The organism is Alteromonas sp. 1_MG-2023 (genome assembly GCF_030547075.1).
Classification (GTDB): Bacteria; Pseudomonadota; Gammaproteobacteria; order Enterobacterales; family Alteromonadaceae; genus Alteromonas.
On the sequence record NZ_JAUOQH010000010.1, the window covers coordinates 57,672 to 171,680 of the forward strand.

General features: G+C 44.2%; 100 protein-coding genes and 1 tRNA gene (1 of these 101 cut by a window edge). 47 read left to right on the forward strand and 54 right to left on the reverse strand.

Features of this window, described 5'->3' with window-relative positions:
* The 7 genes in view from rplB to rpsQ are tightly spaced (at most 15 nt apart) and all read left to right on the forward strand, a layout consistent with a single transcriptional unit that may run on beyond the window.
* Positions 1–125, forward strand: partial view of a 50S ribosomal protein L2 gene (rplB, locus tag Q4561_RS11980; protein ID WP_303460657.1) — the end only. Its footprint begins 700 nt before the window's first position; the window shows 125 of its 825 coding nt (coding positions 701–825); its start codon lies beyond the left edge, outside the window; it ends in the stop codon at positions 123–125.
* A 15-nt stretch (positions 126–140) separates the two neighbouring features.
* A complete protein-coding gene (rpsS, locus tag Q4561_RS11985) occupies positions 141–416 on the forward strand; it encodes a 30S ribosomal protein S19 (RefSeq protein WP_013785731.1) in 276 nt (91 codons plus the stop codon).
* A 12-nt stretch (positions 417–428) separates the two neighbouring features.
* Entirely contained in the window at positions 429–761 is a 333-nt protein-coding gene (gene rplV / locus Q4561_RS11990) for a 50S ribosomal protein L22 (protein ID WP_303460659.1), read from the forward strand.
* Between the two features lie 9 nt (positions 762–770).
* Positions 771–1,475: a 30S ribosomal protein S3 gene (gene rpsC, locus Q4561_RS11995; RefSeq protein WP_303460662.1), complete on the forward strand. Its 705-nt coding sequence runs from the start codon at positions 771–773 to the stop codon at positions 1,473–1,475.
* A 3-nt stretch (positions 1,476–1,478) separates the two neighbouring features.
* On the forward strand, positions 1,479–1,892 hold the full coding sequence (rplP, locus tag Q4561_RS12000; RefSeq protein WP_013785728.1) for a 50S ribosomal protein L16: 414 nt from the start codon (positions 1,479–1,481) through the stop codon (positions 1,890–1,892).
* Positions 1,892–2,083 carry a 50S ribosomal protein L29 gene (gene rpmC, locus Q4561_RS12005; protein WP_303460664.1) on the forward strand — a complete coding sequence of 64 codons (192 nt, stop codon included), beginning with the start codon at positions 1,892–1,894 and terminating at the stop codon, positions 2,081–2,083. Before rplP ends, rpmC begins: the two co-directional genes overlap by 1 nt.
* A complete protein-coding gene (rpsQ, locus tag Q4561_RS12010) occupies positions 2,083–2,340 on the forward strand; it encodes a 30S ribosomal protein S17 (protein WP_303460666.1) in 258 nt (85 codons plus the stop codon). The genes rpmC and rpsQ overlap by 1 nt, the downstream gene beginning before the upstream one ends.
* Positions 2,341–2,417: 77 nt before the next feature.
* Here the strand turns inward: rpsQ and Q4561_RS12015 are convergent, their stop codons facing one another.
* Both Q4561_RS12015 and Q4561_RS12020 read right to left on the reverse strand, forming a co-directional pair.
* Complete coding sequence (locus Q4561_RS12015; RefSeq protein ID WP_303460668.1) at positions 2,418–3,509, reverse strand: glycosyltransferase; 1,092 nt, start codon at positions 3,507–3,509, stop codon at positions 2,418–2,420.
* On the reverse strand, positions 3,506–4,624 hold the full coding sequence (locus Q4561_RS12020) for a glycosyltransferase family 9 protein (protein ID WP_303460670.1): 1,119 nt from the start codon (positions 4,622–4,624) through the stop codon (positions 3,506–3,508). Before Q4561_RS12020 ends, Q4561_RS12015 begins: the two co-directional genes overlap by 4 nt.
* Before the next feature lie 66 nt (positions 4,625–4,690).
* Here Q4561_RS12020 and Q4561_RS12025 point away from each other — a divergent pair, with 66 nt between their 5' ends.
* Complete coding sequence (locus tag Q4561_RS12025) at positions 4,691–6,064, forward strand: 3-deoxy-D-manno-octulosonic acid transferase (RefSeq protein ID WP_368411530.1); 1,374 nt, start codon at positions 4,691–4,693, stop codon at positions 6,062–6,064.
* A 302-nt stretch (positions 6,065–6,366) separates the two neighbouring features.
* Here the strand turns inward: Q4561_RS12025 and Q4561_RS12030 are convergent, their stop codons facing one another.
* Entirely contained in the window at positions 6,367–8,169 is a 1,803-nt protein-coding gene (locus tag Q4561_RS12030) for a sodium:proton antiporter (protein ID WP_303460672.1), read from the reverse strand.
* Positions 8,170–8,426: 257 nt separating this feature from the next.
* Between Q4561_RS12030 and Q4561_RS12035 the strand changes: the two genes are divergently transcribed.
* Together Q4561_RS12035 and Q4561_RS12040 are read left to right on the forward strand one after the other, a co-directional pair.
* Entirely contained in the window at positions 8,427–9,290 is an 864-nt protein-coding gene (locus Q4561_RS12035; protein ID WP_303460673.1) for a hypothetical protein, read from the forward strand.
* A gap of 116 nt (positions 9,291–9,406) precedes the next feature.
* Positions 9,407–9,994, forward strand: a complete 588-nt coding sequence (locus tag Q4561_RS12040; protein WP_303460674.1) for a hypothetical protein — start codon at positions 9,407–9,409, stop codon at positions 9,992–9,994.
* A gap of 27 nt (positions 9,995–10,021) precedes the next feature.
* Here Q4561_RS12040 and Q4561_RS12045 read toward each other — a convergent pair whose 3' ends face one another.
* Both Q4561_RS12045 and Q4561_RS12050 read right to left on the reverse strand, forming a co-directional pair.
* A complete protein-coding gene (locus Q4561_RS12045; protein WP_303460675.1) occupies positions 10,022–11,932 on the reverse strand; it encodes a methyl-accepting chemotaxis protein in 1,911 nt (636 codons plus the stop codon).
* Between the two features lie 324 nt (positions 11,933–12,256).
* Positions 12,257–14,452 (reverse strand): M3 family metallopeptidase, encoded by a 2,196-nt coding sequence (locus tag Q4561_RS12050; protein WP_303460677.1) that lies wholly within the window; start codon positions 14,450–14,452, stop codon positions 12,257–12,259.
* Positions 14,453–14,788: 336 nt separating this feature from the next.
* Here Q4561_RS12050 and Q4561_RS12055 point away from each other — a divergent pair, with 336 nt between their 5' ends.
* On the forward strand, positions 14,789–15,307 hold the full coding sequence (locus tag Q4561_RS12055) for a YgjV family protein (protein WP_303460679.1): 519 nt from the start codon (positions 14,789–14,791) through the stop codon (positions 15,305–15,307).
* 102 nt (positions 15,308–15,409) lie between these two features.
* Here Q4561_RS12055 and purU read toward each other — a convergent pair whose 3' ends face one another.
* On the reverse strand, positions 15,410–16,264 hold the full coding sequence (gene purU, locus Q4561_RS12060) for a formyltetrahydrofolate deformylase (RefSeq protein WP_303460681.1): 855 nt from the start codon (positions 16,262–16,264) through the stop codon (positions 15,410–15,412).
* A gap of 139 nt (positions 16,265–16,403) precedes the next feature.
* On the reverse strand, positions 16,404–17,102 hold the full coding sequence (gene thpR / locus Q4561_RS12065; protein WP_303460683.1) for an RNA 2',3'-cyclic phosphodiesterase: 699 nt from the start codon (positions 17,100–17,102) through the stop codon (positions 16,404–16,406).
* Between the two features lie 199 nt (positions 17,103–17,301).
* Here thpR and hrpB point away from each other — a divergent pair, with 199 nt between their 5' ends.
* Positions 17,302–19,893 (forward strand): ATP-dependent helicase HrpB, encoded by a 2,592-nt coding sequence (hrpB, locus tag Q4561_RS12070; protein ID WP_303460685.1) that lies wholly within the window; start codon positions 17,302–17,304, stop codon positions 19,891–19,893.
* Positions 19,894–19,921: 28 nt separating this feature from the next.
* On the opposite strand, the gene Q4561_RS12075 is transcribed toward hrpB, so the two are convergent.
* Positions 19,922–21,148 (reverse strand): lytic murein transglycosylase, encoded by a 1,227-nt coding sequence (locus Q4561_RS12075; protein ID WP_303460687.1) that lies wholly within the window; start codon positions 21,146–21,148, stop codon positions 19,922–19,924.
* A 128-nt stretch (positions 21,149–21,276) separates the two neighbouring features.
* On the reverse strand, positions 21,277–21,480 hold the full coding sequence (locus Q4561_RS12080) for a hypothetical protein (RefSeq protein WP_303460688.1): 204 nt from the start codon (positions 21,478–21,480) through the stop codon (positions 21,277–21,279).
* Positions 21,481–21,920: 440 nt separating this feature from the next.
* Here Q4561_RS12080 and mrcB point away from each other — a divergent pair, with 440 nt between their 5' ends.
* On the forward strand, positions 21,921–24,191 hold the full coding sequence (gene mrcB, locus Q4561_RS12085) for a penicillin-binding protein 1B (protein WP_303460864.1): 2,271 nt from the start codon (positions 21,921–21,923) through the stop codon (positions 24,189–24,191).
* A gap of 212 nt (positions 24,192–24,403) precedes the next feature.
* Here the strand turns inward: mrcB and Q4561_RS12090 are convergent, their stop codons facing one another.
* Both Q4561_RS12090 and Q4561_RS12095 read right to left on the reverse strand, forming a co-directional pair.
* Positions 24,404–24,691, reverse strand: coding sequence for a hypothetical protein (locus tag Q4561_RS12090; protein WP_303460690.1), 288 nt, complete (start codon positions 24,689–24,691; stop codon positions 24,404–24,406).
* 550 nt (positions 24,692–25,241) lie between these two features.
* Positions 25,242–26,156, reverse strand: a complete 915-nt coding sequence (locus Q4561_RS12095; RefSeq protein ID WP_303460692.1) for a DUF808 domain-containing protein — start codon at positions 26,154–26,156, stop codon at positions 25,242–25,244.
* 209 nt (positions 26,157–26,365) lie between these two features.
* Here Q4561_RS12095 and Q4561_RS12100 point away from each other — a divergent pair, with 209 nt between their 5' ends.
* The gene (locus Q4561_RS12100) at positions 26,366–27,244 is read left to right on the forward strand and encodes a DMT family transporter (RefSeq protein WP_303460694.1); all 879 of its coding nucleotides are present in this window, start codon (positions 26,366–26,368) and stop codon (positions 27,242–27,244) included.
* A gap of 13 nt (positions 27,245–27,257) precedes the next feature.
* Here Q4561_RS12100 and Q4561_RS12105 read toward each other — a convergent pair whose 3' ends face one another.
* Positions 27,258–28,139 carry a hypothetical protein gene (locus Q4561_RS12105; RefSeq protein WP_303460696.1) on the reverse strand — a complete coding sequence of 294 codons (882 nt, stop codon included), beginning with the start codon at positions 28,137–28,139 and terminating at the stop codon, positions 27,258–27,260.
* A 264-nt stretch (positions 28,140–28,403) separates the two neighbouring features.
* Here Q4561_RS12105 and glnK point away from each other — a divergent pair, with 264 nt between their 5' ends.
* The 4 genes from glnK to Q4561_RS12125 all read left to right on the forward strand — a co-directional run bounded on the left by glnK (position 28,404) and on the right by Q4561_RS12125 (position 32,866).
* Positions 28,404–28,742, forward strand: coding sequence for a P-II family nitrogen regulator (gene glnK, locus Q4561_RS12110; RefSeq protein ID WP_303460698.1), 339 nt, complete (start codon positions 28,404–28,406; stop codon positions 28,740–28,742).
* A 33-nt stretch (positions 28,743–28,775) separates the two neighbouring features.
* Positions 28,776–30,023: an ammonium transporter gene (locus tag Q4561_RS12115; protein ID WP_303460701.1), complete on the forward strand. Its 1,248-nt coding sequence runs from the start codon at positions 28,776–28,778 to the stop codon at positions 30,021–30,023.
* Positions 30,024–30,206: 183 nt separating this feature from the next.
* Positions 30,207–31,886, forward strand: a complete 1,680-nt coding sequence (gene ggt / locus Q4561_RS12120; RefSeq protein WP_303460702.1) for a gamma-glutamyltransferase — start codon at positions 30,207–30,209, stop codon at positions 31,884–31,886.
* Positions 31,887–31,936: 50 nt separating this feature from the next.
* A complete protein-coding gene (locus Q4561_RS12125) occupies positions 31,937–32,866 on the forward strand; it encodes a Dyp-type peroxidase (protein WP_303460705.1) in 930 nt (309 codons plus the stop codon).
* Positions 32,867–32,898: 32 nt separating this feature from the next.
* On the opposite strand, the gene Q4561_RS12130 is transcribed toward Q4561_RS12125, so the two are convergent.
* From Q4561_RS12130 to Q4561_RS12145, 4 genes are all read right to left on the reverse strand, one after another.
* Positions 32,899–33,984, reverse strand: a complete 1,086-nt coding sequence (locus tag Q4561_RS12130) for an adenylate/guanylate cyclase domain-containing protein (protein ID WP_303460707.1) — start codon at positions 33,982–33,984, stop codon at positions 32,899–32,901.
* A 22-nt stretch (positions 33,985–34,006) separates the two neighbouring features.
* Positions 34,007–35,290: a glutamate-1-semialdehyde 2,1-aminomutase gene (gene hemL / locus Q4561_RS12135; RefSeq protein WP_303460709.1), complete on the reverse strand. Its 1,284-nt coding sequence runs from the start codon at positions 35,288–35,290 to the stop codon at positions 34,007–34,009.
* A complete protein-coding gene (locus tag Q4561_RS12140) occupies positions 35,277–36,308 on the reverse strand; it encodes an aspartate carbamoyltransferase (protein ID WP_303460711.1) in 1,032 nt (343 codons plus the stop codon). Before Q4561_RS12140 ends, hemL begins: the two co-directional genes overlap by 14 nt.
* 85 nt (positions 36,309–36,393) lie before the next feature.
* Positions 36,394–37,050 carry a TetR/AcrR family transcriptional regulator gene (locus Q4561_RS12145; protein WP_303460714.1) on the reverse strand — a complete coding sequence of 219 codons (657 nt, stop codon included), beginning with the start codon at positions 37,048–37,050 and terminating at the stop codon, positions 36,394–36,396.
* Positions 37,051–37,170: 120 nt separating this feature from the next.
* On the opposite strand from Q4561_RS12145, the gene Q4561_RS12150 reads away from it, so the two are divergent.
* The 3 genes from Q4561_RS12150 (at position 37,171) to Q4561_RS12160 (ending at position 42,408) form a co-directional block, all read left to right on the forward strand.
* The gene (locus tag Q4561_RS12150) at positions 37,171–38,370 is read left to right on the forward strand and encodes an efflux RND transporter periplasmic adaptor subunit (RefSeq protein WP_303460716.1); all 1,200 of its coding nucleotides are present in this window, start codon (positions 37,171–37,173) and stop codon (positions 38,368–38,370) included.
* Complete coding sequence (locus Q4561_RS12155) at positions 38,367–41,528, forward strand: efflux RND transporter permease subunit (RefSeq protein WP_303460720.1); 3,162 nt, start codon at positions 38,367–38,369, stop codon at positions 41,526–41,528. The genes Q4561_RS12150 and Q4561_RS12155 overlap by 4 nt, the downstream gene beginning before the upstream one ends.
* Positions 41,529–41,712: 184 nt before the next feature.
* The gene (locus Q4561_RS12160; protein ID WP_303460722.1) at positions 41,713–42,408 is read left to right on the forward strand and encodes a DUF2982 domain-containing protein; all 696 of its coding nucleotides are present in this window, start codon (positions 41,713–41,715) and stop codon (positions 42,406–42,408) included.
* A 46-nt stretch (positions 42,409–42,454) separates the two neighbouring features.
* Here the strand turns inward: Q4561_RS12160 and Q4561_RS12165 are convergent, their stop codons facing one another.
* Positions 42,455–45,538: a hybrid sensor histidine kinase/response regulator gene (locus Q4561_RS12165; protein WP_303460724.1), complete on the reverse strand. Its 3,084-nt coding sequence runs from the start codon at positions 45,536–45,538 to the stop codon at positions 42,455–42,457.
* A gap of 157 nt (positions 45,539–45,695) precedes the next feature.
* Between Q4561_RS12165 and Q4561_RS12170 the strand changes: the two genes are divergently transcribed.
* From Q4561_RS12170 to Q4561_RS12185, 4 genes are all read left to right on the forward strand, one after another.
* Positions 45,696–45,866 carry a hypothetical protein gene (locus Q4561_RS12170; protein WP_303460727.1) on the forward strand — a complete coding sequence of 57 codons (171 nt, stop codon included), beginning with the start codon at positions 45,696–45,698 and terminating at the stop codon, positions 45,864–45,866.
* Positions 45,867–45,884: 18 nt separating this feature from the next.
* The gene (parC, locus tag Q4561_RS12175) at positions 45,885–48,188 is read left to right on the forward strand and encodes a DNA topoisomerase IV subunit A (protein WP_303460728.1); all 2,304 of its coding nucleotides are present in this window, start codon (positions 45,885–45,887) and stop codon (positions 48,186–48,188) included.
* A gap of 61 nt (positions 48,189–48,249) precedes the next feature.
* Entirely contained in the window at positions 48,250–48,786 is a 537-nt protein-coding gene (locus tag Q4561_RS12180) for a heme NO-binding domain-containing protein (RefSeq protein WP_303460730.1), read from the forward strand.
* A gap of 3 nt (positions 48,787–48,789) precedes the next feature.
* Positions 48,790–50,952 (forward strand): bifunctional diguanylate cyclase/phosphodiesterase, encoded by a 2,163-nt coding sequence (locus Q4561_RS12185; RefSeq protein WP_303460733.1) that lies wholly within the window; start codon positions 48,790–48,792, stop codon positions 50,950–50,952.
* A 42-nt stretch (positions 50,953–50,994) separates the two neighbouring features.
* On the opposite strand, the gene Q4561_RS12190 is transcribed toward Q4561_RS12185, so the two are convergent.
* From Q4561_RS12190 to rpe, 8 genes are all read right to left on the reverse strand, one after another.
* The gene (locus Q4561_RS12190; RefSeq protein WP_303460735.1) at positions 50,995–51,801 is read right to left on the reverse strand and encodes a DUF1338 domain-containing protein; all 807 of its coding nucleotides are present in this window, start codon (positions 51,799–51,801) and stop codon (positions 50,995–50,997) included.
* 58 nt (positions 51,802–51,859) lie between these two features.
* Positions 51,860–53,329, reverse strand: a complete 1,470-nt coding sequence (gene astD / locus Q4561_RS12195) for a succinylglutamate-semialdehyde dehydrogenase (RefSeq protein WP_303460738.1) — start codon at positions 53,327–53,329, stop codon at positions 51,860–51,862.
* A 17-nt stretch (positions 53,330–53,346) separates the two neighbouring features.
* Positions 53,347–54,384 carry an arginine N-succinyltransferase gene (astA, locus tag Q4561_RS12200; RefSeq protein ID WP_303460741.1) on the reverse strand — a complete coding sequence of 346 codons (1,038 nt, stop codon included), beginning with the start codon at positions 54,382–54,384 and terminating at the stop codon, positions 53,347–53,349.
* Between the two features lie 35 nt (positions 54,385–54,419).
* Positions 54,420–55,637 carry an aspartate aminotransferase family protein gene (locus tag Q4561_RS12205; protein ID WP_303460744.1) on the reverse strand — a complete coding sequence of 406 codons (1,218 nt, stop codon included), beginning with the start codon at positions 55,635–55,637 and terminating at the stop codon, positions 54,420–54,422.
* Positions 55,638–55,962: 325 nt separating this feature from the next.
* Positions 55,963–57,129, reverse strand: a complete 1,167-nt coding sequence (locus tag Q4561_RS12210) for an HDOD domain-containing protein (RefSeq protein ID WP_303460746.1) — start codon at positions 57,127–57,129, stop codon at positions 55,963–55,965.
* Positions 57,130–57,361: 232 nt separating this feature from the next.
* Positions 57,362–57,937, reverse strand: a complete 576-nt coding sequence (locus tag Q4561_RS12215; RefSeq protein ID WP_303460748.1) for an aminodeoxychorismate/anthranilate synthase component II — start codon at positions 57,935–57,937, stop codon at positions 57,362–57,364.
* A 32-nt stretch (positions 57,938–57,969) separates the two neighbouring features.
* A complete protein-coding gene (gene trpS / locus Q4561_RS12220) occupies positions 57,970–58,977 on the reverse strand; it encodes a tryptophan--tRNA ligase (protein ID WP_303460750.1) in 1,008 nt (335 codons plus the stop codon).
* Between the two features lie 30 nt (positions 58,978–59,007).
* Positions 59,008–59,685 carry a ribulose-phosphate 3-epimerase gene (gene rpe, locus Q4561_RS12225; RefSeq protein WP_303460752.1) on the reverse strand — a complete coding sequence of 226 codons (678 nt, stop codon included), beginning with the start codon at positions 59,683–59,685 and terminating at the stop codon, positions 59,008–59,010.
* Positions 59,686–60,073: 388 nt separating this feature from the next.
* On the opposite strand from rpe, the gene Q4561_RS12230 reads away from it, so the two are divergent.
* The 3 genes from Q4561_RS12230 (at position 60,074) to Q4561_RS12240 (ending at position 61,504) form a co-directional block, all read left to right on the forward strand.
* Positions 60,074–60,796 (forward strand): TorF family putative porin, encoded by a 723-nt coding sequence (locus tag Q4561_RS12230; RefSeq protein WP_303460754.1) that lies wholly within the window; start codon positions 60,074–60,076, stop codon positions 60,794–60,796.
* 195 nt (positions 60,797–60,991) lie between these two features.
* Positions 60,992–61,270, forward strand: a complete 279-nt coding sequence (locus tag Q4561_RS12235; RefSeq protein WP_303460756.1) for a hypothetical protein — start codon at positions 60,992–60,994, stop codon at positions 61,268–61,270.
* A gap of 33 nt (positions 61,271–61,303) precedes the next feature.
* Positions 61,304–61,504 (forward strand): DUF2970 domain-containing protein, encoded by a 201-nt coding sequence (locus Q4561_RS12240; RefSeq protein ID WP_303460759.1) that lies wholly within the window; start codon positions 61,304–61,306, stop codon positions 61,502–61,504.
* A gap of 1 nt (position 61,505) precedes the next feature.
* Here Q4561_RS12240 and Q4561_RS12245 read toward each other — a convergent pair whose 3' ends face one another.
* The 9 genes from Q4561_RS12245 to pilM form a co-directional block, all read right to left on the reverse strand.
* Positions 61,506–62,396, reverse strand: coding sequence for a Dam family site-specific DNA-(adenine-N6)-methyltransferase (locus Q4561_RS12245; protein ID WP_303460761.1), 891 nt, complete (start codon positions 62,394–62,396; stop codon positions 61,506–61,508).
* A 211-nt stretch (positions 62,397–62,607) separates the two neighbouring features.
* Complete coding sequence (locus tag Q4561_RS12250; protein WP_303460763.1) at positions 62,608–64,143, reverse strand: SPOR domain-containing protein; 1,536 nt, start codon at positions 64,141–64,143, stop codon at positions 62,608–62,610.
* A 90-nt stretch (positions 64,144–64,233) separates the two neighbouring features.
* Positions 64,234–65,301: a 3-dehydroquinate synthase gene (aroB, locus tag Q4561_RS12255; protein ID WP_303460766.1), complete on the reverse strand. Its 1,068-nt coding sequence runs from the start codon at positions 65,299–65,301 to the stop codon at positions 64,234–64,236.
* 28 nt (positions 65,302–65,329) lie between these two features.
* Positions 65,330–65,845 carry a shikimate kinase AroK gene (aroK, locus tag Q4561_RS12260; RefSeq protein WP_303460769.1) on the reverse strand — a complete coding sequence of 172 codons (516 nt, stop codon included), beginning with the start codon at positions 65,843–65,845 and terminating at the stop codon, positions 65,330–65,332.
* A gap of 272 nt (positions 65,846–66,117) precedes the next feature.
* Positions 66,118–67,878 (reverse strand): type IV pilus secretin PilQ, encoded by a 1,761-nt coding sequence (locus Q4561_RS12265; RefSeq protein WP_303460772.1) that lies wholly within the window; start codon positions 67,876–67,878, stop codon positions 66,118–66,120.
* A complete protein-coding gene (locus tag Q4561_RS12270; RefSeq protein ID WP_303460774.1) occupies positions 67,878–68,408 on the reverse strand; it encodes a pilus assembly protein PilP in 531 nt (176 codons plus the stop codon). Before Q4561_RS12270 ends, Q4561_RS12265 begins: the two co-directional genes overlap by 1 nt.
* Positions 68,408–69,019 (reverse strand): type 4a pilus biogenesis protein PilO, encoded by a 612-nt coding sequence (locus Q4561_RS12275; protein ID WP_303460777.1) that lies wholly within the window; start codon positions 69,017–69,019, stop codon positions 68,408–68,410. The genes Q4561_RS12270 and Q4561_RS12275 overlap by 1 nt, the downstream gene beginning before the upstream one ends.
* Positions 69,016–69,600 (reverse strand): PilN domain-containing protein, encoded by a 585-nt coding sequence (locus Q4561_RS12280; RefSeq protein ID WP_303460780.1) that lies wholly within the window; start codon positions 69,598–69,600, stop codon positions 69,016–69,018. The genes Q4561_RS12275 and Q4561_RS12280 overlap by 4 nt, the downstream gene beginning before the upstream one ends.
* Positions 69,588–70,655, reverse strand: a complete 1,068-nt coding sequence (gene pilM, locus Q4561_RS12285; protein WP_303460783.1) for a type IV pilus assembly protein PilM — start codon at positions 70,653–70,655, stop codon at positions 69,588–69,590. The genes Q4561_RS12280 and pilM overlap by 13 nt, the downstream gene beginning before the upstream one ends.
* Positions 70,656–70,794: 139 nt before the next feature.
* Here pilM and Q4561_RS12290 point away from each other — a divergent pair, with 139 nt between their 5' ends.
* The 3 genes from Q4561_RS12290 (at position 70,795) to yghU (ending at position 76,921) form a co-directional block, all read left to right on the forward strand.
* Complete coding sequence (locus Q4561_RS12290; protein WP_303460785.1) at positions 70,795–73,461, forward strand: penicillin-binding protein 1A; 2,667 nt, start codon at positions 70,795–70,797, stop codon at positions 73,459–73,461.
* A gap of 71 nt (positions 73,462–73,532) precedes the next feature.
* Positions 73,533–75,224, forward strand: a complete 1,692-nt coding sequence (locus tag Q4561_RS12295) for an NAD-dependent malic enzyme (RefSeq protein WP_211068985.1) — start codon at positions 73,533–73,535, stop codon at positions 75,222–75,224.
* Positions 75,225–76,063: 839 nt separating this feature from the next.
* Entirely contained in the window at positions 76,064–76,921 is an 858-nt protein-coding gene (yghU, locus tag Q4561_RS12300) for a glutathione-dependent disulfide-bond oxidoreductase (RefSeq protein WP_303460792.1), read from the forward strand.
* Positions 76,922–76,949: 28 nt separating this feature from the next.
* Here the strand turns inward: yghU and Q4561_RS12305 are convergent, their stop codons facing one another.
* Positions 76,950–77,534, reverse strand: coding sequence for a TetR/AcrR family transcriptional regulator (locus tag Q4561_RS12305; protein ID WP_303460794.1), 585 nt, complete (start codon positions 77,532–77,534; stop codon positions 76,950–76,952).
* A 153-nt stretch (positions 77,535–77,687) separates the two neighbouring features.
* On the opposite strand from Q4561_RS12305, the gene Q4561_RS12310 reads away from it, so the two are divergent.
* From Q4561_RS12310 to Q4561_RS12325, 4 genes are all read left to right on the forward strand, one after another.
* Complete coding sequence (locus Q4561_RS12310; RefSeq protein WP_303460797.1) at positions 77,688–79,109, forward strand: NAD(P)/FAD-dependent oxidoreductase; 1,422 nt, start codon at positions 77,688–77,690, stop codon at positions 79,107–79,109.
* 33 nt (positions 79,110–79,142) lie between these two features.
* Positions 79,143–80,255 (forward strand): DUF2855 family protein, encoded by a 1,113-nt coding sequence (locus tag Q4561_RS12315; RefSeq protein WP_303460800.1) that lies wholly within the window; start codon positions 79,143–79,145, stop codon positions 80,253–80,255.
* 312 nt (positions 80,256–80,567) lie between these two features.
* Entirely contained in the window at positions 80,568–81,518 is a 951-nt protein-coding gene (locus tag Q4561_RS12320; protein WP_303460802.1) for a choice-of-anchor A family protein, read from the forward strand.
* A gap of 26 nt (positions 81,519–81,544) precedes the next feature.
* Complete coding sequence (locus tag Q4561_RS12325; protein ID WP_303460866.1) at positions 81,545–84,391, forward strand: tetratricopeptide repeat protein; 2,847 nt, start codon at positions 81,545–81,547, stop codon at positions 84,389–84,391.
* Here Q4561_RS12325 and Q4561_RS12330 read toward each other — a convergent pair.
* The 8 genes from Q4561_RS12330 to argC form a co-directional block, all read right to left on the reverse strand.
* On the reverse strand, positions 84,369–85,229 hold the full coding sequence (locus tag Q4561_RS12330) for an alpha/beta fold hydrolase (RefSeq protein ID WP_303460804.1): 861 nt from the start codon (positions 85,227–85,229) through the stop codon (positions 84,369–84,371). The two genes, Q4561_RS12325 and Q4561_RS12330, sit on opposite strands and share 23 nt — an antisense overlap.
* Positions 85,230–85,351: 122 nt before the next feature.
* Positions 85,352–87,610 carry an EAL domain-containing protein gene (locus tag Q4561_RS12335; RefSeq protein WP_303460807.1) on the reverse strand — a complete coding sequence of 753 codons (2,259 nt, stop codon included), beginning with the start codon at positions 87,608–87,610 and terminating at the stop codon, positions 85,352–85,354.
* A gap of 230 nt (positions 87,611–87,840) precedes the next feature.
* Positions 87,841–89,151: an amino-acid N-acetyltransferase gene (gene argA / locus Q4561_RS12340; protein WP_303460810.1), complete on the reverse strand. Its 1,311-nt coding sequence runs from the start codon at positions 89,149–89,151 to the stop codon at positions 87,841–87,843.
* A 5-nt stretch (positions 89,152–89,156) separates the two neighbouring features.
* Positions 89,157–90,539 (reverse strand): argininosuccinate lyase, encoded by a 1,383-nt coding sequence (gene argH, locus Q4561_RS12345; protein WP_061996926.1) that lies wholly within the window; start codon positions 90,537–90,539, stop codon positions 89,157–89,159.
* A 10-nt stretch (positions 90,540–90,549) separates the two neighbouring features.
* Entirely contained in the window at positions 90,550–91,755 is a 1,206-nt protein-coding gene (locus tag Q4561_RS12350) for an argininosuccinate synthase (protein ID WP_061093569.1), read from the reverse strand.
* 14 nt (positions 91,756–91,769) lie between these two features.
* A complete protein-coding gene (locus Q4561_RS12355) occupies positions 91,770–92,681 on the reverse strand; it encodes an ornithine carbamoyltransferase (protein WP_303460815.1) in 912 nt (303 codons plus the stop codon).
* A complete protein-coding gene (argB, locus tag Q4561_RS12360; protein WP_303460818.1) occupies positions 92,678–93,481 on the reverse strand; it encodes an acetylglutamate kinase in 804 nt (267 codons plus the stop codon). Before argB ends, Q4561_RS12355 begins: the two co-directional genes overlap by 4 nt.
* A complete protein-coding gene (gene argC, locus Q4561_RS12365; RefSeq protein WP_303460820.1) occupies positions 93,481–94,494 on the reverse strand; it encodes an N-acetyl-gamma-glutamyl-phosphate reductase in 1,014 nt (337 codons plus the stop codon). The genes argB and argC overlap by 1 nt, the downstream gene beginning before the upstream one ends.
* Before the next feature lie 526 nt (positions 94,495–95,020).
* Here argC and Q4561_RS12370 point away from each other — a divergent pair.
* Positions 95,021–95,431 (forward strand): methylglyoxal synthase, encoded by a 411-nt coding sequence (locus Q4561_RS12370; RefSeq protein ID WP_303460822.1) that lies wholly within the window; start codon positions 95,021–95,023, stop codon positions 95,429–95,431.
* Positions 95,432–95,512: 81 nt separating this feature from the next.
* Here the strand turns inward: Q4561_RS12370 and Q4561_RS12375 are convergent, their stop codons facing one another.
* Entirely contained in the window at positions 95,513–96,361 is an 849-nt protein-coding gene (locus Q4561_RS12375) for a hypothetical protein (protein ID WP_303460824.1), read from the reverse strand.
* A 159-nt stretch (positions 96,362–96,520) separates the two neighbouring features.
* Between Q4561_RS12375 and Q4561_RS12380 the strand changes: the two genes are divergently transcribed.
* Together Q4561_RS12380 and Q4561_RS12385 are read left to right on the forward strand one after the other, a co-directional pair.
* The gene (locus Q4561_RS12380; RefSeq protein ID WP_303460826.1) at positions 96,521–97,270 is read left to right on the forward strand and encodes a flagellar basal body L-ring protein FlgH; all 750 of its coding nucleotides are present in this window, start codon (positions 96,521–96,523) and stop codon (positions 97,268–97,270) included.
* 12 nt (positions 97,271–97,282) lie between these two features.
* Positions 97,283–98,473 carry a flagella assembly protein FlgT middle domain-containing protein gene (locus tag Q4561_RS12385; protein WP_303460827.1) on the forward strand — a complete coding sequence of 397 codons (1,191 nt, stop codon included), beginning with the start codon at positions 97,283–97,285 and terminating at the stop codon, positions 98,471–98,473.
* Between the two features lie 71 nt (positions 98,474–98,544).
* Here the strand turns inward: Q4561_RS12385 and Q4561_RS12390 are convergent, their stop codons facing one another.
* Positions 98,545–99,372 (reverse strand): Spy/CpxP family protein refolding chaperone, encoded by an 828-nt coding sequence (locus Q4561_RS12390; protein WP_303460829.1) that lies wholly within the window; start codon positions 99,370–99,372, stop codon positions 98,545–98,547.
* A 260-nt stretch (positions 99,373–99,632) separates the two neighbouring features.
* Between Q4561_RS12390 and Q4561_RS12395 the strand changes: the two genes are divergently transcribed.
* The 4 genes from Q4561_RS12395 to trmL all read left to right on the forward strand — a co-directional run bounded on the left by Q4561_RS12395 (position 99,633) and on the right by trmL (position 103,352).
* A complete protein-coding gene (locus Q4561_RS12395) occupies positions 99,633–100,373 on the forward strand; it encodes a response regulator transcription factor (protein ID WP_303460830.1) in 741 nt (246 codons plus the stop codon).
* The gene (locus Q4561_RS12400) at positions 100,370–101,740 is read left to right on the forward strand and encodes an ATP-binding protein (RefSeq protein WP_303460832.1); all 1,371 of its coding nucleotides are present in this window, start codon (positions 100,370–100,372) and stop codon (positions 101,738–101,740) included. Before Q4561_RS12395 ends, Q4561_RS12400 begins: the two co-directional genes overlap by 4 nt.
* Positions 101,741–101,812: 72 nt before the next feature.
* Positions 101,813–102,778, forward strand: coding sequence for an alpha/beta fold hydrolase (locus Q4561_RS12405; protein WP_303460835.1), 966 nt, complete (start codon positions 101,813–101,815; stop codon positions 102,776–102,778).
* 109 nt (positions 102,779–102,887) lie between these two features.
* A complete protein-coding gene (gene trmL / locus Q4561_RS12410) occupies positions 102,888–103,352 on the forward strand; it encodes a tRNA (uridine(34)/cytosine(34)/5-carboxymethylaminomethyluridine(34)-2'-O)-methyltransferase TrmL (protein ID WP_303460837.1) in 465 nt (154 codons plus the stop codon).
* A gap of 61 nt (positions 103,353–103,413) precedes the next feature.
* Here the strand turns inward: trmL and gpsA are convergent, their stop codons facing one another.
* The 4 genes from gpsA to Q4561_RS12430 form a co-directional block, all read right to left on the reverse strand.
* Positions 103,414–104,418, reverse strand: coding sequence for an NAD(P)H-dependent glycerol-3-phosphate dehydrogenase (gene gpsA / locus Q4561_RS12415; RefSeq protein WP_303460868.1), 1,005 nt, complete (start codon positions 104,416–104,418; stop codon positions 103,414–103,416).
* 11 nt (positions 104,419–104,429) lie between these two features.
* Entirely contained in the window at positions 104,430–104,936 is a 507-nt protein-coding gene (gene secB / locus Q4561_RS12420; RefSeq protein ID WP_303460839.1) for a protein-export chaperone SecB, read from the reverse strand.
* Between the two features lie 62 nt (positions 104,937–104,998).
* Positions 104,999–105,259, reverse strand: coding sequence for a glutaredoxin 3 (gene grxC, locus Q4561_RS12425; protein ID WP_303460840.1), 261 nt, complete (start codon positions 105,257–105,259; stop codon positions 104,999–105,001).
* A gap of 12 nt (positions 105,260–105,271) precedes the next feature.
* On the reverse strand, positions 105,272–105,697 hold the full coding sequence (locus tag Q4561_RS12430; protein ID WP_303460841.1) for a rhodanese-like domain-containing protein: 426 nt from the start codon (positions 105,695–105,697) through the stop codon (positions 105,272–105,274).
* Positions 105,698–105,954: 257 nt separating this feature from the next.
* Between Q4561_RS12430 and Q4561_RS12435 the strand changes: the two genes are divergently transcribed.
* Entirely contained in the window at positions 105,955–107,109 is a 1,155-nt protein-coding gene (locus Q4561_RS12435; RefSeq protein ID WP_303460842.1) for a murein hydrolase activator EnvC, read from the forward strand.
* Between the two features lie 94 nt (positions 107,110–107,203).
* On the opposite strand, the gene Q4561_RS12440 is transcribed toward Q4561_RS12435, so the two are convergent.
* Complete coding sequence (locus Q4561_RS12440) at positions 107,204–107,536, reverse strand: hypothetical protein (RefSeq protein ID WP_303460843.1); 333 nt, start codon at positions 107,534–107,536, stop codon at positions 107,204–107,206.
* Positions 107,537–107,821: 285 nt separating this feature from the next.
* On the opposite strand from Q4561_RS12440, the gene Q4561_RS12445 reads away from it, so the two are divergent.
* Together Q4561_RS12445 and Q4561_RS12450 are read left to right on the forward strand one after the other, a co-directional pair.
* Positions 107,822–108,688 (forward strand): divergent polysaccharide deacetylase family protein, encoded by an 867-nt coding sequence (locus Q4561_RS12445; RefSeq protein ID WP_303460844.1) that lies wholly within the window; start codon positions 107,822–107,824, stop codon positions 108,686–108,688.
* Positions 108,689–108,878: 190 nt separating this feature from the next.
* The gene (locus Q4561_RS12450; RefSeq protein ID WP_303460846.1) at positions 108,879–109,307 is read left to right on the forward strand and encodes a MerC domain-containing protein; all 429 of its coding nucleotides are present in this window, start codon (positions 108,879–108,881) and stop codon (positions 109,305–109,307) included.
* 158 nt (positions 109,308–109,465) lie between these two features.
* On the opposite strand, the gene Q4561_RS12455 is transcribed toward Q4561_RS12450, so the two are convergent.
* The 4 genes from Q4561_RS12455 to rsgA form a co-directional block, all read right to left on the reverse strand.
* Positions 109,466–110,155: a glycerophosphodiester phosphodiesterase family protein gene (locus Q4561_RS12455; protein WP_303460848.1), complete on the reverse strand. Its 690-nt coding sequence runs from the start codon at positions 110,153–110,155 to the stop codon at positions 109,466–109,468.
* Positions 110,155–111,039 (reverse strand): DMT family transporter, encoded by an 885-nt coding sequence (locus Q4561_RS12460; protein ID WP_303460850.1) that lies wholly within the window; start codon positions 111,037–111,039, stop codon positions 110,155–110,157. The genes Q4561_RS12455 and Q4561_RS12460 overlap by 1 nt, the downstream gene beginning before the upstream one ends.
* A gap of 3 nt (positions 111,040–111,042) precedes the next feature.
* Entirely contained in the window at positions 111,043–111,987 is a 945-nt protein-coding gene (asd, locus tag Q4561_RS12465; protein ID WP_303460852.1) for an archaetidylserine decarboxylase, read from the reverse strand.
* A gap of 167 nt (positions 111,988–112,154) precedes the next feature.
* Positions 112,155–113,201 (reverse strand): small ribosomal subunit biogenesis GTPase RsgA, encoded by a 1,047-nt coding sequence (gene rsgA / locus Q4561_RS12470; protein WP_303460854.1) that lies wholly within the window; start codon positions 113,199–113,201, stop codon positions 112,155–112,157.
* Positions 113,202–113,285: 84 nt separating this feature from the next.
* Between rsgA and orn the strand changes: the two genes are divergently transcribed.
* On the forward strand, positions 113,286–113,831 hold the full coding sequence (gene orn / locus Q4561_RS12475) for an oligoribonuclease (protein ID WP_303460856.1): 546 nt from the start codon (positions 113,286–113,288) through the stop codon (positions 113,829–113,831).
* A 104-nt stretch (positions 113,832–113,935) separates the two neighbouring features.
* A tRNA-Gly gene (locus Q4561_RS12480) sits at positions 113,936–114,008 on the forward strand.
* Position 114,009: the final 1 nt, after the last annotated feature.

Here is a 114,009-nt window from a genome sequence, read left to right on the forward strand (position 1 = left end):
GTGGTGAAGGACGCACGTCAGGTGGTCGTCATCCAGTATCTCCTTGGGGTGTTCCTACCAAAGGTAAGAAAACCCGAAGTAACAAGCGTACCGATAAACTTATCGTACGTCGTCGTAATAAGTAACAGCGAGGATTCACCATGCCACGTTCTCTCAAGAAGGGTCCATTTATTGACCTTCACTTGCTGAAGAAGGTAGAGGCTGCAGTGGAAAAGAACGAACGTAAACCAATTAAGACTTGGTCTCGTCGTTCTATGATCATCCCAGATATGATTGGGTTGACCATTGCGGTCCATAACGGTCGCCAGCACGTTCCAGTCATCATCAGCGATGAAATGGTCGGCCACAAGTTGGGCGAATTTGCGCCAACGCGTACTTACCGCGGCCATGTCGCGGATAAGAAAAGCAAACGATAAGGGGTAGGATAAATGGAAGCATTAGCTAAACACCGTTTTGCCCGCTCGTCTGCTCAAAAAGCACGCTTGGTAGCGGATCAAATTCGCGGTATGCACGTTGAGAAAGCTCTAGAGCTACTTACGTACAGCCCGAAGAAAAGCGCAGCGCTGGTTAAAAAAGTATTGGAATCTGCGATTGCAAATGCAGAACACAACGAAGGTGCGGACATTGACGAACTAGTCATTGCCAAAGTTTTCGTTGACGAAGGTCCAACTATGAAACGTATCAAGCCACGTGCCAAAGGCCGTGCAGATCGTATCTTTAAGCGTAGCAGTCACATCACTGTGGTTGTAGCGGATAACTAGGAGTAGATAATGGGACAGAAGGTACATCCTACAGGTATACGCCTGGGTATCAGTAAACCATGGACTTCTACCTGGTACGCTAATACTGGTGACTATGCGGATAACCTGTATAACGATCATCAGGTACGTAAGTATCTGACTAAACAGCTTAAAAGCGCTTCACTTTCTAAAATCGTGATCGAGCGTCCTGCTAAGAGCATCCGTGTGACTATTCACACTGCTCGTCCAGGCGTTGTAATCGGTAAAAAAGGTGAAGATGTAGAGAAGCTTCGCGCCTATGTTTCTAAGCTAGCCGGTGTGCCAGCTCAGATTAACATTGCAGAAGTTCGCAAGCCTGAGCTTGACGGACAACTGGTTGCCGACAGTATCTCTAGCCAGCTAGAACGTCGTGTAATGTTCCGTCGTGCTATGAAGCGCGCGGTACAAAACGCAATGCGTCTTGGTGCTAAGGGTATTAAAGTTGAAGTAAGTGGCCGTTTGGGCGGAGCAGAAATTGCTCGTTCTGAATGGTACCGTGAAGGTCGCGTACCTCTGCACACATTCCGTGCAGATATCGATTACGCAACTTCAGAAGCTGCAACTACCTACGGTATTATTGGTGTGAAGGTATGGATCTTCAAAGGTGAAGTTCTGGGCGGTTTGCCTACAACTCAAGAGCAGCCACCGGCTTCTCAACCTAAGAAGAAAGGCCGCAACTCTAAGCGTGAGGGCTAAATCATGTTACAACCAAAGCGTACGAAATTTCGTAAAATGCATAAAGGTCGTAACCGTGGTCTTGCCATTGCGGGGAGCAAGGTAAGCTTCGGTACTTATGGCCTGAAAGCAGTTGGCCGTGGTCGTATGACCGCTCGCCAAATCGAAGCAGCGCGTCGTGCTATGACTCGTCACGTTAAACGTCAAGGTAAAATTTGGATTCGAGTTTTCCCTGATAAGCCAATTACTGAGAAGCCTCTTGAAGTGCGTCAAGGTAAAGGTAAAGGTAACGTTGAGTACTGGGTATGCCAAATTCAACCTGGACGTGTACTTTATGAGATGGAAGGTGTTCCTGAGTCTCTAGCACGCGAAGCGTTTGAATTGGCAGCGGCTAAACTGCCATTTAAGACAACCTTTGTAACTCGGACGGTGATGTAATGAAAGCGACTGAACTGAAAGAAAAAAGCGTAGAAGAGCTGAACGCAGAGTTGATTAACCTGCTACGCGAACAGTTCAACTTGCGCATGCAGCACTCAACTGGTCAACTTGAAAAGACTGATCAATTGAGAACTGTACGTCGTAACATCGCGCGTGTTAAAACCATTCTGACTGAAAAGGCTGATGCGTAATGACTGAACAAAAAGTTCGTACAGTGCAAGGTCGTGTGGTTAGCAACAAGATGGATAAAACCATTACTGTTGTTGTTGAGCGTTTTGTAAAACACCCTATCTATGGGAAGTTCATCAAACGTTCTACTAAACTTCACGCCCACGATGAAGAAAACGTTTGTAACCAAGGCGACGTAGTCACTATTAGTGAATGTCGTCCATTGTCTAAGAATAAAAATTGGACATTGGTTAACGTTGTAGAGAAAGCTGGCGTTTAATCGCTAACTTTTTCTTACGATTGAAAAAGCCGCTCTTGAGCGGCTTTTTTATTGCTTAAAAATTAGCGCTGATTTTTCTATTCCGACCCAGTAACCGCCAAATAAAGCTCACTGTAGCGTAACGCCATTTCCTTAGTACTAAAATGCGCTTTAACATGTTGGTATAAATGTTTACCCAAAGTATCTCGGCTGCCTTCATCGTTTACAAGGGTAATTAATGCATCCGCAATATCATCAATATTACCAGGCGTAACCATTAGACCAGTTTTATCATGTTCGATAATTTCAGGAATACCACCTACTGGGGTAGATACTACTGCACGCTTGCACGCCCCAGCCTGAAGTAAAATAACGCCTAACCCTTCGGCATAAGCTGGGTGAACTACAATATCTACACTGGGTAAAATTTTGCTTACTTGGTCGGTGAAACCACATAGTTTTACGTGATCGGTGAGTAAGTGCCTTTCAATAAGTGCTTGGTAGCTTTCTTTAAGGTTTCCTTTACCAAATAACAGGCAGGTGACTTTAGGATTATCTTTAGCCACTTTTTCCATGGCCAGAATAATATCGGCTTGGCCTTTGCGCGCGATTAACTGTGCAAAGTTGGCAATAACGACATGGTCGCTGGGAATGGAGAAGGTTTCGTTAAGCCACGCTCTATCACCTGGGGTAGAGAATTCGTTAAAATCGACGGAAGAGTGAATTACAGCTTGGTGTTTTACCGCTTCACAGTGATGGCTAACCACATTGAAAACACCTTCTGAAATACTTGCTACAGCAGCAAACTGGCTGTATTTGTAGGTCGCAAATAATGATTCAGCGTTATCTACCCTGCGGGTGCATATAGCAGGTATACCGGTTATTTTAGCTACCATGGCTCCGAACACATCTGCGCCTCGGCGACTGTGTACGTGAATAACATCGGCTTTAATCTTGCGGGCGATATTCACCATACGCTTTACCGAGAATAAATCTGTTTCTCCGCGATAGGCGATGGTATGCATATGACATCCGGTGATAGGTTTTTTGGCTAGTTCACTATCGTCTGGGCAGATTAAATGATTTTTATATTCAAATTGCCGGTTCAATGAATCTAACAGATAAACAACTTGTTTGGCGCCACCATACAAATTTCTACCTAATTCAATATGCAAAATCTTTAAACTCACAAATATTCCTTCACTGTGTTAAAAACTGCTTCTGGGCTAATCAATGCCATACAGTCAAATGCGCCGTTACAGCTAGGCTTACGCTTACAAGGTGCACATGCTAAGTCTTTATATAATACATGAGTGTTGTCATTGTCAGTATAAGTATAGGGGCAAGTTGAGCCAAAAAGGGCAATAGTAGGGAGAACATAGGCAACCGCCATATGGGTTAACCCCGTATCTACGCCAATAAAGGCTCTAGATTGCTTTACCGCTACAGCAGACTCTGAAAGTGTTGCATGCCCTGCTAGGGAATACACATCACTTGTATCAAAAGTTAACGACTGTGCATCACAGCTATCTGTTGGGCCGCCTAAGATAACAATGGGGTAACTGCAATGTTGTCGAATAAGTGTAATTAGTTGCTTCCAATGCGCAATAGGCCAATGCTTTTGTGGGCGAGTAGTGAAGGGGGCAAGTACGATATACTCACCTTTTACTGACATCACCTGTAAAGTCTGGCGTAGTTGTAAAGTGGCCTGTTCGCCCATTTCAATGTTTAGGGCGTAGCTTGTTGCACCGAGATGTGCTGATAAAAAGCGATACTCGCTGCTGATTTGGTCTGAAATAGGTTTGTCGATGGCATTAGTTAAAAACCGTTGGCTGTGTTCTTTACTGTTAAAGCCAATACGATTTTTTGCGCCGCTTAAAAAGGCTAGAAAGGCGCTTTTTAGCAAACCTTGGGCATCAATAGCATGAGTGAAGCCTCTTGCCCTTAATTGCTTACGAAAGGCCAGAATAGACTTAACTAAAGACCAATAGGCACGCTTTTTACCCAATGCTCGCCACTCGTTTTTAGGCCAAGATATGACCTCATCTACAAAAGGATGATGTTGTACCAAGCCAACGTAGGGTTGTTCTACTAGCCAGGTTACTTTAGCATTCGGCAGTGCTGTCTTTATGCTGGACGGTAGCCCTGAGGCCATGACAATATCGCCAATGGCACTAAGCCTTATCAACAGTACATTTGGCTGGGATGACGTAGGTGGCATAAACTCAAATATAAACAGGTTATAATCACAGATTAAACCACAAAATAACGTCACTTTAATGACTGTAGGTGCAAAAAATTTCAAGTTTTATATCGTTGACATACTTCGTTGATAGCCTGCAATAGCCAAAAAATTCAATAGGAAAATCGAATGATAGAAGAGGGCGCCAAAGCCAAAGAGATAAAGGCTAGCGACGAAAAGACCTCGCGGGCAACAACCAGTTATAAGCCCAGTTTGGTTGAGAATATTTGTCGCTGGTTATACTCATTCGTGTTTTTTATCATTATTCCTATTGCCTTTTTAAACCTTGCTCGCCGTGGTGCTACAAGAAATAAAGAATATAGTCAGCGTCGCTTTGAGCGCTTTGGGTTTGTCGCCCGCCCGCCTAAAACTGGGGGGTATTTGTTTCACTGTGTGTCGGTAGGGGAAGTGGTTGCTGCCTCGTGTTTAATCAAGCAAATCATGCAAACCGAACCGAATACACAAATTACCGTCACCACCACCACGCCGACCGGCTCAGCTAGGGTACGGGACATTTTTGGCAATACTGTGCACCACTTCTATTTGCCTTACGACTTACATACGGCCATGGCAAAAATGATAAAGCGTATTAAGCCAAAAGCCGTGCTTATTACTGAAGTTGAGTTGTGGCCTAACTTCATACATGCGTGCTGGAAGCGTGACATACCTATAATGGTGATTAATGCTCGAATGACAGATCGTTCAGCCAAGCGCTATTTGAAGATAAGTAAACTGTTTCGGCCAATGCTAAATAAGCTCACGCACATCTGTACGCAAGGGCAGCGTGATTATAATAACTACCTCATGTTAGGCATGCCTGAAGCGCGCATGACGCAAACCAATAATATTAAGTTTGACCAAGCCGCTTCTACTACACAGCATAGCCAAGGCTTTCTAGGCCTTTCAACATTGGATGGGCCTATTTTTGTAGCTGGAAGTACTCATGATCTTGAAGAACAGGCGATGATTGATGCTGTGAAAACGGTGTGGTCGTCAACAGCGGTTAACCTTCGTCTTATCATTGTGCCGCGTCATCCAGAGCGCTTCGATACGGTAGCGAAGCTGTTGCAGCAAAACAAACTTAACTACGTGAGAACCAGCGAGGTTGATGCAGTCTCTTCACACAGCAAAGTTATCTTGCTTGATGAGATGGGTAAATTAAACAGTGCCTATTCGATAGCAAGCTTTGCTTTTGTCGGTGGCTCAATTGCTAATAGAGGTGGGCACAATGCATTGGAGCCCGCCGCGTTTTCTATACCGGTAATGATGGGGCCTAATACCTATAACAACCCTGTGATTTGCGAGTATTTAGAAGAGCGTGGGGCGTTGACTATAGTGTCTAACGCACAAGATATTGCCGCAAGGTGTGAAGCTTGGATTAACGACAACGATAAGTTAGTTAAAGCAGGTAAGGCGGGCCGTAAAGTGCTGGAAGAAAATAGTGGTGCACTGGATAAAACGTTAACGGTTATTAAACATAATGTAAGAGAAAGTTTGGTATAAACATCAGTTGGTTAAAATTAGCTCACCAAGGTAGTGCGCGCATTGCACCACGCTTTAGCTTTGCACTAGCTTGAACGATGCTATTTTATTTGAATAATACTTAACTGTATGAATTGTAAAGGTAATGTCAATGTGGTCTACACTTTGCTTTTATATCGCCGACAGCGTAGTTACGGTAAAATATAAACAATACTGCTTCTCATGAAGAAGCACTGGACTACGCGTTCTCCAGGGAGATGCACCCTGCTTAGGCAGGGTGCCATCTTAACGCCTCAGCATCTCTTTCAAGCTTATACTCTCATTCATTCTGCCGCTTCTTCGTCCGGCAATATTAAACTAATTACGCGCCAACCTGATTTAGGGTGAATACTGTTTCCATTTACAAAAGTGAAGCTTTTTCCTTCAGCATCGATAGCGATTAATGGTGTAGCTCTATCACCATATTTCTCATTATATTGTGCAAAGGTGAATTCATCCGACAATCGTGTGGTCTTCACGCTGGCATTACGAGCAATTGCCGATGCCAAATACCCATAAGTTACCCCTTCATCAAACAGGGTGAGACGTTTAGCGTATTGTTCACTTACCTGATGACTTGGACGGGTTGATTGCTCGTTATTTGTTAGTGCCCACACCTTATCCTTACCCATAGTATTTTCAAAGTGATACGCGATAGGCGGATTAAGCTGTTTGTAAGGCGACATAATTAATACTGTACCGAAGCTCGCAATATCAAGATGGCGGGCTGCGTGGTCAGACATGGGGTTACCAAAATAAACAGGGATATCCATCATTCGAGCTTCTCGAATGGCATCCCAGTTTGTGTCTGCCACGGTGACGTTTAGCTCTTGATTTATCATTTCGTTAGCCAGCATGCGGTTAAACTTACTGCCACCGAACATAAGGTAAGCGGTAGGGGCTGGGGCTCTTACTTTAAGAAGTTGCGCCACACCTCGAGAGGTAAGGCTTTGCACTACTACGGTGGCAATAATCACAAGAAAGACCATGGGCACAATGACACCAGCGCCTTCATAGCCAATTTCTTCAAGTTTTAACGAAAATAACGCTGATACGGCAGCGGCTACAATACCGCGGGGGGCAATCCAGCTCAGTAATGCGAGCTCATTAAGTTTAAGCCCAGTGCCAATAGAAGACGCTGCTACAGATAATGGGCGTGCAATAAACATGATTGCGCCCAGTACAATGAGCGCTCCCCAGCCCACATCTGCGATAGATTGAAGGCTAAGACGGGTAGCAAGTAATATAAATAAGCCTGAAATAAGCAGTACACTTAAGGTTTCTTTGAACTCTAAAATGTCTTCTACTTCCACGTTCTTCATATTGGCTAACACCATACCTGTGATAGTAACGGCCAATAGCCCAGATTCATGTGCAACATAATTTGAAGCGGCAAATACCCCTAAAATAATGGTTAAAACCGCGGTGTTTAATAAGTAATGTGGGATCCAGTCTTTTCGAATCGATAGCCCAAGTAAGTAACCTGAACTAAAGCCAAGTAAAAAACCGATACCTATGGTTTTACCAAAAGTGATAAAAGTGTGAGAAATCGCATTGCCTTGAGAGGCAACAATAAATTCAAATACCAGTACGGCTAGCAGGGCACCAATGGGGTCGATGACAATACCTTCCCATCGCAGGATACTGGCCAAGTTAGATTTAGGCCTCACCGTACGTAGCATGGGCACAATTACCGTAGGGCCGGTGACGGTGACGATAGCGCCAAACAAAAAGGAGAGTTGCCACGAGAGGTCTAGGCTGTAGTGGGCTGCGACAGCGGCAATTACCCAGGTCACTAATACACCTACACTACATAGGTTACGTACCATATTGCCATGGCCTGCAATATCGCCAAACTTAAGGGTAAGTGAGCCTTCGAACAGAATAATCGCTACCGAAAGCGATACCACAGGGAACAACAAGTCACCGAACAGGTCATCGGCATTCAGCACACCGAACACAGGGCCAACCACAATACCCACAATAAGCAGGGGTAGGATGGCAGGTAAGCGGACTTTATACGCGAGATATTGGCAGCTAATTGACAATAAGCCGACTGCAACCAAAGACATGAGTGGATCTGACAATGCGTGTTCCCTTATTTATATAGTGCTAAGTATGCACTTTATATGTGTAGTGTTATGTTTGTTATGCGTTCCATCATATAGCAACTCATCTAGATGCCGATAAAGACTTTCGTATAAGCGCAATGTAATTAAAACAGAGTTTAGCCCAAGCTGGATCAATTCGCTTAGATTCAACGTTGTCGTAGCACGAGAAGCATAGTATTTTAAGACTTCACTTATTACGCGCCAAAGAGCGCCTTATCAACGGAATATCTACGTTGCTGAATAATTCATTTTTTCCTGTAGCAGTTGCTACGTTTTTTTCCCTTTCGCTACTTAGTGGTTGTGCAGCCTCTTACCCAGAAGCAAAAACAGAAATTTCACTAGGTGAATTAACCGTTCTTCCTGACGTACTCGAAGAAACCTCAGGGCTGTTTTGTAGTGCATCATCAATCGTTAGTTTAAATGACTCTGGAAACAAGCCGGAGCTGTTCCACTTATCGTATGAAGGCAAGATATTAAAAACTGACAGACTAGCGCTAGATAATATTGATTGGGAAGCAATTACGGCAAGCCCAAGCCATTGGTATGTTGCTGATGTAGGTAACAACAAAGGCGGTCGTGAGAGTTTAAATATTTATAAGGTCGATAAAGCGAACCTTAATGACATCACTGTACTGACGGTTACGTACGAAGGTAACGATCCAAGTAGTAATATGCCTTACGCCCATGATTTTGATTCAGAGGCGATGGTTTATGCTAACGGCAAATTATTACTGTTTTCAAAAAGCTGGCGCACTGGCGTGGCTAAAGTTTACGAAGTTAATGAATCGGCTGAACCACAGAAGTTGAAAGCCTTTGCGCAAATTGAAGGTTTACCCGGTGTGATTACGGGCGTTGATTATGATGCTGCTCGAAACCTTTACGTGGTTGTGGGTTATAAATCTGACCCTTTTGGTAACTTCGATACTTTTATTGCACAAGTCGACACATCGTTCGTGCCTATTAATATTTGGCCGCTACCTGTTTATAAGCAAGTTGAAGGGGTATGTGTAGACGATAATGGAAGTTACTGGTTTACAGAGGAAGCCACAGGGCATCGAAAAGCGTCGCTCACTGAAGCTAAAATCGTTCAAAAATAAATTTGTCTATATTTTAGACACTTGTGGGGAGTTAGCATAATGGCTAATTCCCACTCTTTACACTTCGTGGTTATATACGGTTCTACTTTGCTTTTGCATGTTAGGTAACCGTTTCAATGCGTAAACTTTCCCAAGCTCTACTGATGCTTAGTGCACTCCAATGTGCATGGTTGTCGATGTTTGCATCTGCCTCTGCGATAGAAGATGCCGAGCAGTGGCTAAAAGAGTACGTAAGTTTGGACGATACCTTTTCTCTAGCCCTATCTAAGAACAAAATTAAATTTAAAGGGTGTAAGCAAAAGCAATATCAGTTGGTATTGAATCAGAAGTTTACAAAAGCCTTTAACGTAGAAGCGATTGTGCACTACAACAAAGGCTTATTAGATTACGGGGTGCTTGCTCAACGGGTAAAAAGCCATGAGTTCGAGGTGGTCACTTGGTGGGATAAAGGCAGTTATCGTGTAGGGCTCAGCCATAAAGTGCGCCCAGAACATGAAATTTCTATTCCAGTAGCCGAAGTAATTCAACTTCCTACCAGTACTACGGCAAGCCTTTACTTTGAAGTGCCTCTTATGGAAGATAAACACACCCTAACGGTTGCGGCTTCAAGAGAATCTTGGAAGTCGGATAGCGCAAGCATTCAGTTGCCGTGGAACGAAGCCCACGACAACCAAGTTAAACTGCAATACGCTATTGCGTTTTAGCCAAGCCTTATTGAAATAAAACTAAGCTCACAACTTAAACTGACTAACCTCTTGCGCCAGTTCGTTTGCTAATTGATCGAGTTTTTCACTTACCCCTACCAAGACATGAGTGGCATTAAGGGTTTCATCACTTGATGTACTAATTTCATTAATGCTGCGGCTTATGTCTTCCACCACACTGGCTTGCTGTTCTGTTGCGGTGGCCACCTGGGTATTCACATCGTTAATTAGCACAATTTCTTCGGCAATTTTCTGCAGCAGTTTATCAATGTCGTCGGTAGCGCCTACCACTTCTTTCGTTTGGGCTTTGCTATCTTGCATTTGAGAAACCGCAGTCTTTGAGTCCTGTTGGAATTTGTCGATTTTAATTTGTATCTCATCAGTGGCTACTGCTGCGCGCTGGGCAAGGGTACGAACTTCATCAGCCACTACCGAGAAGCCTCGGCCATGATCACCCGCACGTGCAGCTTCGATAGCGGCGTTCAGCGCAAGTAGGTTAGTCTGCTCAGAGATACTGCGAATAGTATCGAGTATGCCGCCAATAGCCGCAGTGTGTTCATCAAGAGACTGTATAACCTCTGATACACTCTGTACCTGCGTAGAAAGGTTCGAGATTGCGTGTACGGCTTTTTGCGTAAACAAACGGCCTTCTTGTGAACTTTCGGTAGCTCGATTGGCATTTTGCGCTGCATAGGTAGCAGATTGCGCTACTTCTGACACCGTACTGCCCATTTCTGTTAATGCCGTTGCGGCCTGAATAGTTTGGTCTCGCTGACTACGAGTAGAGCGCTCATTTTGCTGTGATTGGCTTGCCACTTCTTGTGCCGAGACCCTCAGTGCTTGGCTTGTTTTGGCTACCGATGCAATGGTGCTGTGTAGATGATCAATAAAGTTATTGAAGCCTTCCACCAATCGAGCAGTCTCTTTTTGTTCTGGCACCTCAATTCGTGAGCGTAAGTCACCTTGCCCTTTCCCAAGTTGCTGGAAAATATCTGCTAAGGATTCGATAGGCTTAGTGAGTGATGAAGCCAACCAAATGCCAAGCAGGGCAAATAAGCCAGCAATGGCAATTGACCATAAGATGATTTGTCGGCTACCTGCATTTAATGAGGCATAAAGCTCTTGCTCAGGTACTTGTGCCACCACATACCAACCTGATTTTTCCACATAGGTACTGGCAAAAAGTACGTCGTCAGTGTCAACTTCGCTGGTTGCCATTGCAAAGTCACGTTTTTGAAGTAATGCTCTTGAAGCCTCGGCACTGCTTATTGCGCTAAGTTTCGATTTACCCAGTAAGCTGGTATCAGGGTGGGCAATAATAGTACCTTCCCCATCCACTAAATAGACAAATCCCGTTTGCGCAATTTTTACCGCATTAATAATGTCTAGTAACTCGTCCACAGACTTAGCTACCCCTGACATGCCTCTGCCAGCGACTTGTTGGAAGTTAGCGAATAGCCTATAGCCTTGCCCTGGTTCATTATACAAACTCAGTGAGATAGGCGTGCCACTATCACGATAAGCGAAAAACCAGCCATCAAACTCATCGTTCTTTAATACCCGTAAGAAACCGTCTTGGTTCCAATACTTGGTGGTTTGTCTGTCTACAAACGATGCGACGGTTAATTCATTGAAATCCACAATGTCATTTAAGTAGGCCAGAAGCCGGCGCTCGCCAGCACTATCAGCACCTTCAGCCGACCAGGCTAAAATATCTGGGTTTGAAGCAATACCATGGGCAACAGAAAGCATCACACTGGCTTCTCTGTCCACCTGGTTGCCTATTTGCTTCAACAGAGAGGGGAGTTGAAGCTGCTCCATGTTTTCTTTTACTAAATCTCGGGCTATCCATTGGCTAATTGAGCCTACCAAGATTGAGGCTGCCAGTACGGCCACCATCAGTGAAATAATTAGCTTTTGTTTAATACTCAAAGTCATAACTTCCGACCATATTTTGACTGCTGAAAAACGACGCTGCACTGCAGGCACAGTCACGTCTTGGGCGTTGGGTTATTACTGTTAGCGTCTACTCACTGCTTTAGTGCAGTTTTTTAATCACGTGATGAAACACGAGGAGAGGTAGTGCGCACTAGCTTTATTTTTATTGTGTTTTTGTATCGGCAGAAAAACGCGAAGTATTATACTATCGACGTATAAAACCGATAAATTGATTTTGAGGTTAAATTGACCGAAAGGTCAAGAAAAAGCCGCGAACAGAGATGAATTTTTCAAGATCGCGGCTTTTTTAGAGGGGCTTACCGATTAGTCTTCGCTTTTTTCTTCAGGAACTGGGAAACCTCGGTCTCGCATTAACGCATCTACTTTGGCATCGCGGCCGCGGAATTTACGATAAGCTTCTGCTGGGTCCATGGCGTTGCGAACCGAAAATAGGTACTTCACCAGGCGATCACCCACTTCTTTATCGTAGAAACCACCAGGGGCATCCATAAAGGCTTCAGCTGCATCTGCAGTTAATACTTCTGCCCACATGTAACCATAATAGGCTGCGGCATAACCTTCACCAGAGAATACGTGACCAAACTGTGGAGTACGGTGGCGCATTACAATCTCTTCCGGCATACCTAACTTTTTAAGCTCTTCACGCTCAAAGGTGTCTGGGTCGATGCTAGCAGGATCTGTTGTATGGTATTTCAAATCCATAATGGCAGATGCCATGTACTCAGTGGTTTTGAAACCTTCATTGAAGGTAGAAGCCTTTTTAATCTTAGCCACTAATTCTGCAGGAATAGGCTCGCCTGTTTCATAGTGTACTAAGAACTGATTGATGACTTCATCGGTGGTTAACCAGCGCTCTAATAGTTGCGACTGGAATTCGGTGTAATCACGAACACCCGAGTGCGAAGAAGGGTACTTCACGTCAGCAGATAAGAAATGCAGTGCGTGTCCAAATTCGTGGAAATAGGTTTCTGCATCATCAAATGAAATCAGTGTAGGTTCGCCTTCAGCACCTTTTACAAAGTTAGAGTTGTTAGAAGACAACACCGTCTTTTTGCCATCGAAGGTGGTAGATGAGCGATAGGTTGTTGCCCATGCTCCAGAACGCTTCCCTTTACGAGAGAACGGATCTAAGTACCACAAACCAATGTGTTCACCTGAATCTTTGTCAGTCACTTCCCATACTTTTACGTCTTCGTGGAATACAGGTACTTTACCTTCTTCAACAGGCGTAAAGTTGAAATTAAACAAACGGCCCGCTACGTAGAACATAGCGTCACGCAATTTATCTAACTGAAGATATTGTTTCACTTCATTAGAGTCTAAATCGTATTTTTCTTGACGAACTTTTTCTGCATAGAAGCGATAATCCCAAGGCTCAATAGTGATATCTGCGCCTTCAGCATCAGCAACTGCTTGCATGTCAGCAACTTCTTGCTCAACCCGGGCAATGGCTGCTGGCCAAACCTTCATCATTAGATCCATCGCGTTTTCAGGGTTCTTCGCCATGCGATCTTCTAAACGCCATTGGGCGTAGTTTTCATACCCAAGCAATTCCACACGTTCATCTCGTAAGGTCAAAATGCGCTTAATGGTTTCGTTATTGTCGAACTCATCAGCGTTATCGCCACGGCTATAATAGGTGTTCCACACTTTTTCGCGCAATTCACGGTTAGTGGAATAGGTTAGGAAAGGGTCCATAGATGAACGGGTATTAGTAATTGCGTATTTTCCCGACTCACCACGAGTTTCGGCCGCAGATTTAGCGCCTTTTACAAAAGACTCAGGCAGGCCACCTAGTTGGTCTTCAGTAATATAAGTTACATAATTTTCTTCATCCGCCAGTACGTTATTTGAGAATGACGTGTAAAGGGTAGCTAACTCTTCGTTGATTGCGGCATAGCGCTTTTTAGCTTCGCTATCTAATGTAGCGCCATTGCGTGCGAAGCCGTTGTAGGTCATCCACGTTATACGCTGTTCTTCTTCGGTAAGAGTCGATAGTTCATCCGACTCATAAACCGCTTTAACACGCTCGAATAACTTTTCGTTTTGTGTGATTTTGGTAGAAAATGCAGATAACTTAGGTGACATTTCTACTTGAATAGCACGAAATTCAGGGCTAGATTTATTCGCGCTCCAAATGCCGTAGTAACGAAATACGCGGCTAAGTTCACTACCCGAACGTTCCATCTCTACAATCACATTTTCAAACGTAGGTGGCGCTGGGTTATTCGCAATTTCATCAATCTCTTTAAGATTGAGCTCCATTGCTTTTTCAAGGGCCGGCTTCAAATCTTCCAGTTTCATTTTATCGAAAGCAGGAACGCCACCGTATGGTCCTTTGAATTCTTGCAGGAGCACATTGTCAAACTGCTGCGTTTTTTGTGTTGCAGCTGCTTCAGTAGTATCTACTGAGGTTGTCTGAGGGGCTTTTTGCTCAGAACAAGCACTAAGTGCAACCACTACCGCCATAGCGGTGAGTGAGGTTTTAAATTTTCCCATTATTTTTTCCTGTCTTATTATGGTTATATTTTCTTTTTAATCTTTTCTTAACGCTCTGTAAAGCAAGCCTATTCTTACACACTAAAGGTGTAAGTTAGATTCTCACTTTATCTACTTTACTTCCATACCCTACCCATACTATGTCATAGCAAAATTAACTTAAATGTCCCTTAACGTATTAACCTGCAAGACCAACGAGAATGCGAGTAATAGCGCCTATATGGCACTCATCGAAAAGAGCGTAAAACCGATTGAAAATTTTGCATTAATCAATACACTTCGCGCCATTGAACTTCCCACTTATCACTAACTTGTCATCGTTTAAGGAGTATTGGCGTGTTCGAATTGTTGCTTCATGCAATTCCGGTATTGTTTGCTATTGGATCATTTTGGTCTAACACAGAGCGCAAACTTTTATTATTGAATCTAGGATTGTGTGTGGCGCTAGCCAGCCTGCTTGCTTTTGAACAAGCCTGGGGCGGGGTAGTAGTGATTATGGTGGCAGGGTTGAGTACCACCTATCGGGTAGTCACTCAAAAGCTTTTACCCGCGTATGCCACTTACATTATTTTGGCTTTAATGACGGTGCTTGTGGCAAGTATAAATACCCTTACGGGTAAGACGGGTTTGCTAGAACTTATGCCAGTACTGACGTTTATGGTGTATCGCTTTGGCGAGTTACACTGCAAAGAAGCAGGGCTGCGCATTTGTATGATAATAGGCTCGATAAACTTTACGGTCTACGGTGTGGCTACTGAAACATGGGGGCTGGCGATTACTGAAGCCTTGTTCGCTATTTCAAATGCATGGTATTACGTTAAGTTACGCAAGCAGGTTGCTGCGCTGTCAGTATAAAGTCAGGTAACCGGCCGCACCGGAATTAAAAAAGCCAGACGAGTCACTTCACTCTCGTCTGGTTTTTCTGTTTATCTTATGCCGAATTTATAAAACGGTGACTTACGCAAACACCACGGTTTTATTGCGATGAATAATCACGCGGTCTTCTAAATGATAACGTACGCCGTGGGCAAGAGCGGTTACTTCGCAGTCTTTCCCTTTTCTCACCATATCAACAGCGCTGTCGCTGTGGCTAATACGCTTAACGCTTTGCTCAATGATAGGGCCTTCGTCTAGGTCTTTAGTCACGTAATGGCAAGTTGCGCCAATAAGTTTAACCCCACGATCGTAAGCCTGTTGATAAGGTTTCGCCCCAGCAAAGCTAGGTAAGAAGCTATGGTGAATATTAATCGCTTTACCTTGAAGCTGTTGGCATAAGGTATTGGGCAAAATTTGCATAAAACGGGCAAGTACCGTCAGGTCGATTTTATACTCTGCTAACAGGGTAGAGATTTGCGCAAACGCAGCCTCTTTACCTAGTGCTTTAAAGTCTACCCAATGAAAGGGCACTTTGTACCAATCGGCGAATTGCTTCATTTGCGGGTGGTTGCCAATAATGCACGGAATATCGCAATCAAGCTCGCCTGTGTGCCAGCGATGCAGTAAATCAACCATACAGTGAGATTCCACACTGCCTAGCAAGGCAACGCGCTGCTTTTTACGTGAATCAGAAAGTTTCCAATTCATTTGGAATTCATTGGCCAAAGGCGCAAATTCTGCTAAAAAGCTGTCGTAATCTAACCCAATAGAATCGGCACCAATTTCGTGGCGCATAAAGAATCTACCGGTTTGTAAATCGGTGTGATGGTTAGCTTCAACAATGGTGGCACCATGGCTGGCTAAAAACTGAGAAACACTGGCAACTAAGCCAATTTGGTCAGGGCAATCTATTACTAATCGAAACGTTTGTTGCATGGAATTGAGGTCTCACTAAATAAGACCCCCTTTTTACCCAGCTACGCCAGTGAAGTAAAGGCTTTTAGGGTGAAAAGGCGTCAGCGAAATAGGCTATTTTGCTATAAATAATATCGCCAGAGAGATTTGCACTGGGGTACTACTCATCATTAATGCCTCGGCGCAGTTTTTCACGCACCGACATATTGTGCCTTAAATTCCAACTTTGCCTAATTGGATACGTAACCCCTTGCGGTGTAGAGACAGATTCAAACAAGTGAAACGCAGAGGCATGCATTTCAACGTGAGGCGTATATAAAGGCACGGGAAGCGCCACGGTGGCTTTTCGAATAACAGTAACATGGGGCGAAAAACCTTTTCCATCCACCTCAATCGTCGCCGCTCGGGCGGCTTTACGAGTCGATTTAGCCAATGCCATGAGCTCTACTGGTGGCGACTCTGGTGCTGCAAAAAGAATTTTGGGGCCGTTCCAAATACCTGTTGTATCTAGGGTTAGAGAAAAAGGCGTATGTACTAGCGTGTCTAGCTCAGCAACTAACGCCTCATGCTGCCGGTGAGTAATATGACCAAGAAAACTTAAGGTCATATGATAATTGGCTGCGTTTACCGCATAAGGTTGGGATGCGCCTGAGTCACGTCTTTTGCCTTTGCTGTCTTTACTTTTATTTCCCCTGCCGTCGCTCCCTCTACCCCCGCTCCTTCTACCTTCATTTTGGGCTCGGCCGTCAGAAAGAGTGAACATGTTGCGGGCTGTTACCTCTGGGAGGGCTTGTTGCCGCCAACTATCAAGGGCTAATTTTTCTGTTGAATGTAAATCTAAACCAATGAAACAACGCATACCCACTCCTCTATCTACGTGTAATTAGCTCAACACGCCCTAGTTAATAGAAAATGATTTCAACCCCAATGGACATATCGTCAGGTGTCTTTATTTTGCTGTGCTTATGCTAGTAAGCATTAACGTAATGCAGAACTTCAGCTACAGGTAAATTCAAGTACAATAGTGTGAGAAGTTTATCTAGGTATTGCAAACCTTTATGTTACAGCCGTTATTACATTTACCCGCCGCCCAGCTTATTGAACCCGTTAACACGGAGATTGGCGAAAATAACCTTATCATAGGTGCACCGCCAGGTGCAGGTAAGTCGACGGTACTGCCACTTTCCCTTTCAAGTGCGATACCACACGGAAAAATCTTACTCATGCAGCCTCGCCGGGTAGTGGTAAGAAATTTGGCGAATTTTTTGGCAAGCGTACTCAATGAAAAAGTGGGTGACACGGTTGGCTACCGCATTAAAGGCGAAAGCAAGGTAGGAAAGAACACCCGCCTTGAACTCATTACCGAAGGTATACTCGCCAGAATGATTCAGTCAGACCCAGAGCTTTCTGGGGTGTCGGCCATTGTATTTGATGAATTTCATGAACGCAGCATTCATAGCGACTTTGGCTTAGCACTGGCTCTCGATGTGCAAGGGGGCTTGCGGGAAGATCTCCGTCTAGTGGTAATGTCTGCCACCCTTGATGTAGCGCCGCTGACTGCATTAATGGATAATCACGGCGCTGTGCCAGTAAGCAACCTGAACACAGAAGGCCGAACCTTCCCTGTTAATATGCACTATAGCAAAGACGTTCTAGCCCATGAGGTGGTTGGCGCCACCGCAGAGGTGACTACCCGAGCGTTTTCTCAGCATCAAGGTGATGTATTGGTATTTTTGCCAGGAAGCGGAGCCATTGCTGGGGTAGCACAACGACTCTCCACACTGGTGGATAAATACGATATTGCATTGCACTCACTTTTTGGTGCGATGGGAAAAGATGCCCAACAAGCCGCTATCAACCCCGATCCTCAAGGGCGACGTAAAATCATTTTAGCCACCAATATTGCCGAAACTAGTTTAACCATAGAAGGGGTTAAGGTGGTGGTAGATAGTATGTGGGAGAATCAAGCGCAATATAACCCTTCCAGTAGTTTTACTCAGTTGATGCAACAACGTATATCTCGTGCTTCGGCTATTCAACGGGCGGGTCGAGCAGGGCGTGTCAGCGAGGGTGATTGCTACCGGCTATGCAGCCAAAGCAGTTTTGAGCGCATGGCGCAGCACAACGCCCCGCAGGTATTACGAGAAGATGTGTCGTCCTTATTACTAGATGCGTTGCAATGGGGTGCTACACCCTCATCATTGGCCATGTTAACTCAGCCAAGCACTGCGCAGTTAAAGGTGGCTCATTATAATTTAACCACCATTGATGCCCTTAGATCCCTGGATGACAGCCAAATAATAACCCCTTATGGCCGAACGCTGTCTAACATACCCTGTCATCCGAATTTGGCGAATTTATTAGTACGCTGCGAGCAAGGTGTGCAAGGGGTAGGGCCAGCAATGCAAAGGAAACTTAAATGTGCTGCGCCCATCGTGGTGGCATTGGCCGAAAACCTAGGTGGGCAGTTTACACAAACTTATGTTATTGATGCCCTGTTGAATCTTGATGGTCAAACGCGCAAGCAGCTTCATCAGCAAGCATCTAAATATGCTAAATATGTTGGTGTTAATCAGAACGATTTGGACATTAACAAAATAGACGAAGATGCATTGGCCCTTTGTATTGCTATTGCCTTTCCTCAGCGGGTGGCGTTTTATCGCGGTCTAGCTTCTGACAAGGCGAACGGAGGGGTTAATGGAAAACAAAGCGGATATAAGCTCGCCAGTGGCAAGGGCGGTGAGTTAGAGCGGCATTCTCCCCCTCAGTGGTTGGCAGTTTTACATGGTCAGCAAACCGGAAATACGGTGAAATTCAGGCTAGCCCAGCCTATTGATGAAGCGCTGCTTCGCGCTGTGTTCCCAGATGAGTTTACTCATAAAAAACAAGTGCGCTTTAATGTTGCAAAAAAGGTGATGGAAGCACGGGTTACTACCGGTTTTCATGCCATCGACTTAGCCAGTGAACCTGTGTCAGGGCAAGAGAAGCAGCAAGATAATAGCTTTTGGAAAAAACAGACTGCTCATGCTTGGTTTGAATATTTAGAGAATATCCCAGTAAGTGAGTGGCCGCTAACTGAGGGGGACTGGCAGTGGTGGAACAGGCTTAAACTTGCCGCTTCATTGAATTTACCCCAATCGCAGGCGTTCGATAAGCCAGACCCATGGCCACAGTCTTTGGCGGCATTAATGCACAGCGCAAAAGAGGCATTAATTGAGCCTTTAAGCCGATGTGAGTCGTTGACAAAACTACAAAAGTTGCCATGGAAAAACACGCTGAATAATGCACTAAGCTGGCCGCAACAAGATGCTCTAGCTTCACTATTACCTACCCATATTGCTATACCCACAGGGCGCGATGCTACACTTGATTACAGGGATAATGGTGATGTGGTGCTAGCGGTTAAAATGCAGGAGATGTACAGCCAAACAGCCCCCCTTACGGTGGCCGGTGGCAAAACCAATATAGTGTACGAATTATTGTCGCCAGCAGGACGACCGCTTCAAACGACTAAAGATTTAGCTGGGTTTTGGACGGGGAGTTATTTAGCGATTCAAAAAGAAATGAAGGGGCGTTACCCCAAGCACTTTTGGCCTGATGAACCCGCTACCGCTAAACCCACTGCCAGAACAAAGAAGGCAATGGGTTAAAGCAGTAAACTAAGTCATCAAAAAGACCTTAGGCACTCTTGTCGACTAAATCCAACGACTGCATAACATTTAGGCCTGGGAAACCATCAGCAATCATCTCGTTTGCAATTTGATAGTTGCGAATACCTTCACGGGTGGCAGGGCCAATTATTCCATCTGGGGTGCCAACATCGAAGCCGCGCTCGTTCAGTTTTTTCTGTAAACCAATAATATCGTTTCTGCTGTAAGCCGGTAAATCAGGAAGAGGAGCAATAATGCCTTCTGCCCCAGAAATTCTATCGGCCAACACACCTACGGCAATGGCGTAAAACTCTGAGTTGTTCCAACGCATGATCACCCGAAAGTTCTGGTAGCCCACAAATGCTGGGCCTGCATGTCCTGCAGGAACCACCACGTATGCTTTAGTATCGTCGTCGCCTAATGGGCTAGCATCGGCTTGTTTAACGCCTAGTTCACTCCACTGGCTCAATGTACGGCGGTTCTTATAACCAGAAAGTTGATAATCGAAACCTTCAGGAAGCTGCACTTCACGGCCCCAGCGAAAGCCTCGTTGCCAGCCTAGGCTAGCTAGAAAGTTGGCCGCAGAGGTTAGGGCATCTTCTTCGCTATTCCATAAATTGATTTGACCGTCATTGTCGCCATCTACTGCGTAGTGAGTATAAGCCGAAGGCATAAATTGCGTATGGCCCATAGCGCCAGCCCAAGAACCTACCATTTCTTCACGAGTGAGAGATTCACGCTCGAATAATTTCACTGCCACTAATAATTCTTGGGTAAAATATTTACTTCTACGAGGATCACACGCCAATGTTGCTAGCGAATCAAGAACGGGCATTTTGCCTTTGTAATTGCCAAAGTTGGTCTCAAGGCCCCAGAAAGCTAATAAATAATGAGGTGGCACACCGTACTTATCGCTTAATTTATGCAACAAGTCTTTATGCTTTTCGTACATTTCCTTGCCTTTATTAGTACGCCAGTCGGTGACTCGCTTACTAAAGTAGCCTGGAAAGGTTTGAACGAATTCAGGTTGGCTTCTATCAAGCTCAATAACGCGTGCTTGATACGCTAACGTGGGGAAAATAGCATCAACGGTTTGTTGGCTAACCCCTTGCTCAAGTGCTTTACTAGCCAATTGAGTGGTGCATGTGGAAAACGACTCATTGGCCATTGCTGAAGCACTACAAAGCCCCGATAGCAGCGCCGACATCATTGATACAGCAGTAACCCACTGCTTCCCTTTACCCTTAAAACCCATAATTCAATTCCTGTATTGCGAGCATACATGCTATCTCAATGTGACTGTAAAACGCGAGTATAATTCAATGATGCGCTTAGGTTTATGGCCGACAACAGGGCAGTAACGTGAAAACGAACTATAAAGAGCTAGGCCGTAGGCGCTTGTTTGAGAATAGCGATAATCTCACTATCGTTGTTAAGTTCGGCTAGTTCGATTAAATACCCTTTTTGTAATTCATCAAGAGACCTATCGCCGAGGAGTTCTTTTACTCTGGCTGTTTCGCCCGCCACAATCGCAGATTGCAGCCCTTCCATATTGGCAATGGAGTTGGCGTTATCTTTTGAAGTCATAAAATCTACCTGTGTTTGAGCATTTATGTTTTCTACGTGTCGTTTCGCAGAAACGATTGATTTTACAGGATGCAATTTTTCTAGTTGTTGCCAATAAGGAGCAGTGGTAGTGTTCGCTAACTTCTGACTAGTCTAACGCTGACCTTTAGTTGATTTATGACCTTTTTGAATATGTAGCGCGTAAATAACATCTTGCTGCATCAAAATTCTTCAGCATTCTCTGGAAATTGTGTGTAGAAAACTGCACAATTTTCTAGCTTCATATCATCATGGCATTCTTAGTGGCAGTTAGTCGTAATCTCAGTGCAATTTTTAATGCAAAATACTCATAGCGTAAAAAGTGGCGTAAAAAAGTGGCAAAAAAACAACCTAAAGCAAAATCCAAGGGCAGCGCTAAATCTGGCTCCACCGCGAGTTCCAAAGCGAAATCTTTCTCAATAATGAAACTCTTCTTACGCGTATTCTTGGTAGGCGTGGTAGTACTTGGCGCCTATGCTTTTTATCTAGATGCGCAAATTAAGCATGAGTTTTCGGGCAACAAGTGGGAAGTGCCCGCACAAATATTTGCCCGCCCACTCGCTTTAAGTAAAGGGCAAGAAATAACCCCCACAGAAGTGATTGATGAACTAACGCTGCTGGGCTACCGCAAAGTAACCGATGCAGATGGTAGCGGTGAATACAGTTATCGAAACGGTATTTTAAATGTGCAGCGCCGCGCTTTTCATTTTCCGGAAGGAGCAGAAGGGCTTCGCCATTTAGAGATAACATGGCAAGGCAGTCGCATCAGTCTTATTCAAGATAAAACGCAAGCGCGACCTTTTGGCACCGTTAAACTAGAGCCTTGGCTAGTCACCCGTATGGTCAGTGGCAGCCAAGAAGACAGAATGCTAGTCACACTTGATACTATTCCCGATATGCTGCCAAAAGCGTTAACGCTGGTGGAAGACCGCAATTTTTATAATCACCATGGTGTCGCCCCTTTATCTATATTACGGGCGCTTCTGGCCAATATTGCCGCGGGAAGAACCGTTCAGGGTGGTAGTACGCTAACGCAACAGTTAGTCAAAAACATGTTTCTAACCCGCGAGCGTTCTATCATTCGTAAAGCCAAAGAAGCCATTATGGCGGTAATCATAGACGCTAGGTATTCCAAGTCAGAGATTATTCAAGCCTACTTGAATGAAGTATTTTTGGGGCAAAATGGTGACATGGCGGTGCACGGTTTTGGCTTGGCCAGCTATTTCTATTTTGACCGCCCTGCAAATGAATTAAGTACGACTGAAATTGCAACGCTAGTGGCTATTATTAAAGGCCCTTCTTACTACAACCCGCGCAAACATCCTGAGCGAGTGAAAGAACGCCGTGACCTAGTATTACGCATGCTTTTTGATGAAAATGAACTCGATCGTAGTGAATATGAGCGCGCGATAAATATGCCGCTAGGTTTAGCCAGTGGTGCAAGTCTTGCCAGCGGGAAACACCCTGCCTTTATGGAACAAGTAAGACGGGAGTTAACTGATATTTTAGCCGACTCCAGCTTACGTGACTCAGGCGTAAAAGTGTTTACTACGTTAGATATTGTGGCCCAACGCCGCGCGGAAAAAGCCCTCGCAAGTACTATCTCCAGCTTACAAACTAACAGGAAAAACCCGCTTCAGGGTGCCATGGTGGTGACCGACAGTGCTAAAGGGGAAGTACGGGCTATTGTTGGCGGTAAAGATTATTCATTTAGAGGGTTTAACCGTGCACTTGGGGCGAAGCGTCCTATTGGTTCATTAATTAAACCTGCAGTGTATTTATCGGCGCTTGAAGATCCCACTCAGTTTAATTTAGCAACGCCATTGGAAGATCAGCCTATTACGCTAGAAAGTGGCAGTGGGCAGCAGTGGTCACCGTTAAATTACGATAAAGAATTTAGAGGGCAAGTGCCGCTGATTCAGGGACTCGTTGAATCGTTAAACGTGCCGACGGTTAATTTAGGCATGCAAGTTGGTCTAGATGTTATTGCTGATACCATCGCGCGATTAGGTGTTAGCTCACAGGTTAATTTAGTGCCGTCACTTACGCTTGGGGCGGTTGAGTTAACGCCATTTGTGACTAATCAAATGTATCAAACCTTGTCGAACGGCGGGCGTTATGTGCCGTTGCATACCGTAACTTCGGTGGTTACCGCCGACAATGCACTGTTGTGGAAAAAGGCAGAGTTTTACGCTCAACGAACCGATGAAGCTGCTACTTACTTACTGAATTACGCGCTTTATAAAGTCACTATAGACGGAACCGCAAAACAAATAGGTGCCAACTTCGGTAACGTTAATATGGCAGGTAAAACCGGTACTACCGACGATTATCGCGATAGTTGGTTTAGTGGGTTCGATCGTAATAACGTAGTGACTGTTTGGGTAGGTAATGACGACAACCTACCTGTTAACTTAACCGGTGCAAGTGGAGCTTTGCCCGTTTTTGTTAATTACATGAAGTCTCAGTCACCAAAATCGCTATCTCGCCGTTTTCCTGAAGGGCTAGGCATTGCGCATTTTGATGCGAAAACAGGTGCAGTAGTGATTGCCGGTTGTGCGGGAAGTATGAGTGTACCTGCTATTTTGGATGTATTACCTCCACCTCAGCAAGATTGCTCTGGTAGGGCAGTGAATCCTGATGGAGAAAGAGACGGCGAAAAGAAAAGCTGGTGGGAAAGAATATTTGGTTAAAAAACAGGTAGGCAGTAAAAAGCATTCCAACTCAATATGCTTTTTATTGCCTCCTGCAAAGGCCCAGGGAGTAGGCTAAAACTATAAATTTGGTTTAAAACTGGTCTAGCATGTATCGCGCGGTTGAAAACACAACAACACTTAGCGCAAATGCGACTACCGGTGCCAGTATCAACATAAATAAAGTGCTCGCAGTTAACATAACCGTCTCCTTACGCGTCGTTGTCGCCTTTCAATACATCATTCTCAATAGGTGTAATCGTTATTTCTGCAATCAAAGTGCTTTCTTCTGACGCGATAGGCTCGAAGGTGTGGCTTGCGGTTAGCACGTCGTACGTGATGCCTATTTTCATATCTTGTTTTACTTCAGCCATAGCGTTGCCCACCAAATAATCCGTTTGCGATATTAGGTTACTTGTTGGTTCATCAGCCATCACAGTAGTGGCGGTAAATGCGGTACTTAGAATTAGCGCAGTAAGTAATTTTTTGTTGGTAAACATGGTCATCTCCTATGAATAAAAGTTAGTCACTGCACTATTTCGGACTGCGTGGCAGTTAAGTATTAAGTCGTTATCAATTAACAATTAGTTTATAGCGAGGGTTGTGCCATCTTTTTAAAATAACTTAAAGTCTTGATTTTTATGTATTTTAAATTTAACTGCTTTTTAGGTGAGATTTCGTAATAAATGAAATAACTAATATTTAGTTATTTTGTAGATATGTTTTGGTCAAAATGACTAACCTAAGAGCTAAGAGTGGATGAAGCTGTGCGGAGTAATTTTAAGTAGTGAATATGGTCAGGCTTAGTTACTGACTCATGTCGCGCCAGTAACTCATGCCAGTAATGAATACCAATAACTCACGCCAACAACATACGCTAACAATTTACGCCAACAAAAAATGCCGATAATGAACGCGGGTAGCAAATTGTCTATTTAGTATTAAAAGGGTGTTCTTGAGAGTTAGAAGAGGACTAGTAGATCGTTCGAAAAAACTAGGGCGGAAGAAGAATTAGGGGCAATAAGATTGCCCCTAACTATTTACTATTTACTATTTGCGTAAGCGGCTGATAGTCGTTGCGATAACAGCTAAAATAGCCCCAGCTATTAAACCTGCAATCCCATCGGCAGCAATTGCCATAACCGAAGTTATCGAGGGGGTGAGTTCACTAAACCACACTGCAGCGTGATGAAGAAACCCGATATTATGAGTAAGAATGCCACCGCCAACCAAAAACATCGCGATGGTACCCACAATCGCAAGAGTTTTCATTAAAATAGGGGCTGCAATTAACAGCGCCCGGCCAAAGAAGCGCTGAAGGCTATTCATGGTACCCGTGAGTGATTTACGCAGTAAATACAGCCCCACATCGTCCATTTTTACAATGCCAGCAACCAGTCCGTAAACGCCTAAGGTTATAGCTATACTCAGGGCGACCAATACGCCCACTTGGGTAGTGAAGGTGGCATCGGTAACGCTGCCCAACGCAATAACGATAATTTCTGCCGACAGAATAAAGTCGGTTCGAATGGCCCCTTTAATTTTTTCTTTTTCAAAAGCAACCATATCTACTTTTTCGTCAGCTAAGGCGTTAATTCTTGCTTCACGCTCATGTGACTCATCATCATGAGGTAAATATTTATGAAGCAATTTTTCGGCCCCTTCAAAGCATAAGTAGAGCCCACCGAGCACTAACAGCACGGTGATTAAAGAAGGTACAAAGGCGCTAATAAGTAGCGCAGCAGGCACTAATATAACTTTGTTAAGCAGTGAGCCTTTTGCCACAGCCCATACAACGGGAAGCTCCCTGTCTGCTTTAACCCCTTGTACTTGGTTTGCATTAAGGGCTAAATCATCCCCCAGAACACCGGCGGTTTTCTTTGCTGCCACCTTCGACATAACGGCGATATCATCCATTAAAGTCGCGATATCATCGAGGAGGGCTAATAAATTCGCAGCGGCCACATCAAATTCCTTTAAAAAAGCCAAAAACGCAGCATACGTTGCAGTGCGATAGGTTGGCAATGCTAAGCTATAAAAATGTTAAGCTATAAAAAGTACTGGTAAATTTACTAAATCATCTTTTTAAATTAAAAATTGCGACTTATCTGCACAGCCTTAGTCTAAAAACAAGCGTATGCTATGTGTTGTTCAAATAGAAAGTAGAGGATGCAATGGCAACGTTTATAGGGCTTGTAGCCATCATTTCCTGGGGTATATTAGCTGTGTTGGGCGTCTACGCTTCTTCAGTGCCGCCTTTTCAGTTGCTTTTTATCTGCTTTTCCGTATCTGCTTTTTTACTGTTTATTAAACGCCTGATTAAGCGTGAACCTTTATTTAAGTTACCGACATTAACCTTAACCCAATGGGTAGTCGCAACCTGCGGTTTATTTGGTTTTCACTTTTGTTATTTTCTCGCTCTTCGCTATGCGCCGCCGATAGAAGCCAGTCTTATTGCTTATTTATGGCCTTTAATACTCGGCATTGTGGTGGCAAACCCGCACCAACGCGTGTTTGCAGTAATAGGTGGAATACTTGGTTTTATCGGCTGTGGAATTTTAGTGACTGGTGGTGAAAGTATTCAATTTAACAGAGAATATACGCTGGGTTATGGGCTGGCGTTTATTTGTGCCTTAATCTGGTCGAGCTATTCTTGGTTTATGGCGGGGACGAAAAGTGATGTAGAGGATATTGGTTGGATATCCATAGCAGTAGCCATATTGGCATTGTGCTCACACCTAGCGCTTGAAACTAGTCATTGGGATCTTGCTGCTAGTGCTTGGACCAGCTCTGTTTTACTCGGGTTGGGGCCTGTGGGTGGTGCTTTTTACTTGTGGGATATCGGGCTAAAATTTGGAAACCGTCAATTGCTGGCAAGCTTAAGCTTTGCCACCCCAGTGTTTTCTAGTATTGCGCTATTTTTGTTTGGGATTAGTACACTTTCTACAGCGATAATCATGGCTATCGTGCTTATTATGTTTGGTGCAGTGGTAAGCAATGCGTTACCTGCGTTAGTGATAAAGCGTCGTCAACGCCACGCTGCAAGGGGGTAACTAATCCAAAGGCCTAGTCTTTCTCAGGCTCTTTAGCGATGCGATCCTCAATAAAGCGGTCATAGTCGCTGCCTTTACTGCATTCGAGCGTACCGCCAGTCCTCCCACTTAAAAAGGTAAGTACTTTATTCGTATTACTAGAACAATTTACTTTCACTCTTGGCCGTTCTTCATACGACCTGTCTTCTTTGCCTTTTCGCGTATCGACTAGGTCTGGGCTTTCTTTTTTCCGCCTATGTTCTCTAGCTGATTTTAAGCCTTCTTCAGCAATTACTTCTTGTTCTCTTTGATTAAAAAATTGAGAAGCACCGGCCCGTGGAGACAAATTCAAACTGCCAGCTTGCTGGTTCCTCGCTGACGAGTCGATAGTGGTTTGGACATTGGATGGTGTAGGCGCGGGTACTTCAGGCGCAGATTTTTCCTGTTGAGCTTCTTTCGGTACAGCTTCTATTGGTACAGGTTCTATTGGTTTAGCCTCTGTCGGTTGAGCTTCTGTCGGTTTAGTCTCTGCTGGCTTAGGCTTTACTGTTTTTATCTGCTCGGTGCTTTTAACCGCCTCATCAGCCACCTTTTCAATTACTTGTGTCGGGGGGCTTTCTGGTATCTTAGGTTCAATAACGGGAGGCGTGATTTCAACCGGTTCAGGGGCTTCGTCAATGGGCTGTTTTACGCTGACTGTGGGGAAATACAAGGTTGCACTAATAGGCGCAGGTTTTTGTACAGGCGTAATACCACTTTCAAAGGTGGTAAAAGCGATAACTATTATTAACCCAAAAATATGGATTATGGCCGAAATCAACAGGCCTTGAGCGAGTTTCCCTCTCCTTTTTGCATGGAAAACCTGCGCCCGTTCAGGCACATAGTCAAATTCAATAATAGGCGTGATAGATGTCATAGTTACTTACTGACCTATCCAACTACAAAATAGTTCCATCCTAATTTCATCGCTATTTTCAGACGGTTTAACTCAAAGCGCCCCAAATGCGTGCATTGATGTGCATATGCACTAAATTAGTGCGATAAATGTAAATAAAATGCATTAAAAATTAGCTAAGTGGCTGTTTTTTAGTGTTAATAATTTGTGGCACATCTCTTGGTTTACTTCCCTGTACAAGACACGAAATGTGCAATATAACCAATACAAAAACTGGAGCAACTCATGAAACTAGTCACAGCGATCATCAAGCCGTTCAAGCTAGATGATGTTCGTGAAGCCATTTCAGAAATCGGCATCGACGGTTTAACCGTTACCGAAGTGAAAGGTTTCGGACGTCAAAAAGGACACACTGAATTATACCGCGGCGCTGAATATCAGGTGGATTTCTTACCTAAGGTCAAACTGGAAATTGCTGTTCAGGATGATCAGGTAGAACGCTTGGTAGAAGCCATCGTTGGCGCAGCCAAAACTGGCAAGATTGGAGACGGTAAGGTGTTTGTTTACGACCTTGAACAAGCCGTACGTATTCGAACTGGCGAGTCAGACACTGACGCATTGTAAGCCAACAACGATTAATTTGCGGAGAAAAGCATAATGGAAATCACATTTGAACTTGGGTATGCGCTAGATACCTTTTATTTCTTAATCTGCGGCGCATTAGTAATGTGGATGGCAGCAGGTTTTGCCATGCTAGAAGCGGGTTTGGTACGCGCTAAAAACACGACAGAAATTCTAACTAAAAATATCGCGTTATTTGCCATCGCTAGCACCATGTATATGATTTGCGGTTACGGCATCATGTATGGTGGCGGCGAGTGGAGCCCGTTCCTAGGTGGAATCATGGGTGACGGCGCAACAGGTGTTGCTGAAGATGCAGCAACGTACGCACCTTCTGCTGACTTCTTCTTCCAAGTAGTATTCGTTGCAACAGCAATGTCTATTGTTTCGGGTGCAGTTGCTGAGCGTATGAAACTTTGGGCTTTCTTAACATTTGCGGTAGTCATGACTGGTTTTATCTACCCAATGGAAGGAGCTTGGACGTGGGGCAGCGAAGCGGTATTTGGTATGTATACTCTTGGAGACCTAGGTTTCTCTGACTTTGCTGGCTCAGGTATTGTTCACATGGCAGGAGCTTCTGCAGCGCTAGCCGGTGTTTTGGTACTAGGCGCTCGTAAAGGTAAATATACTGCTGACGGTAAAGTTAACGCTATTCCAGGTGCTAACCTTCCACTCGCTACACTAGGTACATTCATTTTATGGATGGGTTGGTTTGGCTTTAACGGTGGTTCAGTATTAGCAACAGCAACAGTTGAAAGTGCAAACGCGGTAGCGATTGTATTTATGAATACTAACGCAGCAGCAGCTGGTGGTTGTATTGCAGCGCTTATTTTAGCACGCATTATGTTTGGCAAAGCCGACCTAACTATGGCCCTTAACGGTGCACTAGCTGGTTTGGTTGCTATTACTGCTGAGCCTTCTACTCCTACTCCACTACAAGCAACCTTATTCGGTGGCCTTGGTGGTATCTTGGTAGTACTAAGTATTGTAGCGTTAGACAAACTGAAAATTGATGATCCAGTAGGTGCTATCTCTGTTCACGGTGTTGTAGGTTTACTAGGTCTTATCCTTGTTCCTTTCACTAACGACGATTCAACAATGGTAGGCCAATTGATAGGCGCTGCAACCATCTTCGTATGGGTATTTGTAGTAAGCCTTGTAGCTTGGTTAGCGATTAAAGCAGTTATCGGTGTTCGAGTAACTGAAGAAGAAGAATTCGACGGTGTTGATATGAGTGAATGTGGTCTGGAAGCTTATCCTGACTTCACCAACGGCCGCTCGTAAGGAAGTCTGAGCAGGCAAAATTACTTATAATAACGATAATGCCTGTATCACCAATCTTAAGCCCCGCATCTGCGGGGCTTTTTTCGTTTTTCATAAAGTTAAAAATAGCGCTAAACTATTGATAATTTACTTGGTTAGCAATAATGCTAAATTAAGTTAGTTCTCTTATTAGGAAAGTAAATCATGCTGTTGCGATGTTTGTTACTACTGTGTGTCAGTCAAATGGCTTATGGGTACGATCGAGTTACCGGCGCGCCATTTGCGAGTCGTTCAGAAGTTATTGCTCAAAACGGTATGGCAGCCACAAGCCAGCCCTTAGCCACACAAGTGGCCTTGGATATTCTTAAGCGAGGAGGCAGCGCTGTTGATGCAGCCATTGCAGCAAATGCCATGTTAGGGCTTGTAGAGCCCACAGGCGCCGGTGTGGGCGGTGACTTGTTCGCAATAGTGTGGGACGCAAAAGAAAACAAACTTGTAGGATTAAATGCATCGGGGCGCTCGCCAAAGTTACTTACGAAGCAAGTGTTTAGCGATAGAGGCTTAGCTCAAATACCCAAGTTCGGCCCACTGCCTGTGTCGGTACCAGGGGCTGTAGATGGCTGGTTCATGTTGCATGAAAAGTTTGGCAAGCTTCCAATGACTGCCTTACTTACCCCAGCCATCGAGTACGCTAAAAACGGTTTTCCTGTCTCTGAGCTAGTTGCTTATTATTTAGAAATGAATAACAACCGTATAGGCCATTACGATGGCTTTGCAGAAACGTTTTTAATAAACGGAAAAGTACCTCAAAAAGGGGATGTATTTAAAAACCCTGGTCTTGCCGTAACCTATGAAAAATTAGCGACAGGTGGAAGAGATGCTTTTTATAAGGGCGATATTGCCCAAAGTATCGATGCCTATATGAAATCTCAAGGCGGCTTTTTGTCATACGAAGACTTGGCGTCTCATACCTCTGAATGGGTAGAGCCTGTATCTGCTAATTATCGTGGGTACGATGTATGGGAGTTACCCCCTAACGGACAAGGTATTGCCGCACTGCAAATACTGAATGTTTTAGAGCGTTACGATATTGAAGGTATGGGGTTTAATTCTGCAGACTATATTCACACTTTTGTTGAAGCAAAAAAATTAGCGTTTGAAGATCGCGCGAAATTTTATGCAGACCCAGCATTTAACAATATTCCCGTTGATTGGCTGATTTCGAAAGACTACGCCACCGAACGACAAAAACTTATTAACGAAAAAGAAGCTGCTACCCGAGTAGATGCGGGTATTTACGATGGCGATACAGTTTATCTAACCGTGGCCGATAAAGAAGGTAACATGGTGTCGCTAATTCAAAGTAATTATCGCGGCATGGGTTCAGGAATGACACCGCCTGGGCTTGGCTTTGTACTACAGAACCGTGGTGAGATGTTTACGTTAGAAGAGGGGCATTTTAACGAACTTAAGCCTGAAAAGCGTCCATTTCATACCATAATTCCTGCATTTATTACCCGTAACGGTGCGCCATTTCTTAGTTTTGGTGTAATGGGGGGCGGCACACAGCCTCAAATGCACGCACAAATTATTGTGAACATGATTGATTTCGGTATGAACCTGCAAGAAGCGGGTGATGCACCGCGCATTCTGCACAGTGGCTCGAGTACGCCAATGGGTAAGTTGATGCGAGATGGCGGGTACGTTAGCCTTGAATCAGGGTTTGATGAAGCGGTACAGAGAGAATTAATGGAACGGGGTCACACATTGCAACGGGTTGTTGGCGCTTTTGGAGGCTATCAGGCGATAATGTGGGATAATAAGCGAAAGGTGTACTTTGGGGCGTCTGAAAGCCGCAAAGATGGACAAGCTGCGGGTTATTAATACACATTATTTTTAATAATCACCATGGCTAGATAACAATAAGAGTGCCCATGACACAACCACAAAAAGGGATTTGCGCAGAGCCTAATTTACATGCGCAATATTTACTGCTTAATGTCATTGATGACGATAGTGAGGCGGTAAGGGCGAAGCTTGCCCGCGTACTTGATATCTTCGAACACTTCGAGTCTGAGCACTACGAAGCAATGGTAACCGGCGTTGTCGCAGTTGGTACTGGCTATTGGACTGAAATATATCCAGGGCTAATTCCAGTGGAACTGATGCCATTCCCTGATATGCAGTGTGAAGACAGAAGTGCCCCAACAATGCCTTGCGATTTGTTTATTCAAATTAGGGCTGACCGTTTAGATATTTGTCATGCCATAGGCATTGAAGTAATGGATTTACTTCGCTTGCACGTTGAATTAGTAGAGCAAGTACGAGGGTTTCGATACCTCGATGGGCGAGACCTTACCGGCTACCTCTATGCGACTGACAACCCAAGAGGGATGAAACGAAGGGAAGTTGCCATTATTGGTGAAAATGATCCTGACTTCATTGGCGGAAGCTACCTGCATGTGCAGCGATATAAACATGACTTACGCCGTTGGAGCAGTCTGTCTTCTAGGCAGCAAGAACAAGTCATGGGGACCACGCAACAGCACAACTTGGTGAGCGCAGAACAATCTGAATCATCGCATAGTGTTAGGGCAAATATTATCACCACTGAAAGTGGAAAAGCCGGGCTCATCAAGCAAGGGATGCCTTACGGCGATATGGTATCACAGGGATTATTTTTCGTCAGTTGTTCTGCCAGTGCCAGACCTTTTAAAGCCATGCTGCATAGCCAGATATATGGCAATGGTGACGGTGATTACGATCGCTGGTTAGACTTTACCAATGCCGAAACTGGCTCTGCATTCTTTGCGCCCTCTGTAAGCTTCATTCGAGAACAAGCGAAGAATATAGAGGAAAGTTAAGTGTAGTCGGAATAGGCAGTGTCTGCTGCTATTTACTGTATGGTCAGTGCGCCGTCCCAGTCTACGGGTAACAGCATACTTTGATAGATGCGGCACACATCGATGTGGTGTTTAGCGAGTGAATCTTGGGGAAATATAGCCAGTGCCGCTTCAAAATGTGCTATTGCGGTTTCCCATTCTTTATTAATTCTGCATGCTAAACCAGCCGCAATTTTGGGCTGAACAGAAAAGCGTTTCTCTTGTTCTTTATGCGGCAAATGGCTAATGACTTCGTATATTTCAATTGGGGCTTCGCGCCCTTTTACCCGTACCCAATCGAGTAATCGCGTTCTTATTGGGAACTTATCACCCATGGCTTCAAGTACTTGGGCACTGACAATAATGTCGGCGCCGTATTTGGGAGCAAGTGACTCCAATCGACAGGCAATATTTACGCTGTCGCCGATTACCGTAGTATCCATTCTATCATCTGAACCTACGGTGCCCATTACCACCGGCCCATAGTGTATGCCCACTCCAACATTAATGGGGACATACCCTTTACGAATACGACGAATATTGTACAACTCGAGCGCTTTACGTAAATCCATAGCGGCGTTTATTGCGTCAATTGCTTTATCTTCAGCGTTACCGCCTGGGTGGTCAAACAGTGCCATCATGGCGTCGCCAATAAACTTATCGATAAACCCTCTATTTTCATGAATAGGCTTATTCATCCGCTGAAAATAAGAATTAAGAAAGCCCATTAGCTCTTGAGGCCGCATTCTTTCAGATAGGCCAGTAAAACCACGTATATCACAAAAGAGAATAGCTACGTCTTCTTCGTCGGCATAGCCGAGTTCAATATGATCAGAACCGCTTTTAGTAATATGGTCGATGAATTGTTGGGGAACGAACTTTTGAAAGGTTTGAGATAACTTCAATGCTTCATCAGCCACTTGCTGACTGGTGGAGTCTGTGGCTTTATCAGCTTTAGATTTTGCTCGAGTATGTTGGCGATAAGCAAGTCTATTGAGTCTGTGCCGGCGATATTTCACCAGCACAGCAGTGACGACAACACTGTAAGTACAAACTACCAGTATTACACTTATTAGTATCCAGTCCATTGTCGTCAACATTAGCGATCCATTATTGTTGTTATTATTTGAGCGTTGCAAACACCTTGTCAGCCGCTTCTAATGTTTTAGCTATGATATTCTCATCATGTGCTTTTGATACAAATCCGGCTTCGTATGAGGCTGGTGCTAAATAAACACCTTGCTCAAGCATACCGTGATAAAACTTATTAAACTGCTTTGTATTACAGTTAATGGCCTGTTGATAATTAGTAACGTGCTTAATATCGGTGAAGAATAAGCCAAACATACTTCCGGCGACGTTAGTGGTTAGTGGAATACCATGCTTGTCGGCTATGGCTTGCATACCATCTGCCAATGCTTGTGTATTCTTGAAAATGCCTTCGTATAAGCCTTCTTCCTGAATTTGCTGCATGGCCGCTAAACCTGCTGCCATGGCTATAGGGTTACCCGAAAGCGTACCGGCTTGATAAACTGGGCCTGTCGGTGCGATATGAGTAAGAATATCTCGTCGGCCGCCGAAACAGCCTACTGGCATGCCGCCGCCTATCACTTTCCCTAAACAGGTTAAGTCCGGTTTAATACCGTAACGTTCTTGCGCGCCGCCACGAGACACGCGAAAACCAGTCATTACTTCATCAAAAATCAGAAGGCTACCGTATTCATCACATACATCACGAAGGCCTTCTAAAAAGCCTTCAACAGGTGGAATGCAGTTCATATTACCAGCAACTGGCTCAACAATTATACAGGCAATGTCATTTCCGTGGACTTTAAACGCATTCTTTACACTTTCTAGATTATTGTATTCAACGGTGATCGTGTGTTCAGCTACATTGGCTGGAACACCAGGAGAGCTAGGCACCCCCATCGTCAATGCTCCAGAGCCCGCTTTAACTAGCAAAGAGTCGGCGTGGCCATGGTAACACCCTTCAAACTTAATAATTTTATTGCGGCCGGTATAGCCACGAGATAAACGTATCGCAGACATGGTGGCTTCGGTACCTGAATTTACCATGCGTACCATTTCCATTGAAGGAACCAGCTTGCTTACGGTTTCAGCCATAATAATTTCGGCTTCAGTAGGTGCACCAAATGAAAGACCGAATTCTGAAGCATCGATAACCGCTTGGCGAATTTGTGGGTTGTTGTGACCCAGTACCATAGGGCCCCAAGATTGCACGTAGTCTATATACTGCTTGCCGTCGGCATCCCACATATAGGGACCATCAGCTTTAGTAATAAAGCGAGGAGTTCCGCCAACCGCTTTGAAGGCGCGAACCGGAGAATTAACACCACCAGGAATCGTTTTTTGGGCGCGAGTAAAAAGGACTTCAGATTTTTGCATGTAATTCATTGCTCTTATTGCTAAACCATACCACTTCACGTTCATATTTCGTCAATAGCTTCTCAACCCCTAACGTTAGCGCAAAAAGCGCCATGCGGACTAAAACGCCGTTATCAGTTTGTCGGAAGATGGCAAGGTTTGGATTTAAATTTAGGTCGTTATCTAGCTCGTTGGCTTCTATACGAGAATCTCGCGGAAGCGGATGCATGATGACGGTCTTAGATTGGAAGTGACGAGTGTAAATAGACTGGTTTAAGCGGAACTTACCACGGTATTTATTGGCTTCCTCTTGAGAAGGAAATCGCTCTTCCTGTATGCGGGTTTGATAACAAATGTCGGCATCTAAATTACCTTCAAACGTTTCAGAAATATTAAGTTGATGCCCCGCATTTTCAATGGCATCAATAATAGGCTGCGGCATGGCTAATTCTTTAGGCGAAATTAGCGTGAAGCGCACATTTTTAAACAAGCATAGTAGGCGCGATAGTGAGTGTACGGTTCTGCCGTAACGCAAATCGCCAATCATCGCGATGTGCAAACCATCAATGCCATGACCATGATATTCAAGCTCACGTTTAATGGTAAATAAGTCTAGTAGGGCTTGAGTAGGGTGCTCATTTGCGCCGTCACCACCGTTTATCACGGGTACGCGGCTGCCTTCAGCAAATTCGGCTACCGAACCTGCCGCTGGGTGGCGCATCGCAATAATGTCTGAATAGCCGCTAAGTACACGGGCCGTATCGTAAAGAGATTCGCCTTTGGCTAGGGCTGAGCTAGCCATGCCGGTGGTCTCTCGCACTTCGCCACCTAAAAGGTTAAATGCGGTGCCGAAACTGACGCGAGTACGGGTGCTAGGCTCGAAAAATAAATTACCAAGAATGGCGCCTTCAAGCACAGTGGTGCGCTTTTGGCGTTTCGCATAAGGCTGCATTGAATCAGCAACTGAGAAGACTTTCTCAATAGCCTCGCGATCAAATTGATTAACTGAAAGAACGTGGTTACCGGTAAAGTCAGACATATGTCACTCAATCATCAACGAAAACGGCTGTAGTGTATAACAAACGAAGAAATAAGTAATCCTTCGAAGCCACCTTGATGTTGGGTTATTTGTCTTTATTAGCGCAATAAGTATTAAATAACAGTAAGGTTTTCCCAACGGCCATTTCTACGTGGGCGCTAATCTCATCGTCCATCATTTCTTGTTGAATACCACACAGTAATTTGGTGTGAAATTCCCGTTGCAGCAGGGAACAAAAGTCGGTGGCAAGTTCAGCACTTTGCGCTTTCGATAGGGCATCATTTGAGTAGTAGAAAAACACTTCACTAAAACCTTCTATGGCAGCACCTGGGCCTGCATCATAAAAAAGCTTCGAAACATGGGGCGTACTTTGTGCCTCGCCAATCACTAACCTGAATACCGCCACGGTTTCGGGGTCTTGAATTAACCTAATGAATCGTGCGCCTGCCTGTTTCAAATATTGATTTAACGTAAGAGTGTCACTTCTAGCCTGCATTAATTGGTTGGTGTCTAATTGGTAGGACTGGCATTTTTTGATGATAGCGGCTTTAAACAAAGCGTCTTTGTTATCGAAATGAGAATAAACCGTTTGTTTAGATACCCCTGATGCTTTCGCCACATTATCCATTGAGGTGTTAGCGAAACCATGGTCGACAAATAAGCATGAGGCAGCATGAAGAATAAGATTATGTTTTTCTTCGCTTTTAGGGCGGCCTTGGCGCTTGGTGTTATGTTCAGGCAATGTAAACTCACTTAAATTCAAATATCAAACTGGACGGTCTAGTATTAATAATCTAGCATAGTAAGATAATTATACCAAATGTGGCTGTGCGCATCTGCCGCAGAAGCAAGGATTACTAAAATGACAATCGAGTCTACAAAGCAAGAGAAAGGGGCATCAACAGCGCTATATGCTGTCATCGCCATTTTTACGGTTGGACTAATGCTTCTGATGTTCGCCGCTGGTTTAAACGGGGCTACCCAAAAACCAACAGAACACCCTGCCACTACTGTTTCGGCCGAGCCCGTTGCTATTCAAGCCGGCTTTGAGATGCCGGTAAAAATTTACGGGTTAGTGGAGTCACCTCAAGCGGCCAATGTGTCTTTCGATACCGGTGGCCAAGTTACCGATATTTTAGTTGATGAAGGTGACGCAGTACACGCGGGTGATGTATTAGCGAAATTAGATTCAGACCGACTAGCTGCCCGCCTTGAGGAACTAAATGCAACGTTGGAAAGAACTCGCGCAGATTTAACCTTAGCTGAATTAAGTGAAAAGCGGGTGGCTGTACTGGTCGAGAAAAAATTAGAATCATCACAGCGTTTAGATGAAGTAAAGGCTAGTACTGCCGCTGCTAGCGCTCAGGTGAAGGAAATTGAAGCTAGTATAAATAGCGTAGCAGTAGAACAAGCGAAGACCGATTTAATAGCCCCGTTTTCAGGCACAATCAGCGCCCGTTACTTTGACCAAGGCAGTGTTGTGGCAGCAGGTTCAGCAGTACTTAGCCTTACCAGTGATGCGCCTTTTCAAGCGCGCTTTGCGGTACCTGCCGATATGGTATCGCTTTTTAGTGTGGGCGATACGGTAACCCTTAAGGTTGATGGCGCAAGCATTGAAAGCAAAGTTAATCAGCTCTCACCTGTACGCAACCAGCAAACACGTACCATAGATATACTAGTAAATTTATCGAGCAATAAGGGCGTTAGGCCTGGCGACCTTGCCACGCTGTTAGGACAACGACACAGTGAAAGTGTTGGCAGTTGGATACCTGCTTCTGCATTAAGTAATGGTTTGCGTGGGTTATGGCGTGTATTTGTAGTAAACAACGAGGGAGCGCTTACCCTTGAAAGTAGAACTGTTGAAGTCATTTACACCGATGGAAAGCGCGCATTTGTGCGCGGCGCATTGAGCGATGGCGACCAACTTGTTATTGGCGGCACCCATAAATTGGCACCAGGACAAGCGGTTAAATTAAGTTCTGCTCAATCGGGCGCTGTTAACGCAAATACAGGTAACTCAAATAAAGCTAGCTTAAACGCGCTTGAAGGATCAGCGCAATGAACCCGATGCATTTCGATAGCGATAAAAAATACCCTTGGTATACCTTGTTCTACCGACGGCCTCACTTACTCATTTTAAGTTTGGTGATATTGCTGGTGGCAGGTATGTCCGCACTAGGTAATTTGCCACGTTTAGAAGATCCACGAATAGACACACGAAATGCTTTAGTCATTACATCGTATCCAGGTGCGTCAGCCGAGCGGGTTGAAGCGCTAGTCAGTGATGTGATTGAAGATAAGCTGCGAGAAATTTATGAAATAAAGGAGGTTAAATCTACCTCAAGAGCCAGTATTTCGGTGATTACTATCGAAACCCAAGATTGGGTCGATAGCAGCAGTAATGAACAACTATTTAGTGAAATAAGAGATGCGATCGGAGAAGCGTCAGCCAGCTTTCCAACCGGCGTAGGCTCACCTATTTTTGATGAAAAGCGTGGGGCCACGGCGTTCACCTTGTTGCTCGCATTAAAAGCGACTCACCCAGATACCACATCGTTAACCCTTACTGGCCGTTTGGCAGAAGAACTCACCGACAGAGTTAGAAACGTGCACGGTACCGAGCTAGTGCGTATCTATGGCGCGCCGGAAGAAGAAATAAGTGTCAGCATTTCTCCTGATAAACTTGCGGCAACAGGTTTAACCCTAGGGCAAATTAGCAGCATCATTAGCAATGCAGATCCTAAACTTCCGGCCGGTGTACTTGATACTGACAGCTCCAAACTACGCTTCACCGTAGCGAAGGGATTAGATGGCGTAGCCATGGTGTCAGCGATCCCTTTGGTGAATCAAAATGGCCGCTATTTGCGGGTAGAAGACATTGCAAAAGTAACTCGAGGCTATGTAACCCCACGTTCTGATATTGGCATGCTGGACGGCGAAGAAGTCATCTTCGTGGCTGCTCGCATGCAAACTTCGCTGCGGGCCGATGTATGGACTAATGATGCCTTAAGTGTGGTTGATGCATTCAACCAAGAATTCAAAGGCACAGTAACTGCCGATATCGCGTTTGAGCAAAATAAATATACTGGCGCACGTTTAGCTGAGTTATCGGGCAATCTGTTGATGGGGTGCGCGGTTGTGATGCTGGTTATTTTGCTATTTATGGGCTTTAAAGCTTCGTGGATAGTAGGGTTGGCACTGCCTCTATGTGCATCTTTTGCGCTTTTCTCTTTGAATTTTTTCAACGAACAAATTCATCAAATGTCTATATTTGGCATGATCATCGCCATCGGGCTTCTAATCGACAACGCCATTGTGATCACGGATGAAATTCGAATTAATTTACAAGCACCCTCTGCCACTAGAGTGGGGGCAATGGCAAAAAGTGTATCGCATCTTTTTGCACCCCTGTTAGCGTCAACACTGACCACCATTTTAGGCTTTATGCCGATCTTTTTGCTAAGCGGTAATATTGGTGACTTCGTTGGCCCAATAGCTATTAGCGTGGTGATGGCATTAATCGGTTCGTTATTTATATCCCTGACGGTAATAGCTGCATTGGCTGCGCGTTTTCTGCCTAAGGGCGAGCAAGCTGAGGTGGTTGCTGGCAAACACTGGTGGCAAGTTGGTTTGCAGGCCCCTAAATTAAGTCGAGCATTTCGCGAACGTTTGACTGTGTGGATAGCACGGCCTTACTTAGTGTTACCACTCGTACTCATTTTCTGTGTTTCTGGCTTTGTGCTCTCGGGCACCTTGGCAAGTGTATTTTTCCCCAGTGCTGACAGAGACCAATTCGAAGTGTACATGTGGACGAAAGAGGGAAGCAGCATAGATAACACCCTCGCTTACACCCATAAAGTGGATAAGGTTATTCGTGATAACGAAGGGGTTAAGCAAGTGAGTTGGCTAGTGGGCGGTTCAGCGCCTTCAGTGTATTACAACCAAGTGATGACCCGAGATAACTTAGCGAATTTTTCTAATGCTGTAGTGACTACCCACACCGTAGAAGAGGCGGTAAAATTAATTAGCGGTTTACAGCATCACTTAGATGATGCCTTCCCTGAAGTGCAAATTGTGGTGAGAGCATTTGGACAAGGCCCTCCTATTGCGGCTCCTGTGGAAGTGGAAATTCTTGGCCCTGATTTAGATATTTTAAATGAGCTAGGTCAGCAAGTGCAGTTTTTGATGTCAGACGTACCCGGTATTTCCCAATCAACAGCCACCATTACTATGGGGGAGCCAGAGCTGAATGTTGGCGCCTCTAGTGATACCTTATCGTACCTTGGAATGAGCCTTTCTGATTTAGCCACCCAGATGCAAGTCAACTTTTCTGGACTAGCTGGGGGTTCTGTATTGGAAAGCACGGAAGAAATTCCAGTGCGAGTGAGGCTGTCAGATAGTTTCAGGCAAGATGTTTCAGGTATTAACTCCATGCCCATCCCAATCACAAGGGACGCCAACTCTACAACCGGTTCGGGAAACAGCACGATAAATTGGTCTTCTCTAGGCGCTGTAGCAGCTATCACCCTCACGCCTTCTATTAGCAGTATTACTCGTCAAAATGGAGAAAGGGTCAATCGCATTCAGGCATACTTATTACCTAATATTCCCGCCGTAGATGCCAGTAACACGTTGCGGCAGAAATTAAACGAAAGTTTAGTGTTACCCCAAGGTTATCGAATTCATCTTGCAGGTGATGCCGATGAACAGCAGCAAGCTTTGGGCCAGCTAGGAACTTACGCACCGGTATTATTGGTACTTATGCTCACCACGCTTATTCTAACCTTCACGAGCTTACGCATGGCAGGGGTGATTGTACTGGTAGCCGTTTTATCCGTAGGGCTGGGTATGTTTAGCTTGTGGCTTTCCGGACTGCCTATCGGATTTAATCCCTTACTTGGTTCGGCTGGTCTTATTGGCGTTGCGATTAACGGTTCTATTGTGGTGATTGCGGCAATAAATGCCAACTCTGCTGCTAAACACGGCGATATAACCGCGATTGTTCAAGAAACCATGGGGTGCAGTAGGCATATATTATCAACTACTTTCACCACCGTAGGTGGGTTAATTCCTTTGCTGTTGTTCAGTGAGGGAAGTTTTTGGCCTCCGTTAGCGGTTGTTCTAGCTGGCGGCGTCGGGTTTTCAGTCATATTGTCTTTGGTATTCACGCCAACCATAGTGGCCGCGTTTCAGCGCTATCGTTATCGACATCTAGCCTGACATCACAACATATAAACAGTAAACTGTATTTATTATTAATCTGAATGCCTGTTTATGCGTAAAAAACTGAACAAACGAAGTGCGGCCACGGGCCACTTTAGCTGGTGGAAGACAGAGTGTGTCATCTGCCAACGTGTTCGACTTTACGTACTGTGGGCTTTAATTATGTTGGTAGTGTATTTGTATGTCTGGCAATAACGTTGAACCTATCCTTATTCGCGCAGCGTCGAAAAGTAACGGCATAACCAGTATTGTTATTGGTTTGGCGGGATTAGCGTTTGCCGCGCTTTGGTTCGTACTGTTACCCGATTGGCTTTTTCTTGCCGGCATTCTTATTACCAGCGCAGCGTTAGTAACTATGCTGGTAGGGTATTTCAAAATTCGCGAACCTGAATTCAGCTTAGAAATGACCACAGATGTGATCACGTACCGTCATCGATTAGGCAGTTGGCAGATACATTGGGAAAACCTACAACGAGCGGACTGCCCAAGAGTAAGACAGGGGCTAGAACATGTTGGGCTGGAAACTGTAGGGTTCAAGCTTAAAGACTATACTGAGTTTCTTACCGGTATATCACCGCGATTAGCGACTCATCTTCTTATGGAGCAACGACCGCTGCTGTTACACAATACTAACGAAGGATGTGCAACGGGCAGTTGTTACGAAGAATCAATGTTCGACGACCATCATTTCACCTTAAACAATGGCACTGTATTAACTGGGGTTAAGGCGATGTTAGCCAACCGAATGGCCGAGTTACGTAAGCGTTTAGGCTACGACGTATTTATTGCCACTTCTGATATTGATAGAACACCAGAAGAGTTTGCGGCCCTTATTTCTCAATGCCAAGCTGCCCGCAGAAGCATAAAAGCTTCATGATCACAGAAGGCTCTTCTTCATAGAGTTCTCACCACGGCCAAGTGGGTTACCCAGTATGTACTTGGCCTTCTGAACAAACCCTTTCAATTTCATCAAGTAATAATGGTAAGTGCTCAGCCACTAAAAAGTGCTGTCCTAGCTTGAGGGCGCTTTCGAGTTCGTCAGCTAAACTTTGCAGGCGAGGGGCGCCAATGTAGCAGCACGCGCCATGTAACTTGTGAATTTCGAGTTTCAACTCTACATAATCTTTGCTATTCCACAACGATTTAAGAGTGCTTAGCATGTCTGGTGCAATAGCAATAAAATCTTGGAGCAACTCCTTGGCAGCCTCATGATTTTGATGGGCTCGTTTTAGTGCAAGTTGCCAGTCTAAAGACGGTAGCAAAATATGACCAGGTTCGGCGGTATGACACCAAGAACGAATAAGATCTACTAACAACCCAATTTCAATAGGTTTGGGCAGGTAATCGTCCATGCCCGAGGCCAATAAACGCTCTTGTTCTTCTTTAAAGGCATGGGCAGTAACGGCAATAATGGGGGTGCCCATATTCAACGTGGTTTTTCTAATGGCGCGCGAGGCTTGCAGTCCATCCATAATGGGCATTTGAACGTCCATTAATATCAAATCAAATTCTTGGGTTTGGCACTGATTAACGGCATCTTCACCGCTGGTGGTGGTTACTAACGATATAGGGGAGTTATCAAGCCAAGTATGTAAAAGCTTAAGGTTCATATCCATATCGTCGACGGCTAGCACTCTGGCGCGAGGTAATGCATTTAATTTATCTTGCAGCGGATTTCTAGGTATTGCTTTTTTACTGTTTACCAAGCCATCAAGCTTACTTAACGTCATAGGCATACGTATTTGTGCATGGAAATGCTGAGACAAACTGGGGTATTGAGTAAATGGCTCAGGGCCCGAATACCACAGTATATGTTTGGTGGCATTAAATTGTACAAACTGGCTTAAAAACTCATCCCGTTTATCCATCTTAGATACAGGTACTGTGGCCATAAAGAAGTCAGTGGCAACAGACTGAATGGACAACGCCGACAGGTAAGCAAGAGACTCAATTGCAGTTACGTTCGCCCCTAATTGCTTCAACATCGATGCACTGGCGCGACGGGTGGCCGGTATAGGATCGAAAATGACGACATTCTTGCCTTGCCACTCGGTATCAGTAACCAATGCATATTTTTGACTTAAGTGATTAGTTCTAAGAGTCACCACAAAGGTAGAGCCCTGACGTGGGGTACTTTTGAGCGTTAAATCGCCTCGCATTAAACGCACTAACTCTCGACTGATCACCAACCCTAACCCTGTACCCTGATAGTTTCGGTTTATCGAGTCATCCACTTGGGAAAATGCATTAAAGAGTTTCTTTCTGTCCTGCCGGTTAATACCAATGCCAGTATCTTCAACCGTAATTTCAATTTCATGAATACCATGTAACAGGGGGCGACCTCTCACGGCTAGTGTGATGGTTCCCGAAGGAGTAAATTTTAACGCGTTGCTAAGCAGGTTATTTAAAATTTGTTTTATTCTAAATACATCACCAATCAGTTTTTCTGGCAGTGGCCCTAGGTCAAAAACGAATTCCAGTTTTTTACTGTGAGAGGACTTCGCCATAATAGTGACCATTTCTTCCAATAATTTATTGGGAGAAAAAGGCTGATTATTTATTTGTAGTTTACCCGCTTCAATTTTAGAAAAATCTAATACGTCATTAACGATAGTTAGCAAGTTATCAGCAGCGGTATTTATTATGCGTACTTGCTCTTGTTGATCTGAAGGCAAAGATGCATGAGTCAATTCACGGCTAAAGCCCAGAATACCGTTCAATGGTGTTCTAATTTCATGGCTCATATTGGCAAGAAATTGTGACTTTACGTTACTGGCTTTAATGGCGTCTTTACGAGCAATGTCTAACCGCGCATTTTGCTCTTCAATCAACTCCATATTGTTACGCAAGTCATCGGTGGCTTGCTCAACTTCGTGCTCTAACTGACTTCTGCTCTTTTCCATAAGGGCGAATGAAAACAGTCCTGACTCTAGAAAAACTCCTACTTGGAAGCAGTATGTTGTGAAGTCGTTTGAAGGCAGCACACCCACTAAACTTAGCATGCCAATAACCGCGCCTGTCGCGAGCATACCCCACGCAAATATAAAATATCTAGCAGGTTGGAAACGATGAACAAAGGCTTCGCAACCGGCAAAAATATAGCTACAAATCGCAATAAGCCCTACGCCATAAACAAGGTTATTCTTCCAAATGGATGGCAGTACCCCAAAGAAGCAAATAAGCCCGACTACAGCTTGCACGGCGAGTAATAGCATAATAAACGGATGTGAAGCTTTAGCGTTCTTTTTGGTTTCTAAAAAGGTAACGGTGAATAAGCCGGATGATATACCTATGATCACAAATATGAATTCGGTGTGACCCACTAGCCAAAATGGTATGCCGCCTGAAAACAATAAGTGGATGTGTCCGCCCCAAACAAACTGCCATAGGATGACCGCCAATATGTAGCCTACATAAGCAATTAGGCTTTGCTCACGAACCCCTAAATAGAGTACTAGGTTGTATATGGCCAGTATGAGTAAACCACCATAAAACAGCCCCCACATCAGGCTATCCATTTGAAAGGAACTGCTATGAATAGGTTCAGGCTGCACTCGTAGCGGCGTGATCAAGCTTGATGATTGGCTTTCAATACGAATGAATAAATCGATTCTATCTGCGTTTTCTAGAGTCACTCGCAAGGTTGGGATGCGATAAATTTGTTCTTTTTGTGATTTCCCTTGATGGCTCTGCAATAGCACTTCACCATCTTTAACGACGTAGAAGTCGACTTTGTCGAGTTGGCTGAAATTGATAGAAAACACCCAGTTTTCTTGATTCGACACGTTGGAAATTGAGGTTAATAACCACATTCCTTTGTCTCTAAAACCAAAGTTGGGGTTATCGTACGGATGCATACGAAAGTCGCTGCGCCGCTTACTTGCATCATTGATAGTAAGTGGCAGGTTTGTTTCGTATAAATAATAAAGGGAGTCGGAGAGATCTAAAGACGTCTCTTCATCGAATAGTTGCTCAATGTGCTGAGCATGGCTTTGTAGCGGAGCCATAAGCCAAAATAGTGCGCACAACAGTGTAAAAATTCGAAAGAAATACATCTTGAAAAGCTTCTTATTTATCTTATAAGTTTATTAAACCACTCTGGCGGTCAATTGTACAAATGATTGAAGCAATAAAGTCTAGCCGTCAGGGTAAGTTAACCTGATCGTGATTATTGCACTAGCCCCTTGTTTACCCCACAATAGAAACATTGAAGGTGGTGCAAAAATCGCCGACCTTGTGGTTAAACGCTTCCACATAAACACGCCGTTCGTTAACGCTGTTAGCTATTACAAGAAAACTAAAGGCTTCGCATTAGCGCTGTATTATGAAAAATAACAAAACGAAAAAATTATCATGAGCGACGAGATTATTATTAACCGTGACGGTGTAGAACAACTGCCATTAAGGCGCTTTACCGAAGACGCTTACTTAAATTATTCCATGTACGTGATTATGGACCGCGCCTTACCGCATATAGCGGATGGCCTTAAACCGGTACAAAGACGTATTATTTACGCCATGTCTGACTTAGGGCTTAGCGCCAATGCTAAGTATAAAAAGTCGGCCAGAACGGTCGGTGACGTTCTGGGTAAGTTTCACCCTCACGGTGATTCCGCGTGTTACGAAGCCATGGTATTAATGGCGCAGCCATTTTCTTATCGCTACCCTTTAGTCGATGGTCAGGGAAACTGGGGGGCACCAGATGATCCCAAGTCGTTTGCTGCCATGCGATATACAGAAGCCAAACTGTCGAAATTTGCAGAAGTGCTGCTAGATGAATTAGGGCAAGGCACCGTTGAATGGACCCCGAATTTCGATGGCACGTTAGAAGAGCCTTGTGTACTACCCGCTCGTTTACCGCATATCCTACTTAATGGCGTTACCGGTATTGCGGTGGGTATGGCAACGGATATTCCTCCGCACAATGTGCGAGAGTTAGCTTACGCCTGTGCCATGTTACTCGATAACAGTAAGGCTGAGTTAAGCGATGTACTCGAGCACGTTAACGGCCCTGATTATCCTACTGAAGCGGAAATCATTACCCCTAAAGCCGATATTCGTAAACTGTATGAAACCGGTCGTGGCTCAATCAAGATGCGTGCGGTTTTTCATGAAGAGAACGGCGACATTGTTGTCACGGCTTTACCTCATCAAGCGTCGGGCGGCAAAATTCTAGAGCAGATTGCAGGTCAGATGCAGGCTAAGAAGTTACCCATGGTGAGTGATTTACGTGATGAGTCAGATCACGAAAATCCTACTCGTTTAATTATTACGCCGCGTTCAAACCGTATTGATACTGCTCAGTTAATGCAGCACTTGTTTGCGACGACTGATTTAGAAAAGAATTACCGCGTTAACCTAAACATGATTGGTTTAGATGGTCGCCCTAAAGTAAAAGACCTTCGTACCATATTATCGGAATGGTTAGTTTTTAGAAAAGACACGGTTACTCGTCGACTCCAATACCGTTTGGACAAAGTACTGGCTCGCTTGCATATCTTGGAAGGCCTTTTAGTTGCCTTTTTAAATATCGATGAAGTTATCGAGATTATTCGTACTTATGAAAAACCCAAGCAAGAACTAATTTCGCGGTTTTCCCTAAGCGATAAACAAGCAGAAGCGATTTTAGAATTAAAACTTCGTCATCTAGCCAAGCTAGAAGAAATGAAGATTAAGGGTGAGCAAGACGAGCTAGCAGAAGAGCGTGATAAGTTACAAACCTTGCTAAGTTCAGATCGCCGCTTGAAAACCCTTATCAAAAAAGAAATTTTAGCCGACGCCGAAAAGTACGGCGACGATAGACGTTCGCCAATTGTTGAGCGCACAGAAGCAAAAGCCTTATCAGAGAAAGAGTTAGTACCCGCTGAATCCGTCACTGTGGTGTTGTCTGAAAAAGGCTGGGCACGTTGTGCCAAAGGCCATGAGATTGATGCTGAAGGGTTAAGTTATAAAGCCGGTGATGGTTATCTATCAAGTGCCGAAGGAAGGAGTAATCAGCCTGCGGTATTTATGGATACCTCAGGGCGAACTTTCTCCTGTGATGCTCATGGATTGCCCTCGGCTCGTAGTCAGGGCGAACCGCTTACAGGGCGTTTTGCATTAGTGGGTGGTGAGTCTTTTGAGCATGTCATCATGGCATCAGATGAAGCCAAGTTTTTAATTGGCTCTGATGCAGGCTATGGATTTGTAGGTACCTTCAAAGACATGGTGAGTAAAAACAAAGCGGGGAAAGCCTTTTTGTCTTTGCCAAAAGCGGCCAAAGTAATGAAGCCTAAACCTGTAACCAATCCGGAATCAGACTGGTGTTTAACCATCTCGAATGAAGGGCGTATGTTGTTATTCCCATTAAAAGACCTGCCAAGTTTAGGAAAAGGTAAGGGTAACAAGTTGATGAATATTCCTGGTGCAAAAGCACAGTCACGGGAAGAGTTTGTTACCGTATTAGCCGTTGTTCCAGATGGTGCTTCATTGAAAGTCACGGCAGGAAAGCGAAATATGACCTTATCGGCGTCAGACCTAGAACACTACTATGGTGAACGTGGTCGACGAGGAAATAAATTACCTCGCGGTCTGCAGCGAGTGGATGATATTGAAGTGGTGAAAGGTCAATCACCTACCAATGATGCAGTGGAACCTGCAGGAGATGATATTTCCTAAACTTTGGTTGTCGATAAGTAGCGGTGAACTACACTAATATTAAGTCTACAAGGAGATTTTAATGTTAGGCATTGTGTTCACTTCACTTATCGACATGCTTGAAGAAAAGGTTTCACCCGAATTCGCCGACGAAGTCATCGTCGACGCTAAGCTATCTAACGACGGAGCCTATACATCAGTAGGTTATTACCCGTTTGAAGAGATGCAAAAACTATTAACTGTGCTTGCCGAAAAAACAGGTAAGTCGATTAATGCGTTAATTTACGATTTTGGTGTTTATCTATTTGGAAAACTATTCGCCGCCCATGGTGAAGTGTTAACCAATACCAAAACCCTTTTAGATCTTTTTGAACACTTAGATGATGATATTCATGTTCAGGTACGAAAACTCTATCCTGATGCCGACCTTCCCCGTTTTGCGGTTATTTCCAGAACCGATTCTACTATGCGTTTACGCTATTTTTCAGAGCGTGATCTTTATCCGTTAGCTGAAGGCTTGATGGACGCTGCGGCAGCGCACTTTGATTGCCAATTAGAGCGCGAAACCCACCCCATGGATTCCCCTCACACTTATGAATTTAGCCTTAAGGTTGTCTAAATAGTGGGAAATCATTTAGCGCCGACAGAGCAGCAATTACAGATTTTAACTCGACGACTTGAACGGGAAAAGTCGGCACGAAAAAGTGCTGAGCAGTTACTGATTCAAAAATCTCAAGCATTATACGACTCACTCCAGCTTAGTCGCCAGGCACAAAAAAAGTTAGAACTTGCTTTATGGGCATCTCAAGAATCGTTTTGGGATTGGCAAGCTAGCACTGACACCATCGACATTCGAGCTTTTTCTTTAGATTCAGAAAGCGAGACTACTTGGTCGGGAACCCCTTTCGACCTCATGGCGTTAGTGCATGAAGATGATTTAGAAAACCTGCAGTTTCATTGGTCAATGGCGCTACATGGCGGACGAGAACGCATGGAAGTTTCTTTTCGCATGGTAATTCACGGGCAATCACAGTGGATACGCTTAAGAGGCCGAGTGTTAACGCGGGGAAAAAGCGGGGAAGGGTTACATGTGGTGGGTACCACCAGAGACATTACTCAGCAACGAAGCGCGGAACAGTCATTCCAGTTAATGGCTTCCGCCTTTGCGAATTCGAGAGAAGCCATGTTGGTCTTATCGCCAACCCTTGTTATTAATGAGTGTAACAATGCGTTCGTACACCTTATTGGTGCACCTGATAAAGATGCCTGCATAGATGTAAACATCAACAAGTTGATTAAAGGGGAAAAGGTTAGTGTGCAGGCGCTTAACGTTGAAAAGCAATTGAGATTCGAATCAGTCATTGCTACTCATGAAGGAAAGGATATACCGATTGATGTGTCAGTGTCGATTTTCGAAAATCACGAAGAATCGTCCTCATCGCTTATTGCGACGATGCGCGATATCAGCGAAAGGAAACGAAGTGAGGAGCGGCTTAAGCATTTAGCGTTGTATGATGGGTTAACTGGGCTGAGTAACCGTAACGCTATTCGTGAAATTTTTCAGACTCTGCATGAGAGTGATTCTGAATTTATTGTGGTATTCATCGACTTAGATGGGTTTAAAGCCATTAATGATTCAGCTGGCCACGAGCGTGGTGATGAGGAATTGCGGCGGGTTGCGGCACTGTTAACCGCTACATTTGGGCCACTTGGTGAAGTTGCTCGATGGGGAGGCGATGAGTTTATAGCGCTGTTAACGGATTATGAAGTTGATACAGCGGTCGCTAAATCAGAAGCACTAATAGGCTTGATTGAAGAGGACTTAATAGTAACCAATAGAACCGAACTGCGGCTTTCCGCCAGTATCGGTATTGCTCAGTTTCCTATTGATAACACAAGTATTGATAGAGTGGTACAAAGTGCTGATGCGGCCATGTATCACGCTAAAACTCTAGGTAAGGGCCAGGTTTACGTATACGAAGAAGGGTTATACGAGAGTATGACGCAGCAAGTCAGTATGGTGAATGACTTGCGTAAAGCCATTCAAAACAATCTGTTGGATTTCTATGTACAGGGCAAATACGATTTGCAGGGAAATTTAAAAGGCGGTGAAGTGCTGTGCCGATGGAACTCTGGGTTACATGGCGCTGTTTCCCCCAGTGTTTTTATCCCCATGGCAGAGGAAAACCGCTTAGATAGCCATATCGGTTTACAGGCGTTGGAAGCGGCTTGCGATTATATTGTCATGATGGAAACACAAAAAGGAGAAAGTATCTCTTTGTCTATTAATGTCAGTGTGACTCAATTACTTGATGTGAACTTTCCAGCCCAAGCGATGAAAGTATGCAAAGAGTGTTCTGTACCTACAGATATGATTGAACTTGAGTTAACCGAATCTATTTTCATTAAAGATGAGTCTGCTGCGTTTGACGCCTTAAATGCCTTGAGTGATGCTGGGTTTCGCTTGTCGCTGGACGATTTTGGCAGTGGTTTTTCATCTCTGAGTTACCTAAAAAGTTTTCATTTTGAGGTAGTGAAGCTAGACAGAAGTCTAGTGGTAGACATTATTCACAACAGCAAGGCGCTGGCCCTTTTTAGTGGAATAGTCGCCATGCTTAGCCGGTTACAAATCGAGATTGTGGTGGAGGGTATTGAACAGGAATCTTATATACCTTTCATGCGAGAGGCAGATGTTACCTTAATGCAGGGTTTTTACTTTGATAAGCCGATGCCCTATGACCAATTTATAGCCAAGCACATCAATGTTCGGGGGATTAGAAAATAAAAGGCCAAGGCCTTTTATTTTCTATATCGCGAACAGGATTTTCTATTTATTATTCGTACTTTCAAATATCTTATCAGCGGAAGCCGCTACAAAGCCTTGGTAACGCTTACCGTTAGGCATGTCGTAGCGCTGAGCAAATTCATAGAAACAACTAGGAATTTCAGCCGTCTCATCAAAAAAACTAACCGGTGCACGGTCGGCCATAGTAGAAGACTGCGCTAAAAATACTTTAGGGCCTCCTTTTATTTCACCGCCAGATGTATTTAAAACAAAACCCGCTTCTTTAAGACGTGAGTTCACATCTGTAAGTTCGTCAGCTTGCCCCAAATGATTAACGCTCACCGTAAAGTGATTAGCGCGAAAGCCCCATGCTGCTAACCATGCAGCATATTCAGACTCACTGAGAAGAGCATCGTAATCGGCTTTGCTGATTTCCCAATGGCGTCCTGAATAAAGGAAATTGTCGGCGGTAACGACCTCGGCATCCATTTGCGCTACAAGCTTCTGAATAATAGCTTGGGCGTTCTCTGATAGCTCATTAACCCGAAGCTCACTAATAAACACTTTTGGTTTAGTGTCATCAGGGTGTTCGAAGTGCTTAGCGGTTAGCTTCTTCGCTTCAAAATTATAATCACCCATTTCGGTATAACCGAGGGCAATAAAGTGAGCGCCCAATTTTTCAAGCGCGGTTTTATCTAGTGCAAAGGTTCTAAATGCAACATGATCGTTAACAATGTTACTGGTGTTCTCTTCACCGGCTAGCAATGCATGAATTTTGTGGGCTGAGGGGGTGATAGCAACATAATCATCCCACATGTTGGCAAAGAGTGAATCGATGTTGGTATGCATGGCGTGTGTCCTATAAATAAAGCCGCTATTAATAGCGGCTTTGTCTGTATTGGTTTATTTAAAGTGTTAAGCCTGGGCTTAACTTGCCAGGTAAGGTCACTTTTTCAAGCTCTACCGAGGCGACAGGGAATGCGCAATAATCGGCAGCATAAAATGCACTGGCGCGATGGTTTCCACTTTCTCCAATACCACCAAACGGTGCTGCACTGCTTGCACCCGTAATAGGGCGGTTCCAATTCACAATACCTGCACGAATGCGCGCAAAGAAATAACGATAGTCTTCTTCGCTATCGGCTAGCAAGCCAGCCGATAGGCCAAAGCTTGTGTTATTGGCTTCTTCAATTGCGCTATCAAAGTCGGTGTAGCGAATAACCTTGAGTAATGGGCCGAAGTGCTCTTCATCAGGCAATTCAGACAGCATGTCAGTTACATCAATAATCCCTGGGGTGGCAAAACCCTTTTGAGTATCAGGCTGTTCTAATCGTAATAACACCTTGCCGCCTAGGGCTTCAAGTTCTTGCTGCGCTTTTACCATTGATGCTGCAGCATTTGCTGAAATCATTGCGCCCATAAAAGGCTGGTCGTCGGCATCATAGTCGTCAATTTTGATATTTTTAGTGACTTCAAGCAGACGAGCTAATGTGGCATCACCTTGAGCATTGGCAGGTAAAAACAAACGGCGCGCACAAGTGCAGCGTTGACCAGAGGTAATAAAAGCTGACTGCACGATATCGTGAACAGCGCCATCGATATCGGCAACGTCTTTCACGATTAACGGGTTATTTCCGCCCATTTCAAGGGCCAAAATTTTACCTGGGTGGCCGGCAAACTGTTCGTGTAAAATTTTGCCCGTACGTGAACTACCGGTAAAGAATAACCCATCAATACCATTGTGTGACGCTAGTGCCTTGCCGGTTTCTACTTCCCCCTGTACTAGGTTTAATACCCCAGCAGGTAAGTCAGCTTGTTCCCAAAGCTTAACCATTTCTTCGGCAACCATAGGAGTAAGATCGCTAGGTTTAAATACCACGGTATTACCTGCAATAAGCGCAGGTACGATGTGACCATTAGGCAAATGACCTGGAAAGTTATACGGTCCAAATACTGCTACAACACCATGAGCTTTATGGCGGATGAAAGCTTTACCTACAGGCATAGGGTTTTCAACGTTGCCAGTACGTTCAAAATAAGCTTTCTCAGAAATCGCGATTTTACCTATCATGGCGCCCACTTCTGTAGCAGTTTCCCACTCAGGTTTACCGGTTTCTTTTGCCATCACTTTGGCTAGGTGCTCTTTCGCTTCACCTAGCTTTTCACCGTAAACTTTAATAATGCTTAAACGTTCTTCAACGGTTTTCATTCCCCAAGCGGGTGCAGCAGCGCGAGCGGCTTTTACCGCTTCGTCTATTTGGCTTGGAGAGGCAGATTTACCTTCCCAAATAACCTGGTTTTTAGCAGGATCGATTGAGGCTAAGTCATGCCCTTCACCGGTAACCCATTGGCCGTTGATAAAATGTGTATGTAACATAAAAAAGTGTCCTTCAATTAGTCTCTGAATTTTACTGGGGCAAGTCGAACGTAGTCGCCTTCTTGCACATTCAGAGCGGCTGCAGCCTGACGGGATAGCACGGCAATATTTTGCTCGTCATTTACACCTACTTCGGTGGCTACCGCGCGAAAATCTGCAACAGAGGTGTTGATGATGTAATGAGTTTGGCCTTGTGCGGCCGCCGCATCATCAATAACAATTGGCATTTTTAAGCTAGATTGGGCAGTACGGATGTGACTAAGGTTGGCCTCTACAGTCGGCCCACCATCAAAAATATCTACATAACCGCGACAGCTAAAGCCTTCGCCTTCGAGCAGTTGCAAAGCAGGGCGGGTTTTATCGTGAACCTGCCCAATTACGGCTTGTGCTTCTTTGCTTAATAAATTGACGTAAATAGGGTATTTAGGCATAAGCTCTGCAATAAACACCTTATTACCGATACCCGTTAGGTAATCGGCAGTAGGGAAGTCCATCGAGAAAAAATGGGTTTCAAGCCATTCCCAAAACGGAGAGCGGCCTTCTTCATCACTTACACCGCGCATTTCAGCTATGATGGTTTCAGAGAATCGCTCGCGATGCTCCATCATAAACAAGAAGCGCACTTTCGATAGAAAACGTCCGTTGATGCCTCCACGCGCCTGCTCCCTTAAGAACAGCGTACATATCTCCGTAACACCCGTGTAGTCATTACAGAAGGTTAGAATTTCAACCGTATTGTGAATATTTAGCTCGCGAGAGGCATGCACCACTTTACTTAAGTGATAGTGGTAAAACGCATCATCAATGCCCACGGCGGCTTCAATACCTGACGTGCCCACCACCTCGCCGGTGGTCGTATCTTCCATTACAAACAGGTACGACTCATCGCCGGGTTGAGTCACATTCGCTTTAGTAAAAGCGTCTTGTGCTCGGTCGACTTTTCTATGCAATAGTTCATCGTTAACCGGTAACGAGGTAAACCCGATACCAGATTCTACGGCAATGTCGTACAAGGCTTGGTAATCAGCTTGTTTAATAGGGCGAATTATATTCATGTTCGCTACTCGCTAATTTGTCGTTTATTCGGCGCTTATTCGGCATTCACACCGGCGGCAACTGCGGCAACGGCACGTTCAAAGCGGGCTAAGCCTTCTTTAATATCTTCATCAGGTATAACCAAAGAAGGAGCAAAACGAATAACATTAGCACCCGCAATCAAGCACATAAGGTGTTCATTGGCAGCGGCGACCATAAAGTCGCGAGCACGGCCTTGAAATTTTTCGTTTAAGGCACAACCAAGCAACATTCCTTGCCCACGTACTTCAGAAAATACATCGTATTTATCATTAATAGCGGTAAGTAGTTCACGGTATAGGGCTTCTTTTTGTACCACGCCTTCAAGTACTTCAGGCTGGTTAACAATATCAAAGGCTTTTTCAGCCACGGCACAAGCTAACGGGTTTCCACCATAAGTACTTCCGTGAGTACCCGCTTTTAAATGTGCAGCAATGGCCGTAGTCGTTAGCATAGCGCCAATAGGGAAGCCACCACCTAACGATTTAGCGGTAGTTAAAATATCAGGTGTAACACCTAAGCCCATGTAAGCATATAGGTGACCGGTACGGCCAACACCCGATTGAACTTCATCAAAAATAAGCAATGCATTGTGTTTATCACACAGTTCACGCACGCCTTTAATAAATTCAACGTCAGGTGAGATGATGCCGCCTTCCCCTTGAAGCGGTTCCATCATTACTGCGCAAGTTTTATCAGAGATTAGCGCTTCAAAAGCCGCTAAATCATTGTAATCACAATGATCAACAGCACCAGGCTTAGGCCCGAAACCATCAGAGTACGCCGCTTGGCCACCCACAGTAACGGTAAAGAAAGTACGGCCGTGAAATCCTTTGTTAAATGCGATAATTTGGTTTTTATCTTCACCGTAGTTATCTAACGCGAAACGACGGGCAAGTTTTAATGCACCTTCGTTGGCTTCTGCACCTGAGTTAGCGAAGTAGACTTTCTCTGCAAAGGTGGCTTTAACCAATTTAGACGCTAAACGCAATGCTGGCTCATTGGTAAAAACATTACTCAAATGCCACAGTTTGCTGCCTTGTTCGTTAAGTACTTTAACAAGCTCAGGGTGACAATGACCTAGTACGTTTACCGCGATACCGCCAGCAAAGTCGATGTACTCAACGCCATCTTGATCCCATACACGTGAACCTTCACCGCGTACGGGTACCATGCCCGCAGGGTTATAGTTAGGCACCATCACTTCATCAAACGTTGCGCGAGTTACTGTCATTGTTGTTACCTCTGTTTTAAGCGCCCATGTCGATAATAGAGACATTGAACAGGCGGAAAAATAAACGAAATTACCGGTAAGTATGCCATTTTTTTATCTGGCTGTCTTGTTTGTGAATGGCTGCAGCCCTTTATATATAAGGACTCTGGCTTAATTTGCAGGAAAAGTGAATAACTATTTACTGCTAAGCCATATTGTTTAGGAATAGTCGAATTAAACGGTGAATTAGGCGATTGAACCCATAGCCAGAGCGCGTTGATCTGGCTAGGTTGATTTAAAGAAGTATGTCTCTTGATAGCTAGTTTGCATGAATATCCACAAAAAATTAGCTGTTTTCTTCTTCTCTTGATAACGGAAGGGCGAAAATATCAACAGATTTGAGTTTTTCTAACGCGCCAGCAGGATATTCCTGCTCTTTAATCATAGGTTTCACGTCTGCTACTTGAATCATGCGAGATTGATGTAGCATCCTTACTTTTGCATAAGTGCGAGCTTGGTGCAGAAGTTTAGGCAGTGAACCTACTTCACATGGCTCACGGGATGCACATTGGCGCATTGCATCACCAATAAATAAACGTTTTAACATCATGTTTTGAATAAGATCGGCAGAGACCGAGTCGGCATATTCGTCTTGTAGAGCAATAAGGTAGTTCGACGACGGCGCTAACCTTAACAAGGCTTCATGTCGCATCCGCTCTTTATCTTTTTGGCTCTCGGTTAGAAGATGGAGTTGGACTTTGTCAAATAACTTGAAGTACAACCTCATAATTGCACAACGGCCTAGCTGACTAAGCATACCAAAGGTATAGGCTTGCACCGGATTCAATTTATAGTAGGGTGCTAGATGACGTGCCGTTTCTGCCGTACCGTATGCAAACTGGGTCAGTTTCAATTTAATACAAGGGTAAGGGTCGGTGACTTGAGGCATTGCCCGTTTTAGTACCAAAGAGGGAATGAGAATTCGTAAGTTCTCAATACCTAAGAAGCTTAGTGCAGTTCTAAATGTCTCTACCACTATCACGCGCCCTTTCGAGTCGCGTCTTCGAAATGCAGAAGAGTTCACTATCTGCATTAGCTCATCATAAAGCCAGGGTAAGTTAGCGGCAATGGGCTCTAGCTTAGACACTGATGCAGCGCGAACGGAAAGTGCATCGAGTAAGGCGCCGGTATCATCACTTAAATTTAGTGTGCTATTAAATACCTCAGAGGTGAACGTGAGTTGTTCGGTAAGCTCACCGAGTAAAACTTCGTGTAGGTAATGATCAACCGTTTCAGTATATGAGGCATCAGATTGGGCTTTGAGGCGTTTGTTCTCAATGGCCATTTTTTCGACATGTAACAATTGCCTGCGCGCGTCACCTTGTTCAGATTGCTCGAAGCTGACTTCGCCCGGCCCACGTTTACCTAGCATTTTCATCGCCAGTTCTGGAGAGATAATTAAGCTCTCGAAACGCTCATCAATAGGCGGCGGGGTAGCTGCTGGGGTCGTCATCTTAAAGAAGCTCCTGCTAAGTAACTGTTCATGCGTCTGTTCATAGATGCCGTACATATTATCGCCCTACTTATTGGTGTCTCGATGTTAATTTAAGGCGCATTTTGATTAACCTATAAAAGTAAACAAAAACAACGCTAAATGCGAATTATTGCAGAACTTATTTTATCGGCAGAAAGCCAAGCAGCTTAAGCTTATTCTCAAGGAATCACCGATTAAATAAGCACAAACGCTATGCGTTTAAAAAAGCACCTAAAATATCGTGGCCATACTCGGTCAATAAAGATTCAGGGTGAAATTGAACGCCCCAGATAGGTAGTGTTTTATGAGAAATACCCATAATCTCTTTTTCACCGTTATGGGTTTCACACCAAGCATCTATATTTAATTGAGCAGGAAAGTGTTGCTCGCTAAGCACCAAAGAATGGTAACGGGTGACGGCATAGCCTTGCTTAAATCCAGAAAACAGCCCTTGGTTATTGTGAAATAATGCTGATGTTTTACCATGCTTAATTTCTTTGGCACCTATAACACAAGCGCCAAAAACTTGGCCGATAGCTTGGTGGCCTAGGCATACACCGAGCAATGGGATCTTTCCAGCGAAATGCTTAATAGCCTCTAAGCTTATGCCAGATTCATTGGGCGTGCAGGGGCCTGGGGAGATAACTAAATGACTGGGTGATAAGGCTTCAATATCGGCGATGCTAAGGTCGTTGTTTCTAACGACCTTAACGCTAGCACCTAATTCAGTAAGGTAACGGGCTAGGTTGTGAGTAAAAGAATCGAAATTATCAATTAACAGCAGCACTACAACCTAACCTGTTTAATACTAAGTTTTAATTATGGCTTTGGAATAAAACCAACGGCTTCGTAAACCTTTTTAAGGGTTTCTTCAGCACGTGCGGAGGCTTTTTCAGCACCATTTCGCATAACGTCATTTAAGTAGTCGCGATTAGAACGGATATCAGCGTAGCGCTGCTGAATAGGTTCTAGCAGTGCAACAACGGCTTCTGCTACATCACCCTTCAAATGGCCGTACATTTTATCTTCGTAAGCCGGAACCAGCTCATCTATCGTCTTACCTGTCGACAGCGACAGTAAAGTAAGTAGATTCGAAACCCCAGGCTTTTCCTGTGGATTGAAGTAAATGTTAGCTTGCTCGTCTGAATCGGTTACCGCGCGTTTAATTTTCTTAGTAATCTTTTTAGGATCTTCAAGCAAACCAATAAAGTTATTGGGGTTAACGTCAGATTTCGACATTTTCTTTTCAGGCTCTTGTAGGCTCATGATACGGGCACCAAACTCAGGAATATGAGGCTCAGGTACACGTAAAATATCACCATACAAATTGTTCATACGGTTGGCGATATCACGGGTAAGCTCAAGATGCTGTTTCTGATCGTCGCCAACAGGCACTTTGTCTGCTTGGTACATTAAAATGTCTGCAGCCATTAATACCGGATAACCGTATAAGCCAACGTTAATATTATTCTCGTTTTTTGCCGACTTATCTTTAAATTGTGTCATGCGGTTCAACTCACCCATTTGGGTGTAGCAGTTTAAAACCCAAGAAAGTTGGGCATGCTGAGGTACATGAGATTGAACAAATAAGGTGCTCTTTTGTGGGTCAATACCGCAAGCTAGGTATAACGCCAGTCCATCAAGGCAAGCCTCGAAAAGCTGTTTAGGATCTTGTCTAACCGTTATCGCATGCAAATCTACCAACATATATAGGCAATCATGATCGTCTTGCATGGACACCCACTGTTTAAGCGCACCCATGTAGTTACCAAGGGTAAGTTGTCCAGAAGGCTGACAGCCACTTAATACAATGGGCTTGTTACTCATAATGTGTACCTATACGTTAACGTTGTTTAGTTACGCCTTTGAAAGACGTGATAATTCACTGCGCATGTCATCAATAACTGCGCGATAATCTGGCTCGGAAAAAATAGCTGAACCGGCGACAAACATATCAGCACCAGCTTCCGCAATGGCGCGAATGTTATCGACTTTTACGCCACCGTCAATTTCTATTCTAATATCATGACCGCTTTGTAACACCCGTTGTTTTACAGCGCGTACTTTATCGAGGGTGCTAGGAATAAATTTTTGACCACCAAAGCCCGGATTGACCGACATAATAAGGATATGGTGCAACTTGTCCATGACATGATCGAGATAATGCAGAGGCGTGGCGGGGTTAAACACCAATCCAGGTTTACAGCCTGCATCAATAATAAGTTGTAACGAGCGGTCTATATGCTCTGAAGCTTCTGGATGGAAACTAATATAACTGGCGCCCGCATCAGCAAATTTTTCGATTAAGTCATCAACAGGTTTCACCATTAAGTGAACATCGATAGGCGCGGTAATACCATATTTTCGTAGTGCCTCGCATATCATAGGACCGAATGTGAGGTTGGGCACATAGTGATTATCCATTACATCAAAATGGACTACATCTGCACCAGAGTTGAGTACATTCTCTACTTCTTCTCCTAGTCGAGCGAAATCGGCCGAAAGAATAGAGGGGGCAATCAAAAATGGTTTCATTAGTTTTCCCTGTTCATGGTGAGAAGCGGATTTCCAAAGGTGGAAGTTTACCGAAAGTTAGCTTTTGAAAACAGCGCTGATTACATTACCACTTGTGTTAAAGGTAAGTAAAAATAAGGGGTTAAAAATATTAAAATAATTGCACCATGTCGGACGTTATGCCTATTATTGGTGCAAATTAACGCACTTAAACTTTGCGCTAAAATTTTATCTCATTTTTTAATTTTGGTTTTTATTACTAAAATCATGCTGTTATGTGTATTTTGGTCATTGTGGTATTTGTGCATTAAGTGGGCATCACTCTTGCGTAAACCAACCCAAATATAAGAAAAATCAAGACAGAAAAATTAATTAAAACAAGTTTTGGAACTTCACGGAGAACACACACATGAAATTATCTACTAAAAGCACATTGCTTGCCGTTGCCGTATCGTCTGCATGCATGTTTACTGCCTTACCTACTTATGCTGAAGTAACTGCCAATGCTAGCGTAACAAGTAACTACATTTGGCGTGGTCTAACGCAAACAACAAATGACGCAGCAGTACAGGGCGGAATTGACTATTCTCACGAAAGTGGTTTTTATGCGGGTACTTGGGCATCTAACGTAAACTACGGTGCTGACGATGTTTATTCGTACGAGCACGATATGTACTTCGGTTTCTCAGGTGAGTCTGGCGATATCGCGTATGACTTTGGTTACCTTTATTACAACTATGACGATGAAGCAAACTTCGATTTCGCAGAAGTTTACGGTTCCGTTGGCATGGGCGGATTAAGCCTAAGCTTATCACTACTTGCTCATACTGAAGCAGACGAAGGTGAAGGCCGCGATTACGGGTTTGGCGAAGCAACTTATGTTGCTGTTGATTATGCTTTTGAAGTATTAAATGGCTCAGAAATGGGTTTACACCTTGGTTATCATCAAGGTGACTTTGCTGAAGACTTTAACGGCGTTATTGGCGGATATGCAGATTGGGGTGTTTCAATCGCGAAAGACGGTTTTAGCTTCGCAATTACCGGTACTGACTTAGATGACGACGGTGCTGATGCTTACGACAACGATTCAGTTAAATTTACTGTTGGCTATAGCATGGACTTCGAACTATAAGTTTTTAAAAACCTATAAAACAATGTCTTAATTGTCGAAAAAAATGTTGAAATTGAAAGCCTGCTGCATATGCATCAGGCTTTTTTACTGTTGGTAAATAGTAAATATATTCTTCATTTATGATTATTTTCTTGTGAGTCATAAGGTTTTATTTATAATGAAGTTTAAGCTAAATTTGCGCAAGGAGTGTTCAGGATGAAAGTACTTCCATTTTATGCAGTATGCGGCGTCGTTGCGCTTGTAAGCGTAATTGTTTATCCACGTTCCGGCTCGGAAGCCTCTGTGTGCGAGTTCCAACCCTCTTCTAGCTTTAACCCTAAGCTACCCGCTAGTCATGTACAAAATCAGTGCGCCAGAGACAGAGACGGTGTCGCTGAAGTTAGTTGGCTATCTTGGATAGCAGGTAAATCTCCTTCATTTCAATTCCATTTTCTCGACTTGCTTGAGTTACTTCATGATGATGACAGCAAGTAAAAATTGGCTTGGCCAACAAAAGTGCATTCGTTAATGAGCCAACAATCGGGCACCGGCTTTTTGTCAGTGTTGATGAGTGTTATTGCTGGCATCTTTGGTGTGCAAGGTCATAAAAATTACGAGCGGGACTTTACTAAAGGCACCTTTATTAGCTTTTTAATTATTGGCGTGATTTTAGTAGCCTTGATGGTTGTTACACTAATGATGTTAGTGAAGTGGCTGACAGGCTATTAATTCATTTTCCTGTGATAAGTCTTTTGCGTTGATTAGCTTTTGTCTTTTTTGCTGGCGCAGTTGCTGTTGTAGAGGGCGGAAAATACGCCAAAATTTCATCAACAGGCTTTCGCGTAGCACCATTTTGGCTAATGGAGCGTTTAACCGACAACATGCTAAAGTCTGCGCCTTTATATAAAGAGCGAGTAAGAGGCAGATCATGATTCGATACCAATACAGGTATGCCACGCTTTTTCGCTGCTCGCATGGCTAACTCTGCTAGTTTTTCTTGTGAGTCTTGACCGAAACTACGTGCAGCATAGCTGGTAAACGCGGCGGTTTTACTAATAGGCGCGTAGGGCGGATCGCAATAAATTACATTCCCACGACGGGCCCGAGTAAATACTTTTTCGAAGGGTAAGCATGTAAACGTGGCTTTTTGTGCCTTCTCTGCAAACACAAACATTTCATGCTCAGGGAAGTAAGGTTTTTTATAGCGGCCAAAGGGGACATTGAACCTGCCAGCTAAACTGTACCGACACAAGCCATTATAGCCGTGCCTGTTTAAGTATAAGAATAAAATGGCGCGGTAGTATTCGTCTTCCGTTGCATTAAATTCTTCTCGCAATGCATAATACATTTTTTCATCATTTCGTTCGCCGTTGAAGAAACTGCGAGCGTCGTGGATGATGGCATCAGGCTGCACTTTTAAAAAGTTATACAGGTTTATCAGGTCGGGGTTAATATCGTTCAGCAGATAACGCTTGTACTGAGTATTCAGAAACACTGACCCCGCGCCTACAAACGGTTCAATGAGTTTGTTTGCTTGAGGTAACCTGGCCTGAATATGCTCTACTAGGCTGTACTTGCCACCGGCCCACTTTAAAAAGGCCCGGTTTTTTTTCTGCATCATGCGTAAACGTTACTACCTGCACGGAATAAAGACGGTTGTCGTTCCGGTACTCGCCGAGTGTGGCGTTATTCTGGGGAGTGGCGCTGCAACTATCTCGCACCGCCACGCTAAAGATAGATTGTATCTTTCCTCATAGGAAGGAACAACCATGAAACGTAATGCTTACTGCTTTTCTTTAGTTTGAAGTCACTGCAATAGCCTCAACGTACTTTTATTCGCCAGAAACGGCTGCCATTTCATCTAGAATTTGCTGCCCACGTTTTATAAACGCCTCATCTTTGGTTGGATAATCCGGTAAAGCGGACAGCGCTGCGCGAGCTTGCGGTAATGACTGGAATGGTTGATGGAATACAACCACATGCCAATCACCTCCATACCGGGTAGTGACATACTGTCGGGTAACGGCACTTAAGTTATATTGAGCAATAAATTGACTAACCACAGTTTCATCTTTTATTCCGACCATTTGAATCACATAGTCATTGGGTAACACTGACTCAGCTTTTAACACGGCGGCAGTGGAGGAAACGACTTGGTTGGTTGACGTATTTGACGCACCTGAAATATCAGGGCTCTGTTGAATTTGTTTAGGTTGAATCTGTTTCGGTTGAGCTGGGCTTGGCAACGACTCCGTAGTGGTCTCTATAATGCCACTACTGTTTGAAGCCAACTCGTTCAACAGTTCTGGCTTACTTGCACTTTCATTGTCATTTTCATTAAGAACATTTTGTTGTTCAGACAATTGAGGCGCAGTGCTGGCAGGTGTAGCGCGAGCGCCTGATTCCACGCTGTTATTGGCAATCTTATCGTCTGAAGCAGTGTTATCGGATTCTTTGCTCTTTTCACCTGTGGTGCCTAAAGAGGAAACTGCGCCTTTCCAGTTAGTGACTAACTCAACGTTACTATCATTAGCTGATGTTGCAGGTTCAACTGGCTGAATTTCTTGCTCATTGGCTACTTTGCTAAAGGCAGAACCTGCCACTACATCGTCGGACTCTGACGATATCGCTTGCTGTTCAATGGGGGCAAACAGGGTTGATATGGAGTCGCCATATTGCCAAGCAACCAACCCACCAAAGGTAAGTATAAATACCAAGGTAATAGCAATATAAAAGCCGGTAGTCGTTAGTGGATTTGATGGCGCGGCTTCTACAGGTAAATTGCGTTTGTCTAGATGGGCTTGAAACGCTTCTCGGCGTTGGGCAATCATTCTATCTAGCTCAGAACCTTGGGGCTTTGCACTTTGAAGCTTTGACGAAATGGACTGACTACTGATGAGCAATGGCGTATCGGTATTTTTTGCAGGTAACCACTTTTTGGCCTTTTCCGCCCATGGTGTGCTAGCAAACAACAATACATTTAGGTGTTGTTTGTTACCGGCAAAACGACTTTGTAACACTAAATCCCATAGTTCTTGTAGAAGCTTATCTGGCATGTGCTCCGCTTGCGTAATAGCAATAAGCACAGGGCCTTCGTGGCTATTTAGCGGTGATAGCAGTTCATTAAGAGGGCGTACAAAACTGCCTACCACTTGGCCAAGTAACTGGCGGCATAACTGACCACGATAGTCAGTGAGGTCCATATTAGACTCAGCGGTTAAATACGCTATTTCAGTATCGTCATGCTGTTGGTAAACGAAAGCTTCTAGGGTTTGCTGTTGTTCAGCAATAGAGTTGCCACTGACAAAAACCAGTTGGGACGAGTAGTTAACTAAATATTCAAGACGTTCATGCAATTCACTGTGCATGGGCAATAACCCCATAAGCCCAGTGCGTACACAAAGGGCTAGCTAAATAACGAATGTTGGTGTTAGTTAGGTATGAGCGTTAGCTAATCGCTAACGCAAAATTTCAGTAAGAATGTCGTCAGTCACATCTTTAGTCACTACAGCACTGCCCATGTTTTTGGGAAGTACAAAGCGAATATTGCCTGCTTCTACTTTTTTATCGCGCTTCATATGTTTAACGTAATCGCTCTTGCTCATTGTAGTAGGACCTTCCACTGGAAGTGAAAATGCCTCAAAGAGCGAACGCACGCGACGAGTTTCTGACGCTGTAAACCAACCTAACTGCTCTGCTGCTAAACAAGCAATTATAGTACCAGCAGAAACGGCTTCACCGTGTAGCCAGTTTCCGTAACCTTGTTCAGCCTCAATAGCATGCCCAAAGGTGTGGCCTAAGTTAAGAATAGCGCGTAATCCACCTTCTCGCTCATCCTTGGCAACCACTTCCGCTTTAATGTCACAGCAGCGTTTAATGGCTGTATTGAGCGTTGATTCTTCTAACTGTATTAGCCCATCTACATTGGCTTCAAGCCAGGAGAAAAAGGCTTCATCGTAAATAATGCCGTATTTGATGACCTCAGCCATACCTGCAGAGAATTCACGAGGAGGTAGTGTAGACAATGACTGTGTATCAATAACCACTAAGATTGGTTGATAAAACGCGCCAATCATATTTTTACCCAAGGGATGATTCACTGCGGTTTTTCCGCCAACAGATGAGTCAACTTGAGAGAGTAGGGTAGTGGGCACCTGAATAAAGGGCACACCACGTTGATACGTAGCTGCAACGAAACCACATAAATCACCAATAACACCGCCACCTAATGCAATTAAGGTGGTATCTCGGGCAGCATTGAGTTCAAGCAAGCGGGTCATGACTACCTCGAATTGCTCGAGGTTCTTATATTGTTCGCCATCGGGCAAAATAATGGTTTCTATTTGCTTGTCACCACACGCAGCTATCACCACATCAAGATACAAAGGCGCAACGGTTTCGTTGGTGACAATAACGGCCAGCGGACCTTTTATATGGGGCACAAAAAGGCCAGGCTGTTTTAACAACCCGGCCTCAATATGTATAGGATAGCTACGTTCGCCAAGTTCCACAGTTAAGGTTGACATGGGCGAAGCACCTCCTAGTTATTTTTTATTATAAACCAATTTTACCAATGATCTGATTTGCAACTGCACGAGCAGATTGGTCATCAGTATCAACTACATAATCTGCAACTTCTTCATAAAGAGGATTACGCAAATCTGCAAGATCGCGAAGTACTTGCTCCGGATCATCATTTTGAAGCAAAGGGCGACGCTTATCGCGTTGTGTTCGAGCAACTTGCTTATCAATCGTAGTTTGCAAGTAAACAACAATGCCTCGAGCAGACAAACGATTACGAACTGCTTTGGTTACAATTGAACCGCCACCAGTAGCAAGCACGATACCCTGCTTGTCGGTTAAATCATTGATGATGTTTTCTTCACGCGCACGGAATCCATCTTCGCCTTCAAGGTCGAAGATCCAGGCGATATCTGCACCAGAACGGCGCTCAATTTCCTGATCGGAGTCATAAAAATCCAGGTGAAGTTCGTCTGCTAGGTGTCTACCGATGGTGCTTTTGCCAGCACCCATTGGGCCAACCAAAAAGATATTACGTTTTTCAGCCATATTTGCTTATATCACAACTTTATCATGTTAGGGGCATGCACTGTTGCCTTACCAGCCTACCCATTGATTCGTGCCTATTTAATGTCCAATAAGCACTACTCCTTTAACCTCGCTAAAATTTCGAGACCGTGATTATCTCAGTTTCTGACAAGCCCTTGCAAGTATTGTTGAAAACAATTAGCACGATAATGTAAATAAAGGGGCGTTGTAGTACCAGAAAACGCAAAAAGCGGGCTGCTTGTAGCCCGCATTTCACGTTGCATTATAGCTTGTTATGGTTTTTCTGTAATTATTTTTGGCGTTACAAATATAAGTAATTCACGTTTCTCTTGAAACTCTGAAGTATTACGAAACAGCACACCTAAATAAGGTAGGTCGCCAAATAACGGTACTTTTGACACCGCATCTGTACTCGTTTGCTGGAAAATACCACCTAAAACGATAGTTTCGCCATTTTCTACCAATACTTGAGTCTTGATTTCTTGGGTATCGATGGCCACCGCATCGCCGGTAGAGGTAGACACAGTTTCACCACGGGTATCTTGGGTAACGACTAAATCCAAAATAATGCGGTTATCTGGCGTAATCTGCGGTGTAACGCGAAGTGATAATACCGCTTTCTTAAATTCAACCGATGTCGCACCACTTGATGTAGCTTGAACATAAGGAATTTCAGTACCCTGTTCAATATACGCTTCCTGTTGGTTTGCAACAGTAATACGCGGGCTGGCGATGATTTCACCTTTGTTTTCAGACTCCAGAGCCGACAGCTCTAAATCTAAAATGGTGCCATCTACCAAGCTAGCAATTTGAAAACCAATGGTTCCCGCTGCGCTAGAAACCGGTAGGTTTACGTTTAGTCTGTCGTCAACGCTTGGAATAGTGCCGCCTGCAATAGATTCAGCGCCTTCAATAGACCCTGAAACACCACTGTCACTTTCTCTATCACTTAAACCCCAACGAACGCCTAGCTCTTCATCAACGTTATCAAGTACGGTAACCATTCTGCTTTCAATTAATACTTGTTTAACTGGAACATCAAGGGCTTCAATCATTTTTCTTGCTTCGTCGATCGACGGCAAGGTATCTCTAATTAGCATGGTATTAGTACGTTCATCTACCGTTACAGTACCGCGTTCAGATAAAATGCCGCCCTCAGCAGATTTTAAAATGGTCGCTAAACTGGCTGCCTTGGCATAATTTACCGAGATATTAACCGTACTAAGTGGAGCTAAGTCTGATACTTGTTTTTTAGACTGAAGTGCTTGTGTTTCTCTAGCAGTAAGCTCTTCGGTAGGCGCTATCAATAAAATGTTGCCTTCTAAGCGCTTATCCAACCCTTTAACACGCAAAATCATATCAAGGGCTTGATCCCAAGGCACACCCGATAAGCTAATGGTGACATTGCCGGTAACCGTGTCGGTGGTGACTAAGTTGAAGCCATTAACTTGTGCAATGATTTGCAGTACTTGACGTACAGGTACGTCTTGAAAATCTAGAGAGATAGGGTCGCCCGTATAGGTCTTTTTGCTTTCTAACTCTTCTTGTTGCGACAAGCTCATGGGCTCAATTTTAACCCGAAGTACATTATCTTCAATGGTATGACGCGCGGTCACTGTATCGTTGTAGAGAATTTCTATGCGGGTACTTTTTTCGTCTTGAAAGGTTTCAATAGTTGATACCGGCGTTGAAAACTCGGTGACATTTAATTCAACCAGTTGATCTTCTTCCAGCGTAGTCTCGATAAGGGTAATAGTAACCTTGCCTTGAGACTCAACGAGTTGCGGGGTAGGTTCCATGCCTTCAAAGGTGATTAACGCAACGCCCGTATTACCGGCTTCTCGGGTGAAGTCTATTCCGGTAATTTGAGTGGGTGATTTGTATTCATTTGCGTCATAAAGCACGGGCTCTAAAGCTTTAGCCGGCGCAACATAAACCATTAAAGTGGTACATACAGCGACAAAGCCAAGCAGCCAAGACCAGCGAGAACTTCTACGATTTAAAGACTTATTAAATAGGTAACGCTCAGCCATTATTTTTTCTCTCCTGACGTTGAGGCTTTGCTCAACGTTATCTCTTTTTTCTGCCAGCAACCTGCACCATCAGGTATTAGCTGCTCTATTGTTAGTGAGTTTGGATTAATTCCAGTGATTTTACCGTAAAATAGTCCGATACGGCTGCCAATTTTGGCTTTATGTAACACGCCGTCGTTGCTGTTGATTAATGCCCATTGTGTTCCTTGGCTTTTGAAGTTTCCGGTTAATCCTAACGAATCTAAGCCATACTTTTCCAACTTTTGCTTTGTGCGGTCGAAGTCAGGCTGAAAACAATTTTGCTGCCGTGTTTGGGTTAACGGTGGCGTGTTTTCTTTGGGTGAGTCGAAAGGGCTAGGTAGCTCGCTTGCGGAGTAATTAAATGTGGTAGGCGTTGCGAACTCAGGGTACGGTTCAATATTGTGAACCGCATTGTCGCTCACGCTTTGTGTGTATGCCTGCAAATCATCTAATTTCGGCGAGCAAGCGGTGATCATTACAACCGAAGCTATTACTGCATAATGACGCATTACTCAGTTCCTCCGCTAAGATTCGTACTACTTTCCGAGCGGTAAGTTTTCGCTTGTAGTTTTAATGTTAGTCCGTTGCTTTCTTTTGCAATATCGAAGTCATGCAAGGTTACAATTCTTGGTAATCCCGCTACTTTAGACATAAATTCGCCAAAGTGGTGGTAGCCGCCGCTAACCTCAATTTCGATAGGTAATTCTGTATAGAACTCTTTAGGAACTTCTTGCTGCCAGTTCAATAACTTAAATGTAAGGCCCGAAGAGGTACCCACATAAGTGATATCGTCTAGCAAGCCTGGTGTTTCATTGCTTGTTGGTAAGCTTTTCAACATCGAAGAAAAGTCATCTTCTAGTCGTGCAAGTTGATCTCTATAGGCTTCTTTATTTACCGCAATGCGATACTTAGCTTCATATTGGAGTTTTAGTTCTTGTTCTTTTAGCTGTACGGCATCAAGAATAGGAAGCTTAGGGTTGATGACTAAATAATAGCTAAGAGCGCCAATCAATATAGCCACAAACGCTGCCACAACAATACGCACTTCGTTTGGCCATATGGCGATTTGTTCGAAGTCGAGTTCATTGAGTTCTTTGAGTTTTTCTATATCAAACTTCATTGGTTAGTCTCCCCATCGGCGTCTTGATTTAACGGAGATACCGAAGAGCTAATCATAAATGTTAGGGTGAAAGTGCTTACTGCGCGAGAGGCGTTGGTATCGGCTTTTATTGACGATAATTCCGCTCCAACGAAAACCTCTGAGTTATCCAACGAACGCATAAAATCAGAAAGCCTGTTATTTGAATCACTTACACCTTCAATTTCAAGCTTATTACCAATGCGCTTCATCGATTGGAAAGTCACGCCTTGAGGAACTAATTTCGCGAGTTCATCGAAAACAATTGCGGCTACATTTCGACTGGCCTGTAGTTGTTCAATTAAGGCCATGCGTTGTTCAATCGCATTCTTGCTTTCTTTGATGTTTTTAATATCGGCTATTTGTGCATCTAGTAATGCAATCTCTTTTTCAAGAAACTGGTTTCTAGAATTTTGGTGATCAATTTGCTGATCGATCGCTTGACCGATAAACCAGAAAATTAATCCTACAATAGCGGCAACGGCTAGCAGACCCATTAAATATTGCTGCTTTTGGTGTTGGCGTTGTTGCTCGCGCCAAGGAAGTAAATTTACATGTGCCATGGGGTAAAACTCCGGCTAGCAAGGCCAGCAGCTATGCTGAGCTGCGGGGCAATACGACGTAACCGCTGAGAATCTAGCTTAGGGTTCAATGTCATACCTAAGAAGGGGTCGAATACATCAACTTTAAGACCTAAGTCTTGGCTTAATATGTCAACAAGGGGCTGTATGGTGGCAGCGCCGCCGCAAAGGAGTATTTTGCTCGGGCGGTCAATGTGAAAAGTAGACATATACATCTGCAATGCACGATTGATATTTTGTTGCAGGTTAGAGGCAAAAATGGGTAATACATCTTCTACCCAATGCCCTGATAATGATTCATCAAGCAGTTGACGCTCAGCTTCGTCACGGTCAATCATTTGAATTGCGCTAATGTCATTGACCAAGTTATTGAGCCCGAATGAATGCTCTTTGGTGTAAATAACATTGCCGTCACGTACCACACTAACTTGCAGTAAAGATGCGCCAACATTGATAGCACAAACGGCTTCGTTCTCAGCCTTGCCGTTGTAGAAAAAGTCGACGGCATTACCAATCGCATAATTTTCAACATCGACAATTTTAGGCTCGAAGTCTGCTTCACGTGAAAGTAACAAGCGACTATCTACTAAGTCTTTGTGTGCGGCAGTTAGCAATACATTGATTTTGCCTGTGTGCGTTTCGCTTTGCCCGAGTTCTTCGAAGTCCAGATAAACCTCTTCTAATGGAAAAGGTATTAAACTGTCAGCTTCAATTTCTATCTGGCTTTCCAGTTCATAATCATTTTGATCAGGATCCATAAAAACGATTTTACTGATTACTGACGTACCAGCTACAGCCACATTGGCTTGCTTTATTTTAGTTTTTAAGCTGTTACGCACTTTTTTAAGTGCTAAACTGACGGCCTCGTAATCTTTAATATCTCGCTCAGAAAAAGCGACTTTATTAATAGATTCACATGCATAGCCTTGAAGTATGTAGCCGTTGGCAGAATGTTCTAGCCATACCGCTTTTATTTGACGTGTGCCTATATCTAAACCCACAATGGGAGGCATCTTTTTCTTAAACAGCGATTTCATTTACTAGTGTCCGGTTTCAAAGGTAGTTGCTCTAAAGTACAATATTACTCAGTTTTTATTGTGCGTATGGTTCTATAGATAACACATACGTATGAAAATATACGTGATTTTCGCAAAAATGCCTTGGTATCCTTAAATTGTGAAGTACATTAAACCGTTATTATTATTCATTGTCATCTCTAGCCTTATTGGTTGCATAGCGCTTGTTGGTATTTACTTTTATATCAAACCTAACCTGCCAAGTGTTACTGTACTTAAGGATGTTAGACTCCAGACTCCTATGCAGATTTATACCCATGATGGAAAATTAATTTCCCAATATGGTGTTAAACGGCGGATCCCCGTAAAACTTGAGGAAGTACCTGAGCAGTTAATTCACGCGATATTAGCTACTGAAGACAGTCGCTTCTTTGAACATCACGGAATTGACCCCATCGGTATTGCCCGCGCTGCTGTTAGTTTAATTATCACGGGTGAAAAAAGGCAAGGAGCCAGTACATTAACTATGCAGCTTGCCCGAGGCTTCTTTTTAAGTCGAGAAAAAACTTATATTCGTAAGGTAAAAGAGATATTTATCGCTTGGCACATGGAGCAAGAACTGAGTAAAGAAGAGATTCTTGAACTCTATTTAAATAAGGTTGAGCTAGGTCATCGTTCGTTTGGTTTTGGTGCTGCAGCACAGGTGTATTACGGAAAATCCCTAAATGAACTTACTTTGGCACAGCTAGCCACGATTGCAGGTCTTCCTAAAGCCCCCTCCGCATTAAACCCTATTACCGACCCAGAAGCTTCAGCTGGGCGTCGCCGCGTAGTATTGCTGCGTATGCTCGATGAAGAATATATAACCAAAGCTGATTTTGATAATGCAGCAAACGCGCCTATAACCGCGCGTAAGCATGGTGCTGAAATTGAAGTGGACGCGCCTTATTTGGCCGACATCATCTATAACGAGATGGTTGAAATTTACGGTAAAGATGAAGCGGAAACCGGCGGCTATCAAGTTTATGCAACGGCAGGTTCTGATCTTCAACTTGCAGCGCAACAGGCCGTGGTAAGAAATTTACATGACTACGATGAGCGCCATGGTTATAAAGGGCCGTTAGGCTATTTGTGGGATGCGCCTTCACCAGAAGCCCAAGATGAGCCCGTTCCTCAACTTTCTTTAGATTTTGATACCAGTGATAAATTACTGGCAAGTGACTGGAGCGAGCGAGATATGCTTGCTGCCTTGTCACAACAACCTTACATCAAACCATTGGTACCGGCGGTTGTGCTGAGCGCAGCTGACCAATCTATTGATGTGCTTGATGTGAATGGCGAAAAGCGCACCATTACATGGGAAGGTTTAGATTGGGCAAGGCGCTATATCACTGACTTCAGACAAAGCAGTGAACCAGAGACAGCGCTAGATGTTACTCAACCTGGCGCAGTTATTTATATTCGCGAGCAAGATGATGCATGGCGAATAGCCCAATTACCTGAGGTGAGTGGGGCATTCATTGCACTTAACCCTAAAAATGGTGCAGTTGAAGCCGTAGTGGGCGGATACAGTTTTTACCAAAGCCAGTTTAATCGTGCCACCCAAGCAAAACGACAGGTTGGCTCTAACATTAAACCCTTTATTTATTCTGCAGCAATAGACAGTGGATACACGCTGGCTTCTATTATTAATGATGCCCCTATTAACCAATGGAACGCGGCCACCGGTGTTGCTTGGCGCCCTCAAAACTCACCAGCAGAATACGATGGGCCGATTCGCATGCGTAAAGCCTTGGGTAAATCGAAAAACGTTGTTTCAGTGCGTTTGCTACGTGGCGTAGGTTTGCGTAAAGCAGCAGATTACCTTACTCGCTTTGGTTTTGATCCTGATGATATTCCGTTAGACGAAACGGTTTCTTTAGGATCGAGTTCCCATACACCATTAGAAGTCGTGCGCGGTATGGCAGTGATTGCCAACGGTGGCTACTTGGTCAACCCACATTTTATTTCTAAGGTACTTGATGAACATAGCAAAGTACTGTGGCAGGCAAACCCTGTATGGGCTTGCGATGACTGTACTAATGGTCACGCTCCTGAAAGTTACCCTGAAAATGAGGCTGATAGCGACGAGGTTGATGTAGAAGCCTTACTCGAAGCCCAGCTAAACAACGATGTGTTGTTAGCAGAAAGTGATGTAAATGAAAAACAAAGTGCACCCCAAGTGATTACGCCTCAAAACGCCTTCTTAGTAGGCGAAATGATGCGTACCGGTGTGCGCGCGAATGGGAACTGGAGCAAGAAAACTTATTGGCTGGGTACAGGTTGGCGAGCACGCAATATTCTTCAGCGTACCGATATTGCGGGTAAAACCGGTACCACCAACGATTCAAGAGATACGTGGTTCAGTGGTTTCCAAAGAGATATTGTGGCTACCGCATGGGTAGGGTTTGACAACATGGGCAGGCAGCTAGGTCGTGCCACCCGTAATCAAAATCTTGTTAATCGTAACCCTGAAAAATTCAATTGGATTGGTAACGCCTTAATTGGCACCGAAGATGGCGCGAAAGCGGCGGGGCCTGCATGGATAAGGTTTATGCAACATGCTCTTGCAGGTAAGCCTCATTCACCCATCCCTGTGCCTGAAAAAATAGTGCGTGTTCGCATTGATCGTACCAGTGGGAAGTTGACCCGAAGGACAGACCATACGACACTGTTCGAATATTTCTTGCAAGGCACCGAACCTACTTCATATGTTCTTGATGATGAAGTGGTTGACCCTGCCTCGCAAAATAAAACAACGACGCCTGAGCCTGAAGAAATATTTTAATAAAGAGCGTGCAAAAGCGCGCTCATCAGGTTGCTGCTAAGTGATTGCCTGTAAATATAACCGGATAACCCATGTCAGAAGATTCAAATCGATATCTTTATATTCCTCATGCTGGCCCCTCGCTGCTGGAAACGCCCCTATTAAATAAGGGCAGTGCCTTTACTTCCAGAGAACGTGCTGCATTTAACCTAACCGGCTTAGTACCGCCTCGCTACGAAAGTATTGAAGAGCAAGTTGAGCGTGCGTACATGCAATACAGTAGCTTCGACGAAGTACTGAATAAGCATATCTATTTACGCGCCATTCAAGATAACAATGAAACCCTGTTTTATCGTCTTATTCAAAAGCATATTGATGAGATGATGCCAATTATATACACCCCAACAGTGGGTGATGCCTGTGAGCAGTTTTCAGACATTTATCGTAGTTCGCGCGGGTTATTTGTGTCGTGGGAAGAACGTCATCAAATAGATGACATTGTTCGTAACGCCACTAAACGTAAAGTGAAAGTCATTGTTGTCACAGACGGCGAGCGAATTCTTGGTCTTGGTGATCAAGGTATTGGTGGGATGGGCATTCCAATCGGTAAGCTATCTCTATATACCGCGTGTGGTGGTATTAGCCCTGCTTATACCTTGCCCGTTATGCTTGATGTGGGAACGAACAACGAGAAGTTACTAAACGACCCTATGTACATGGGCGCACGTCACCCGCGTATTGGCCAAGAAGATTACGACGAATTTGTCGACATGTTCATTCAAGCGGTTAAACGCCGCTGGCCTGAAGTGATGATTCAGTTTGAAGATTTCGCGCAGCCAAATGCGATGCCTTTGTTAAACCGCTATCGCAATCAAGTGTGCTGCTTTAACGACGATATCCAAGGTACTGCTGCGGTTACATTAGGTACTATTTTGGCGGCGTGCCGCATGAAACAACAAAAGCTTTCTGATATGAAAGTCGTGTTTGTTGGCGCAGGTTCAGCCGGGTGCGGTATTGCTGAAATGCTTATTCAGCAAATGGTGCATGAGGGTATTAGCGATGCGCAGGCGCGCAAACAAGTCTTCATGGTAGACCGCTTCGGATTAGTCACCGAAGGCATGGAAGGGTTACGTGATTTCCAACAAAAGCTAAACCAACAGTTAGTCGACCTTGAAAGTTGGACCTTTAGTGGTGATTACGCATCGTTACTTGATGTGATGCACTGCGCAAAGCCTGATATTCTTATTGGCGTATCAGGACAACCTGGTTTGTTCACCGAGCAAGTGGTTCGGGCCATGAAGCAAAACTGTGAGCTACCGATTATCTTCCCACTAAGCAACCCGTCTCGTCAGGTTGAAGCGCGTCCTGAACAGGTTATTGAGTGGACTGACGGTGAAGTTGTTATTGCAACAGGAAGCCCGTTCAAACCCGTTGAGTATAAAGGTAAGGTATTTACCATTGCCCAGTGTAACAACTCGTATATTTTCCCTGGTATAGGCCTTGGTGTCGTTGCGGCAAAAGCAAAATTAATCAGTGATGAAATGCTGATGGCTGCAAGTAATGCTCTTGCTGATGCATCACCGCTGGTAAATACCGGTGAAGGTTCATTACTACCACCATTAGGTGCAATTGCCGAGCTTAGTCGCAAAATAGCCTTTGAAGTAGGTAAGGTTGCCATGGCACAGGGCTTAGCCCTTGAAATGTCAGACGATGCGTTGAATGACCATATTGAACGGAATTTCTGGAAAGCAGAATACAGACCCTACAAACGGGTGAGTATCTAATTTCTTACAGTAATACGAGCAGCCTACGGGCTGCTTTTTTTGTCATTACGTCAGCCGTTCCTCTTCCTTTGCGTGCCTTTGCCTTCCTTTATCTCCCTTTGAATATTAAATGTTCGGCTTACTTTTTAAGTCAGTAATAAAGTGTTGCGAGAGTGCAACATTTTCTCATCTCTATATTCTACATAAAACGTTAAAGTGATTTAATTCATTGATTATTATTGATTTTTTATGGTGGCATGAATAGTGCTTTATTAAAAATAAGGGTGAGGATACGAGTATCAACCTAAGCCTAGCAACGTGAGATTGGCGAGTTACTAGGTAGTACAGGTCACATCACATGAGTTTATTAGCTCTTATGACAGTAGCTTTTAAAACAGTACTCAAAGGGAGAAGTGTATGTTTTCAGTGTTAAAGGATTTTACCAAAACAATGTTCGCTAGCCATAGCGCATCAAACGATTTCAATACATGTATGTTGGTAAGTGCACTTTCCTCTTTAGAAAATGACTAGGCTTCCTTTGAAACCGATATTCCTACCTTAAAAAATTAGGTTGTGGGCGAACTAACCATAATAGCTAATCACGCTATTAGTCGATGTTAATCGCCAGCGACCAAACAGTTTGCGGGCAATGGATTGCGCGCCTTTTATTCTTGCAGGGCAGTTTAAAATACGTTTACTAACGGTTTTACTCTGCCTTTTTTGCAAATTGCCGAAACCAAATGCGCTTTGCCCTTTATAATAAAACATATACGAAAACACACACACCTACCCCTTGTAATTCCATACTCAGAACACACATCAAACTAATCACCACGTAAACGCGAGAAAAAGGATTGGATATGTCTGACAGCAATACCTATATGCCACCTAAAGTGTGGAGCCAAAATGAAGACGATGGCAACAAATGGGCTAGTATAAATCGCCCAGTATCTGGCGCTACCCATGAAGAAGAAAGGTCGGTAGGCAAGCATCCGTTGCAACTTTATTCGCTGGCTACCCCGAATGGACAAAAAGTTACCATCATGTTGGAAGAGCTTTTGAACGCAGGTATTTCAGACGCCGAATATGATGCGTGGTTAATTAACATAGGAGAGGGGGACCAATTTTCATCAGGCTTTGTTGATGTTAATCCAAATTCCAAAATTCCTGCTATGGTAGATACGTCTACCACGCCAGAAACTAAGCTGTTTGAATCGGGCTCAATTCTGCACTACTTAGCTGAGAAATTTAATGTATTCATTCCTAGTGATGCAGCTGCAAAAGTGGAATGCTTTAACTGGTTATTTTGGCAAGTAGGATCAGCACCATATTTAGGGGGTGGTTTTGGTCACTTCTACAGTTATGCACCGTACCCAATGGAATATCCAATCAATCGATTTACCATGGAAGTGAAGCGAGAGCTTGATGTGCTAGACAAGCACCTTGCTAAAAACACGTACTTTGCAGGTGATCAATACAGTATTGCTGATATGGCTATTTGGCCATGGTACGGTAACTTAGTTTTAGGCAACCTGTATGATGCAGCAACTTTCCTACAAGTGAACGATTACAAACACGTATTGCGCTGGGCTAAAGAGGTCGAATCTCGCCCTGCTGTGCAACGTGGGGTTATTGTTAACCGTACTTGGGGTGATGCGCAGCTGGCAAACCGACACAGCGCTCAAGATATTGATGACGCACTAAACGCTGCAAAATAAAACGGTGGGACGACATAAGCAGTAACTACTACTGCTTATGTGTCGCCACTAGCACCTGAGCATGAAGCCCAATAGCATTCAGCGCTCGGGCTTTCCAATCGCTCCATTCTATTCTATTGCTAATCTCATGCTGGTTTAAGCTAATATATCCATGGCACAGCGCCCATATTTGCATGGCGATGTCTTGGCGCTCTTCTGCTGGAATGTCTTTTTGAATAATTGCTGATACCACTTTTGTTAGCGTTATAAACGCGCTTTCTCCAGCGGCAATAGCCTCTTCATTTGGTGTGTAATCTTTTAAATTAGAGCCAAATATCAAATTATAGTGCGCGGCATGTTCTTCAGAGAAATTCAGCACCTGTTCGCAAGCATTCAGTAATCTGTCCCTTGGAGTATCGCCCTGTGAGAGCTTCATCATCTCATCGACTAATGTAAAACCCTCAATGTAAAGGGCATCAAGAATGCCTTGTTTGCCTTTAAAGTGACTGTAAATCCCAATCGTAGACATACCCGCACCTTCCGCGATAGCACGTACGCTTAGCGCATGAGTTCCCCCCTTTAAAAATAAAGTTGAAGCAGCTTCTAAAATTTTCTGTCGAGTATCTCTTTTCATTTACATTGAATTTACATGTTGCGCAATATAACGGCGTTATATATATTAAATATAACGCTGTTATATTTAATGCGTGCCATCAGATTGAAGTTATAAGAGTAATGATTTCATCAACCTGTGTGCAGGCAGATTCAGACATGAAGGATATAGTATATGAAAGCAGAGCAATTAACTTGCGATTATTTGATTGTGGGAAGTGGGGCGGTAGGCATGGCGTTTGCCGATGTACTGCTAAGTGAAACCAATGCCAGCATCATTATTGTCGACAAATATGCCAAGCCCGGCGGTCATTGGAATTTAGCTTACCCCTTTGTGACCTTGCACCAGCCGTCTGCATTTTACGGTGTGTGTTCTCGCGAGCTAAATCGTGGTGTCATAGACAAAACAGGAATGAACAAAGGGTTGATGGGGTTAGCCTCAGGCGCTGAAGTGAGCGCATATTTCGATTCGGTAATGCAAGAAACTTTCTTGCCATCAGGCCGAGTTCAATACTTCCCCCTTAGCAATTATGAAGGTAATGGGACATTTACCAATATCACGGGTGGTAAAACTTATGAGGTTACCATAAACAAAAAAGTTGTAGATGCGACCTATCTAAAAACCAGTATCCCCATTACCCATAAACCTAGCTTTACCCTTGACGATGCAGTGGATTTTACGCCAGTGAATACACTTACTCAGCGTGTCAGAGGGCATAAAAATTATGTGGTCATTGGCGGTGGGAAGACGGGCATAGACACCTGTTTATGGCTGCTAAGTAACTTTGTTGCGCCTGAAAATATACATTGGGTCGTGTCTCGTGATGCATGGCTACTTAATCGGAAAAATACCCAGCCGTTAGATGATTTTTTCTTCGACACGATTGGCGCGCAAGCAAATCAAATGGAAGCCATTGCGCAGTCGACGTCTATCGATGACATATTCGACAAGCTGGAAGAAAAAGGCGTCATGCTGCGTATCGATAAAAATGTCAGACCTTCCATGTTTCACGGCGCTACCGTAAGCGAGGCTGAATTAGCCGCTCTACAAGGTTTAACCAGTATTGTGCGCCGCGGCCGTGTAACGCATGTTGGAACCGATGCACTTATCTTTGAAGATACAAGTTGGGCGATGCCCGAAGATGCGTTGGTGGTAGATTGTTCTGCATCAGCGCTCACCAACTTGGAAATTAAACCGGTGTTTGAAGGAAATACTATTACGCCGCAAACCGTACGTGCCTACCAGCCCGTTTTTAGCGCGGCGCTGATTGCCCATGTTGAAGCTGCCTATAGCGATGAGGCCACAAAACAGAAATTGACCCAAGTAGTACCGCTACCTAATCGAGATATCGACTGGGTGCCTATGACGGCTGCCATGTTGCGAAACATGCAGATATGGGGTGAAGACCAAGAACTTCGTACTTGGATCCACAACTGTAGGTTAGATGGCTTCTCGAGAATTGTTCATGGTGTTGCAAAAGACGATATGCCTAAGTTGCAGGTGTTGGGGCGCTTAAAAGACGCCGCGCAACCGGCGATGGGCAAACTCATGGGCTACATGCACTCGCTAAAAGCGAACGACAAATTGGCGTCTTAGGCGAATACAAGGTTAAGGAAAAGGTATCAAGATATGCAACAGTTTCAAGTTGATAAAAACGATTTAAGTCAGTTTCGAGTGGTATCGCAAGATAGTTCAGCACTGCCAAAAGAAGGCGTTACATTTGAAGTAGAGCGCTTTGCATTTACGGCGAATAATCTTACATACTTTATGATGGGGGAAAAGTTAGGTTATTGGCAGTTTTTTCCGCCGATTAACGAAGGCGCCTCAAATAACGAACCGCAAAATAAATGGGGCGTTATCCCCGTATGGGGAATTGGAAAGGTGGTCGCGTCTAGCCTTGATAATATCCAGGTAGGCAGCCGCTTTTTTGGTTACTTTCCACCAGCTACTCATCTGCATATGGACTCAATCACTTTCGCTCAAGGTAACTTAATTGACACCAGTGCGCACAGAAGGCCATTGCCCCAAGGCTATAACCTATATCGCCCGTTAGAGGTGAGTGGCGATAGTACCCAGTCACATCGAGAAAACCTGCAAATGTTACTTTGGCCTTTGTATATCACGTCTTATTGCTTGTGGGATTTGATAGATCAGTACAATTCGCCGAAGCCAAGACAAGTGATAGTGCTAAGTGCATCAAGTAAAACTAGCTTAGGGTTAGCCTACGCCCTTAAAAAAGATGACTATCACGTGGTAGGGGTAACCTCTGGTAAAAGCCAAGAGTTTGTTGCGGGGCTAGATGTTTACAATCAAGTGGTTTGTTATGACAACCTAGATGACATCGCCAGTAAAGCCAGTATTGTGGTAGATATGTCGGGCAACAGTGACGTTAAGCAGCGACTCAAGACTAGGCTTGGTGATGATCTTATGCGCTATGTGCAAGTGGGATTAACCCATTGGCAAGATGCGGGCACAGGGGATGGCGCTGAAAATACTGAAGACGCCTCTGGCAATAGCGATGAATTCTTCTTTGCACCTACGCACATTCAAACCAGAATGGCGGAATTAGGCTCGAGTGTGTTTCAAGCAAAAAGCGGTACCTTTGTTAAAGAAGCTATTATGTGGACGGCTTCTTGGTTATCGATAAAACAGCACAACAGTATAGCGTCGTTAATGCATAACTTTGAGAATATTTGTATTGGTGACATTCCGGCTAATGAAGGACTAATATTCATACCGTAATTTATGGCTCACTTTCTACCCTTCCCCTTGAAGTTAATGGGGAAGGCACTAATCACTACTAAAGCACAATGCACCAAAACAACGTGAGATGTTACCATAAGTGCAATAAAGGTAGCCGCGAGTCAGTTATTTTTACATCTTGTCAATTAAATTAGTGCTAGGATGTAAAAACCTACTTTTAATCAGAGGGTTGCATTGTTGGTATGAATTTTGCCTGTGCTTTCTATGGCTGCGTGTGACCCGCGAGCTCTGAATTAATTTGCTTCGTTGAAAAGCTTTTCCAAACCTCATTCAAATATAAGGCATTACGTGATGTTTCGCTTAGTAGTATTAGTGATATCGTTGTTCGCGTTCGTAGCTTCTGTGAAAGCCGAAGAGACTACTTCAAGTACGTTAGGTACCTACAACCTCATCTTGTTGGAAGATTACAACTTCCAAGGTGGAGACGTGCAGGGGCAAGTGCTTATCGGTGGTGACTTAAATGCAAGTGGACGTGCGGTTGAGTTTGGGAGTCGACTTGCAAATACAGATACTGCCATAGACGCCGTGACTATTATGGGTGACGTTAATGCCAACCAAATTCGCGTATTAAACGACAATAATTTGGTTTACGGCGGGGCACTTAATGTATCGCATGTAGAACTGAATGACGGGAATGATGGCGAAGCTATTTATAATGCTGACCTTAGTATAAATGACGTAGCGGCCTCACTTCATGCCGACTCAGCATATTTTGCTAGCCTTAGCGCAAATGCCACATACAGCGATGGCACGTTTAATTATGTAGGTACGGACAGCGTTGCAGTATTCGACGTTTCTGCTGACGATATCTTTGCCCAAAATAGTAATTTGTCTCTTAACTGGGGCGATGCAGAAACCGTTATCATTAATGTTTCTGCTGGTAGCGACCTTGCTAATGAAATAGTAGTGGGTGGCGGAGTGAACTTAAACAACGGTTTCAACGGTAGCGAAGCATTTTCAAATGTACTTTGGAACTTCTACGATGCAGAAAGTATTAATTTTAATAGTTTAGCCGTTAAAGGTTCGGTGTTGGCCCCCTTGGCTACAACTCGTGGTGGCGCGTCGTTCGATGGCTCTTTCGCTGCGGTTTCATATACCGGCGCCCGTGAATTTCATAACTATGTGTTTAATTACGAGACTCCATCAGCTCCCCCGGTAGTGAGTGTGCCAGAGCCACCTTCCATTGCTGTACTAGCGTTATTTTTGTTATTCTTGAGTTTTAGAAGAGCGCGCCGCCACTAAATTTCCTTAAAAGAGCATGTTACTTGATGAGTAAAATCTCTCCCCCGTTTTCTATAACTACAAGCGCACTCAATGCGCTTGTTTTCTTTGTGACTTTTTCGTTTTCTTTCTCCGTTTATTCAGCGAATAACGAAGACTATGAAAAGGGGAAGGCTTCCTTCGCACAAAAGGAATACAAAGAGGCATTTATTCATGCCAAGAATTCGCTTAAAGCTGCTCCAGACTATTTACCCGCACAGATATTATTAGCGCAGTTGTATCAGGTTAACGGTATGTTTACCCAAGCAGATGCTGCATTTCAAGCTGCCTATGATGCAGGGGGTGATGCTGGACTTATTTTTGAACCTTGGGGCGAGGTAATGCTTCGCTTAGGTGAGAGTGAGCGCATCCTCGCTCTTGATTTTGATTCAACTTTTCCTGCTGAAGCGTTAATAAACTGGCATACAATCCGTGCTAAAGCGTGCATACAGCAATCTCGGATGTTGTGCGCTAAGTATGAATATGACCAACTCTTGACACGCGCTGCTGACAATCCAAAAGGCCTCAACGGATTGGCATTATTAGCGATACTTGAGCGTCGTTTTAAAGAAGCTGAATCCCTATTAGTGAAGTCTATGGCGCAAAGTGATACCCAAGCGCAAACTTGGTGGCTAAAGGGGCAACTGGCAACAGAACGTCGAGAATATGCGCAAGCTCAGACGTTTTACAGCCAAGCGTTCTTGCTGTCTCCCAATAATCCAACCATGGCGCGTAGTTTAATTGATGCTTACATTTCTTCTTCTGACTTTGATGCAGCGCTTTTAATCACTGAAGATTTGTTGTTACAAACTGAAGGCGATCTATATGTATTGTTCGTCAATAGTTGGCTGACTAGCCAGGTTGAATCGTTAGCTGTTATCAGGCCTCAGTTAGAGCAAATTGCTACTCAGTTAGCCAATGTAGATGACGTAATGTTGCACACCGACCCCGCACTTTATTACCTCCGGGGTATGGTGGCGTTGATGCAGAAAAATTACGAAACGGCGCGGGATAATTTCCTCAGTTATGCCAAGCATACGGAAGAAGATGTACAAACGGCGATATTGCTAGCAAGCACGAACATTGCGCTTGGGGATAAGAAATCAGCAATGTCAGCTTTGCAGCCTCATGCAGAAACATTAATAGACAACAATATAGATCAAGCCTTAATGCTCGGAACGCTTTTTCTTGAGAACAAGCAAAATTTTGCAGCAGTAAACTTATTGAATAAGTTGAAAGAAGCATATCCAAATAACGTTAACGTCGCTTTATATGCGGTGCAAGTCGCGTTAAGTCGTGGGAAAGCAGTTCAAAGCAATGCGCAACTGTCTAGCTTAAAGGAACGCTACCCCGAAAACCGGCAAGTACTGATGACCTATGCGTTACATCACCTTAATAGCGGGAACTCGGCACTGGCTAGTGAAGCAATTACGCTTCTGATAGCACGCTTCCCAGATGATGTATCGATTCAAAATATGTATGCCGCACAACTCATTATTGATAAGCAGTACGAAAAAGCACAAGAGGTTCTTGATAAGGTACTTATACATTCACCGAGGTTGTTCGCAGCACGCTATAATCAGGCAACCTTATTGTTCCAACGTAATGAGCTTGATGAGGCTAGAGAAATATTACTCTCCCTATCCGCATTACGTCCTGAACATTTACAAGTTGCTTTTCAATTGGCCAAAATTGATTTCCAAATGGGTAATCTTCAAGCCGCCATTTCAGGCTTTGGTAAAATATTAGTATCCAATGGTGCAGCGGCACCATCTAGCGTTACCTTTGCGGCAGTAGCCGCATATGCGCAAATGGGTGACTACAAGAGTGCTATAGACTTGCTGAGAAAGTTGTTAGCGAATGAACCTGGAAACCAAGTTGCGTTAGTGCAACTGGCAGGGTTTTATGTAAAAGTAAGAGATAAGCAACAAGCGTTGACTACACTTAAAAAGATGGATGTTATCCCGTCGCTTTCTATTAATACACGACTTGCGCAAGTCGCCCTTTGGACAGCATTAGGTGAGCAACTCAAAGCGTTAGAGGCCATGAAACGCACACATGAGTTGGTGCCAGATGATAAAAATATCCATTTACAGCTGGTGAAGTTGATGCTTGTTTCTGGAGAATTGAAAGCTGCCGCGACTTCTCTTGAAATGCTCGAAAGGGATTTTCCTAACGATCCCTTAGTAATCTTCAAACAAGGGGAACTAGCACAAGCGAAAGGGCTACTAGATAAGGCCTATGAGTATTTCGAAAGCGTTTTAGCACTTGATGCGAACTTTGACTTGGCCCTAGCAAAACTGTATTCAATTAGCGTTAAAACGCAAAGTTTTGAACGCTTGCTGTCTCGTTTAGATAGCATAGTAAAGCAAGAGCCAACGCGTTACTTTCCTCGCAATTTACTTGCCCAGTATCACTATTATTATGGCGATAGAACTCAGGCCATTGGCCACTATCAGCAATTACTTGGTCTTGTTGATGATAATAGCAGGTATGCGATGTTGAATCGGTTAGCTATTTTGCACTTCCCCACGAATACTAGCCAAAGTTTCGTTTATGCAAAAGAAGCGTATGAGCTTGCGCCGAAAAACGCAGATGTGTTGCATTCTTATGGATGGAGCTTAGCGCTTAACGGACGTTACAAAGAAAGCTTACCTATTCTAAGAGATGCCTCGGCAAGGGATGCGTCGTCACCATCACTTAAATACCATTTAGCCGTTACACTTTATAAATTAGGTAACTTTGATGAGGCCGAGCGAATTCTAACGTCGTTACTTACCGTCGAAGAATATTTTGATACTCGCCCACAAGCCGAAGCATTGCGTGAAGAAATTAAGCGTTCAGGTGAGATCTGAGGAAATCACTCACCTCTGGCCATAGCGACTGACATTTTCTAGAGAAAAACTTCATGTGGCCTATCTCTGCAAGATTATGGTCGTTGGGCTCGATTAAACGAATTTCTGCCTCTAGCGCAGGAAAGACGCTAATCATATCTTCAACGTTTGACAGGTTGGCAATATCATCATCCCTGGCTAACAACCATTTAGATGGCAGGCGTATTTCATCATACCAGTGCTTCAGTACTTCTTTACCAAAGGCCTCCTTCACGTAACCTTGGCCATTACACCACTTTTGCCACTGCCTGCTAACGCCTTTAGGTAAAGGCTCACCCATGCCGACTAAGTGAGACTTTGTGTGTCCGAAAAGTAAGTTGTTCAAGGGGATATAAACATTCATGAAAAAGTGCGCTTTTAGCAAATAGCCAGCTCGCATGTTACGCAAACTACCCGATGAGCTACCAAAGTTACAAAATGCAGTAAGATCATTCACGTTAGGCATTAGCCCTAAAAGTTGCCCGCCTGCACTATGACCGACTAAAAAGTATTGAGTCTTGGGAAAATGCATTTTTAAGGTTTCTAATACTCCGGGCATATCTTGCTGCCCCCAAGTTACCAAAGAGGCTTTACTGTGTTTAATCTTACCTTTTAACGATTCAGCAATACCGCGGTTATCGAATGTGATCACACCAAATCCCTGTTCACAGAGGTAGTTAGCAAACGCTGTGTAAAACTGACGCTTAATACCTGTGGCGGGCGCTATCATGACTGCGCCTTTAACGGCGTGTTCGGGGGCGTAGAGTGTTGCGGTTAAGTGAGTACTGTCTTCACAGGTGACGCTAATATCTTTGGGCATGGATCTTTCCCCTCCTCTCTGGTCATACCAGTAAAGCGGGAGTGGGGTGAAAATGCAAGAGAATGGCCATTTAAAATTATTATAGTGTGCTATTCAATTGGAATTGAAACATGCTCGAGCGATTATTGAATCGCAGATTTTCCAACGGTAATCGCTTTGCTCATGCCTTGCCAAGCTTCAATTGGGGCGGGTTTACCATACAAGTACCCTTGGAAAAGAGTGAACCCCATATCTATAAGCAGGTTAAGTTGTGCTTGGGTTTCTACACCCTCTGCAATAGTTTGCATATCAAGGCTTTTTGCTAATTCTAGGGTCATCTGAACAATCTTTCGATGGCGCTCTGAGCTATCTATACGGTCGATAAACTCTCTATCTACTTTCAATACTGATGCAGACATATCAATAAGTTGAGAGAGTGACGCGTGGCCAGTACCGAAGTCATCTATAATAATAGTAGCGCCAACATTGGCTAATGAAGTTAGCCTGCGTTTCGTTTCTTGGTGGCTGGCCAATACCGATGTTTCCGTTAACTCAAGCTTCAGCCGTTCTCGTAGAAATTGGCTTTCAGAATAGCGGCGAAGCAATTTCTCATAAAACAAATCGCTGAGTAATTCAGGGCCTGATAAATTTATGGCAACAGGTACCGGTGGTATATCGCTTGGCCAGTTTTCTATCAACTCAATGGTGTTATCAAGAATCTTCTGTGTGAAGAGGATATGCCAATTGTTTTTTTCGATAACCGGAAGAAATTGGTAAGGCTGAAGTATTTTGCCATCTTCATCGTCTTTAAGCCGTGCAAGTGCTTCAAACCCAACAATTGTATTGTTAATTGAAACCTGGGGTTGTAGCCACAGCGCCAAACAGCGATTGTCGAGTAAGCGCTTCACTTTGTCTCTGTGCTGGGTATCTTTTCGAATTAGCTTTACCACATTACAATCAAACTGACTGAAATTACTGTTGCTACTCGCTTGGCTCAAGGCTATCGCACAAGACTCAGCAACGCTACTGGGTGATTGTGCTTTACTCACGTAAACAAACCCGCCAACCCAAATTAGCGGTTGTGTTAGGAGCTCTGAATTGTCTTTAATTTGAATAGTGCTAGGCAGTTTGTCTTTAAGCCACACATTGAAATCTGTCGATTTCTCTTGCTCTAGCTGGCATGAAACTAGAAATTTAGCGCCAGGTAAACGGTACATGAGTGTGGAAGAGGGGAGCGCATTTTGTATTTGCATCGCACATTGTGCTAATGCTTTATCTCCCTGTGAGTAGCCGTACTGCAAATTGATGTCACGCAAATTTGCAAGCTTAAGCATTACGGTATGGGTATTGGCGGAAATCGGTTGGTTAACACTGCTATTCCAATAATGATGATTCCGTAGACCGGTTAGTTCGTCATAATAGTGCTTTTCGAAATGTTGGCGCTTAAATGCGTCGAACTTGCGGCCATTCTCTGTAATTTCAGATACATCAAAACAATGGATTAACTGCTTTTTATGGTGCTGAAGGCTCGCTGATTGCAGCTCGAAGGTTGCGTGAGGGTTACCGGTCAAATGCGTTTTATGGCGTTGGCCTGCACTAAGCGGTTCATGCAATTCAAATAACTGCTCAATATAATTACATGGTGCGGGTAATTGGTTAATGAGCTTTCGCGCACTTTTATTGGCTTGTAATATTTTGCCTTGCTGGTCGCAGAACAGTGACGGTGTGCCACCATTATTAAATATCTCTTGATACCGACTTACTAACTTTTCCATTTTTTTCGTTTGTTTTAAATTTAACGATGACTGACTTTCCAATGATGTCATAACTCGAATAACGGCCATGGGAAGGCAAAAATTGAAAAACATAAAAATTAGTGAGCTTAGGTAGGTATGGGTTTCAGGTAAGGTAATGTCGATACCAAAAAGCGGCGCTATTGGCTGATTTCTTATTAATAACGCAAATGGAATAAGGTTTAAGAACATGCCAATAATGGCTGCCTTGTTCCCATAAAACAGTCGTAAAAAAATGGGCAGGGTAAAGAAAAATAATAATCCATAGCGGGCAGACGCAATATCAATGGTGAAGAAAAGTATACATAGCCCCGCCATCACTATGGTCAGGGTGAGGCTCGCTGATGCCAGCTTGATCTGGCCTTTGCGTAAACCCAATGTAACGTAAAGCAATGCGGAAAAACCGATGGTGAGATATAAGACATAATACATGCCTTGTTGATAGGCCGCGTATGAAGAGTGAAGCACGATAGCAGATGTTAAGGTAACACCGATAAGAAGAACAATCCGCAGCACACTAAGCTTCCATATGTCGGCGTCTGGCGCGCGGACATTGTCAGCATCAAGAAGCAGGTAACGTTTGAGTAAAGTACTGCAACGATTAAACAAAACATATAACCGAGTAATTATTCTGCCGACAACGTTATATCAGCCGTGATGGTTTGTCGAGTGGAATATGATGAAATGTCTATACTTATTAACAAGTTATTCATGTTATTAACAAGCGGCGCGTTATAAAGTTATAACGCGCTGAATACCGATTAGATGTGGAAGCTAGATAATGAGACTAAACACTAAGGTTGAATATCGAGGCCCAATATCGAGACTGAATATCGAAGCTAAATATTGAGCGTAAACACTTTTGAGTTGCGCTGGAAATTATAAAGCTCTTTTTTCACTTCTGGCAGAGCACTAATATCAGCATGCTCGAAGCCTTGCTCTAAGAACCAATGCGCAGTGACTGTGGTAAGTACAAATACACGATTAATATCAGCTTCGCGAGCACGTATTTTTACTTCATCCAAAATACGCTCACCACGATTTTTACCGCGATAATCTGGATGTGTAGCCACACAAGCTAATTCAGCGCAGCCATCTTCTGGGTAAAGGTAAAGTGCAGCACAAGCGATAATCATGCCGTCGCGAACAATCACAATAAACTGATTAATTTCACTTTCTAAGCGTTCACGAGAGCGTTTTACCAATACACCGCTTTCTTCTAAGGGCTTAATTAGTTTTAAAATACCACCTACATCGTCGATTGTTGCTGCACGAAGCTGTTCATAATGATGCTCCATTACTAGCGAGCCAGTACCATCACGTGTGAATAGCTCTTGCAGCAACGCACCGTCTTTTTCGTAGCTTATACAGTGCGCTCGAGGCACACCGGCAGCTACGCTGGTGGTTAACGCCTTTAATACGGTATCTTCGGTAGTAATATTGCCACTTAAAATAAGCTGTTCTAACTGAGGGCGTTCTATGGTGCGAAGTAACTTATCTTCGCTATTATAGATACCGTCATAGTTAGAAAATACAATAAGCTTATCGGCTTTAAGGGCAATGGCAGCTTGGGTAGCTACATCTTCATGAGAAAGATTAAATACCTCACCCGTTGCGGAATATCCCATAGGGGAAAGCAGCACGATTGAGCCATCATTTAAATGATCGTTAATACCAACCGTGTCGATACGACGAACCATACCGGTATTCTCATAATCAATACCGTTTCTAACACCCATAGGTTTAGCAACAACTAAGTTACCCGAGCACACACGAATTTGAGCGCCGTGCATAGGTGAGTTAGGTAACCCCATGGTAAGCAAAGCTTCAACTTGGGCACGTACAGAGCCTGCCGCGTCTTTAACGCATTCAAGAGTTTGCTTATCGGTAATACGCACGCCGTTTTCAAAGCGACCTTCAATATTCCGAAGGGCAACACGCTGATCGATTTGCGGGCGTGCACCATGCACCACCACTACTCGAACACCTAGGGTGTTCAGTAGGGCAATATCATGAATGATATTGGGAAGGTTAGGATGTTCAATGGCTTCGCCACCGAACATCAACACAAAGGTTTTTCCCTGATGGGCATTAATATACGGCAATGAGCTTCTAAAAAGCTTAACGCCGTCATGATGTGCAAGCACCATGTTTATTACCCTTGCTTATCTAGGTTTTCTAGCTCTTGATACAGTGCTTTAGTCACTGTTTCTTTGCTAGTGCCACCTAATATGTTGCGTTGGTTCACGCCGTACTCTAATTGCAATACGGTATAAACATCGTCTTCAATTTTATCGCATACCGCTTGTAGGCTTGCCAAAGGCAAGTCTTCAATCGCGCAACCTGCTTCAATGGCTTCTAGTACCACTTTACCGGCAATATCATGACCTGTTCTAAACGGAATACCTTTACCTACTAAGTAGTCGGCAAGTTCAGTGGCATTGGCAAAGCCTTGTGTGGCAGCTTCGCGGCAACGGTCTTCATTTAGTTGCAATGAATCAAGTACTTCGGTAGCAATACACAAGCAAATGTGCCATTGGTTTACCGTGTCGATAGCGCCTTCTTTGTCTTCTTGCATATCTTTATTGTACGCAAGAGGAAGGCCCTTCATTGTCACAAGCAAGGCTTGAAGTGAACCGAATACACGGCCACATTTACCACGCATAAGTTCTAATGCATCGGGGTTTTTCTTTTGCGGCATTAGCGACGAACCAGAGGTTACGCTATCGCCAAGCTGCAAGAAGCCTGCTTCACCCGAGTTATAAAAAATCATGTCTTCAGCGACGCGAGACAAATGCATCATGCTGGTGCTGGCAACAAACAAAAGCTCTAATACGAAGTCTCTGTCTGAAACCGCATCAAGGCTGTTTAAGCACGGAGAGTCGAAGCCTAACTCTTCAGCAATAGCGTGGCGGTCAACAGGGTAGGTTGTACCCGCTAATGCGCCAGAGCCAAGAGGGCACTGGTTCATGCGTACTTTTAAGTCATCTAAGCGGCTTAAGTCGCGCTTAAACATTTCAACATACGCTAAGCACCAGTGTGCAAAGTGAATAGGCTGAGCACGTTGCAAGTGGGTGTAACCAGGAATAATCGCTTCCTGGTGACGACTTGCGGCATTAAGGAGTGAGCGAATAACGGCAACAACATCACTACGAAGTGAAGCTATATGCTCACGTACCCACAATCTAAAATCTGTAGCTACCTGATCGTTACGGCTACGGCCCGTATGTAATTTACGGCCAATATCACCAAGCTGTTCAATAAGTGCAGACTCAACAAAACTATGAATGTCTTCTTCGCTAGACGCGTTAAAGTCTAGCTCACCTGCGTCAGCTTTCGCTTTTAAGTCGCTAAGTGCACCTTCAAGTTGTGCTTGTTCGTCTGTGGTCAGCACGCCTGCTTTTTGCAGTGCACGAGACCAGCTAATAGAGCCTTGAATATCTTGGCTTGCCATCACTTGGTCAAACGGCAACGAATCGTTAACCTGCTTGAACATGCTACTAGCGCCTGATTCGAATCGACCACCCCACAATGCCATGTGTTACCCCTTAACCTTGGTTTTTCAATGCAGAAATACGACTTGAAAGACTGAACAGGCGAATAAAGCCTTCAGCGTGTTTTTGGTCGTAAACATCATCTGCACCAAAGGTAGCAAAATCTTCAGAGTAAAGGCTGTTCGGTGAACGACGTTGAGTAACGGTCGCCTGACCTTTATAAAGCTTCACTACGATGTCGCCAGTCACTTTCTTAGCGAAAGATTCAGCGCCCGCTAGCAAGGCATCGTTTAAGGCTGTGAACCAACGGCCGTCGTACATTACGTGCGAGAACTCAAGGCCAATTTGCTCGCGGTATTTAAGCGCAGCTTTATCAAGCACCATCGTTTCAAGGGCTTTGTAAGCTTTAAGCATTACCGTGCCTCCTGGTGTTTCATAACAACCACGAGACTTCATGCCAACCAAACGGTTTTCAACAATATCGATACGGCCAACACCATGTGCAGCAGCAACGGTGTTTAACTTAACTAATGCTTGGTAAGGCGATAATGCTTCACCGTCAACGTGAGTAAGTTCACCTTCGTTAAATGAAAGCGTCACGCGCTCTGGTGCATCAGGTGCATCTTCTGGGTCAACCGTCATAGTCCAGATTTGCTTAGTAGGCTCTTGCCATGGATCTTCTAATTCCCCACCTTCGTGAGAAATATGCCATGCGTTTGCATCGCGGCTGTAAATTTTAGTAGCAGAAGCAGTGGTTTCGATATTACGTTCAGCCAAGTAAGCTAATAGGTCTTCACGAGATACCATGTCCCACTCACGCCATGGCGCAATAACCGTAAGCTGTGGTGCAAGGGCCGCAAAAGTACTTTCAAAACGTACTTGGTCGTTACCTTTACCGGTACAACCGTGACAAAGTGCATCTGCACCTACTTTAAGGGCAATCTCTACCTGTGCTTTGGCAATAACAGGGCGGGCCATCGACGTACCAAGTAGGTATTCACCTTCATAAACCGCACCGGTTTTAATGGTAGGGTAGATGTATTCGCGTACGAACTCTTCTTTCAAGTCAACGATGTGACATTCGCTAGCACCAGAAGCAATAGCTTTCTCGTGTAAGCCTTCAAGCTCTTCGTCACCTTGGCCAACATCGGCCGCAAAGGCAACAACTTCACAGTCGTAGTTTTCTTTAAGCCATGGAATGATGGCTGAAGTGTCAAGGCCGCCTGAATAGGCGAGTACGATTTTCTTAACGTTTTGCATCTAAAAGAGTCCTCTTAGGCACTTAATAATTGAGTGAGAATGGCGTTTTGGCCATGCATTCTATTTTCGGCTTGCTGCATTAACAACGATTTATCGCTATCAATCAATGAACCGGTAATTTCTAGGTCGCGGTGAGCAGGTTGGCAATGCATAACAAAGCTAGCTCCAGTTGCGTCCATAAGCGCTTCATTTACCTGATATGGCATGAACTTCGCTTTGATTTCTTCTAGTGGCGTATCGTCACCCATAGATAACCAGGTATCAGCGTAGATGACATCTGCGCCATTTGCAGCGTCAACGTTATGGCTTTCAACAATAGTCGCGCCGGTTTGCTCGGCAAGCTTTTTAGCATGCGCAACAATCTCGGCATCACATTCGTGACCTTCAGGGGTAACTACCACTTGGTTACAGCCTAATAACGCGCCCGCTATTAATAGCGAGTGAGTAACGTTATTGCCATCACCAATGTACGCCATGGTAATACCTTGGGTCTTACCAAAGCGTTCAAATACGGTAAGGTAATCGGCTAATGCCTGGCATGGGTGATATTTATCGCACAATGCGTTAACGACAGGCACTTTAGACGCAGCAGAAAACTGCTCTAAGGTGTTGTGAGAAAAAACACGTGCCACAATAGCGTCAGCCCAACACGCCAAGTTTGCAGCCATATCCACGGCATCTTCACGGCCCGCTAGCTTGCCACTTTGACTATCTAAATACACCATGTGGCCGCCTAAACGGTTAATACCAATATCGAAGCTTACACGGGTACGCAAAGACGGCTTTTCAAACAAGGCAACTACCGATTTTCCGGCCAATACATTGCTGTAGCTTGAAGGTGATTGTTTAATTTCAACAGCCAAATCCAACAACTTGTGCATTGCGTCCGGTGTCCAATTGGAAAAAGTCAGTAGATCTTGTTTCATAATGCGTCTCCTAGTACGCCATCAGGTACTTGCGAAGTAGGTAGAACTCGCGTGCCCGTTTTTTTATTTAAAATGTCAGTAATATCAGCCGTCCAGCTAGCGATGTAAACAGGGTGACCGAGGGTGTTTGCAGACTGTAATGCAGCATCTACTTTAACTTTCATACCATCGGTAATAACACCTGCTTGCGCATATTCGGCAATCGTGTCTTGTGTAAGTTCATCAATTAGCTGCTTATCGGCATCTAATACGCCATCGACGTTAGATAGCAATAAGAGCTCAGCATCGAGCAGTTCGGCAACAACAGTAGCGGCTTGGTCTGCGTTTATATTCAACAAACGGCCTTCGGGGCTACTGCCTATAGAGCTTATAATTGGTAATGTAGCTTGCGCTAATGCACTTTTAAGAAACGCGGCATCGGAAGTGCTAGGAATGCCCACAGCACCATATTTTTCAGCCATCGGTTGGCACACTACCATATTGCCATCAAGTAAAGAAAGACCGACTGGCGTTAATCCTGAGGCAATCGCCGCAGCACATAATTGTTTGTTTGCTGCGCCCGCTAATGCACCGCAGATATACGGCATATGCTCGTCAGGCGTTACCCGTAAGCCATCAATTTTTGTACTCGCCAGGCCTAAACTTGCCATTAAGGTTTCAACCAAAGGGCCACCGCCATGAACTACAGCAACGGGGCGGTTTTCGCTGACTTGCTTAATGCTAACAAAGAGTTTTTGCATTGCGGCAGCGTCATCAAGTAACGCGCCGCCTACTTTAATTACAACCGGTGAACTGTTCATTATTGCACGAGTCCTGTTTCAACGGGCTGCGCAGTTATTATGTTTACACATTGAATAGCTTGCGACGCAGCACCTTTCATCACGTTGTCGATAGCAGCAGTAATCACTGCATACCCAGACATTTCATCAAGCTTCCAATGTAAATCAACAAATGGCGTGTGCGCCACATCGTCAATTTTGGGGAAACTTGAGCGTAATCTTACTAAAGGCGCATTGTTATAAGCGTTATGAAAGGCGTTGTCTAGCGCAGCACTGGTAGTACCTGCTTTCACTTTAACGGTAACCGTAGCAAGTATGCCCCGCTTAAAGTTACCTAAATGAGGAGTGAAAATGACCGGTGTATCTAAATAGGCTTCAATTTCTGGTGTATGACGATGGCCAAGTACGCCATAAGCTTGCAAGCTTACTTCATAGAAACTGGACGTTAGGCTGGCTTTTCTACCCGCTCCCGATACGCCTGAAACAGCATTGATCACAGGGCGAACGGCTTCATCTAATAAATCATTAGCAGCCAATGGTTTCAATGCAGATAAGCTGGCCGTAGGGTAACAGCCTGGTACGGCAATAATATCCGCTTGTGCAATAGCTTCTTCGTACCATTCCGCTAACCCGTATACCGCATTTTTTAAGCTATCTTCTGCAGTGTGCGGGAAACCATAAAACTGTTCGAAAACTTCGGTGTTTTTAATTCTAAACGCACCAGATAAATCTAAAATTTTCGCTTTGCCCGCAGACAAGGTTTCCATCCAATCATGACTGGCTTCATGAGGCGTAGCCAACAACACAAAATCCATCTCCGTTGCGAGCTCGACTAGTATGTCATTACTAATAGGGGTCAGAGAATAGTTCAGGTGGGCTAGGTTGCCATGCAGCGCTGAAATGTTTTTACCTGCATCCGCACTGTTTTCAGATACGAAAGTACCTTCAAGCGATAAAGCAGGATGTTGATGAACTAATTGAACTAGCTGTGCCCCGGTGTAACCACTGGCACCAATAATCGATACGTTATACATAATGAGAAATTCAATAAATGGAGAAAAAAATCACTTTTTACCTTTATAAACTGATTTGGCGAAATTCATTGCCTAACCGCTACCACATTACAAAGGTAAAAAGTGTGCTACCGAAAAAGCATATTCGCAGACATTCGTCGTCGCAAGCAATGCAATGTGCAGCTATCCAGGGGAGAGGTTAACTCATTGACGTTCCCAGTATTGCTACCACGAACGAGAGTTGGTTGTGTCATCAGTGCTTCCTGTGTCTGTTTCAACCCTAAATTGGGGTAGACGCCTTAACCGTGGCCTAGTTTACTTATATGGAATATTTATGCAATAAAAATGTATAAATATTTTAAGTTTTTTTGAGTTTATGCACTTTCAATTAATACCGCGATAAGCTTTTGCACTATAGTAATCACTGAGATATGACATAAAGTTGACAATTGTGACTAAAAACTGAATATTTATACTAATTACCGCATAAATCGGCGATGATACCGATTAACCTGGTTAAATAATAAGACAGTTGGAATTTCTAAGTATGAGTAAACTAACCATTGCGCTGGTGGCCCACGACCATAAAAAGTCTGAATTACTGGCATGGGTACAAAATCACATTGAAATTATGAAGCAGTGTGACCTAGTGGCGACTGGCACTACGGGTGGATTGATCAGTGATGAAACAGGACTGGAAGTCAGACGCTATAAAAGTGGTCCGTTAGGCGGCGATCAGCAAATTGGCGCGTTAATCGCTGAAAACAGGCTTGATGCGTTGTTCTTCTTTTGGGATCCATTAAATGCAGCACCACACGACCCTGATGTTCGCGCTTTATTGCGGTTATGCTCAGTATGGAACGTGCCTGTAGCGTGCACGCCAGCCACGGCCGACCTAGTAGTTACATCACCACTATTCTTATCGCCGGACTATAAGCCGGTTAAGCCTAACTTTTAAGTGCAGCGGCGGTAACCGCCGCTTCTTCTCCCACCGCAGATTTCAACGCAGTATCTGTTACACACTTATTGCGAGCAACCATTAGTCCCCCACGCTTCGGCGAACAAACTCATATACGTCACCTGCGGCATTTGTTGAAATATCTTCAGAGGTTTCATCCGTCGACGCTGTTTCTTCATTTGCGTCGGCAGTGGTATTGCCATTAATTATCTGCTTGCCTACATCCCACAAATTATTTGAAATGCTTTTTCCGGTGAGTCCTTCAACAGTAAGGTCGACGGCGTTATAAAGTAAACCGCCCATGCCACCATATAAGAAGCTACCCGCCATACTTGATGCTGCTGCAATATGACTAGATGTTGTTGCTTCATAAATATCAGAAATAATAGGTAAGTGATTTACAATATTTAAGGTGTCAAAACCATCTTGTAAGCCTAATCCGTCTTCCCCGAATGCAGATGTCATCATGCCACCGAATAAGGAGCTTGTGGCAGTATCTGTTGCACTACTTTCGACGTCTACGGTAGACGATGTGGTATCACTACTAGCCGTATCTGTCGCAGTATCGGTTGATGAACCGGTCGCTGCTGCTGTCAGTGCAGCAAATACGTTGTTTTGCAGGGCACCAAGTAATTGGTTCTGCATTAGGCTGATGGCGTCATCGGTAACAAGGTTAGACAGCAAACTGGTATCAAGCACGCTTGAGCTAATACTGCTATCACTGTCAGTGGTTGTACTTGATTCCGAGACTTCCGCCGTTTCATCGTTACTAGCTTCTTCATTTGATAACAAAGCGGCAAACAAAGACGGCAAAGACTGGCTACTCGTTGCCGCTTCTTCTGCCGTATTTGTGGTGGAAGTTTCCCCGCTAAACGGTGTTGATGAAAGCAACGAATTTAGCGTGCTTTGTGTAGTGGTTTCAATGGCCATAACTCCCCCATACCCGCAGGCATATCATTGTTTTGTAAAGGTTTTGCAAAGTTACTAAAGAACGTATTTCGTATGGAAATTATTCGTTTAAACTTGCTCCTGTTCGGGTCATGGATGGCACTCAATTAGTATTATTTTTTATTTCCTTCAGAGCACACTATGAAAAATCGATGCCAGAAAGTATTTCTTGCCTTAATCTTTACAATGACCGGTTGCGCTCAAACGGTTTCACAAGAAGAAGAAGTGGTGGCAAGCAGCCCAACTAATCCTAAGGTAGAGCAACGTGCAGTAACGCCGGTATCTGATGAGCCATCACCTGGCGATCCGAATTATTCTCCACCACGGGCATATCCTGTTGAACAAGTGCGCATACCTAGCGGATCTTTGTTTAATCCAGAGCTTGCCATGGGATTGTATCAACGCCATAGCACGTACAAAGTGGGCGATATGATATTGATCAAACTGGATGAAACTACTCAGTCTGAAAAGTCATTGGATTACAATCAAGACAAAAACAGCACCTTTGATATAGAGCCACTGACCTTGCGGGTTGGGGGAATTCAAATTGAAGGGGATGATTTAGAACTAGACCACGAACAGGACAGCGAATTTACAAGTTCAGCCCAATCAAGCCAGTCAAATTCATTGCAAGGTAGCATTACGGTTTACGTTACCGCTATTACCCCGGCTGGAAATCTCCTAGTAACAGGAGAGAAATGGATAACCATGAACAAAGGTAAAGAGTACATTCGTTTTTCGGGTGAAGTGCGCAAACAAGATGTGGATGAAAGCAACACTGTTGCGTCTTCTAAGGTCGGGAATGCGCTTATTGAATACAGCGGTACTGGTGATTTACAAGAGAACCAAGAGCGCTCTGTAATTGACAAACTGTTCGCGATATTTGATTAAAAGGTAAATGTAATGAAAGGCTATCTGCGTCTTGGTGTAGCGATATTTTCTGTATGGCATGGTTCGGCCTTTGCTATATGGGTACAAGGGGAGGCGAGTCTCAACTTTACCGGAGCAGATTTAGACTCGGTACGCCCTACGGTGATTAAAAATGCAATTGCTGATGCGTCTTATAAAAGCGGAAGTGTTATTGCGGCAGAAGATGTTCTTATCAATGGGCTAATACTTAGCAGTAAAGCCGAACTTCGAACTGCTGGCCGTATACAGCGGGTCGAAATCATCAGTGAAAACGTACAAGATAACGTTTTATCCGTTGTGGTAAATGTAAATTTAACCCCATTGTTCGATTGTGAACCCAACCGTTTTCAAAAGCGCTTGTTGGTAACGCACTTTGCATTACTCGATTCAAGACAAGCCGCAACGGGGGGAATTTATAATATTGGCAAACACATCACGCAGCGATTTTCACAGCAGCTAAAGAACACCGCAGATACGCCTAATGTTATGCAAATAGCACAAGCCATGACCAGCGCAGATATGTGGTCAGCCGATGCACTCTCAGGATTAGAATTACAGCAAAAATCCACTTACTTGCGTGACACCTATGGGCAGCAATTCGCCTTGTTTGGCTACATCAAAGATGTGAGCCTGTTCGAGCAAGTAGAGCAAAGTGAGTCATTTTTTGATAGTGATGAAGTAGCAGTTAGACGAAACTTCACCCTTCAAGTATTTGTGTTAGACACCTTCAGACAACGTATTATCTATAACGATAGTTATCACAGCGAAGCTGATTGGGCGTTTGAAAATAGCTACCAAGTGGATACTAACAACAGCTTGTTTTGGCGCAGTGAATACGGGCGCATGGTGCTGAATACGGTGAATGCAGCGGTAACCGATATCTCGGCTGCCATAACCTGTGAGCCAACCTTTGCCCGTGTGGTCAACACCAGTAATCAGCAGTTAATCGTCGATTTAGGTCTTGCTCAAGGTATTCGCGAAGGCGACAGTTTTCAGTTGTATAAGCAGCAGTCGTTACCTGTATTGTTGTCTCCCACTAAAAGCGTAATGCTTCCGGTGGAAGACGGTCTTTTCGATATTTCACACTTAGGCGATGAGGTGAGTGTGTTGAAAGCTGAGGGCGCAGAATCGGCGGTGCACTTATACGACATAGTTTCTCCGGTACAAAAAAAAGACGCAAACTAAAAGTTTGCGTCTTTGCTTACGTTCCATGTTGTTATCTGTTTTTAGCCATTCGCTTTAGCTATCTGTAAGCTTTAGCTATCTGTAAATAACCGGCGAAGCTCGTCATCTTCTTCTCGCCTTTGTTCCAACTCGGCTTGTTGCGCGTCGGTAAGTACGTCAAACACGGCTTGCATATGGCGAATCTCTTTTGTACCAGCGTTAATGATGTCTTCTTTATATTCGGCGTAAAGGGCATCCCATGCAGATTCAGAGAAATTTCCACTTCGCACGAGCGCTTGCTCCGCGTTTTTAAACGCATCCATAGTGGATTTATGCTGAAAACGGGTTTCACGGTAAGTCTCGTTTAAGGATTCAAGTGTTGCTAATTGCTCGTCTGACAGTTGAAGATCTTCAAACGGCAGGCGAGGGCCTCTAAGCGGCATAGGGCGCATAGGTTTGCCACCGCTGGTGCTAAAACGTTTGTCGTCGCGCATACGTTTGTTGTCGAGCATGGTGTTTTGTTCGGCTTCAAGCTCGATTAGCACGATGCGTTGCGATTCTGAAAGGAGGTTGTAAATCTCACTACGAAGTTGGGCAATGGCAAAATGATGCGCTTGTTGCGTCAACACTTTTGCTTCAACAAGGGCGCGAATATCAGTGTCGTTTAAACTATCAATTTCAGGCCTTTTTGATGGCCTTCCTCCAGGCATTTCTGGAGGCGTTTTATTTTCTTTAAACGCGGCGATCAGTGCTTTAACTTCTTCTTTTTGTTCTGAAGTTAGCGATAATCGGCCTAAGGTTTTAACCATTTCCATCCCAGGAGGATGGCTAGGCATTCTAGGGCCTTGTGGGGCCGCATTTACAGTGTGAGTAAGGGTAAATGTGGTTGCTAATAACCCAGCAATAATTATTGTTCTCATGGGCGTCTCCGTTGTATTCGCACAAAAGAAGCTTACTATTTCTAGATGTAAAATTAGTCAAACCACTGTAAAGCTTGTGTAAAGGCTGAACCGAAAGCAGATTCTATTGGTCGGAAAGTTTATTATTTCTATCGTATGCATGTGGGAATAGCTAGGTAGCGGGTCATATAGTGAGTCATACCGCTACCGTTGTTAAAAAAACAGTGTGTAGTATTTAACTGTACTTGTCCTTCAATGCATTATACTTGGGTATCAGAAAGATGAATCAAGCCGTCGTAGGTTTCAAAAACATGAGTTCAGAGTTTCATTTACAGTCAATTCTTATTATCGATGATGATAATGAACTAACTGACATGCTAGCCACTTATCTGTCGAGTATGGGGTATCAGATTCACGTCAGCAATGATGGACAAGCGGGTTTAGCGGAAGCGACATCCGGTGGTCATTACGATCTTATCCTGCTAGATGTCATGATGCCTAAAATGGACGGCTTTGATGTACTTAAAAAATTAAGAGTCAGTCATGCAACGCCTGTACTTATGTTAACGGCTAGAGGCGACGACTACGACCGCATTCTTGGGTTAGAACTAGGGGCTGATGATTACCTACCTAAACCGTTTAATCATAGAGAGCTAGTGGCACGTATTAAAGCCATATTCCGCAGGTTAGCGCTGACCAACAGCGGCGGTACCATTGAACAAGACTTGGTTGTGAATGAGCTATTCTTAAGCACCAGCAGTCAGGTAGCGAAAGTGGGTGAAGTTGAAATGACGCTCACCAGTACAGAATTTTCAATTTTACGACTACTTATGCTAAACACAGGTAGCCGAGTAACCAAAGAAGAAATTAGTTTGAAGGTGTTAGGAAAGTCACTTCAAGCGTTTGATAGAAGTATCGATATGCACGTAAGTAACTTACGTAAGAAAATAGCTGCTATTAGTAATATCGAAAAGATTAAAACCATCCGCGGTGTGGGCTATATGTTGCTATCCGGTCAATGACGTTTATACGCAAATTAAACCCTGCCCGCGCCATTATGGGGCGCTTGTTTTTATGGTTTTGGGCCACCTTTATTGTTACCGCTGTACTTGCGGTATGGGGAAGTCGGTTTTTCTTTGAAGAACTTCAGGTAAAAACAGCATCTCCACAAGAAATTCAACAACTAGAGCGAGTGCTCAAAGGTATTACTAATGATCGCGCAAAACAAGTCCCTCTTCGGGCTGCTCTAGATAGAAATGGCCGGCCCGGACGAGGTAGGGCAATTGCCGTTGATGTTGACTCAGGTCGAATAATTGCCGCAGGTGGGCCGCCTTTACGTGAGGATGATAAGCGCGATATACAGCGAATAATCGACCAGAAAGTTCCTATTACACTAAATCGGGGCGCCCTAAAGATAACGGGCCCCATGTTATTTGAACGTGACGGTAAACGTTTTGCTTTGTTTTCTGCAAAATTAGAGCCTCTAGGAGAAAATGCTCCTCCCTTTCTCCTCTTTCTTTGTATCGCAATGGTGACCACGTTCTTGTTGTCATGGCTATTTGCGAAATCTCTTACCCGCCCAATTTTGCGAATTCAAAAGTCAGCCCGTTTATTATCAAATGGTAATTGGGAAACGCGTATTGATAACACGGACAAACGCCAAGATGAGTTAGGTCAGTTGGGAAGAGATTTCAACTCTATGGCTAACCAACTAGAAAAAATGTGGAGCGGTCAAAAACGCTTACTCGCTGATATATCTCACGAACTTCGTTCTCCACTCGCGAGATTACAGATGGCGCTGGGACTAGCACACCAGCAAAATGTAGACCCCGCATCGCTGGCGCGAATTGAACGAGAAGCAGAGCGAATGGAAGCTTTAGTTAGCCAATTGCTTGAACTGAGTCGCGCTGAAAATGGGGTAACCACTTTTTCGTCTTATTCATTATCACTGCTATTTCGCGATATTTTTACCGATGGACAGTTTGAAGCCGCCAACAGCAACAAAGCGCTAGATATTGACGAAATACCCAAGCTAACCGTAGCGGTCGATCATGTTTTACTTTGCCGTGCGGTAGAGAATGTTCTACGTAATGCCATCCGCCACAGCGCGCATTTAGTGACGGTTGAGTTTGAGGTAACGCAAACTCAGTGGGCCATTACAATTTGCGATGATGGTGAAGGTTTATCTAGCGAAGAGTGCGAACGGGTATTTGCCCCTTTTTATCGCGCGACTTTGGCACGTGAAAGGGCATCTGGCGGTGTTGGATTAGGCTTATCCATTGCAAAAGCTGCCGTAGAATTGCATCATGGCGCAATAAAAGCAGTGACAAGAGAAGAAGGTGGCCTAAGCGTCACACTTTCCTTCCCTCGTAAGTTAGAAGACACTTAACGCGCATAGCTTCGCATTGTCCTGTCGCGTTCAAGTCATCACTGCCTCATTATTCTATTAGGATGTATTTCTATGAGCTGGACGTTTACGTCAGAGCAAGACTTAGCCGCAACATTTGCCACTACTATAAACCCCTTTTGGCAAACTCACGTTAACCTAGGCGAGTTTGTAGGCAAAGATAACATCGATGTTCGTTACGCCTGGTGCGTACCAGAAAATTCCCGCTCTACTGTGGTAATAAGTTCAGGTCGTATTGAGTCGTACTTAAAATACAAAGAGCTCATTTTCGATTTATACCAAAATGGCTTTGCGGTTTTTATACTTGATCATCGCGGCCAAGGTTTATCTGGGCGTATGACCCACGACCCTCAACACGGTTACGTGGCAGACTTTACTGATTACGTCGATGACTTAATCACTTTTGTAAACGACATCGTTATACCGCGGCAAAAAGGTAAGTTACAGTTGCTTTGCCATTCCATGGGTGGTGCCATAGGCGCATTAACCCTGCTAAGAAACCCTAATTTATTCGACAAAGCCGTACTTGCTTCACCTATGTTTGGGGTTAAGCCTGCGCTGCCCAACTGGTTAGCCAATAGCCTTATTAGGGTAGGACTGAGTATCAATAAATGGAAGAAACGAGAGTCCGGTTACTTCTTTGGCCAAACGCCCTATATCGCTTTTCCTTATGCTCTGAATAAGCTTACGCATAGTAAAAACCGCTACAGCTTATTTCGTCAGCTATATGATGAAGAGCGCCAAATTCAACTGGGCGGGGTGACCACAGAATGGCTGTTAGCCGCTCAAATTGCCATGAATACGATTGAAGCTAATGCTGCCTCTATTACAACACCCTCGTTAGTTTTAAGCGCCGATGGAGATAGCATTATTGAGAATAAACGCCAGCGTCGAGTGGCAGCACACTTTCCTAACGCTCAAGTAGAAATTATTCCTGAAGCGTTTCACGAAGTACTCACAGAATCGGACGATATTCGTGATGCTGCACTTACTACTGTATTTGATTTTCTAAGCGAGTAAAATAGCGCGCATAACAACACATTAATGACAGCGAATAGGCTATAACTGCCTATTCGTCATATCGCCAGACAGCGTTTGTGGCAATTTAGCATTTCGACAGTGAGCCAGCATGTTAGACATCGTACTTTACCAGCCAGAAATTCCGCCCAATACCGGCAACATTATTCGCCTATGCGCCAATAGCGGCTTCATGCTGCATTTGATTGAGCCATTAGGGTTTGAGTGGGATGATAAGCGTGTACGTAGGGCAGGGTTGGACTATCACGAGTTTGCCCATGTTAAGCGCCATGCTTCGCTAGATGCTTATATTGAAAGTGAAAAACCGAGCCGAATCTTTGCTTGTACTACCAAAGGCAAAGCATTTCACAGCGATGCAGAATATAAGAAAGGCGATGCCTTATTGTTTGGGCCAGAAACCAGAGGCTTACCCGACGATGTGATTAATGCGTTGCCACCGGAACAACGGGTACGTATCCCTATGCTGCCAGATAGCAGAAGCATGAATTTATCGAATGCGGTATCGGTATTTGTGTATGAAAGCTGGCGCCAGTTAGGTTACGACGGCGCACGCTAAACATAAAAAACGCGCAGTGTTTGAAGCTGCGCGCTTTATCTATTTTGAATATCTTTTTTAATTAGGCTTCGTTTTTAAGGTCGCGACCAAGTAAGGTCAATGCGGCCTCTTTTGGCGATTTACCGTGATAAAGTACAGCGTAAATCTGCTCACAAATGGGCATTTCAACACCTACTTTATGCGACAACACATGCACTTCTTCTGTGTTGCGATAACCTTCTACCACTTGCCCAATCTCTTCAATCGCCGTATCGACAGATTTACCTTGACCTAAAGCTAAGCCGAATCGACGGTTACGTGACTGATTGTCGGTGCAGGTTAGTACTAAGTCACCAAGGCCAGCCATGCCCATAAAGGTTTCTGGTTGCGCACCTAGTTTTACGCCGAGGCGGGTAAGCTCTGCTAGACCACGCGTAATTAATGCTGTACGTGCATTGGCGCCGAAACCTAACCCATCGGCTAACCCAGCGCCTATGGCAATCACGTTTTTCACCGCACCGCCTAATTGTACGCCGGTGAAGTCAGGGTTTTTGTATACCCTAAACGATTTAGCGCAATGTAGCTTAGCGGCAAACTCGTCAGCAAAGGTTTCGTCAGTGGATGACAGCGAGATAGCGGTAGGCAAGCCAGCCACCATTTCTTTCGCAAATGTGGGGCCAGATAACACGGCCAGAGGATATGCAGTACCCAGAATTTCTTCTGCTACTTCTCGCAGCAAGCGGCCAGTTTTAGGCTCAAGCCCTTTAGTAGCCCAAATAATTCTATGAGTAGGCTGCAATAAAGGCTTAATACTGTTAAGCATTGCAGCAAAGCCGTGGCTTGGTACAACCACTAAAATATCTTGGCTAGCGGCTATTACGCTTTCTAAATCGGCATTTACATTCAATGCATTAGGAAACGTAGCACCTGGTAAGTAGCGGGCATTTTCTCTGCTAGAAGCCAGCGCTTCCATATGCTTTTCATCGCGTCCCCACAACAAAGTAGGGTTGCCATTTCTGGCTAAACAAAAAGCAAGGGCGGTGCCATAAGACCCCGCCCCTAGTACTGAAACCGAATTCGGGTTCATCATAATGATGCTTACGCGTCCATCTTAGGCGCTTCGCCTTGAACTTGCTGTGCACGTTTTTGAACGTAAGCAGCGAAGATAGCGTCGAAGTTAACTGGCGCTAAGTTCAGTGGAGGGAAAGTTCCACGGTTTACAAGGTTTGAAATCGTTTCACGAGCATATGGGAAAAGCATGTTCGGGCAGAATGAACCTAGCGTGTGAGCTTTGTTCTGATCAGGCATTTCACCAATGGCAAAAATACCGGCTTGTTGAACTTCACATAGGAACGCAGTTTCTTCGCCAAGCGTAGCGGTAACAGTTACTGACAACACCACTTCATAGACGTTTTCGTCTAGTTTGTTGGTGCTAGTGTCAATATCTAGCTTAATTTCTGGCTTCCACTCTTTAGTAAAGATAGCCGGCGCATTCGGCGACTCAAAAGAGATATCTTTAGTGTAGATACGTTGAATATTGAATTGAGGGGCTTGCGCTTGGTCGCCTACTGCGGCGCCATTTGTAGTCTGATTATCGTCAGCCATGATATTTCCTGTTTAATTATCGTTTTACTTTAATGTATTGCGTTGCTGTACGCGCTGACGCGTTATGCTAACCCAAGCATAGGATTTAGTTTTTGCTGTGCTTCTAAGGCCATCATGTCATCGCAGCCGCCTACGTGCTGATCATCGATGAATATCTGTGGCACTGTCCAGCCGCCATTCGCACGCTCAATCATTACGTCACGAAGTTCAGGTTGCACATCAATAGGGTATTCTTGAAACTCAACACCTTTTTGTGCAAGCAGTGCTTTCGCCCTATGGCAGTACGGGCAGTGCCCTTTGGTGTAAATTTCTACTTTACTCACTATGATCACCTATTATTTGGAAATTGGTAAACTGGCACTTTGCCATGCGTTCATGCCACCTTTAAGCACTTTCACATTAGTGAACCCTGCTTTTGACATTGCACCAGCTGTGCCACGAGCTTGATTGCCCATCGCGCATACAACGATAATGGGTTTATCTTTGCTGTTTTCAAGCTTAGCGAAGTTTTTCTCGCGTAATTCTTCCGGTTTTATTTGCTTAGCACCTAAAATATGCCCAGCCTTATAGTCTTTCGCCGCACGCATATCAAAGATAACGGCGTCGTCTTTATTCATTAATAAAGTGGCTTCGTGGGTAGTCACTTCTTTAATTGAAGATGTCCACACTGTGATGTAGCTAAACACCAACATGGCTACCAAAGCAACCCAAACTCCAGCAAGAACAATGTTGTTACTGGCAAACGCTATTAGCTGATCCATTACTTCTAACCTTGTCTACAGACCATAAAAAGAGTGCAAAGTATATAGAAAAACGGACGAGAAACCACCCTGCATTACTTCAGTAAGTATTGTAAATGCGCCCAGTACAATAGCTGCTTGATATTACAACCAAATTGCACTGGGATTTAATCTAGCCCTCAGATACACTGATACGCTAACTATCACCATGATTGTAGGCAAATTCTGCAATCTGTTTTTACCACCAATACACCGCTAAAGGCTGCTATTACCTTTTTATGTTTACTCAACGCTTTTGCTTACTTGTATGTTTACTTACTGCTTTTATTGGTACGAGCCTAGCTTCATTCACCGTGGCGGCGCAAGATGTCAGCCAAGAAAAATTGGCAGAACTACAAGTCGAACTTCGGGCTCGCCAGCAGGTTTTGAAAAACAATAAAGCCAGTGCCAAAGAGCTAGCAGAAGTGCTTAAAGTCTCAGAGCTTGAAATAGCAAAGGTGGCGAAAGCCCTAGCGCAAACCAAACAGCAATTAAATAGCGTACTAGCGGAAGAAGAAGCGTTAGCTGAAGAGCAAGAGGCATTAAAAGAAGCCATTCGTCAGCAACAGTCATTACTTTCAAGCCAATTGAAAAGTGCTTTTATGGCAGGGCATTACGATTACGCTAAAATGCTGTTTTATCAAGAAGACGCGCGCAACTTCGAACGTGTTATTACCTATTACCAATATTTAGCAAAAGCCCGTCAGCAAGAAATTACCCGTTTTAGAAATAACGTAGCTCGTCTTGAAGCGGTAACCGAAGAGTTGGCTGAAAAAGCGGAATCTCTACTAGCACTACGTAAAACTCAAGAAAATCAGCGCGGGGTGTTATTAACCCGACAAGACGATAGAAAACAAACCCTAGATAAACTCAATAAAACCATTGCTAACGAAAGCGGGCGAATTGCTACCTTACAAGCGAACGAAAAGGCCTTACTTGATGCTATTGAAGCGGCGCGAATTGCCGCCGAACGCGCGGCAGCACGGGCTAAAGTATCGTTAGATGGCTTAGCCAAGTTAAAGGGCAAATTAATTGCACCTGTCGAGGGTCATATTCGTAAGCTTTTTGGTAATCGTCGACAAGGCCAAGTGCGCTGGAAAGGGATTATTATTGATGGTTCAGAAGGCGAAGCAGTAAAAAGTGTAGCGTCGGGTAAAGTACTTTATGCCGATTGGCTTCGTGGTTTTGGCTTAGTGGCTATCGTTGATCATGGCGAAGGCTACATGAGTGTTTATGGTCATAACCAAGCGTTATTAAAACAAGCGGGCGATGACATTCTTTCAGGTGAAAGTATTGCCTTGGTAGGAAGAAGCGGTGGGCAAGATTATCCTAACTTGTATTTCGAAATACGCCATAAGGGAAAAGCATTAAATCCCACCGCTTGGTTTAACTAGTGCTACTTCATTGAATCGTTGCACTTAATTAACTGGCCGAGTTTAGTTAACAACTGTCAGGGCTTGGCCAATTAACTTTATATGCCGAACCAGTTTACACCGTTATAGAAAAAGTCGAATTATCCGGTAAATTCGCAGAATCTTGTTGTGGAGGCGGTGGCGGCTTACCCATACCGGCTAATTCAGCCACATTTTTACCGTCAAATCCGGCACTGCTTAGTGCAGTGTTTAATGACTTACTTGGCTCGATACCCGCCTCTTTAAATTGCTCAACAATTGAAGCTGCATCATCGCTTGATAGGTTTTCAGGATCGAAAGAAGATAAAATAGAGCTTACAGACTCTTTTTGTGAATCGGTAAGTGCTTGTCCTTCAGGGCGAGGCGGCATACCAGCGTGCATGGTGGAACTGTTTACAGATGAAATCATTATTACCTCACTAGAAATAGTATACGTTTTAACCTTATCGACCATTAAAGCTGAAATTTAGGTATATTCATCTTCTTTACGCAAGCTTTACACTTCAAAAAGTAATGGGCAAGTATTGAGCAAGTGTAGGACAGTGCTTGTTTCCTTTTCGTAAATTGATATGCTGCATCAATGTCGGCCTCAAAAAGCTACGTTGTTCTCATGCGGATATTGCGGATGGGGCTGATGTTGTAAACAGTGCGCGCGGAAATAAAAAAAATCAATAATGGAAGTGAAGAAACGTAAATGAAGGTGCTTTGGCGTCTGTGTGTTTTATATCTTATCTTAATGACCTGCTTTACGAGTCATGCTGCGCCGTCAGCGAATGTACCCATAAAGCCTCGCATCATTATTATTCTGGATGACTTAGGCTACCGACAATCAGACTTAGCCGCCTTTAGGTTGCCAAGCGAAGTTACGTTCTCAATACTACCGCAAACCCCTCTTGCGCAAACTATTTCACGTAAAGCCGAGCAACAAGGCCGCGCTGTCATGTTACACATGCCAATGCAATCCACCAGTGGCAAAGCCATGGGACCTTTGGGTTTATCTACCGATATGTATCCTGCTGCGATTACTCACACGTTAAGAGCTGCGCTTAAAAGTGTACCAAATGCCGTAGGCGTAAATAACCATATGGGCAGTGCGTTCACGGTGGAAGAACAAGCCATGCAAACGATTATGGAAGAGATTAAACGCCAAGGGCTTTTCTTTGTAGATAGCAGAACCAGTGTATATACCACAGCACAAAAAGTGGCAGAACGTTTAGGAGTACCTAATACGAGTAGACAGGTATTTCTTGATAACGATCGCTCAACTAGGTCACTTTACAAACAGTTTGAATACACTAAAAAACTCGCTAAACGCAACGGCACTGTGGTGGTTATTGCCCACCCTTACCCCGAAACGCTCACTTTTCTAACACAAATATTGCCCACCTTGGCTAATGAAGGTATTACGCTAACGTCGGTAGATGAGTACTTCTCTGAATCATCCTCAGAATCATTTTCTGAATTATCCTCTGAATTAGACAAGGATATAGACGTCTTATCAAGCAAGGACGTAGACAAAAACGCATTATCAGAAGCGATAGCGGCTGCACCGAACGAATAACAAATCTAATAGTACAACCTGCCTCAGTTGGCCTTATCGCATTTTGTTCTGTTCAAGATTGAAAATATCATAGGGTAAAGTTTTTCATTCCCAATAAAATGTTATATTATAACGTCTCTGGCAGAGTTATCCTGCGGTTTTTGGCGCTTGTTTAGTTAGATGCGCGTTATAGTTTTAAAGGTGTGATGAGATGAATTCGGTAGACGACAATCCAACAAAATTAGACAGATTAGGCATTTGGGTGTCGAGTTTGTGTGCGTTGCATTGCTTAGCGCTACCTGTTGCCGTGCCTTTATTGCCGCTTATTGGTTCTTCTTTTTTCGCGCAAGTTTGGTTCGAACGCAGCATTTTAACCATATCGATAATTATCGGCACCGTAGCCCTTATCGGTGGTGCCACGCGCTACCATGGGCGTTATTACCCGTTAGCGCTGCTACTTACCGGTGGTGCGATTTATTGGAATAAGAACATGTTTGGTGAAGCTTACGAACCCTTTACCATAGCGGTGGGAGCGTTACTTATTGTATCTGGCCACTGGATCAACATGCGTTTATGCCGTCAATGTAAGTGCTGTAGAGAAACTGTATTTTCTGATCACTTGTCTGCCGAAATAGAGTAGGTTGAGAGCAGAGTAGGTTGAGAGCAGAGTAGGTTTGGAGCCGAGCGCACAAAGCATTTAATTTATAAGTGCTTATTACAAGTGCTTATTACAAGTGCTTAGTCTACAAGCGCAAGATTTACAGGCATTTAATATACAGCCACTTTATTTGCAGATGCTTAAGCGAGAACACCCTTCGCAATATCAGGCACATTAGTAAAAATACCGGTCACCCCCCACTGTTTTAACTGCAGCATATCTTCCGGTTCGTCTACCGTATAAACATACACATCTAATCCAGCAAGTTTGGCTTCATTGACAAAATCTTGATTCACTATGTCTAAAGCAATATTTATAGACTTTGCCTTTAACTGGCGGGCGCAATGGGTAGCATCGAGCGCGTAGGTCGCCGTTAGCGCACCAGTAGCAACTTCAGGCCATAAGCCACTTATAGCAGCTAACCAATGGTGATTAAACGAAGATATCAACAGGGTGTCAGGCTCAATGTTAGCCTCTTCTACTGCTCGCTTAACATCTCGTACCCAGCTTTCTGCATTGTGTAGATGCTTTACTTCAATGTTGCATAATGCGCCAACCGGTAGGGTAGCCAATACGTCTTCTAAGGTAGGAATAGTTTCGCCATCACCGGCATCTAGTTGCTTTAATTGCGCCAGTGGGGTCTGTAATAGAAGCCCTGAGCCATTAGTCGTGCGACCTAATGTTTTGTCATGAAATACCACTATGGCTTCATCATGTTGGTAGGTGTCGAACTCTATACCATCAGATTGCAGTGCAAAGGCGAGGGTAAATGCCTGTAAGGTGTTCTCTGGCGCAGTAGCGCTAGCACCTCTGTGCGCAATAATAAGCATCAGGTTTCTTCCTTTTCAGCTGCGCCAGTCAATTTATGGGTATTTAGGGTTTCATAAATAGAAGCTGAAGTAATTAAAATGCCGCCTAGAATGGTTTTGGCACTAGGGTTTTCGTCTAGCAGTAATACGGCAAGGATCACGCCATAGAAAGGCTGCATGCACGCGATGAGAGAAAAGGTTTTGGCTCGCAGGTGACGCAAACTAGCTGCTATTAATGCATGAGGTAAGGCGGTAAACACCGTGCCTAACAGTAACAACATTAGCCATGCACTCATGGGGGCTTCAACAATTTCATCGCTGCCCGTGGGCAACAAAAATATCGCAATAACAAGCGTTTGCCACGCCATCGCTTTTGCCCCACTGTATTGCTTAAAGTGCTTTCGATGAATTAAGTTTCTAAACGCATAAAGCACCGCAGACGCAATACCAACCACCACGCCTAGCGTAATATCATTATCTAAAGACGTTTCAGGTACGATAAAGTACACGCCAGCAATCACGGTAAGTGCAGAGACTACGTCTTGCCAGACTAAATGAGACTTTTCGAAAAACGGTTCTATCAGCACGGTTATTACAGGGAAGGTGAATAGCGCTATCATGCCTACAGACACACTTGAGTATTGCATGGCTGCAAAGTAGGTTACCCAATGCAGCGCCATTAAAATACCTAGGCCTATGGCAATCAAATAATCTTTGCCGCTCGTCAGCGTTAAGTTTTCATTCGAAAACTTTAAAAAGATAAACAACGCGATACAAGCAAACATTGAGCGCATTAGCGTAATATCACTGGCACTGAGTGGCACAAAGTGAGAAAACAGCGCTGTACCGCCCAGTAATGCAACGGTAAAGTGCAGTGATATCAGGCTCTTTTTTACTGCATTCATAAACTAGCTTGTTGGCGCATGCTTGCCTAAATCAGCGCTTTTATCTTCGCTTTCATTTTCACTTACACTAACATTAGCGCTCGCACTTTGGTTCGCATTGAACGCCATTGGCTCACCCAATCGGGTAATTTGGCCAGGGGCGAGTGCATCAAAATCAATCATGTCTTTCTCGAAACATACCACAATGGTTGAGCCTAGTTTAAAGCGACCTAGTTCGTCACCTTTCGCTAAGTGTACGCTTGCTTCGGTATCTTTCTCGTAAGACCAATGTTGTACATTTTTACCCGTAGGCGGCGACACAGTGCCCGCCCAAACGGTTTCTATACTGGCCACAATCGTTGCACCCACTAACACCATAGCCATTTTGCCTACTGGCGTATCGAATAACGCTACAACCCGTTCGTTACGAGCAAACAAGCCAGGAATATTTTGTGCGGTTAGCGGATTTACTGAGAACAACTCACCAGGAACATAAACCATGTCGGTAAGCGTTCCCTCTACCGGCATGTGAATGCGGTGGTAGTCGCGAGGGGCTAAATAAATGGTGGCAAATTTTCCGTCTTTGAACGGTGCGGCTAAATCGGGTTTGCCGCCTAGTAAGCTGGTAAGGCTGTAATCATGCCCTTTGGCCTGAAATATACTGTCAGCTTCAATGTCGCCAAATTGACTTACCGTGCCATCTACCGCTTGAATTAACACATCTTCTCGTGGGTCAATAGTGCGAACTTCAGGCTTCAATGGGCGAGTGAAGAAAGCGTTGAAACTGCGGTAATGGGCAGGATCTGAATGTAACGCCTCGCTCATATCAACATTATATTGCTTGATGAAAAGCTTGATAAGAAACGTAGTGAAACCACCAAGCTCTGCTGCCGCTAATTTGCCTACTAGGCGTGACAACAAATGTTTAGGGGTAATGTATTGTAAGTTTATTTTAAGCCAGTCCAGCACGAAAGCTCTCCATTAAAAAGACAGGTTAATTGTACCCTAACTTATATGCACGTAAGCAACTTTAAGATTATGTATGCTACAAACTTGGAATAAGCGAGAAGGGCGGGCTTGTTGAAACTGTATCTGTATTTTATTTCAACAAGCCAAAAAAATAGTAAAAGTTAGCCTTATGCGCCAGGAGGTTGGCTATGGCTCGGGCGTTGCTCGTCCATGGTAGTTAAAATTTTATGATAACTGGCAAAACGCTCGGCATTAATTTTACCTTCATCTACGGCTTCCCTAAGAATACAGCCAGGGTCGTTAAGGTGTTTGCAGTCCCGGAATTTGCAGCCACCTAAGTAGTCTCTAAATTCAATAAAACCCCAAGTAATTCGTTCGGTTGGTATATGCCATAAGCCAAACTCGCGCACGCCTGGAGAGTCAATTAAATCGCCGCCAGCGGGTAAATGCAGTAGCTTGGCTGCGGTAGTGGTGTGTTGGCCTAAGCCTGAGTTATCTGACACTTCACCAGTGAGTATGTCGGCACCAGGCAAAACTTGATTAATTAAGCTAGATTTCCCCACACCTGATTGACCAACGAAAACACTCACGTTGTTATCTAAGTAGGCATTAAGTTCATCAATACCTTCACCGGTTTTACAGCTGGTGAAAAGCACTTCATAACCTAAATCGTTATAAACGGTTAATTGTGCATTAATGGTTTCTCGCTCACTTTGTGAAAGGAGCTCCACTTTGTTTAAAACAATAAACGGCGTAATGCCAATGTCTTCACAGGCCACTAAATAGCGGTCGATAATGTGGGTAGACAATGAAGGTAGGGTAGCGCTTACCACTATAATTTTATCGATATTGGCCGCAATGGGTTTTATGCCATCGTAAAAGTCAGGGCGAGTGAGCACTGAATGGCGGTCGTTAACAATTTCAATTACACCGCGAACAGAGCCCGAGTCGGCATCGTCACCTTTACTAAATAGTACCTTATCACCACAAACTACTGAATCGACGGTGCGGCGAATATGGCACCGAGACACATTGCCCTCGGTATCTTCGACATCGGCATGTTTACCAAAGCGACCGGTGACAACACCACTCACCAGTTGGCTTTCATCTAGTGAGGCTTGTTTGTTATCCCCATGCTTATCTTGCAACCGTTTACTTCTATTAGCTGCAACTTGGCGTTTCTGTCTGTGTGTAAGTTTTGGTTTTTTCGCCACGATTCTTTTCTAGTTCACGTATACTGCGGCTATAATAACGTTTGTAGGGCATGGTTGCCATGCCTCAGTACTATGAGGAAGCCGATGACAAAGCACGACAGCAATTTAGTCTGGATAGATATGGAAATGACAGGACTCGATCCTGAGACTTGTGTGGTAATGGAAATAGCCACGATAGTGACGGACGCTCAGTTAAATGTTCTCGCAGAAGGCCCTGTTATTGCTGTGCATCAACCTGATAACGTACTTGATAATATGGATGAGTGGTGCACGCGGGTACATGGCGAAACTGGGCTTACTGCGCGTTGTCGTGCCAGCACGGTGACTGAAGCTGAAGCTGCGCGCCAAACTATGGCGTTCTTGGCAGACTATGTCGATGCAGGTAAGTCTCCGCTGTGTGGTAACACTATAGGCCAAGATAGACGCTTTATGGTGAAATACATGCCAGAGCTAGAAGAATACTTCCATTATCGCAGTATTGATGTGAGCAGCGTAAAAGAGCTGATTAAGCGATGGAAGCCTGAAGTGTTAGAGGGGTTCGATAAAAAGGGTGTTCATCTTGCCCTTGATGATATTCGCGAGTCTATTGAAGAAATGCGCTACTATCGTGAGAAAGTGTTCACGATTTAGCCGACAATGGTGCGTTTGTACAAAAAAATCCAATTAATGGTTGCCAAATAAAATTATTTTTGTACAATGCGCACCACTTCAAAACGAAGTGCCTTTTTTTGTATGCGGGAATAGCTCAGTTGGTAGAGCACGACCTTGCCAAGGTCGGGGTCGCGAGTTCGAATCTCGTTTCCCGCTC

Excerpts from the sequence above, each read along its gene's own strand:
- Q4561_RS12385 (WP_303460827.1), top strand. The coding sequence starts at position 97,283 with ATGAAAGGCTATCTGCGTCTTGGTGTAGCGATATTTTCTGTATGGCAT.
- rpsS (WP_013785731.1), top strand. The coding sequence starts at position 141 with ATGCCACGTTCTCTCAAGAAGGGTCCATTTATTGACCTTCACTTGCTG.
- Q4561_RS12125 (WP_303460705.1), top strand. The coding sequence starts at position 31,937 with ATGACACAACCACAAAAAGGGATTTGCGCAGAGCCTAATTTACATGCG.
- argC (WP_303460820.1), bottom strand. The coding sequence starts at position 94,494 with ATGTATAACGTATCGATTATTGGTGCCAGTGGTTACACCGGGGCACAG.
- Q4561_RS12105 (WP_303460696.1), bottom strand. The coding sequence starts at position 28,139 with ATGACATCTATCACGCCTATTATTGAATTTGACTATGTGCCTGAACGG.
- Q4561_RS12155 (WP_303460720.1), top strand. The coding sequence starts at position 38,367 with ATGAACCCGATGCATTTCGATAGCGATAAAAAATACCCTTGGTATACC.
- Q4561_RS12075 (WP_303460687.1), bottom strand. The coding sequence starts at position 21,148 with ATGGGTTTTAAGGGTAAAGGGAAGCAGTGGGTTACTGCTGTATCAATG.
- Q4561_RS12090 (WP_303460690.1), bottom strand. The coding sequence starts at position 24,691 with ATGTTTACCAACAAAAAATTACTTACTGCGCTAATTCTAAGTACCGCA.
- Q4561_RS12435 (WP_303460842.1), top strand. The coding sequence starts at position 105,955 with ATGTTTACTCAACGCTTTTGCTTACTTGTATGTTTACTTACTGCTTTT.
- secB (WP_303460839.1), bottom strand. The coding sequence starts at position 104,936 with ATGGCTGACGATAATCAGACTACAAATGGCGCCGCAGTAGGCGACCAA.
- Q4561_RS12375 (WP_303460824.1), bottom strand. The coding sequence starts at position 96,361 with ATGGCCATTGAAACCACTACACAAAGCACGCTAAATTCGTTGCTTTCA.
- Q4561_RS12040 (WP_303460674.1), top strand. The coding sequence starts at position 9,407 with ATGCGTAAACTTTCCCAAGCTCTACTGATGCTTAGTGCACTCCAATGT.
- Q4561_RS12440 (WP_303460843.1), bottom strand. The coding sequence starts at position 107,536 with ATGATTTCATCTGTAAACAGTTCCACCATGCACGCTGGTATGCCGCCT.
- Q4561_RS12210 (WP_303460746.1), bottom strand. The coding sequence starts at position 57,129 with ATGACGACCCCAGCAGCTACCCCGCCGCCTATTGATGAGCGTTTCGAG.
- Q4561_RS12400 (WP_303460832.1), top strand. The coding sequence starts at position 100,370 with ATGACGTTTATACGCAAATTAAACCCTGCCCGCGCCATTATGGGGCGC.
- rpsC (WP_303460662.1), top strand. The coding sequence starts at position 771 with ATGGGACAGAAGGTACATCCTACAGGTATACGCCTGGGTATCAGTAAA.
- Q4561_RS12115 (WP_303460701.1), top strand. The coding sequence starts at position 28,776 with ATGGAAATCACATTTGAACTTGGGTATGCGCTAGATACCTTTTATTTC.
- Q4561_RS12455 (WP_303460848.1), bottom strand. The coding sequence starts at position 110,155 with ATGCTTATTATTGCGCACAGAGGTGCTAGCGCTACTGCGCCAGAGAAC.
- rpe (WP_303460752.1), bottom strand. The coding sequence starts at position 59,685 with ATGAAACCATTTTTGATTGCCCCCTCTATTCTTTCGGCCGATTTCGCT.
- ggt (WP_303460702.1), top strand. The coding sequence starts at position 30,207 with ATGCTGTTGCGATGTTTGTTACTACTGTGTGTCAGTCAAATGGCTTAT.
- Q4561_RS12450 (WP_303460846.1), top strand. The coding sequence starts at position 108,879 with ATGAATTCGGTAGACGACAATCCAACAAAATTAGACAGATTAGGCATT.
- rplP (WP_013785728.1), top strand. The coding sequence starts at position 1,479 with ATGTTACAACCAAAGCGTACGAAATTTCGTAAAATGCATAAAGGTCGT.
- aroB (WP_303460766.1), bottom strand. The coding sequence starts at position 65,301 with ATGTCAACCTTAACTGTGGAACTTGGCGAACGTAGCTATCCTATACAT.
- Q4561_RS12305 (WP_303460794.1), bottom strand. The coding sequence starts at position 77,534 with ATGAAAAGAGATACTCGACAGAAAATTTTAGAAGCTGCTTCAACTTTA.
- Q4561_RS12245 (WP_303460761.1), bottom strand. The coding sequence starts at position 62,396 with ATGATGCAGAAAAAAAACCGGGCCTTTTTAAAGTGGGCCGGTGGCAAG.
- Q4561_RS12190 (WP_303460735.1), bottom strand. The coding sequence starts at position 51,801 with ATGCATACCAACATCGATTCACTCTTTGCCAACATGTGGGATGATTAT.
- hemL (WP_303460709.1), bottom strand. The coding sequence starts at position 35,290 with ATGCAAAAATCTGAAGTCCTTTTTACTCGCGCCCAAAAAACGATTCCT.
- Q4561_RS12380 (WP_303460826.1), top strand. The coding sequence starts at position 96,521 with ATGAAAAATCGATGCCAGAAAGTATTTCTTGCCTTAATCTTTACAATG.
- Q4561_RS12235 (WP_303460756.1), top strand. The coding sequence starts at position 60,992 with ATGAAAGTACTTCCATTTTATGCAGTATGCGGCGTCGTTGCGCTTGTA.
- Q4561_RS12460 (WP_303460850.1), bottom strand. The coding sequence starts at position 111,039 with ATGAATGCAGTAAAAAAGAGCCTGATATCACTGCACTTTACCGTTGCA.
- parC (WP_303460728.1), top strand. The coding sequence starts at position 45,885 with ATGAGCGACGAGATTATTATTAACCGTGACGGTGTAGAACAACTGCCA.
- thpR (WP_303460683.1), bottom strand. The coding sequence starts at position 17,102 with ATGCGTTGTTTCATTGGTTTAGATTTACATTCAACAGAAAAATTAGCC.
- Q4561_RS12140 (WP_303460711.1), bottom strand. The coding sequence starts at position 36,308 with ATGTCTGACTTTACCGGTAACCACGTTCTTTCAGTTAATCAATTTGAT.
- argH (WP_061996926.1), bottom strand. The coding sequence starts at position 90,539 with ATGGCATTGTGGGGTGGTCGATTCGAATCAGGCGCTAGTAGCATGTTC.
- aroK (WP_303460769.1), bottom strand. The coding sequence starts at position 65,845 with ATGGCTGAAAAACGTAATATCTTTTTGGTTGGCCCAATGGGTGCTGGC.
- rpsQ (WP_303460666.1), top strand. The coding sequence starts at position 2,083 with ATGACTGAACAAAAAGTTCGTACAGTGCAAGGTCGTGTGGTTAGCAAC.
- Q4561_RS12325 (WP_303460866.1), top strand. The coding sequence starts at position 81,545 with ATGAGTAAAATCTCTCCCCCGTTTTCTATAACTACAAGCGCACTCAAT.
- Q4561_RS12355 (WP_303460815.1), bottom strand. The coding sequence starts at position 92,681 with ATGAAACAAGATCTACTGACTTTTTCCAATTGGACACCGGACGCAATG.
- Q4561_RS12390 (WP_303460829.1), bottom strand. The coding sequence starts at position 99,372 with ATGAGAACAATAATTATTGCTGGGTTATTAGCAACCACATTTACCCTT.
- Q4561_RS12330 (WP_303460804.1), bottom strand. The coding sequence starts at position 85,229 with ATGCCCAAAGATATTAGCGTCACCTGTGAAGACAGTACTCACTTAACC.
- Q4561_RS12295 (WP_211068985.1), top strand. The coding sequence starts at position 73,533 with ATGTCAGAAGATTCAAATCGATATCTTTATATTCCTCATGCTGGCCCC.
- Q4561_RS12265 (WP_303460772.1), bottom strand. The coding sequence starts at position 67,878 with ATGGCTGAGCGTTACCTATTTAATAAGTCTTTAAATCGTAGAAGTTCT.
- Q4561_RS12280 (WP_303460780.1), bottom strand. The coding sequence starts at position 69,600 with ATGGCACATGTAAATTTACTTCCTTGGCGCGAGCAACAACGCCAACAC.
- Q4561_RS12160 (WP_303460722.1), top strand. The coding sequence starts at position 41,713 with ATGTCTGGCAATAACGTTGAACCTATCCTTATTCGCGCAGCGTCGAAA.
- astA (WP_303460741.1), bottom strand. The coding sequence starts at position 54,384 with ATGAATATAATTCGCCCTATTAAACAAGCTGATTACCAAGCCTTGTAC.
- rplV (WP_303460659.1), top strand. The coding sequence starts at position 429 with ATGGAAGCATTAGCTAAACACCGTTTTGCCCGCTCGTCTGCTCAAAAA.
- Q4561_RS12230 (WP_303460754.1), top strand. The coding sequence starts at position 60,074 with ATGAAATTATCTACTAAAAGCACATTGCTTGCCGTTGCCGTATCGTCT.
- Q4561_RS12350 (WP_061093569.1), bottom strand. The coding sequence starts at position 91,755 with ATGCAAAACGTTAAGAAAATCGTACTCGCCTATTCAGGCGGCCTTGAC.
- Q4561_RS12180 (WP_303460730.1), top strand. The coding sequence starts at position 48,250 with ATGTTAGGCATTGTGTTCACTTCACTTATCGACATGCTTGAAGAAAAG.
- Q4561_RS12445 (WP_303460844.1), top strand. The coding sequence starts at position 107,822 with ATGAAGGTGCTTTGGCGTCTGTGTGTTTTATATCTTATCTTAATGACC.
- Q4561_RS12395 (WP_303460830.1), top strand. The coding sequence starts at position 99,633 with ATGAATCAAGCCGTCGTAGGTTTCAAAAACATGAGTTCAGAGTTTCAT.
- Q4561_RS12250 (WP_303460763.1), bottom strand. The coding sequence starts at position 64,143 with ATGCACAGTGAATTGCATGAACGTCTTGAATATTTAGTTAACTACTCG.
- mrcB (WP_303460864.1), top strand. The coding sequence starts at position 21,921 with ATGAAACTCTTCTTACGCGTATTCTTGGTAGGCGTGGTAGTACTTGGC.
- Q4561_RS12025 (WP_368411530.1), top strand. The coding sequence starts at position 4,691 with ATGATAGAAGAGGGCGCCAAAGCCAAAGAGATAAAGGCTAGCGACGAA.
- Q4561_RS12320 (WP_303460802.1), top strand. The coding sequence starts at position 80,568 with ATGTTTCGCTTAGTAGTATTAGTGATATCGTTGTTCGCGTTCGTAGCT.
- argA (WP_303460810.1), bottom strand. The coding sequence starts at position 89,151 with ATGGTGCTTGCACATCATGACGGCGTTAAGCTTTTTAGAAGCTCATTG.
- Q4561_RS12310 (WP_303460797.1), top strand. The coding sequence starts at position 77,688 with ATGAAAGCAGAGCAATTAACTTGCGATTATTTGATTGTGGGAAGTGGG.
- orn (WP_303460856.1), top strand. The coding sequence starts at position 113,286 with ATGACAAAGCACGACAGCAATTTAGTCTGGATAGATATGGAAATGACA.
- purU (WP_303460681.1), bottom strand. The coding sequence starts at position 16,264 with ATGCAACAAACGTTTCGATTAGTAATAGATTGCCCTGACCAAATTGGC.
- trpS (WP_303460750.1), bottom strand. The coding sequence starts at position 58,977 with ATGAGTAACAAGCCCATTGTATTAAGTGGCTGTCAGCCTTCTGGACAA.
- Q4561_RS12130 (WP_303460707.1), bottom strand. The coding sequence starts at position 33,984 with ATGTTGACGACAATGGACTGGATACTAATAAGTGTAATACTGGTAGTT.
- Q4561_RS12315 (WP_303460800.1), top strand. The coding sequence starts at position 79,143 with ATGCAACAGTTTCAAGTTGATAAAAACGATTTAAGTCAGTTTCGAGTG.
- Q4561_RS12165 (WP_303460724.1), bottom strand. The coding sequence starts at position 45,538 with ATGGCTCCGCTACAAAGCCATGCTCAGCACATTGAGCAACTATTCGAT.
- pilM (WP_303460783.1), bottom strand. The coding sequence starts at position 70,655 with ATGAAATCGCTGTTTAAGAAAAAGATGCCTCCCATTGTGGGTTTAGAT.
- Q4561_RS12080 (WP_303460688.1), bottom strand. The coding sequence starts at position 21,480 with ATGACTTCAAAAGATAACGCCAACTCCATTGCCAATATGGAAGGGCTG.
- Q4561_RS12045 (WP_303460675.1), bottom strand. The coding sequence starts at position 11,932 with ATGACTTTGAGTATTAAACAAAAGCTAATTATTTCACTGATGGTGGCC.
- argB (WP_303460818.1), bottom strand. The coding sequence starts at position 93,481 with ATGAACAGTTCACCGGTTGTAATTAAAGTAGGCGGCGCGTTACTTGAT.
- Q4561_RS12205 (WP_303460744.1), bottom strand. The coding sequence starts at position 55,637 with ATGACAGTAACTCGCGCAACGTTTGATGAAGTGATGGTGCCTAACTAT.
- Q4561_RS12405 (WP_303460835.1), top strand. The coding sequence starts at position 101,813 with ATGAGCTGGACGTTTACGTCAGAGCAAGACTTAGCCGCAACATTTGCC.
- Q4561_RS12050 (WP_303460677.1), bottom strand. The coding sequence starts at position 14,452 with ATGGGAAAATTTAAAACCTCACTCACCGCTATGGCGGTAGTGGTTGCA.
- Q4561_RS12430 (WP_303460841.1), bottom strand. The coding sequence starts at position 105,697 with ATGGATCAGCTAATAGCGTTTGCCAGTAACAACATTGTTCTTGCTGGA.
- gpsA (WP_303460868.1), bottom strand. The coding sequence starts at position 104,418 with ATGAACCCGAATTCGGTTTCAGTACTAGGGGCGGGGTCTTATGGCACC.
- rpmC (WP_303460664.1), top strand. The coding sequence starts at position 1,892 with ATGAAAGCGACTGAACTGAAAGAAAAAAGCGTAGAAGAGCTGAACGCA.
- astD (WP_303460738.1), bottom strand. The coding sequence starts at position 53,329 with ATGTTACATACACATTTTATCAACGGCCAATGGGTTACCGGTGAAGGG.
- Q4561_RS12240 (WP_303460759.1), top strand. The coding sequence starts at position 61,304 with ATGAGCCAACAATCGGGCACCGGCTTTTTGTCAGTGTTGATGAGTGTT.
- Q4561_RS12275 (WP_303460777.1), bottom strand. The coding sequence starts at position 69,019 with ATGAAGTTTGATATAGAAAAACTCAAAGAACTCAATGAACTCGACTTC.
- Q4561_RS12370 (WP_303460822.1), top strand. The coding sequence starts at position 95,021 with ATGAGTAAACTAACCATTGCGCTGGTGGCCCACGACCATAAAAAGTCT.
- Q4561_RS12270 (WP_303460774.1), bottom strand. The coding sequence starts at position 68,408 with ATGCGTCATTATGCAGTAATAGCTTCGGTTGTAATGATCACCGCTTGC.
- glnK (WP_303460698.1), top strand. The coding sequence starts at position 28,404 with ATGAAACTAGTCACAGCGATCATCAAGCCGTTCAAGCTAGATGATGTT.
- Q4561_RS12150 (WP_303460716.1), top strand. The coding sequence starts at position 37,171 with ATGACAATCGAGTCTACAAAGCAAGAGAAAGGGGCATCAACAGCGCTA.
- trmL (WP_303460837.1), top strand. The coding sequence starts at position 102,888 with ATGTTAGACATCGTACTTTACCAGCCAGAAATTCCGCCCAATACCGGC.
- Q4561_RS12100 (WP_303460694.1), top strand. The coding sequence starts at position 26,366 with ATGGCAACGTTTATAGGGCTTGTAGCCATCATTTCCTGGGGTATATTA.
- yghU (WP_303460792.1), top strand. The coding sequence starts at position 76,064 with ATGTCTGACAGCAATACCTATATGCCACCTAAAGTGTGGAGCCAAAAT.
- hrpB (WP_303460685.1), top strand. The coding sequence starts at position 17,302 with ATGTTACAGCCGTTATTACATTTACCCGCCGCCCAGCTTATTGAACCC.